Source organism: Achromobacter sp. Root83 (assembly GCF_001428845.1).
In the GTDB taxonomy this organism is placed as follows: Bacteria; Pseudomonadota; Gammaproteobacteria; order Burkholderiales; family Burkholderiaceae_B; genus Achromobacter.
This window is the reverse complement of sequence record NZ_LMIU01000025.1, coordinates 111,397-226,739: the sequence shown is the minus strand read 5'-3', so window position 1 is coordinate 226,739 and position 115,343 is coordinate 111,397. Positions and strand designations below refer to the sequence as shown.

The following is a 115,343-nucleotide window of genomic DNA, read 5'->3' as shown; positions in this document are numbered from 1 at the left end:
CTGGGCGAAGTCCTCGCGCAACTGGTGCACAGCGACCAGCCGGTCGCGGTGACGGGCGAGGACGACGAGTTCCTGGGCATGCTGTCGCGCAAGAAGGTGGTGGAGCTGGTGACGCCGGCCCTGACCGAGCCGGCGGCCATTGCCGAGGGCGCCGAACTGGAAGCGCAACCCGTGCCGGAACACCGGGGCGAAGCCGCCTGATTGCGGCCCGCGCCGAGGAAACTCTGCCCGCGTGCAACAGGCTTGCACGCGGGCAGAGTCACGATATGATGACTGGCCGGCCGGTTCGGCCTGCTTCTCCCATTTCGGAAAATCGGATACCGCCATGCCCATTTTGAACGTTCAGATCCTGCAAGGCCATTCGGCCGCCCAGAAGGCCGACCTGTTGAAGGCGGCATCCAATGCCGTGGTCGAGAGCATCGCCGCGCCGCTGCCCAGCGTGCGTATCGTGCTGCAGGAAGTGCCTGCCGAACACGTGATCGTGGCCGGCGAAATCGGCAAGCGCATGGCGCGCGTGGACGTGGCCCTGATCGAAGGCCGCGACGAGGCCAAGAAGGCCGCCCTGATCGCCGCCCTGAACCAGGCGGTGTGCGCCAGCATCGATATTTCCGGCGAAGACGTGCGCGTGCTGATCCGCGACGTGCCCAAGACCGACATGGGCGTGGCCAACGGGATTAGCGCGAAGGCAGCTGGACGGTAGGATTGGTGGCCCCCACGCCGCGCACGCTACGCGTGCTTGCTGCCCCCCGAGGGGGCGGCGCCCCGCCTTGGGGCGGCCCGGCGGCGGGCGGCTGTATAGGGCCCCCACGCCGCGCACGCTACGCCCGCTTGCCGCACCCCGGAGGCCTGGGCCTTCAATCCAGCTTCACATCCGCCGCCTTCACCACTTCACCCCACCGCTTGATTTCACTCTTGATGTAATCGGCGTATTCCTGCGGCGTCGATCCCAGCGCCTGGGCGCCTTGCGCCTTGAGCTGTTTTTGCATCTCCGGGGATTGCAGGGCGCGGCGGATTTCGGCGTTCAGCTTTTCGATGACGGGCGCCGGCGTTCCGGCTGGCGCCACCACGCCCTGCCAGGCGCCCATCCCGAAGCCCGGGGCCACCGTTTCCGCCACCGTGGGCACATTGGGAAGCTGATCGCTGCGCGTGGGGCTGGTGACCGCTAGCGCGCGCAGCTTGCCTTCGCGGATGAAGCCCAGCGAATCATTCAGCGTGTTGGTCATCACCTGCACCTGTCCACCGACCAGATCCGTCATGGCGGGCGCGCTGCCGCGATAGGGCACGTGCACCGCGTCGATCTGAAGCGAACGCAGCAGGAGCAGGGCGCCCAGATGCGTGACGTTGCCCGCGCCCGCCGACCCGTACGACAGTTTGCCGGGATGCTGGCGCGCGTACTCGACGAACGCCGCGGCGTTGTCCGCGGGCACCGACGGGTGGACGAGCAAAACCAGCGGGATGACCGCCGTGCTTGAAACCGGCGCGAAGTCCTTGACCGGGTCGAACGCCAAGGATCGATAAAGATTGGGGCTGAGCGCGATGGACGACGTGTTGTACAGCACCGTATAGCCGTCGGGCTTGGCGCCCGCCGCATACTGCATGCCGATGTTGCCGTTGGCGCCGCCCTTGTTCTCCACGACCACGGTCTGGCCCAGTTGATCGGTCAGTTGCTTGGCCAGCACGCGCGCCACCAGATCGGTCGGCCCGCCGGGCGGGAAGGGCACGACCATCGTGATGGGCCGCTCGGGCCAGGCGGCCTGGGCGCCGGCGGCGCCTCCCAGCGCCAGGACGGCCAGGCTGGCCGCCAGCAGTGCTTTCTTCATGGTTTGTCTCCTTGTGTTTTATGGGTGCCGCGGAATAGGTTCGGCCGGCGGCGCCCTCGATGCGGGGCGTTCCGCCGGCCGAACGGGTTCTAGTCTGGCCTGCCGGCCAGCATGCGCGTGGCGGTGTAGGCCATCACCGGCTTGCCGTGCTGGTTGCGGACTTCGATGGCGGACGTGACGACCGCCCGGTTGTGCTGCGACGTCGGGCGCACGCCGGTGACTTCAATTTCCGCCCAGATGGTGTCTCCCGCCACCACGGGCGCCAGCATTTTCTTGTGGACTTCCAGCAGCGCCAGCCCGGTTCCCTGCACCATTCCCTGCATGATCAGGCCTTCGATCAGCCCGTAGGTCAGCCCGCCGGGGGCGGGGCGGCCCTGGATGGCGCCGTGCGCATAGGTGGCGTCGATGAAGATCGTCTCCAGCATGCCCGTCACGCTGATGAAGTTCACGATGTCGGTTTCGGTCACCGTGCGGCGGAAGGTATGAAAGCGCTGGCCCACGGCCAGGTCTTGCCAGTAATAGCCCTGGCCGAGTTGCGCGATGGCGCGGGTGTCGTTGTCTGAACTCATGCGGAATCCTTGCTGTGTTCCGTGGTGGGGAAAGGCGCGCCGCGCGCGGCGCCTGTTTCAAGCAGCGCGCGGATCTGGGCATCGTCCAGTCCGGCCTGGCGCAGCACGTCCAGCGTGTGTTCGCCCAGGCGGGGGGGCATCGCGGCCGGCACGTTGGAAGCCTGCAGGCGCACCGGGTTGCGGGGGAAGCGGTAGCGGGCGCCGGACGCGCTTTGCAGCGGCACGAAGAAGTCCACGCTTTGCAGATGCGGGTCCGTTTCCAGGTCCTGCAGGCGGTTGACGGGAGCGGCCGGAATCTCCAGCCGTTCGCACAGGGCCAGCCAGTAGGCCGTGCCGTGCGCGGCGACGACGCCCGCCAGCAGTTCATAGAGCGCCTCGATGTGCCGCGTGCGCGCGGAGATGTCGGCAAAGCGCGCGTCCCGCGCCAGATCGGGGCGGTCCACGGCGTTGAAGAAGTCGCGCCAGTGCGCATCGGTGTAGGGCATCAGGCAGACATGGCCGTCGGCCGTCTGGCAGGGCCTGCGCCAGGGCGTCAGCACGCGCGGGTAGCCGGCCTGGCGCGGGGGCTCGCCGGGCTGCGCGGCCAGATGCCTGCCGTAGAAATGCTCCACCAGCACATAAGACGCCATGCTCTCGAACATGGGCACTTCGATCTGCTGGCCCGCGCCCGTGCGCGTGCGCTGGAACAGCGCCGCCAGGATGGCGTGCGCGGCGATCAGCCCGCAGGTCTTGTCCGCCGCGACCGTGGGCAGGTAGCGCGGGGTGCCGGTCTGGCGGTCGACCAGGTCGGCAAAGCCCGACAGGCCCTGGATGATGTCGTCGTAGGCGGGCCGCCCATCGTAGGCGCCGCCTTCGCCAAAACCGTACAGGCCGGCATACACCAGCCGCGGGTTGCGCGCGCACAGCGTGGCCGGGTCCAGTCCCAGCGCGGCCATCTTGGCCGGGCGCATGCTGTGCATCAGCACGTCGGCCTGATCCACCATCGTCAACAGCGCCTGCCGCGCCGAGGCCTGTTTCAGGTCCAGCACGATGCTGCGCTTGTTGCGGTTCAGTCCCAGGAAGATGGCGGCCAGCCCCGGCTCTTGGGAAGGACCCGTGTGCCGGGTGGAGTCGCCGCCGGGGGCCTCGACCTTGATCACGTCGGCGCCGTAGTCGGCCAGTATCTGCGACGCATAGGGGCCGAACACCACGGACGTCAGGTCCAGGATGCGCACGCCGTCCAGCGCGGCGGCGGGGAGGGGGGAAGAGGATGTCATGGCGGGAATCCTATCGGCGCGAAACATACGCGTCTAATATGGCTTCGGTATTGCTTGATACGGAATCTGTTATGGCTATCGATTTACGGCAACTTCGGCAGTTTGTGACGATCGCCGAATTGGGAAGCTACCGGCGCGCCGCCGACACCCTGCACATCGCTCAGCCCGCGCTGTCGGTGTCGATCCAGAAGCTGGAGCACGCGGTGGGCGTGCCGCTGCTGGTGCGCGGCGCCAAGGGCGTCAGCACCACGCCCGCCGGAGAAGCGTTGATGGCCGACGCCCGCCGCGCGCTTTTCCATACCGAGCAGGCCCGCCAGGCGGCGCGCCGCGTCGCGCTGGGCGAATGGGGCACGCTGCGCCTGGGCTTTGTCGGGTCGGCCACGTACATGCTGCTGCCGCGCTGCCTGCCGGCGTTTCGCGCGCAATACCCCGACGTGCAGCTGGACCTGCGCGAGGACAGCACGGTGGGGCTGGTGGCGATGCTGCGCGCCAATGAAATCGATGCGGGCCTGGTGCGCGGGCCGCTGGCCGAAGATGCCGCGCTGGATTCCTGGGTGGTCGAGCGCGACGACCTGATCCTGGCGGTGCCCGCCGGGCATGCGCTGGCCGTCGCTGGCCCGGTCGCCCTGGAGCGTGCGCGGTCCGAAAGCTTCGTGCTGTATTCACCCGCCAAGGTGCCGGGCTTGAACGGGGTGACGCTGGCGCTGTGCCACAAGGCGGGCTTTTCCCCGCGCATCAGCCAGGAGGCGATTCAGGTGCAGACGCTGGTCAGCCTGGTGGCCAGCGGCATGGGGGTGGCGCTGGTGCCGGGCGTGACGCGGGCGTATTCCACGCCGCATGTGGCGTTCGTGCCCTTGACCGACGCGGATGCCGGCGGTGCGCTGTCCCTGTCGCTGGTGACGCATCGCGACACGTCCTGCGCGTCGGTGCTGCGGCTGCGGGACAGCATGCTGGGGCCGGCCGCCTCGGCGTGAGGGCGAAAGGCCAATGCAGCGACGGGTGTCAGGCCGGCGGGGCCGCCCGCAGCACGATCCGGGTGATCTCGGAAGGACGGCCCAGCCGGATGGGAAAGCCGTTCCAGAGCCCCGCGCCGTTGCTCACATAGAGCTGCATGCCGCCGACCCGGTACATGCCCGACACATAGCCTTCGTTGGCCCATTGGGTGAGCAAATGCGGCCCGAGGATCTGGCCGCCGTGGGTGTGGCCGGAAAGCTGCAGGCGGGCGCCTGCCTGCGCATTCCGCGCCGCGCCGACCGGCCGATGGCTCAGCAGGATGACGGTGGCTGAAGGGGGGACGCCCGCCAGGGCCGCGTCGATGTCCGGCAGCGGCTGGCCCACGCGCGACGCCGCGGCGTCGGTGATGCCGGCAAGCACCAGGGACTGGCCACCGAGCTCAATGGTGGTGTGTCCATTGAGCAGCATCCGCAGGCCCAGACGGTCGAACGTCTTCAGCCAATTGACGTATTCGGCGTAGTACTCGTGGTTGCCGGGGATCGCGACCACGCCGTGCGGCGCCCTCAGTTCACGCAATGGGAGCACATCGGCGGCGCGGGCTTCGGGCGTCCCGTCCACCAGATCGCCCGTGATCAGCGTCAGGTCCGGTTCCAGTGCATTGGCCCGGTCAACGACCGCCCGCATCCAGTCCGCCTGCAGCAGGCGGCTGGCGTGGAGGTCGGTCAAATGCACGATCTTGAAGCCATCGAACGCGGGCGGCAGGCCGGGCAGGGCGACCTCGATCGTCTTCACGTCCGGCACCCGGACCGCTTGCCAGACGCCCACCGCGGATAGCACCAGCGCGGCGGCGGCAAGGCCGGTGCGCAGGCGCGGGCAGGCCAGCAGCGCGCGTCCATGGCGGCGCGAGAACGCGGACAGCAGCAGGCCCGCCACGTCCTTCGCAAACAGGAAAAGCGCAAGCAGTATCAGCGCGCCGAATGCCCAGCCCAGCGCCATCAGGATGCCGGCCGGCACCTCGGGAGACGCCATGGTGCCGAAGAAATTTCGGGTGATGAGATGGTGCTCGGCGGCCAGCAGCACCAGGGCCGCCAGCAGTATCTTTCCCATTCTTGGCAAGGTCAGCGGCCAGACGAAGCGCCAGATGACGTAAAGGCCGATGAGGCCGGTGATGACATGAAACACGTGCGAAATCCTGATGTCTTGTTGTTCGGGACTGCCGGGCGGGGACGCCCGGGCAGCCTGGTCTGTATCCCGCGAGGGAGCCGGTGATTAGACACTGGATCATGCATGCGCCGGATGTCATTCATGCGTTCGCCGCCGTTGCCCCGCTCGACGAAGCGGCCGGACAGGCCCGGCCCGCCCCGTCCCGCTGCGCCCGTGATCAGGCGCCGGTGAGCCCGGCGAAGAACCGCGTCGCGTTGGATTCCAGCCCTTCGATGTAATAGCCCCCTTCCTGCACGACCAGGGTCGGCAGGCGCAGGCCGCCGACCTCGCGGCCCAGGCGTTCGAAGCCGTCTTCTGTCACGCTGACCATGGCCTGCGGATCTTTTTCGAAGATGTCGAAGCCCAGCGACAGCACCAGGGCATCGGGCTGGAACAGGTCGATCGCGCGGCGCGCCTGGGCCAGCCTGTCGAAGAACACCGGCTCCGGCGAACCGTGCGGCATGGGCAGGTTGATGTTGTAGCCGTAGCCTTCGCCGGCGCCGCGCTCGTCCTCGAAACCCGCCACCACGGGGTAGAAGTTTTCGGGGTCGCCGTGGATGGATACGTAGAGCACGTCGCTGCGCTCGTAGAAGATTTCCTGGATGCCCTGGCCGTGGTGCATATCGGTATCCAGGATGGCCACGCGCGGAAATTTCGACGTCAGGCGCTGGGCGGCGATCGCGGCGTTGTTCAGATAGCAGAATCCGCCCGCGGCATCGCGCCGCGCGTGATGGCCGGGCGGCCGGCAGATGGCGTAGGCGTGGCGGTCGCCGGCCAGCAGGGCCTCGGCACCGGCAATCGCGCATTGCGCCGACCAGTAGGCGGACTGCCAGGTCTTGGGGCCGACCGGGCAACTGCCGTCGGCCAGGTAGCGCCCCGCCTTGGCCAGCACGCCGCGCAGCGCGTTGGGTTCGCGCACGAACACGTTGGAGACCACCTCGCCGCCCCAGTCTCCCGGCAGCTTCATCCAGTCTTCGTGAGCATCCTGCAGGAAGCGCAGGTAGTCCAGCGTATGCACGGCCGACAGCGCGCCGGCGCCGTGGTCGGCCGGCGCCTGGACATCGAAGCCCAGCTTGCGGGCCGCCTGCACCAGGCCATCCAGACGCGACGGCACTTCCTGCGGCGTGCGCATCTTGCCGCGCGAAAAGTACGTCTGCGGGTGGTGGAGCTTCTGATCGTCGTGGAAGTATGCCTTCATGCCTGTGACCCTTGAGTTGAAATCGCTCACGCTTCGAACCGACAGTTATACGCGTGCGCCGATCATAAGAAAAATGATGTTTGCCTGCGCCCGCACCGTCGTGGCGCTGGGGGAAACCCTAGGCCTGACCGGCGCGCGTCCCCTGGCATGCGCAAAAACGTGTGTACAATTCCGCCTCGCCGCATCTGCAATGGATGCGCGTCGCGTCGAATAGCGACACAAGTGGACCCGGCCTCGCCGGGTGGCTCGGCCGGGCGCCTATCCCTCGGACAACTCCAAGCGAAGTACGGCTCGTTCCGAGACCGAAACAAACCTCCCTCGGTGTGATGCATCGCTTGCTAACTTCAGGTTAGCCAAATGTCTTTTCTTTCCACGTTTCGCCGCGAATGGATGGCCAGTCCTCGTGCCGATATTCTTGCGGGCATTGTCGTTGCCCTTGCGCTCATTCCCGAGGCCATCGGCTTTTCCATCATTGCCGGAGTCGACCCTCGGGTAGGGCTGTACGCCTCGTTCTCGATCGCCGTGATCATCGCTTTGGTGGGCGGCCGGCCCGGCATGATCTCGGCCGCCACGGCGGCCGTCGCGGTGCTGGTCGCGCCTTTGGTCAAGGCGCATGGCGTCGACTATCTTTTCGCGGCCACCGTCCTCATGGGGATCATTCAGGTGCTTGCCGGATTCCTGCGGCTCGATCTGCTGATGCAGTACGTGTCGCGGTCCGTTGTCACCGGCTTCGTGAATGCGCTGGCGATCCTGATTTTCATTGCCCAGCTACCCCAACTGATCGATGTCACCTGGGTGACGTACGTGATGGTGGCCGGGGGGCTGGCGGTCATCTATCTGTTTCCCCGCCTGACGAAGGCGGTGCCGTCGCCGCTGGTCGCCATCATCGTGCTTACGGTCATCTCCATTTTTGGCGGGCTGCACGTCAATACCGTTGGCGACATGGGGAAACTGCCTTCGTCCCTGCCCGTATTCCTGATCCCGAACGTGCCGTTCAGCTTCGAGACCTTGCGGATCATTCTTCCGTACTCGCTGACCATGGCCGCCGTCGGATTGCTGGAATCGATGATGACCGCGCAGATCGTGGACGACCTGACGGACACGCCCAGCGACAAGCGGCGCGAGTGCAAGGGGCAGGGCATCGCCAATTTCGTGACCGGGTTCTTTGGGGGCATGGGCGGCTGCGCCATGATCGGGCAGTCCGTCATCAACGTGAAGTCGGGCGGTTCCACCCGGCTCTCCACCTTCGTCGCCGGCTCCTTTCTTCTGTTCCTGATCGTAGTGCTGGGGCCGCTGGTGGCGAAGATTCCGATGCCCGCGCTGGTCGCGGTCATGATCATGGTCTCCATCGGCACGTTCAACTGGGGATCCATCCGCAACCTGCGCTCGCATCCATGGCAGTCATCGGTGGTCATGGTGGCGACGGTCGTGGTCGTGGTCTGGACGCATGACCTTGCGCGGGGCGTCCTGGTGGGCGTGCTCTTGAGCGGCGTGTTTTTTGCCGGCAAGGTCAGGCGTTTGTTCGAGGTCAGCGCCAGCTTGTCGCCCGATGGCCGCACCCGCACCTATCGCTACGCCGGGCAGGTATTTTTTGCGTCCACCGGACGGTTCGCGGAGGCGATCGATTTCAAGGAGGCCGTCGACCGCGTCGTGCTGGACGTTTCCGCCGCGCATTTCTGGGATATTTCCGCCGTGGGCGCGCTCGACAAGGTGGTGATCAAGTTGCGGCGCGCGGGCGTGGCGGTGGAGGTCATTGGACTGAATGAAGCCAGCGCCACGATGATCGGGCGATTCGCCGTCCACGACAAGGCGGGCGCCGCCGCCAAGCCGGCTGGGCACTGACGGCAGGCGGTGCGCGGCATCGGCTGCCGCGCCTGCCCGGCGCGGCCGCTGATGCCGAAAACCAGCCGTGCGTTCGCGCCGCCCACTACTGCGGCGTAATGCCTGCCGCCTTGACGATGTCGCGCCACTTTTCTCCCTCGGAGACATTGAAACGCGCGAAGGCCGCGGGGTCCGATCCCACCGGCTTGGCGCCCAGCCCCGCGTACTGCGTCACGATGCCGGGCTGCTTGAGCGCGCGGGCGGCGTGGTCGGCCAGCTTGGCCACGATCTCGGGCGGCGTGCCCTTCGGCGCCCACAGGCCGTACCAGGTGCTGATGTCGAAGCCCGGGAAACCCGATTCCGCCATGGTCGGCACGGCGGCCAGCTCGTCCACGCGGCGCGCCGTGGTGACCGCCACCGCGCGCAGCTTTCCAGACTTGATGAATGGCATCGCGGACGGCATCGAATCGAACATGAGCTGGATCTGGCCGCCCACCAGGTCCGTCAGCGCCGGCGCGCTTCCCTTGTAGGGCACGTGCTGCATCGGCAGCCCCGACCGCACCTTGAACGACTCGCCCGCAAGTTGCTGCGCCGAAGCCGATCCCGCCGAGCCGAAATTCAACGATTGCTTTTTGCCCAGCGCCAACAGGTCCTGAACGGTCCGGACCGGTGAGGTCTCGGGCACCACCAGCACCAGAGGCACGTCGGCGAGCTGGGTGATGGGCGCGAAGTCTTTGAAGGCGTCGTAGCGCATCGACGCATAGATATACGGATTGATGACGTGCAGCGAGGCGTTGGCCAGGAAGGTATAGCCATCCGGCGCAGCGCGCGCCACGAGGTCGGCGCCGATCATTCCGCTTGCGCCGGGCTTGTTGTCGACGACGATGTTCTGCCCGATGGTCTTCGACATTTCGGCCGCCACCAGCCGCGCCACGATGTCCGTCGGTCCGCCCGGCGGGTAGGGCACGACCATGGTGATCGGCCTGGCGGGATAGGCGGCGTCCGCCGCCAGCGCGGCCAGGGGGGCTGAAACGAGTCCCGCGGCCAGCGCGGCGGCGGCCAGATGCCTTGCGCGCTGCGCTAGGCGGGAGCTGCGCGCCTTCCGGGCGCGTCGGGCGATGATGGCGTGCATGGGTTTGTCTCCGTCGTTATTGTGATCGCCACCTTGCCGACGACTTGTCGGCTTTCCAGAGCGGCGAGTGCTGCGGCAAGGCCGGTGATCGGGTAGATCGCCGTTACGGCTGGCCGGATCCGCGCGATGCGGGCCCAGTCAAACAAAGTGGACATGGTCCGCTGCAGGGCGGGCGCGTGGACGATGCGTTCGTCGGCGGGCGTCCAGCCCAGGTAGCGGCCAAAGAAAAAACCATGCAGGGCGATGTTCTTCACAAGCAGCAGGTTCAGCGGCACATCGGGCACGCGGCCGCTCGCAAAGCCCACGGACACCATGCGCGCATTGGCGGCCGCGGCGCGCACGCTGCGCTCGAACGCGTCTCCGCCCACGGCATCCAGCACCACGTCCGCGCCGCGGCCGCCGCTTGCCGCCTTGACGGCTTGCGCCATGCCATCGTCGGCGGCGAATGCATGGGCGGCGCCCGCGGCCAGTGCGGCCTGGCGTTTGGCGTCCGTGCTGGCGCATGCCAGCACCGTGGCGCCAAGGGACGATGCGATTTCCACGGCCGCCAGGCCGACGCCGGATCCGGCGCCCAGCACCAGCACCGTGTCGCCCGGTTGCAGGGCCGCGCGCCACAGCAAGGCGCACCAGGCCGTTCCGTACGAAATCGGGATGGGCAGGGCGGACAGCAGCGGCAGGTCCTCGGGCACGGGGTAGACGGTGTGCTCGGGCAGGGTCAGGCGTTCCGCGTAGCAGCCCCAGCGCGACAGCGCCACCACCTTGTCGCCCGGCTTCAGGCGCGTGACATTCGCGCCGCAGGCGATGACGCGGCCGGCCGCCTCCGTGCCGGGCACGAACGGCAGGGGCGGCCGGCTTTGATAACGGCCTTCGATCAGCAGCTTGGTCGCATGGCTGACGCTTGCGTATTCCACGGCGACGGTGACTTCATGGGGGCCGGGCGCGGGGGCGTCCGCCATGTCGCCCGGCAAGACGCCGTCGACCGGCCCATGGCGTTGGCAGATCAGGGCGCGCATGGGCGGTCTCCGTGCGGCGATGCCGCCTGGCGCAGCACGCCGGCGTCCAGCATGGACTGGATGTCCTGCGCGGGGATGCCCCATTCCGTCAGCACCGCCACCGTATGCTGGCCGATCTCGGGCGCGGCTTGCAAGGGCCTGGGCGCCGCCGCGCCGGGCACGCGCGCAAAGGGCAGGGCATCGCCGCCGGGCTGAGTCAGCGGTTCCAGCAGGCCGATATGCGCGGCCTGGGGGTGCGCGGCCAGACTGTCGTAGTCCCTGACCCGCGCGTGCAGCACGTCTTCGCGCGCCAGCCGCTCCACCCAATGCGCGGTGGGACGCGCCGCCAGTTGAACGGACAACTCGCGATGCAGGCGTTCGCGCTGCGCCATGCGCCCCGCGTTGCTGGCAAGCGCCGGATCGGCCAGCCAGTCGGGACGTTCCAGCGCGCGGCAAAGCCGGGCGAACTGGTCGTTGTTCAGCGCCAGCACGGACAGGCTTGCGTCGGCGGTGGCGAACACGCCATTGGGCGCGCTGACCGCGCCCGCCGCGCGCTCGCCCGCCATGCCGAACGCCAGGATATCGTTCACCTGCAAGGCCGCGCAGGCCTGGAACAGGCTCAGTTGCACATGCTGGCCGAGGCCGCTGCGCGCGTGCCGGTACAGGGCGGCGCTGGTGGCCTGCACCGCGTACAGGGCGGTGGCGATATCAGCCAGCAGCAAGCCGATCCGCCGGGGTTCGCCGGCGGGCGATTGGTTCGCGAACATCAGCCCGCTGTCGGCCTGCATCACCGAGTCCGACGCCGGCGCGTTCGCGCTGGGCCCGTCCGGTCCGTAGCCGCTGATGGACACATACACCAGGCCGGGACATGTCTCGGCAAGGCTGTCGTAGCCCACGCCCATGCGTTCGGCCACGCCTGGCCGGAAATTCTGGATCAGGACATCGGCGCGTTGCGCCATCCGCGCCAGCAGGGCCTTGCCGCGCGGCTGGCGCGCATCCACGCATACGCCGCGCTTGCCCACGTTATAGGCGATCGACAGCGCGCTCTGGCCGTCGCGCACGACGCCGACATGGCGGCCCCAGTCGCCGTCCGGCGGCTCCACCTTCACGACGTCGGCGCCTTGCTGCCAGAGAATCTGAGCGCAGTACGGACCCGCGATCCCCTGGCTCAGGTCCAGGACACGCAGGCCTGCATAGGGGCCGGAAGCAGGGTCGAACGGCAGGGTAGGCATGGCGATGCAACATGGACAAGGGCAATGCGGACGATGCTAGACTCGCCGGCAGCATTGGACAATCCACCTGTTTGTGCCTTGAATGGTGAATCATGATTGACAATATGCCGGACCTGAATCTGGTCAGACTGTTCGTGGCCATGGTGGAATCGCGCAATCTCAGTGCCGCCGCCCTGCGCTGCGGCATGACGCGTTCAAACATGTCTCATCGCCTGAAGCGGCTTGAACTGGACCTGGGCGCGCAGCTCTTCCGGCGCACCACCCGGCATGTGGAGCTGACGCCCGCGGGGCAATTGCTCTATCGCCACGGCCTGCGGGTGCTCGATGAAATGCGCGCGGTGCAAGCGGCCATCGACAGCCTGGACGGAACCGTCCGGGGGGATGTGCGCGTCCGCCTGCCGACCGGCCTGGGCCATCTGTACCTGGCGCCCGTTCTGCTGGATTTTGCGCGCACCTATCCGGATATCGCGCTGCGCGTGCATATCAATGACGGCATCGGGGACCTGATCTCCGCCGAAGTCGATCTTGCGCTGAAGATCACATCGTCGCCGCCCGAAGACCATGTCGCGCGCCGCATCTGTGGAATCCAGTGGTGCCTGTGCGCCTCGCCCGAATTCCTGGAGAAGAACGGGCCCATACAGAATATTGAGCAACTGGGGCGCTGCGATCTGATCGCGCCGCAATCGCTCGGGCGCCGGTTCGACCTGCGCCTGAAGCAGGCGCAAGGCGACCCCTTGATTCTTCGTATCGCGCCCAGGCTGCAGTCGGGCGACTATCCGTTCCTGCGGGATGCGGTGCTGGCGGGATTGGGCGTCGCGCTGCTGCCCCGGTACGCCGTATGGAGCCAGTTGCGCGGCGGGTCGCTCATTGAAGTGCTGCCGGCGTTCGAGCCCGAGGGCGTTGGCGACGCCATCTATCTGCTCACCGCGCCCAACCGCTTTCCATCCATGGCCACGCGCGTGCTGGCCGATTTCATCCGGGAACACGTCGAACGGCATTCCGCGGACTGGGACAGGAACGCCGTCACCGCGCGGTGACGGCCGGCGGGGGTTACGGCGTCTGGCGCGGTGCCGCGTCGACGGCGCGCAGCAGATCGTCGGTGTGGACCATCAGCGCCCTGGCCTGGCGCAGCAGCGGATACTGGTTCAGCACGGCGTGCCACTCACGCTGTTCCAGCAGCTGATGCCAGACAGGCTCAAGTTCAGACGGCTGCGCGGCCTGGCCGTCCGCCAGACGGGCGGCGAAATCCAGGCTGCCTTGCGCGGACAGTAGCTGCATCCGGCCCGCGGCGCTGAGCAGGCGGGGCGAGGCGTCGGCAGGCGCATCGCAGCAATAGAGGACCGTCCTGGCCAGTTCGGCCGGGGCGGTCCCAAGCGCCCGCAGCGATGCGCCGCGCAAGCGCACCGTGCCCTGCTGGCTGTCGAACGGATACACGGCATCCCCGTCGGCATGCGCCAGCAGGCGCAGTCCGCGCAGCAGGCGCGGCAGGTCGGTGGCGGCGGCGTCCACGGAAGCCTTCGCCTCCACCAGCAGGCAGACGTCCCAAAGCGGCGTCGCGCCGGCAGGTTCCGCCTGGCGCAGCAAGACCGCATCCCACTCGGTCTTGGCGCGCTCGGCGTTGCCGGGTATCGCCGCGGGGACGCGCAGCGAGGTCACCACGCGAAATTGCCCGCCGCTTCGTGCGCCTAGCCGCCGCGCCCATGCCCCGAGCGCCTGCGCGGCCATGGCTTCGACGGCCGCGCCGCGCTGCCGCGAGGCGGAGCCGCTTGCGGCGGCGGCGGCGCTGCCGGAACGGGGGCCTTGCCGGTCCCACAGCGCTTGATACCGCCGCACGTTTTCATCCCGCGATAAGACGTCGAGCCGCATCAATCGCGAAAGCGCCGGGCCGTCCAGCAGCTTCGTGAGGGCGGGCCTGACCGGAGGTTCCTGCGGGATTTCCGGCGTCGCCAGGGTTTCCCGCGCGATATCGGCAAGCGCCGTCCAGGATTCCACCGCCGCCGCTGCGTGCAATCGCTCCAGGGCGGCACGGTGCGGGCGCTGCGGCATGCGCTGCTGCTTTGCGGGATGGGCGATGGCATTGACGGCGGCGTGGACGGCGCGGCGGTCCTGGCCGGCATGCGCGGACAGCGAGGCGTACTCGCGCACCGGCGCCGTCCTGTGCCGCAGCACCATGGCCTGAAAGACAGGGTCGCCATGCCGCGGGTGCACGGCGCCGTGGATCAGGCGCGCCAGCGCTTCAGTGAAAAGACGCCCCAGCGCCGCGTCCGGCGGGCCGCCGCGCGCCGTGTCCGCGCGGATCTGTTCGATCACCAGCGCGATCGCCGTTGCGGGATCGTGTGTCCCGGCGGATGAGACCGGTGTCGCCGGCAAGGCGTAGCGGCGAGCGACCGCGCACAGGGTCGCGTCGAGCAAGGAGGAAAGCGGCGGCATGGGGGTGACTGCGGGACGCTACCAGGGCACGACCGACAGGGCGACTGAAACGACGACGACCAGAACGACGATAGTCAGAATGTGCTTGGTTCGCATACTGCTCCTTTCCGAATACTCGGTGAAATTCAATCATGGGCTCCCTTGCCGGACGGGTGATCCAGCATGGAGATGACGCACTCCAGCTGCTGGGGGCTGTAGGGCTTGAGCAACTGACGCGCGTCGTGCAGGCCGGCCTGGATGCAGGCATCCGCCAGCACATCCCGGCCCGTCGCGAAGACGACCGCCAGTTCCGGCTGCCGGGTCCGGGCCCAGACAGCAAGTGCTATGCCGGAGCCATCCGGCAGCCCGACATCCGTGAGCAGGATGTCGATATGCTGTTGCTGCAATTGTGCGCTTGCCTGCGCGGCGGTTGACGCCTGGACCACCTCGTGGCCCAGGCTGCCCAGGATCTCTCCCGTGGTCAGGCGGATCGCGTCCATGTCTTCCACCAGCAGCACGCGCTTGCTGGAAACCGCCGGGCCCGGTGCTGGCGCTTGCGGGGCCGGCGGACGCTGGCGCAGCATCTGCCGCACCTTGCGCGCCAGGACGGCGGCAGTATAGGGCTTGGACAGCAGCTCTATGCCGTCGTCCAGCCGTCCGCCGTGCACAATCGCGTTGTCGGCATAGCCCGATGTGAACAGGACGGCCAGCCGGGGCAGGCGTTCCCGCGCGCGCAGCGCCACATCCCGGCTGCGCAGCGGGCCCGGCATCACCACGTCGGTGAACAACAGATCCACGTTGACGCCGCTTTCGATGATGGACATCGCGCTTTGCGCGTCGCGGGCCTTGAGCACCCGGTAGCCCAGGTCCGCCAGCATGTCGACGACGGTGAGCCGGACATCTTCATCGTCTTCCACCACCAGGACGGTCTCGTCTCCGCCCTCGGCGTCGGCCGTGTCCAGTTCGGTGATGCGGTCCTCGGGCTGGTTCGCACGGGGAAGATACAGCCGTACCGTGGTGCCGATGCCGGGCTCGCTGTAGATCTTGATGTGGCCGCCGGTCTGCCGGACAAAGCCGTAGACCATGCTCAGCCCCAGCCCGGTTCCCTGGCCTTCCGGCTTGGTGGTGAAGAACGGTTCGAAGGCGCGTTCGGCCAGATTCTTGTCCATGCCGCAGCCCGTGTCGCTGACGGCCAGCATGACATATTGGCCGGGCCGGACTTCGGCGTGCCGGGTGGCATAGTCGTCGTCGAGCGACGCATTGCCGGCCTCTACGGTGAGTTTTCCGTGTCCTTCCATGGCGTCGCGGGCATTGATCGCCAGGTTGAGCAGCGCGTTCTCGACCTGGTTGGGGTCGACCAGCGTGTTCCACAGCCCGCCGGCGGCCACTGTTTCCAGTTCGACGCCGTCGCCGATGGCCCGGCGCAGCATGTCGTCGAAGCCGCGCAGGAACCGGCCCAGGTTGACGACTTTAGGGGCCAGCGGCTGGCGCCGGCCGAAGGCGAGCAGTTGCGAGGCCAGCTTCGATCCGCGTTCGACGCCGGCCAGCGCATGCTGCGCGCGCTGCTGTGCGCGCTCGTCGCCGGTCAGGCCGCGGCTGAGAAGCTGGAGGTTGCCGCCGATGACCTGCAGAAGATTATTGAAGTCGTGGGCGACGCCGCCCGTGAGTTTGCCCAGCGCTTCCATTTTCTGCGCCATGCGCAGCGCCTCTTCGGTTTCGTGCAGGGCCTGGGCGGACGCCTTGTCCGTCGTGATGTCGCGGCCCACGCCGTGGATGCTGTCCGACTCGGCGTCGAACGACCACGTCCACGCCAGCCATCGCCATTCGTCCTGGGCCGTGCGTACGCGGTGTTCGGCGCGCAGGCTGCGCGAGCTTGTCCGCAGCGCGGCGAGCTGCGCTTGCGCCTGTGGCAGATCTTCGGGGTGGATCAGCGTGTCGTAGCGCTGGAAGGCGAGGGCCGATTCCGGAAAGCCCAGGCGCCGCGTCCAGGAAGGACTGAACCGCAGCATGCGTCCTTGCCCATCCGCGATGACGAGCAGGTCGTCGCTATGTTTCCACAGGCGGTCGCGCTCCGCGATGGCCTGGCCGATGCGCAGTTCCAGCGTGCCGTTCAGGTCGCGCAACGCCGCTTGGGCGCGGGCGCGCTCGGCGATTTCTTCTTGTGCGGCCTGGTAGAGCAAGGCGTTGCCGATGGCGATGGCCGCCTGCGCGGCGATGCCGCCAATCAGGCGCTCGGCCCGCGCGTCGAAGACCCGCGCGCGCGGGTGAGTCAGGTACAAGTGGCCGAGCAGCGCGCCATCGCGTCCACGCACGGGCGCGGACAGGTAGCTGCGCGCGGCGGCGGGCGGCGGCTTCAGGCCCGGCAGCACGATGCCCTGTGTCATCAGGTCGTCGTGCCGCAGTACGCCCGCGCCCACCGGCCACGCCGCGATCCGCGCGGCGGTCAGCGGCGCCGCCGGGATGGTTCCCGAGTGGGCCACTCTGGGCGCCGTGGCGGGCGCCGAATTGCGGTCGGCGGGATAGGACAGCAGCCCCATGGATGCGCCGGTCAGCTCCGTGGCGGCGTTCACCACCGCCTGCACGGCCTTGGCCATGTCCAGTTCCGCCGCCACGACCGAGCCGATGCCGTTCAGTATTTCAAGCGTGCGGGCCTCGTCGGCCAGGCGTTTGGCGGTTTCCTGGCGCAGCGCGTTCAGGCGCAGGTTGCTGCTGACGCGGGCCAGCAGTTCGCGCGCGGAAAATGGCTTGGTGAGATAGTCGTCGGCGCCGGCGCGCAGTCCTTCGACCGAGGCCTCCTCGCCGGCCCGTGCCGACAGCAGCAGCACGGGAACGGTGCGCAGCGCGGGGTCTTCGCGCAGGGCAGCCAGCAGGCCAAATCCGTCCAGCCGCGGCATCATCACATCGGATAGGACCAGGTCGGGGCGGTGCTTGCGCGCGTGGGCCAGCGCGGACTGGCCATCGGGCGCGGTGTCGACCTTGTAGTTCGCGCTGCCCAGCACCCGGCTTATGTAGGCGCGCATGTCGTCGTTGTCGTCCACGACCAGGACGGTGCCGGCCGCGGCAACCGTGGGCCGCGCGCCGGTTCCGGCGGATGTGGCGGCCGGATCCGGCGCGTCGACATAGGCGCGCGCCAGCGGCGGAGCGGAAGCGGCCGGCAGCGCCGCCGAGGTGTCCAGGACAGGTCCCAGAGGCAGGCTGAGCGTGAACGTCGTACCCACGCCCGGCGTGCTGGCGGCGGCAACCGAACCGCGCTGCAGCCGCATGAATTCCTGGACCAGGGCCAGGCCGATGCCGCTGCCCTCCATGCTTCGCCCTTGCGAGCCTTCGACCTGATGAAAACGGTCGAATATGCGCGGCAGCTCGTCTGCGGGCACGCCCACGCCGGTATCGGAAATCTCGACGATCGCGGTTTCGCCGTCGGGCGCCACGCGCGCCGCGACGCGTACGCCGCCCTGGTACGTGAACTTGTAGGCGTTGGACAGCAGGTTCAGGATCACCTTTTCCCACATGTCCCGGTCCAGCATCGCGGCGCGCGGCAGGGCCGGGCAGTCGATGACGAGCGACAGGCCGGCCTTCTCCAGTGACGACCGGAACAGGGACGCCAGGTCGGCGGTGAGCGCCGAGACATCGGTGGGACGCGGGTCGAGCTGCACCCGTCCGGCCTCGATGCGCGAGAAATCCAGCAGCGTGTTCACCAGCTTGAGCAGCCGCAGGCCATTGCGGCTGGTCATCTCCACGGTGGAGCGCAAGCGGGGCGGCAGGCCGGTGTCGGCCAGCATGTCTTCCAGCGGCGCCAGCATCAGGGTGAGCGGCGTGCGGAATTCGTGACTGATGTTCGAGAAGAAGGCGGTCTTGGCGTGGTCGATCTCGGCAAGCGCCTGCGCCCGGCTACGCTCGTGCTCATAGGCGCGGGCAAAGCGGATGGAGGTGCCGATCTGCGCGGCGGCCAGCATCAGGAATTCCCGGTAGTCGTCGGTGTACAGGCGCAGGGGATTGAGCGCGCAGATCAGCAGGCAGACGGGCTCGCCTTCGCTCGAGGGCAGGATGGGAACCAGCACGGCCTGGCTGGCGGGCCGGTTCCACACGGTCTGCGGCAATTGCCCATGAAGCCCCACCGGCAGGTCTTTGACCAGCATCGGCGCGTTTGCGCGCAGCGCGTCCCCGCATGGCCATGCCGCGCCATCCAGCGCCAGGGCCGAGGGCGCGCCCGCGGTCCCGGGTTCTATGCCGCAGGCGCCCACCAGTTCGGCCGTTTCGCCGCCCGATTCGACCGCATAAAGCATCGCGAACGGGATGTCATGGGGATTCACGGCCAGCGCGCGCGCGCTGAGTTCGCAGGCCTGCCGCCACGTGGCCGACTGGGGCATGGCGATCGCAAGCTCGCGCAGCAGATTGCGCTGGCGGTCGGACGTGACGCGGCGCGTCTCGTCGCTGTTGACGCAGATGATGCCGCTGAGGGAGCCGTCGTCGCCCGGCACCGGGCTGAAAGAGAAGGTGTAGTAGGTCTCTTCCGGATACCCATTGCGTTCCATGATGAGCAGCTTCTGCTCTTCGTAGGTGCCTGTCCCGTCCGTCATCGCGGTCCGCAGCAAGGGGGCCATGTACGCCCAGATTTCGCTCCACACCTGGCGCGTGGGCTGCGCCATGGCGGCGGGATGCCTGCCGCCGATGATGGACTTGTAGGGATCGTTGTAGAAGAAGATCAGGTCTGGCCCCCATCCTACCCAGATCGGCTGGCGCGATGTGAGCATGATGCGTAGCGCCGTCTTCAGGCTTTGGGGCCATTGGGCCGGATGGCCCAGCCCGGAATCCGACCAGTCATGCGTCCGGATGAGCGCACCGGTCTCGCCGCCGCCGGCAAGAAAAGCCATGGGGTCCGCTTGAAGCGAGGCTGGCGGGCGTTCAGACACGTAGTATTCCTTGACGGTTGCGGGTTCCCCGTCGGGCGTGCTGGCGGGCGGATATGGGATCCGCTGTTGACGCTACTGGTTATCGCTCCCGGCGTCTGAAACTGAACTTTACATTGCACATCAGAAGGCTTCCAGGACGGTTGCACGTGGTGTCGACGGCCGCGCCGCGCGCCGCGGGCTTCGCGGTATAACGGTTGAACTGCGGCGCGGCCATCGCCGCGCGCCCGGCTCGGGAGTCCGCCATGCGAGACATCGTGCAATTGCGTCCGGAGGGCCTGTATTGTCCTGCCGGTCGGTTCTACATCGATCCCTGGAAACCCGTGGATGCCGCCGTGCTGACCCACGGCCACGGCGACCACGCGCGCGTGGGCATGGGCTGCTATCACACCAGCGCGGAAGGGCTTCCGATCCTTCAATGGCGTCTTGGCGATCAGGACTACCGCGTCCATGGCTACGGCGACGCCTTCGTCTTGGGCGATGCCCGCGTGTCCCTGCATCCCGCCGGCCATGTCCTGGGCTCGGCCCAGGTCCGCATCGAGGCCGAAGGACAGGTATGGGTGGTCTCCGGCGACTACAAGCGCCAGCCCGATCCCACCTGCAGCCCGTTCGAGGTGGTCCCCTGCGATACCTTCATTACCGAAGCCACCTTCGGGCTGCCGATCTACCGCTGGCCGAGCGCCGCCGATGTCGCGCGCGACATCGTCCAATGGCGCGACCAGTGCGCGGCGCGTGGCGAGGCCGCCATTCTTTATTGCTATGCGCTGGGCAAGGCGCAGCGGGTGCTGGCGGAGCTGAAGCCGGTGATCGACCGTCCCGTCTACCTGCATGGCGCGATTGCCGCGGGGGTCGATGTTTACCGGCGCGCGGGCATTGAGATGGCCGAGACCCGCCTGGTCATGGACGCGAGCGGCGCGTCCGCCGAGCCAGGTACGGGATTTGCTGGCGCGTTGGTCCTGGCGCCGCCTTCCGCTGCCGGCAGCCCCTGGCTGCGGCGGTTCCGCAAGGCGCAGCACGGTTTTGCATCGGGATGGATGCGGCTGCGCGGCAATCGCCGCCGCCGCAACGTGGACCGCGGCTTTGTCGTGTCGGACCACGCGGACTGGCCCGACCTGCTGCGCACGATCCATGAAACGGGAGCGCGCCGGGTCATCGCCACGCACGGCGATACGCAAGCGCTGGTGCGGACGCTGAATGAATCCGGGGTGGCCGCGGAAACCCTGGCCACGCAGTACGGCGAGGACGACTAGTACCCGAGCAAGGCTTCTTTCCGTCCGCGCAGGCTCTAGCCCCGGGAGGCCGACCCAAGCATGAAGCGATTCGCGGCGTTGTATCAGGAACTGGACCGCAGCACGGCCACCTTGGACAAGCGCGCGGCGCTGGTCGCCTATTTTCGCGATGCGCCGCCCCGGGATGCCGTCTGGGCCTTGTATCTGCTGGCGGGCGGCAAGGTAAGCGGCGCGCGCCGCAAGATCGCGGCGCCCGGCGAATTGCGCGCCTGGGTGGCGGCGGCGTCGGACACCGCGCCGTGGCTGGTCGACGCCAGTTACGACCAGGTGGGCGACCTGGCCGAAACCCTGGCGCTGCTGGTGCCCGATCCCGAGCACGCCGCGCCCGAGCGCGGCCTGGCGGACTGGATCGAAGAGGTGCTGGTGCCTATCGCCAACCGCGACGAATCGGAGCGGCGCGACGTCATCGTGACCGCGTGGCAGGGGCTGCCTTTTGACGAGCGCCTGGTCTTCAACAAACTGCTGACCGGCGCCTTGCGGGTCGGCGTGTCGCAACGCATGGTGCAGCAAGCGCTGGCGGAAATGTCCGGCGTGCCCATCGCGCGGATCGCGCAGCGCATGCTGGGAACCTGGTCGCCCAGCCCGGCGTTTCTGCGGAATCTTCTGAGCGCGGAAGAACTGCCCGGCGACCGCCAGCAGCCGTATCCATTTTTCCTGGCGTCGCCGTTGGAAGCCGATCCGGCGGGCTTTGGACCCATCGGGGACTGGCTGCTGGAGTGGAAGTGGGATGGCATCCGTGCGCAGCTCATCCGGCGCCACGGCGAAGTCGCGCTGTGGTCCCGGGGCGAAGAACGCCTGGACGGACGCTTCCCGGAGGTCGAGGCCGCCGCGGCCGCGCTGGACGTGGATTGCGTGCTGGACGGCGAACTGCTGGCCTGGCTGGACGACACGAGCGGACCGATGCCGTTCTCTGCCTTGCAGACCCGCATACAGCGGCTCAAGCCCGGCCCCAAGTGGCTGGCCGAGGCGCCGGTCCGCATGCTGGCCTACGACCTGCTGGAACTGAACGGGACCGACCTGCGGGACCTGCCCCAGGCCGAACGCCGCGCGCAATTGGAAGCCCTGTTGCGGCGCCACCCGGATCCGCGTCTGCGCCTGTCGCCGCTGGTGGCGCCGGCCAGTTGGGACGAAGCGCGCGCGCTGCGCGAGGAATCGCGGGAACGCGGGGTGGAGGGCTTCATGCTGAAACGCCGCGCCGCGCCTTACCAAAGCGGCCGACGGCGCGGAGACTGGTGGAAGTGGAAGATCGATCCGCTCACCATCGACGCCGTGCTGCTGTACGCGCAGTCCGGCCACGGCCGCCGCAGCACGCTCTACACCGACTACACCTTCGGCCTGTGGCAGGGCGACGCGCTGGTGCCGGTCGCCAAGGCCTATTCCGGGCTGGACGACAAAGAGATCCTGGAACTGGACCGCTGGCTGCGGGCGCATACGCGAGAGCGCTTCGGCCCCGTGCGCTCGGTCGAGCCGGTGCAGGTATTTGAACTGGGCTTCGAAGGTGTCAATCTGTCCCGCCGGCACAAGTCCGGCGTGGCGGTGCGTTTCCCGCGCATCCTGCGCTGGCGCCGCGACAAGCCGGCCGATCAGGCCGACCAGCTCGACACGCTGAAGGCGCTGGCGCGATGAGGTCCGCGCCCCGAGGCTGGGACGCGCCGCTGACGGCGTGGTTTGCCGCGCGCGGCTGGAAGCCCGCGCCCTTCCAGCGCGAGACCTGGCGCCGGTATCTGGCCGGTGAATCGGGCCTGCTGCATACGCCCACCGGCAGCGGCAAGACACTGGCCGCGTTTGGCGGCCCGTTGCTGGAAGCCCTGCCGGATGGCGATGCCGCGCGCGCGGCCACGGGCGAGGGGCCGCGCGTGCTGTGGGTCACCCCGCTGCGGGCGCTGGCCGCCGATACCGCGCGGTCCCTGACGCGCACGGCGGACGAACTGGGCATCGCCTGGACGGTCGCGCTGCGCACCGGCGACGCCAGCGCGCGCGACAAGCGGCTGGCCCGCCAGGGCAAGGCGCAGGTGCTGGTGATCACGCCCGAATCCCTGGCGCTGCTGCTGTCCTATGCGGACGCGTCGTCGCGCTTTCGCGCGCTGCGCTGCGTCGTGGTGGACGAATGGCACGAACTGCTGGGCAATAAGCGCGGCGTGCTGTTGCAGCTATGCCTGGCGAGGCTGAGACGCTTGTCGCCCAGCGCGCGCACCTGGGGCTTGTCCGCCACGCTGGGCAACCTGGACGAGGCACGGTCGGTGTTGCTGCCGCATGCGCCGGACAGCCCGCTGGTCGCGGGCGCGCGTCCCCGCAAGGTCACGGTCACGACCCTGCTGCCCGAGCGCAACGCCGCGCTGCCCTGGGCGGGGCATCTGGGCCTGTCCCAATTGCCGCGCGTCTTCAAGCGCCTCTTCGATGTGCGGGCGACGCTGCTGTTCACGAATACGCGGGCGCAGGCCGAACTGTGGCACCGGGCATTGGAATCGATCTGGCCCGAAGATCCGGCCACCCTGGCGCTGCACCACGGTTCGCTCGATCCCCGGCTGCGGGCGGCGGCGGAGCAGGGCTTGCGCGATGGCGCCATCCGCTGCGTGGTGGCCACGTCCAGCCTGGATCTGGGCGTGGATTTCCCCGCCGTGGACCAGGTGCTTCAGATCGGCAGCCCCAAAGGCGTTGCCCGCCTGCTGCAGCGCGCGGGCCGCGCCAAGCACCGGCCGGGCGAGTCCGGCCATGTCATCTGCGTGCCCGCGCAGGCCCTGGAGCTTATCGAATATGCCGCGGCCCGCCAGGCCATCGCGCGCGGAGACATCGAATCCAGGCCGCCGCCGCGCGGCAGCCTGGATGTGCTGGCCCAGCACGCCGTGACGCTGGCGCTGGGCGGCGGATTCCAGGCCGACGCGCTCTACCGCGAGGTCAAGGGCACGCACGCGTATGCGGCGCTCGACGCGGACACCTGGCAGGCCGTGCTGGATTTCATCGTGCAAGGCGGCCGTGCGCTGGCGAAGTACCCCGACTTTCACCGCGTGGTGCGCGATGAGGACGGCTGCTACCGCGTGCATGACCGCCGCATTGCGTTGCGCCACCGCCTGTCCATCGGAACCATCACCGCCGATGGCGCAGTGGCCGTGAAGTACTTGCGGGGCGGCGGCCTGGGCTCGGTGGAAGAAGGTTTCCTGGCGCGCCTGCGGCCGGGCGACCGCTTCCTGTTCGCGGGCCGCTCGCTGGAACTCGTGCGGCTGGAAGGCATGACCGCCTATGTGCGGCGGGCCAAGGGCGGCGACGGGCCGGTCGCGACCTGGCAGGGCGGCCGCATGCCCTTGTCCACGCAATTGGCGAGCGAAGTGGAAAGCCTCTATGCCCATCCAGGTCCGCATCCCGAAATGCGCGCGGTGGAACCGCTGCTGCGCATCCAGGAGCAGGCCAGCAGGCTGCCGGGGCGCGGACGGCTGGTGGCCGAACGGATCGGCACCCGGCGGGGCCTGCACCTGTTCCTGTTCCCCTTCGCGGGCCGTGCCGTCCACGAAGGCATGGCCGCGATGATCGCGCTGCGCTGGGGCAGGCTGCAGGCCAACACGTTCTCCTACACCGTCAATGACTATGGCCTGATGCTGACACTGGCGGCGCCCGCCGAATTGGACGACGCCCTGCTGCGGCAACTGCTGAGCCCCGAGCGCATGGCCGACGATCTGCGCGACGGCGTCAACCTGGGCGAGATGGCGCGCCGGCAGTTCCGTGAAATCGCGCGTGTCGCCGGGCTGTTGACGCCGTCGCTGCCGGGCAGGGCGGCGCGCTCGCTGCGCCAGGTGCAGGCATCCAGCGGCCTGCTCTACGACGTGCTGCGCCGTTACGACCCGGGGCATCTGCTGCTTGCGCAGGCCGAGCGGGAGGTCTTCGAATTGCAGCTTGAAGCGCCGCGGCTGATGGCGGCGCTGCGGGACTGCCAAGACCGGACGCTGGCGCTGTGCGAACCCCGCGCGCTGACGCCCCTGTCGTTTCCGCTGTGGACGGAAAGCCTGCGCGGACAGCTCAGCACGGAAACCTGGCAGGCCCGCGTCAAGCGCGCCGCCGCCCAACTGGAGAAGCGCTATGCCCGGATCGCCGGATGACGGGCTGGCCATCGCGCTGGCCGGCGAACCCATGGTGCTGCTGGGCGCGCGCGCCATGCACTGGCCCGCGCGGGCGCGGCTGATCATCGCGGACCTGCACCTGGGCAAGAGCCATGTGTTCCGCCGCGCCGGCATTGCCGTGCCCGCCGGCGCCACGCAGGACGACCTGCAGCGTCTCTCGGCCCTGGTGGCGGCGACCGGCGCGCGCGAACTATGGATCGTGGGCGATGTGCTGCACGGTCCGGCGTCGCGGGCCGCCTGGCGCGATGCCTGGGTGCAGTGGCGGCGGGAACACGGCGGACTGGATGTCGCGGTGCTGACCGGCAACCACGACCGCGCCCTGGACGGCGCCGCCCTGGGCGTACGCCAGCTCGGGCATGTTCACGAGGACGGCCCCTTCCTGTTCCGCCATCTGCCGCAAGCCGACCCGCAGGGCCGGCATGTGATCGCGGGCCATATCCATCCCAAGACCCGGGTGCCCGGCGTGCCGCGCAGTTGGCCGGCCTTCTGGCTGCGGCCCGGCATGACCGTGCTTCCGGCGTTCTCGGATTTCACGGGCGGGCATGCGGTCGCCGCCGGGCAGGGCGATGCCCTGGTGGCGTGCGTGGAAGGGACCGCGTTGCGCCTTGGGCGGCCGCCAGAAGCGTAGGGACGGGCACGCCGCTTGCTGGATGGGGTGCCCTTGTTGTGGCCCCGTACCGACTTGCCATGAGCGACCCTTCAGGACTTGACTCCACTCCCGCATCGACCCCGCGGGCGATAGGCCGGATCCTGGCCGAAGCACGCCCGCCGCTGGATCCCGGGCAGTGGCTGCGGATGCTGGTGGACGCGGGATGCGACCGGCTGCCGATGCCGGGGTCGGGCGGCACGCTGCTGCGTTGGCGGGCGCTTGCCGAGGTGGGCGCGGCGGATCTGAGCCTGGCCAAGCTGTTCGAAGGGCATACCGATGCGCTGGCGATCCTGACGGAATTGCATGCGTCCGCGGAGTTGCGCGACGGCCGGCGCTGGGGCGTCTGGTGCGCGGAGCCGCCGGACCATCGCGTCGCCATGCTGGCGCGGGCCGACGGCTCGGCGGTGCTGCGGGGGACCAAAGCCTGGTGTTCAGGGGCCGCGGCGATCACGCACGCCCTGGTGAGCGGCTGGAATCCGGCCGGCGAGGCCTGTCTGGCCGCCGTGGCGCTGGACCAGCCCGGCGTCGACGTCACGGACCGGGGCTGGCACGCCGTGGGCATGCGCGCGTCGGCCAGCGTGGATGTGGTTTTCAAGGATGCTCGGGGCGTCCTGGTAGGGGCCTCGGGTTCGTACGTGCACCGCCCCGGCTTTCTACAGGGCGGCGCGGGCGTGGCGGCGTGCTGGTATGGCGGTTTGACCCGTATCGCGCAGACCCTGCGCCGGGCCCTGCCGGCCGGCGCCTCGGACCCGCACCGGCTGGCGCACCTTGGCGCCATCGATGTCGCCTTGGCGCAGGCGCGCGCCGTCTTGCGCGAGACCGCCGCGGAGATCGACGCGCATCCGCGCGATTCCTGCGCGCTGGCCTGCGCCCGCGCCCGCCTGTCGGTGGAGGCCGCGGCCTCGCAAGTGCTGGAGCGCGCGGGACGCGCACTCGGCGCGGGGCCGTTGTGCCGCGACGCCGGCTTCGCGCGGATGATGGCCGATCTGCCCGTCTTCGTCCGGCAGAGCCATGCGGAACGCGATCAGGCCGCGCATGGCGCCGCCGTTCTTGCGCACGAGGGGGCGCCATGGGCTCTGTAGCGGCCGACCATTTCGAACGGCTGTACCGCGTCCATGCCGATCCCTGGCACGTGGGCAGCGCCTGGTACGAACGGCGCAAGCGCGGCCTGCTGCTGGCCTGCCTGGGCCGCGAGCACTATGCGCATGCATTCGAACCCGGATGTGGCGGCGGGGACCTGACACGGCGCCTGGCGCAACGTTGCGGGCGCGTCTGTGCCGTCGATGTCGCGGGCTCGGCCGTCGCGCGCTGCCGGGCGCGCCTGGCCGCCGGCGGCATCGCCAACGTGGACGTCCTGACCTTGGACCTGCCACGACGATGGCCCGCGATTCCGCCCGGCGGCTTCGACCTGATTGTCGTGTCCGAGCTTGCCTACTACCTTGACGACGCGTCGCTGGGGGCATTCCTGGCCGCCCTGGACGCATCGCTGGCGGCGGGCGGTGAGCTTGCTGCCTGCCATTGGCTTGCGCCATTCGATGACCGTGTCCAGCCGACCGACGCGGTACATGACGCGCTTGCCGCGCTTCCCGGCCTGAGCCCCGCAGTCTTGCATCGGGAAGAACAATTCCGCCTGGACCTGTGGCGCAGGCGCCCCTAGGAAGCGAGCCATGATCGGAATCTGCATTCCCGCGCACAACGAAGAACACTGCATCGCCGCATGCCTGCGGGCCGCGACGCGCGCCGCCCGCCATCCCGCCCTGGCCGCCGAAGCGGTACGCATCGTGGTGGTGCTGGACCATTGCCGCGACCGCACCGCCCAACGCTCGGCCGCATGGCCGGTCCATTGCCTGACCCTCCAGGCCCGCAACGTCGGCATCGCACGCGCGCTGGGCGCTCGGCATCTGTTGGACGCCGGAGCGCGCTGGCTTGCATTCACGGACGCCGATACCCGCGTGTCCCCCGGCTGGCTGGTCGATCAGCTTTCTCTCGATGCCGAGGTGGTCTGCGGCACCGTGACCGTGGCCGGCTGGGACTCGCATGGCGTCCATGCGCAACGCGCGAGCCGCCAGTTCGCGCGGCAATACCAGGACCGGGAAGGACACCGCCACGTGCACGGCGCGAACCTGGGCATCGAAGCGCGGGCCTACGAGCGCACGGGCGGATTCGCGCCATTGCCGTGCAGCGAGGATCAGGCCTTGGTGGACAAGCTGGAGCAGGGCGGCGCCCGCATTGCCTGGACTTGCCTGCCCAGGGTGACCACCAGCGCGCGGCCTTATTCGCGGGTCGAGGGCGGTTTCGCCAGCGCGTTGCGCCAGAGTTGGGACGCGGGCGGCTGAGTTCGCCGCCACGAGTCTCGCGCCTGGCGCAAGACGGCCAGGGCGAGATTCGCGGAACGCTTTCCAGCGGCGCTTATCTCTCGGGTGGTTTATGCGCGACGGCGACCGCCACCGCGCCGCTGGGAAGGCGGTATTTGCCGCCTCCGAGCCAGGTGACCGGTTCCCCGGATGGCAACGTGCACACGTACTGCGGTACTGATGCAACCTCCTCGCTCCGTCTTGCGATCAACCGCCGTTCTACGCGGCATGTCGACCGATCGGGCAGTTTTACGATTACGTCGGACAACCTTGACCCCGAAGCCATATTTATCTCCTGAATGTCGTTTGTCGTGTGGCCGGATGCGGCGATGGCGCCTTGCGGCGCGCCGTGTCCGCATGGCTTCTATTCTGAGCAGTCGCACCCGGTTTGGCCTATCCGCCTTTCAGCGAATCGACCCTAGTCAAGATGAACCACACCGTTACCGCCGGGCTGGCACAGCACTTGCTGCCAGCAATACGCCGGGGGGACGCCCAGCGTCGGCCCCGCGCGAAGCCATTCAGTTCGCAACAGGAGACTCGAGATGAACAGAGACCCAAGGAACAAACGCGATCCGCGCCCTTATGGCGTGAGCGGCGATCAGGAACCTTGGCATGACCCGGCCCCATCGTTCGGATACCAGGGAGAAGGGACGCGCCCGCAATCCGGCACGCGCATGAGCCGGGAGCCGGTGCGCAGCCGCAGCGCCGACCCGGGCCAGAGCAGCTACGGCGGATTCTCCCGCGAAGATCCGTCATTCCAGCGGCAGCAGGTCTACGGCGCGCGCGACCGGGGCTATGGCGGACCTACCTCGTTCGGCGACGACGAAGGGGGCTATTACGGAGACCGTCCCTCTGGACGCGACGAACCCATGTCGTTCGAAACCGCCGAGCGCGGCGGCTATGGACCCGGCATGACCGCATGGCGCGACCGCGCATCGAGCCGGACGGACCCCAAGGGCTACGTCCGCACGGACGAGCGGGTGCGCGAAAACGTGTGTGAGTCGCTGGCGCACAGCGGTCTGGACGTCAGCGACGTCACCGTGACGGTCGTCGATGGCAGGGCCATCCTGGAAGGCACGGTCCCCAACCGCCCCACCAAGCACCGCGTCGAGGATTGCGCCGACGCCTGCACGGGCGTCAAAGACGTCGAAAACCGGATCCGGGTCGCAGGCGCCCATACCCCTACGACAGGAGAACAATCATGACCAAACCTCAGCAAACCACCCCGAACAAGAGCGAAGACGATACGTCCCGCAAGGATCAAGCGAGCCACGGCGACACGCAGAACCGCACCAAAAAAGAGGGCCATGTTTCGCAGATAGGCACCGGGCAGGATCAGCAAAGCCAGCGCAACCGCGGCCAGGGCGCGCGGAGCAAACCATGAACCGGTCCGGGGGCCGCATCGGCCAGAGGTAAGACAAAGACATGGATGCGTTTTGGGACTTTCTGCAGTGGCCGGCCATGGCGGCGTCGCTGGTCGCCGCCTGGCTGGTGGCTTCCCGGGGGATGGGCCAGCGCAACACGGGATTCTGGGTGTTCCTGCTGAGCAATGTGCTCTGGGTGGCATGGGGTTGGCACGATGGCGCCTACGCGCTTATTGCGCTGCAGCTCGGGCTGGCGGCGTTGAACGTGCGCGGCGTCCTGAAAAATGACGGATAGCGTTGCGTCGGTGCCCGTCTGAAGACCTATACTTTCAGATCATGCACGCTCCGGCACACGAAATGGGCGTCTGCCGCCTGACCCCGCGCGGCGTATGCCGGGCACATGGTGCTCAGGGTCATGGCCCCTTTCCCGGAGGCGAGTCCCATGCCGCGCCCGCAAAGATAGACGGCTTGCTTTAGACATTGTTTGGAAACATCACCTTCAAGGAGGTGTGTGATGAACCAACTGTCCAGCGGCGCCCTCGACGATTTGAGCGCCTCGCTAAGAGGCCAGGTCCTGGTGCCCGGAGATGCCGGCTACGACGATGCCCGAAAAATCTGGAACGCCATGGTAGACCGCCGTCCCGCCGTCATCGTGCGTTGCGCGGGCGCGGCCGACGTGCGCAAGGCCGTGGATTTCGGGCGTGAGAACAATCTGCTGATTTCCGTCCGCGGCGGAGGCCACAACATCGCCGGCACCGCCGTCTGCGATGACGGACTGATGATCGATCTTTCGCCGATGAAGTCGGTGCGGATCGATCCCCAGGCCGCCAGAGCCTATGTCGAACCCGGCGCAACCCTGGCCGACTTTGACCACGAAGCCCAGGCTTTCGGCCTGGCTGTTCCCCTCGGCATCAATTCGACGACCGGGGTCGCGGGCCTGACACTGGGGGGCGGGTTCGGCTGGCTCAGCCGCCGGTTCGGCCTGAGCGTCGACAACCTGCTGTCGGCGGATGTCGTCACCGCGGATGGAAAACTGCTGCACGCCAGCGCGCAGGACAACGAAGACCTGTTCTGGGCAATCCGAGGCGGCGGCGGCAATTTCGGCGTGGTCACCATGTTCGAATTCCAGCTTCATTCCGTCGGGCCGCAAATCTACGGGGGACTGGTGGTGCTGCCGCTGGAACAGGGCAGAGAGGCGCTGGTGAAGTATCGCGAGGCGTTGAAGACCATGCCCGAAGCAATGACGGTATGGGCCGTGATGAGGCTGGCGCCGCCGCTGCCGTTCCTGCCGGAATCCGTGCATGGCAAGCCCATCCTGGCCTTCGCCGTCTGCTACACGGGCGACCTGGACAAGGGGCCGCAAGCCGTAGAGGTGGTGCGCGGGCTGGGCAAGCCCTACGGCGAACATCTGGGCCCCATGCCCTACGCGGCCTGGCAGAAGGCCTTCGATCCCTTGCTGACGCCGGGTGCGCGCAACTACTGGAAGTCGCACAACCTCGAATCGTTGCAGGACGGCTTGATCGACGCCGTCGTCGCGGCGGTGGAGAGCGTGCCGTCGCCCCAGTGCGAAATCTTCTTCGGCCATATCGGCGAAGCCGCGATGCGTATTCCGGTGCCCACGACCGCCTATCCGCATCGCTCGGCCCAGTTCGCCATGAATGTGCACGGGCGCTGGGACGATCCCAAGGACGACGACCGCTGTATCGCCTGGGCGCGCGACATCTTCCGGGCCACGGAACCCTACGCCCAGGGCGGGGTGTATGTGAACTTCATGACCCAGGACGAGACCGCGCGGGTAGGCGCGGCCTACGGGGCCAACTTTGACCGGCTGGTCCAGGTGAAGACCCGGTACGATCCGCAGAACCTGTTCCGGCACAACCAGAACATCAGGCCATCGGCGCCTTGAAGAAAGGCCTGACGGGCTTCAGGCCGGGGACGAAGACGCATGCGATCACCGCTCAAGATCATTGCGCCGTTGTGAAAGGATCGTCCCCGCCTGGTCGCTTTTCGTGGGGTCGGCGCCGTGCCGGGATCCTTCGCGTCTTGGCGCGCGACTCATGTTGAAGAAAAGCCGTATATGCATCTCCACGGACCGGTAGCATAGCGATTTTCTTTCCGCCAGAGCCTCGCCATGTCTTCCGCAGTTTCCGATGACCTCACATTTCGCCCACCCACGCCGGAGGACGCCGACCGCTGCTATGCAATCGAGATCGGCGCCTATGAGGGCGACGAGGCCGCCACCCTGGCCAAGATCACGACGCGCATCCGGGAGTATCCGCAAGGATTCCTGGTCATGGAACATGACGGGCAAGTCATCGGCTTCATCAACAGCGGGTGCGCGCATGACGTGGTCATGGCCGATGACGCGTTCAAGGAACTGGTCGGCCATGACGCCGCGGCGCCTAACGTCGTCATCATGTCCGTCGTGATCGACCCGGCCTTCCAGGGCCGGGGCTACGCCACTACGCTCATGCGGATGTTTGTGGAATTGATGAAGGCCCAGGGCAAGAAGACGATCCATCTGATGTGCAAGGAACAGCACGTGGAGCTGTATGTCCGCTTTGGATACCGGTATGTTCGCCCTTCCGAATCAGATCATGGTGGCATGGGGTGGCACGAGATGATCATGGAACTTTGAGCGCTTCGCCTGCCGGCTTTTACGCACACCCCGGATACCGTCGAATGTTCGCGCCGGACAAATTGACGGTTGGCATCTTCCTGCCGTTGCGGAGCTGCGAGGGGGACATGGAAGTGCTTGTTGGCCAAGCCGATCTGGTCACCGAGATTGACAGGCGTGGCTTCGCCGCCGTATGGGTGCGTGACGTGCCCTTGTTCGATCCATCCTTTGGTGACGCCGGTCAGGTGTTCGATCCCTTCACCCATCTTGCCTTCCTGGCCGCGCGGACTCGGAACGTGGCTCTTGCAACGGGAAGTGCTGTCGTCTCTCTGCGCCATCCCATAGACCTGGCCAAGGCAGCCACGACCATTGATCAGTTGTCTGGCGGCCGCCTGATGATAGGAGTGGCTTCCGGCGACAGGCCGATCGAGTTCCCCGCTTATGGGCTGGAGCACGGGGCGCGGGCAGAGCGCTTTGCTCCGGGTGTCGCCTTCATGCGCCAGCATCATGGATGCCGGGCGTCTGGCCATTGATTCCCCGCTGGGTCGCTTCGAGGGCGCCGAGTTCCTGCCCAAGCCCGTCGCCGGCGCGATTCCGATGGTGGTGACGAGCTCATCCGGTCAATCGCTTGCATGGATCGCCGAGCACGCCGACGGCTGGCTGACGCACCCGAACGCGACCCATGCCCCCAGAGGCCCTCAGCACTTGGCCGAAAAAATCCGTGCATGGCGTGACCTTATTCCCGGAGGCGCCTTCCGTCCCCACATGACGAACGAGCGGATCGATCTGGTGGATGACCCTGACCACCCTCGCACGCCGTTGCGCGGAGGTTATGTCCTGCGCACGGGACGCAAGGGGCTGATGGCGTTGCTGGAGGAGTGGCAGGCGGCAGGGGTGAACCACGCAGCGCTAGGAATACAGTTTTCGCAGCGTCCGGCGGCGGAGGTTCTGGAGGAGCTGGCCAACGACGTGCTGCCGCATTTTCCTTCGCACGCGGGGCTGATGCCATCGTCCGTTGCGTGGTGAATGACGGTCATGTTCGAACGGGTGAAAGCGCTAGGCCGGCGGCCATGACCAATTCGATCGTTACGACGCGCACGACGCCTGCCGGATGGTGATCGGCTTTCCGGCTGGACCTGCACGTCAAGACGCGTGTCACGGCAAGCGTTGTGTTTGACGGGCAGTTCGGCGGCGGGGCAAGGGATCGTCCGGTGAACGGCTCACCGGCGATCATCGCTCAGGCTTTTTGGAAAATCCTTTTCTGCAAATTCTGCTGTAGATGTATAGCCATGGTGGACCACATCAGCGCGAGGAAACCAAGGCAGAAAAGCGCCAAAGCGCAGAAGAGCGCTTTCCAGTAAAACGGCCCGTATTTGTCGTACTCCGCGATGAACAACTTACCGAATTCTGTCGTGGTGATAGTCCAGAACCAGGCTTGGGCAATGGTGAACATCGTCATCACCAATACGACGCCGGCGGGTAGTTGGGCCAGGGTGTAGCCGCGCCGATTCTTGAAGGACTTCCACAACGTACGCATAAACTTCATTGCTTGTCTCCATCATTCCAATGTGTCACCGCATCTTTGACATTGTCGGAAGCGAATGCGGCGCTCCGGGCGACCGCCTCTTCCATGATCAATATAGCCGCAGCGCTAATGAACTCAATTCGACGTTGACAGAAGTATTTCAGGAGCCCTCCAGTCTGAGTCGATGAGTCCTGGACGCGATTGCTCTTGAGGGCTACAGATCGATGCGCTCACTGCCCCCATGCGTTCGTCCATCAATCCTTGACATCCAATTCCGGTCCCCGTAGTATTTTTAACCGATCGGTATAAAAGGAACTGTCGACATGGAATTCATAGGCAAGGTTGCCCTCGTCACAGGGGGGACGCGCGGCATCGGCGCCGCCATCGTTCGGCGGCTGGCACAAAGGGGGGCTGATGTTGCCTTCACCTACGCCAAGTCGGATCAGGCGGCGACAGACCTCGTTCACGAACTGGAAAGCACGGGCACCAAGGCCTTGGCCATCAGGGCGGATAGCCGCGATCTGGCCGCCGTCCGAGCGGCGGTAGAGCAGACCGCCCGGGAACTGGGCAGGCTGGATATCCTGGTCAATAGTGCCGGCGTATTCCCTGCGGGTCCGATCGAAAGCGTCACGCTCGAAGAGATCAACGACACATTGACGATCCACGCCGGGGCGGTCTTCGTGGCGACACAAGCCGCGCTTGTTCACATGGGTTCCGGCGGGCGCATCATCTCTATCGGCTCCTGCTTCGCTCAGCGGGTGCCTTATGGGGGCGTGACGCTCTATGCGATGAGCAAGTCCGCGCTTATCGGGTTCACCAAGGGTCTCGCGCGCGAGGTTGGCGATCGAGGCATCACGGTCAACATTGTCGATCCGGGATCGACCGACACCGATATGAATCCCGCTGATGGTCCGGCGGTATCCGCGGAATTGGAGCTCATGGCGGTCAAGCGCTATGCCGCGCCAGCGGAGATCGCAGCCGCTGTCGGATATCTGGCAGGTCCCGACAGCGGATTCATAAGCGGCGCCTCGCTCGCCATTGATGGCGGCTTCACGGCGTAGCGTCGCCGGTCGAGCCGACGGTCGGCATTGTCGCAATCGCAGTCAAGAATGAATGAGGATTCAAATGGCTTGGGGACTATTGGTTCTGGCCGGCGTGCTCGAAATCGTCTGGGCATTGGCGCTGAAACAGGCGGACGGCTTGACCAGGTTCTGGCCAAGCCTGATCGGTGTAAGCGTTGCCATGCTTAGCCTGGTTTTGCTCGGTCTGGCCCTGAAGGATCTGCCGGTGGGCACCGCGTATGCAATTTGGGTGGGGATCGGAGCCTTCGGCGTGGCGGTCTTCGGAACAATGGTGTTGGGCGAGTCCATGTCAGCCGCCAAGCTGTTGTTCTTGGGGCTGATCGGGGTTGGTGTGGCTGGTCTGCGGATGATTGAATCATGAGCGCCGGGAGCAAACCAAAGCCAGCCCCGAAAATCGGGCGTCCGCGAGCATTTGATAGAGACACGGCCTTGCTTGCAGCCATGCGAATCTTCTGGGCGCAGGGTTACGAAGGTACGTCGATCCAGGATCTCGTCGGCGTCATGGGAGTCAATAAACCCAGCCTCTATTCGACCTTCGGTTGCAAGGAAGATATTTTTCGAGAGGCGGTCGATCTCTACGACCGAGTCGAGGGGCTAGCAACGTCTCGGAGCCTTAGCGACGCCAGCACTGCCCGCGAGGCGGTTGAAACGATGCTGCGATCGAACGCGCGGGCCTATACCGTCGACGAGGGGCCGCGTGGTTGCATGATCGTGTTGTCATCGTTGCTTGGCGCCCCGGAGAACGAGAGCGTACGTGCGTTCCTTGCCGACAACCGATTGGACGGAGAAACGATACTAAGGGACCGTCTTTCGCAAGGCATTGCAGAGGGTGACCTTTCGGCATCCGCAGACGTCGGCCAGCTTGCCGCTTTCTACACCACCGTGCTCGAAGGGCTTTCCATCCAGGCCCGTGACGGCGCGTCCGAGCAGAAGCTCCACCTGATCATCGATGCCGCAATGCTTGCTTGGCCGGCCGGGTAGCGTAGTTACGGCTGAACCACCATCCAGGCGACAATCCGCCGTACGACGGGCAGCAAGAGCAAAAGGCTTGGAAACGCCACGATCCAGGAGGCCGCCCACGCGTTGGGCCAACGGGTGACGAAGTCGGAGCCCAGGCCCACGCTTGTGGCAGTCGCCACCGCCGAAACGATGGCCGACATGAAAACCGATAGAAACAGGGGCATCAAGAAGCGGGCGTAGCGCTGCGGAAGTTTCCTCAAGACCGATGCTGGCGGCTTGTCAGGCATCTCGATATTCCTTGCGTGCGTCCGCGGATTTTTTTTCGGCGATCAGATCTTTGATGTACTCGCGGAGTGAGCGCGGTTCCCGGCCTAGCGCGGCCCTCAGCGCAAGACTGTTGCCTCCGAGCCCATATGCCCGATAGTGGTCCAGAACCTTGGACAGCAGAAGCAACTGTCGGTCGGTATACGGAAGGCGGGCTTGCGCTGCCCATACGCTGAAACCAGGCTCCAGCGCCGCGATGGGAGATCCCAACTCTTCCGACAGGGCCGCCACGACGTCCAGGCGGCTGAACATGCCGGCGCACAGATCCAGCGTGGCGTAGGCCAGCCTGTCTTCGGTCAGCGCGATTGCCGCAATCTCCGCGACGTCCCGATAGTCCACCCGAGCGATTCTGGTGTCCGTGGGAAAGGGTTCGCCGAAGCTGGCATGGTCGCGGATCGACGGCCACGCCATGCCAATGTTCTGCATGAAGTTTGCGGGATGCAGGATCGTGTATTCCAGCCGTGACGAGTAAACCGCGTCTTCCACTGGAATCTTGCTGGCGTGATTTTCCAGGCGCGTGTTGGTCGGCTGGATGACCGAGGAAAAGACGAACTTCCTCACCCCGTTTTTTTGCGCCGCTTCGACCAGGGCGACGCCCATTGCCGCTTCGTCGGAAGCGAACGCCGGGCCGAGATGGAAGATGCCGTCCACGCCTCGCGTTGCCTCGGCAAGACTATCGATACTGCGGAGGTCCCCGATGGCGATCTCGGCCGCTCCCAGCGAGCGGGCGACAGCCGCGCGTGTCTCGTCGCGGACGAGCGCGCGGACCGTCACGTTGCGCCGTCGCAGTTCAGGCACGACCAGGCCCGCGAATTTGCCCGTAGCTCCGACGACCAAAACGATGGGTTTTGTGCTTTCCACTGGCGGCTCCTTCGTACAGGTGTTTGAATGAGGGCAGTGTAAGTTTTCACGTTTGGTGGAACAATGCCTTCAAAATCTGAAACTTAATCACGATTTGCGAGATAAGCATGAGCCGCCTCGAAGACCTTGAAGCATTCGTTCATATCGCGGAAGCGGGAAGCCTGACGAAGGCCGCTCGCCGTCTCAATCGCACCTTGCAGGCCGTCAGCCGTTCGCTTGCCACGCTGGAAGAGGATGTCGGCGTTCAGCTTGTTCACCGCAGCACGCGGCATTCCGCGCTCAGCGAAGCCGGCGAGACATTCTTTCGGCGGGTAAAGCCCGCGTTGGAGCAAATAGGCGAGGCCCGGCTGGAAGTCGCCGATCGCCGGACTGCGCCGTCAGGCACATTGCGCGTGGGTGCGCCGATTCTGTTCGGCCCCGACTTCCTGGTTCCGGTCATCGCGGAATACATGCGGACGTATCCCCAGGTCGAGGTCGATCTGCAACTGACGGATTCCTTTGTCGACCTCTCCGGCGAAGGCCTCGACCTGGTCGTCCGTATCGCCGACCTGCCCGATTCCGGCTTGCAAGGGAAACGGCTGGGAGCGCTGCGCAGAGTCGTATTTGGCGCGCCGGCGTATTTCGAACAGCATGGCCGCCCCGCCCATCCTTCGGACTTGCGCCAGCACGCGTGTCTCGTCAGGATCGTCGATCAGCGTCCGGGTCAGTGGGCGTTCCAGATTGCCGGAAAGCGGCGCACTGTCGGGGTACGGGGGCCGTTCCGCAGCAATACGATGGCGGCGATCTATTCAGCCGTCAGCGCCGGACTCGGTATCGGCTACTCGCCGATGTGGCAGATCAGGCATCTTCTGGATACGGGGCAGGTGGAAACCATACTTGAGGATTTCGAGCCTGAACCGGTGCCCATCCACGCGCTATGGCAGGAGAACCGGCTCCCGCCGGCCAAGGTGCGCGCGTTCGTCGATTGTTTGGGGACGCGGCTGAGGCTTGATAACGTTTAGGCATCGGCGACGGCGGTGGCGGATTTGTGAAACGGATGGACCATCACAGGGGGGAGCGAGAAGGGAGCGACGCGCCGGGGCAAGTTGAACCTCGGGGGAGTGAGGCGTTGCATTCCTTCCAGGAAAATAATGTCAGACTGCGATCTCGCCCGGTAAGCTGTAACTGATGCCTATCATTGAAAATGCCCTTTATGTCCGCAAGCTACGCTTCTCCACGTTACATCGCATCTGCCCTGAGCGTGCTTCGCTCCGTCCTCGTTGCGGGCTTCATGATCAACAGTGCACCTCTCCTCGCTGCGTCGCCTGACGTGCAATCGGCCCTCGCGTATCGAGACCCCTATGTTTGGCATTTGGCGGACAGGCTGGCTACCGGCGCGATGCTCATGGTTGGCCTATATGAAAACTCTTCACTTCCCCCCGACTTTCGCTTTCAGGTGGAGGGAAGCTTCCAAGTTCTTTACCACCGAGGCCTGGTAGCGTGCGATGGTCCGTTGGACGAAGTTGCCTTGAGAGTGGACAAGTCGCAGGTCATGGCGCTACGGTCATTGGATGATGCTGCGCTGAGCACGGCGCTGGTAGATGAGGCCTTGACGGCGGAAGTGCAAGAAGCCCTTCTGAACTGGAATCGGTCCGTTTTCCCGACGTATCTGGAGATGGTTAAGTCCGGGCATCATCCGGTGGGGCTGCCAGCATGCTTGAATCCCAACTATGTCCTCCCACCCGCGGCGCGCTGAACCGTTAAATAAATGGCGTGCCAGCCATGGGTCGCACGCGGATGCCCGCGGTTCCGCTCCCGGCCAGAAACCGCCATTCATTAAATCTCCGCAGCCGCCAGGTTCAGGCTACAGTGGCCGCTCCATTTGGATCCAGGGTGGGTTGGGTATGTCCGAAGAAAGCACGCTTCTTGATGACAACGCGGTGTACAGAACCTTGCTGGAGTCGACCAAGGCGATTCCTTGGAAGATCGATTGGGCCACGATGAAGTTCGCCTATATCGGCCCCCAGATTGAGGCGTTGCTGGGCTGGAGCGCGGAAAGCTGGGTGAGCGTGGAGGACTGGGCCATGCGCATGCATCCAGAAGATCGCGAGTATGTGGTGAATTTCTGCGTCGCCCAATCCCAGGCCGGGGTCGATCACGAGGCCGACTACCGGGCGCTGACCAAGGACAACGGCTATGTATGGATTCGCGACGTCGTCCACGTCATGCGCAACGACAGCGGCGAAGTCGAAGCGCTGATCGGCTTCATGTTCGACATCACCGAACGCAAGAAGACCGAGGAAAAGCTGCTGAGCCTGCAGAAAGAATTGGAGGTGCTGTCCTTCAAGGATGGCTTGACGAATATTGCCAACCGGCGCCGCTTTGATAGCAGTTTCGAATTGGAGTGGGAGCGCGCGCGCAGCGAAGGCAAACCGCTGTCCATATTGTTGCTCGACGTCGATTTTTTCAAGCAGTACAACGACTTGTATGGGCACACTCAGGGCGACAAATGCTTGGTGGATATCGCCCAGACGCTGAGTTTGGCTCTGGATGGCCCTCGCGATCTGGTTGCGCGCTTCGGGGGTGAAGAGTTTGTCGTTCTGCTGCCCGAAGCCGATGCCGCAGTGGCGCGGAAAGTCGCTGAACGCTGCCAGCGATTGCTTCAGAAGAAGTCCATCGTGCACGCGCTGTCACCGCATGGCAGGCGCGTCACCGTCAGCATCGGCGCGGGCACGGCGGTGCCGGATGGGCCGGCGGACCGTGCGGGTTTCATCAAGGCCGTGGACCAGCAGCTGTATGCGGCCAAGAACAACGGGCGGGACCGCGTTGAACATGTGCAGTTGGATGCCTGAGGGCGGGACCATGATCGAACAACGGGACAGCAGGTTGGAAATCAGGCGGCTATCTCCGGCTGAATGGGGGCACGCGTACCCGGTTATCTCTCAACTCCGATCGCTGGACGAGGCAGAGTTTCTGAAGCGGGCGCGCCTGCAATCGCATTCGGGCTACGAGCTGGTTGCCGCCTTCCGAGACGGAAAGATCATCGGGGTGGTAGGCATGAGGCCCGTCCACACCTTGGCGCGCGGGGCACACCTGCATGTCGATGACCTGGTGGTGGACGCGGCGGTGCGTGGAAGCGGTGCCGGCCGGGCCTTGATGGAATATGCCGAAACCGATGCGCGCGCCCGTGGCATGACGTCCGTATTTCTTGACGCGCGGCCGGACGCCGTTCCGTTCTATGAGCGAGAGAACTATCTGCTGCATCCCGCCCCGTCGATGAAGAAGGTTCTGGCGCGTTGATCCCTTGCCGGCAATCGCCTCGCATCGTGCGAGCTGAAGTTCTGGGGTGTGGCGATATATAAGCAGAAAGCAAGGTGACGATCGGAGGGCTTTGGCCATGGATAGTGCACTTTGCGAAGAGGCGGATTTCAGTCAGAAAAACGAACTCTTGCTGCTCAGGGATTGAGTAGCAGAAATAAAGGTCGCGTTTTCGGTCTTAGGAGGCACGTCGATACGTTGCGAACTAGAAGTTCGCTTTTTTGACGGGAGACATTTCAATCGCCTTGAGAGTTCACCGTAAGACTGAAAAGGCATCAGGGTGAACTCCCGTGCCAAACTTGAAAGCGCGATCCGCCCAGTCCTTTATTTCCGTGCTGCTGAACTTACTCGTGAGCCAACCATAGTCGTAGTCAAACGGGCCGTCCTCGACAAGCCACTGACGGGTCATCTCGTACATAGATACCCAAGTGTAGAAATCGTCTAAGAGGCGCTGCAGTGTCTTTTCGTCCCTACCAGGCACTAGTCGCGGATAGACGTCCCTGTCGGCGCGATCTAGGAACAGCGCTTCATGCTCGCTGAACAGCGCAATGACGCTTTTAGCGTCCAGCGCCTGTCGGAAGCTGGTTAGGCACATACCTGGCCAGCAAAAAAACTGAGGTGCCTTTAGCTTGTCACGCTGTAGGCGAGTGAAGCGCCCGAGCAACACTCGTATGGGAAGGTTCCCTTCACAGTATTCGAAGGTCCTATCCTCTTCCATCAGCGCGATCCACGCTGGAAGCGTGTCTGCGTATTGTGAGACGGCTTCCCCAAGCTGCCTTGGGCTAGGGCTCAGCATCAGGTCACTTAGCCGCTGGCTGACCTTCCAGTACTCCTCAGCGCTGTAGTTCCGTATAGACCGCCTGAAGGCACTCCCTTCTTCCTTGGCAAATCGACAAAGCATGATGAAACGCCAGCCGGGATCAGTTGACCAGATGAGGGCGGACGGATCTGTCATAGGCAGGAAGAGACCCTCCGAGGGAGATAGCGCGACGTCGCATATGAGGAGAAAAAGCCCCACGATGGGGTCATCAGTGGTCGCCGGCCATTCCTCCTCGACGAAATCCAGAAAAGTTTCGAATGCGCGGGTATAGACGCCACTCAGCATCCCTCGGTTGCGAAATGTGTCCCAGGAAAGGTGACCCCCGCTCGCCCCGTACAGATACTGTATCTGTGAGAAGCGCGCCTGCCCTTCGAAGATTTCCAGCATACCTATAGGTGGAATTTCGATAGGTGATCCGTAAAAGAATCCTTCGGCCTTCCGCTCGCGTAGCGCGGCCATTTCTGCTTCCCAGTCACGCGGATGAGGCAGCGCTTCGTAGCGTGGATCCAACGTGGCGCTGATGAGCCAGCTCGCAGCACCAATCGCCATGCGATAGGAATGACCGACGCTCTCGAAGTACGGATGGCTAGCAATGCTCTGCACCGATCCCCTCGGGTTGATCGCAAGCTGTCGGAAAAAGTCGAGGTCGTGCCAGTTGTTAAGAACGACGTTCAGTGCACCGTTCTGTTGATTGGCATCGGATAGCTTCTGTGCCAGCCCTACTAAAGGTTTAATCGGCCCATGTGTTGCGAGAATCTCATCCAGCCGCTTTCGGTTCATATGGGCATGGGCAGGCTGCAAGAAGCTCAGCATGAGGCCGGCGCTTGTACCTACGTGCTGCCACCAATGGATCGTTTCATGGAGGTAGGTCGAGAAGGCTTGCGCGGCATCCCATGATTCACATTCCCGCATGGAGACCTTGCCGCCCTGCGCCTCCAGGATTTTGTGAAGGTCTGGTCTCAAGCGAACGACAAAGTCGAGAGTGTTGTAGGAGCCTAGTGCCTCCAAACGACGATTCCCGTGAGCGCTCGAAAGCGCGGCGTTCTCATCGTCCGACTCAACGAACACCCCATCTAACTTCATCGAATACCACCAAGGAACTGAATCAAGTGTGGGGCGGCTTCGCGCAGCAGCCAGTCCCGGAACGCCACTAACTTGGGCAAGCTGGCGCATTCTGGACGATAAACGACGTAGTACGCGAGCGAGGACGCGACCTGGATCTCAGGAAAGAGCCGCACCAGCCGGCCTGCCGTCAAGTCGTCTCGCGCCATCACGCTGCGAGCCAGAGCAATTCCATGGCCTTCCGCAGCGGCCTGCAACACCGCCGCGGAGTTGTTGATCTTCATGCCCCGAGAGGGGCTGATGTCAGGCACGCCGGCCGCTTGAAACCAAGCCTTCCACGTAGGAAAACCGGTGTGCCCGTCCATCGAAAGATCGTGGATAAGCGTTTCGCTCGACAAGCTGTCGGGTCCGTTGAATCCTCCGCGTCCGCGCAACAGCTCTGGCGAGCAGACGGGGTAGATCTCCTCGTCCATCAGCTTTTCCGCCACCAGCCCTGGCCAATTACCCAGGCCGTAGCGCACACCAATGTCCACCCCTTGCGCAACGAAATCCACGGGCTTGAGATTGGTGTCAAGGCGCACGTCGGTATCGGGCCACGCGCTTTGAAAGCCGTCGATTCTTGGCAGTAGCCACTTGGCTGCGAAAGCCGGGCTGACCGCGACAGTCAACACGCCGCTCGCCGAGCCTTCCTTCAGTGTTTCCAGTCCCAGTCTCAATCTGTCGAACCCTGCGCGGATGTCGGGCAGGGCGCGTTGCGCCGCCTCGGTGACAACGAGTCTCGCCCGGCCGCTGCTGCTGCGCCGAAACAGCGGTACGCCCAGCCATTCTTCAAGCGTCCGGACGAGCTGGCCCACCGCCGCGGGTGTGACGTTCAGTTCCGCCGCTGCGGCGGAAAAGCTCTGATGACGAGCACTGGCCTCGAATGCCCGTAAGGCGTTCAAGTGAACAGGAGACTTCATAGCGGTAAAGATTTTCTATGCCGAATGAACACTTTATCTCGTTTGTCGAGCGAAGGCGATAAGAGAAGAATGACATTCAGATCAAGGAGTGGCCAAGCGTGATCCCTGGTCGGCATCCGGCACTTCCATCAAGCGTGGACGGGATATGGATAGCTTTTCTTGTTTGAAGTGCTGGTACGAGACGAGGACGTGCAGGTGCTGCATGGTTTCGACAGCAAGGAAAATGCGTACGCGTACCTGGAAAGCGAACTGTTCAACGTCGACGTGGTCGGCAGCCTCAGTCCGCTGCTGGCCAGCGCGCCTGACGTGCGGATATATCAAGTTGCTTGAGCCTTGATGCCGGGTGCCGGTGCGGCATCCGGAAATTACTAGGCCGCCGGGAGTGGTTCGCCCATCGCTTGATTGGCGAACCACTCCAGCAGCTTTAAAGGAATTTTATGCTCGTCAACGCCGACTTCTCGTGTCGTGCCATCGTTGTACCTGACCAGTATGTCTGGGTTGCGTCGCCACAGAGCGGGGTCGAACGTGTGATGCTCGATAGGCTGGGCGGGGAGAAAGCTCGGGCCACCAGCATCGTGCGGTACGCGCCAGACTCCCATTTTCCCCACCATCAACATCCTGGCGGCGAAGAGATCTTCGTGCTGTCTGGCACGTTCTCTGAAGACGGCGCGGACTATCCCGCCGGCTGGTACCTGCGCAATCCGCCCGGTTCTTCGCATCGCCCCTTCACGGACGACGGCGCCATCATTTTCGTCAAGCTGTGGCAGATGCCTGCCGGCGAGGATCGGCGGATCCGCATTGACACGGGTTCGCCTGACAATTGGACCGGCCCACCCGGTCAAGAATCGTGCATGCTGTTTGCGTCAGAACACGAGCAAGTTCGGCTGCAGCGCTTCTCGGCGTGGGAGACCATTTTCTCCGAGGATGCGAGCGGTTCAGAGCTGCTGGTTCTTGCGGGTGAATTGATGTTGGACGGGAGTTCGTACCCGCGCGGAACCTGGATGCGGGTGCCTGCCGGAGGTATCCATGACTTGACGTCCGGCCCCGGCGGCGCAACCGTCTACCTGAAGACTGGCCGGTTCATCAACACTTCGACGGAGGCCTGAACGTGAAAAAGGTTCGAATCGCAATTGTTGGCGGGGGTTTGAGCGGCTTGCATGCGGCCCGGCTTCTAGAGCTTCAAGGCGTTCATGACTATGTGGTGTTGGAGTCGCGCGATATGTTGGGCGGCCGGATCGCCTCTATCGATGGTTCGGGCCTGAGCTCGCATTACCTTGCCGGCAATCCTGGCCAGTTCGATCTTGGCCCGACCTGGTTCTGGCCCGACTACCAGCGCCAGCTGCACCGTCTGGTGGAGGAGTTGGGCCTGGAGCGGTTTGCACAGTTCGAATCCGGGGATACGGTCGTTGAAAGTTCGGCGACCGCCCCACCCGTGCGCGTACGCGGCTACATGAATGCTCCGGCGTCGATGCGTCTGATCGGTGGCATGAACGCCCTGGTCACCGCTGTGCGCGCAGGCATCGAGCCGGAACGGATCATTACCGGTCAGGTGGTTCGCTCCCTTCGGAGCGAGAAGGATTTTGTCGATCTCACCTCGGTCGATTCCGCCGGTCGGACATCCACCTGGCGGGCCGAGCATGTGCTGCTCGCGGTACCGCCACGGCTAGCCGCTCAGACGATCGGGTTTGAGCCGCCGTTGCCGGCACCCTTGGCAGACGAGTGGAATTCGACTGCGACCTGGATGGCGGCTCATGCCAAGTACGTCGCTGTCTATGACACGCCGTTCTGGCGGGAGCAGGGACTCTCCGGTGAGGGCCGCAGCAGAAGGGGACCGATGGTCGAGATTCACGATGCCTCGATGCCCGGCAGCAGTGCCGCCTTGTTCGGCTTTATTGGCGTGCCGGCCCACGCACGCAAGACCGTGGACGATGATGTGACGCGGGCGGTCTGTCGCGCGCAGTTGGTACGGCTCTTCGGGCCACAGGCGGCCGCGCCCCGCACTGATGCGGTGAAAGACTGGGCGCGGGAACCGTTTACGGCCGTTCCCGCTGATTTGGCAGGCGAGGCACACCATGGTGCGGCGCCCTCGAACATGGCTTCCTCCGGCCGGTGGCACGGACGTCTGATCGGTATCGCCAGCGAGTGGTCGCCTCAGTTCTCCGGCTATGTCGCGGGGGCTATCGAGTCGGCTGAACTAGGCTTGAAGGCCCTGATGTCTGCGATGACCGAAACTGCCGGACGCGAAGCCCCCACTTGACGCTTGACGGGCCCGGCACAAGCCAATCTGCACAGGCGATCAGAGGGCTGAGCGGCGTGCAGCCATAACAGGAGCGACGAAGATGAAAGCAACATATCGCGCAATGCAGGTTGCGCAGCCCGGAATCTTGCAACTTATAGAGCGGCCGACTCCTTCGCCTGGCACGGGCGAGGTGCTCATCGCGGTCGAAGCCTGCGGCATCTGCGGCGCCGACGTGGGCGACATTGAAAGGCCCGACGCAGCCATGCCGTTGCCGCGGGTGCCCGGTCATGAGGTAGTGGGGCGAATTGCAGCCATTGGCGAGTCCACCCCCTCTATGTGGAAGGTCGGGCAACGGGTGGGGGTTGGGCGCCTGGGCGGGCATTGCAACGAATGCGTCCAATGCCGGCAGGGAAACTTTCAACTTTGTTTGAACCAGCCTGTGGTGGGCCGGTCCCGCGATGGCGGCTATGCGGAAATGATGCTTGCACGAAGCACGGGCCTGGTGGCGATCCCCGATGAGTTGAGTTCGGAAGAGGCCGCGCCGATCTTGTGTGCCGGCATTGCCACGTTCAATGCTCTCAAGAAATGTGGCGCTCAGGCGGGCGATGTCGTTGCGATCCTGGGGATCGGTGGTCTAGGGCACCTGGCTGTGCAATATGCCCGACGAATGGGTTTCAAGGTCGTTGCGGTCGGGCGCGGTCAAGATATCGTGCAGGACGTAATGAACCTTGGTGCGCACGTGTACGTCGACACGAGTCAACAGGATACTGGCGAGGCACTCAAGCGCCTGGGCGGTGCTGCCGCCGTCGTGACGACGATCAGCAATCCGGCCGCCGTGGCGAGCGCACTTGCGGGGCTTGCGCCTAAAGGGAGGCTGGTCGTGCTGGGTGCGGGCAAGGATGAGCTCGCCGTGCCCGCGGGATTCCTGGTGGGGGGCGAGCGCCGGGTAATGGGGTCGATAACGGGTACCCCCTACGAGAACGAGCGGGCGCTGCAATTCAGCGTGTTGGCTGAGGTTCATCCACGGATAGAACTGATGGCCCTGGAAGAGGCCAACGAGGCCTACCAACGAATGAAGTCCGGAAAAGCGAAATTCCGCATGGTACTGACGGTGGCCGCAGACAGTTGAATCGAATCGTCCGGCCAACAGCACATATGAACGCGCTCATGCAGTGGAAAGCCATTACCGCCCCGCCGGACGTCCTGCCGCCGGCGCCAATGACCATGAGGGTGCAGTCCATTGGCGCACGGGATTATTTCGCTGCGCATACGCATGAATGGAACCAGGTCGTATACGCCGTCTCCGGCGTCCTCATGGTGACGGCGGGCGGGCATTCTTTCGCCATATCGCCGAACCAGGCCGCGTGGATTCCGTCCGGAACGGTGCATAGCGTCGGTTCTTTCCTCGGGGCCGAATACCGCAGTCTGTGGCTTGCCGATCATCCTGGGGGAACGCTTTCTGAGGGCGGGGTGGCGGTCTTTGGCGTGTCTGCGTTATTGAAGGCGCTTCTTGTCGAGGCAGCGGAAATTCAAGGGCAAGAGGCGGACGAGTGCGGGTATTTCGGTCGGCTATACCGGCTGGTGCTCGACCAACTCTGCCGTGCAACCCCGATTTCGTTGGTACTGGCGTGGCCGACAAGCGGCCCGCTATTGACCCTTTGCGAAACCTTGTACAACCAGCCGGCCGATCCAAGGGGCCCGGATGATTGGGGCCGGGAACTGGGGATGTCCGGGCGGACGTTGGCCAGGAAGTTCTTTGCCGAAACCGGCCTGACGCTGCGCGATTGGCGTCGCCGGCTGAAGTTGTTCAGAGCCATCGAGCTATTGGAGAGTGGTCTCGATGTAACGGGGACCGCATTGGAACTTGGCTATGGCTCCACATCGTCGTTCATCTTTGCGTTCCGTTCCGAAATGAAGTGCAGCCCGATGGCGTATATGCGGGCACGGGCGCCATATGGTGGCGCTGCGCCCGTAAAGGGCTAGCCGACGATACCGGATCTGCACCCGCGGCCCGCTGAACGGGATCATTTAGTGTGCATGCCGCTGGTCAGGGATTGAGCAGCAGGAATAAAGTTCGCCTTTTTGGGCGGGTGCAGTCTTAATCGCACACCATGTCGACCGACGACTTGGGGACCCCGGGGTTATGCCCGTTCTCGGCCAGAAGCGGCCATCCCCTTCTATACTGACCTCATGACGAAACTAATTCTTCGTTCCGAAGCGCCGGAAGACGTCGCGGCCATTCATGCCGTCACAGAGGCAGCATTCTTAGATGCACCTCATACGAGTCACAGCGAACAATTTATTCTCGCCGCATTGCGCGATACCGGCGTGTTAACCGTTTGTGTCGTTGCCGAAATGGATGGGTCTGTAGTCGGGAGTGTCGCGGCTTCACCGGTTTCCATCTCCGACGGCACCTCAGGATGGTTTGGCATTGGCCCTGTTTCTGTCATTCCCAAGTTACAGGGCCGCGGGATTGGGTCTCAACTAATACGCGAGGCGCTAGCGAGGCTTTCCGATCTGGGGGCATCTGGCTGCGTTGTTCTTGGGGAGCCCTCCTACTACAAGCGATTTGGCTTCATGAACGAAGCCACGCTGGTGTTGCCAGGCATACCTTCCGAATACTTCATGGCAATGTCGTTCGGGCAGCCCTTGCCGTCCGGAACGGTCGCCTACCATGAGGCGTTCAGCATGGCCGAATGAGACCGCTTCGGGTCGGAAGGCGTCAATCGTGTCTGGCCGCTCTCGACCCGAAGCGGTCGCTCGCCCTAAGCCCTAATTTTTATCTGGCGAACGCGTGCCAGCGCGCGCAGCACGGGTGGATTCTCGACGCCGGGCGGTATATGCGGATCATCCTCCGCCCGTAGCGCCATCACATCGGGATCGCTTTCACTTACCTCCCACGCTTGCCTGACGTGAAGTTCGCGCATGGGGATCGGTTTGAGCGGGATAGGGATTGGCTGGCCGCGCTTCCCTGGTAAATGAAACGGCACAAGCAGGAACGAGCCCGCGCGGGCATAGGCTCCAAGAAAAGCATCTAGGTGCGCGTTATTTATTGGATACATGCGGTTGTTGCGAGTGACGTAGCCGCACAGCTGCCCGTCTTTCAACTCATCCCCGGTATGTATCGGCGGACCGATCGACACGCAATAGGCATTGGGATCTTTGTGATCGACGCCACGCAGGATGGTGATCCGCAAATGCTCGGTGCCATCGTCGCTGCCGATACGTGCATGCCAGCCGGCAAAAATCTCTTCGGCCGCTTCACCGTTCTCGAAGGAGAGGCCGAGAAACGGAAGGTCCTCATTTGGTGCGGACGTGTATATGAAGACTGAGCCGTTCCACTGCGCCCGGTTCCACGTCTCCACGTCGATCGGGGAGCGCACCTCATAAGCAGTATGCGGCATCTTCTTCAGATCGAAGCTGCCAGGCGGCGGATCGCCTTCACCAAAGACCGGCGGGCCAGCGGGCCGCTCGTCCCTAGTAGGCGTCCAGGCTTGGGTGCGTAGATCCGGATAGAGGGCGGGCTCATTCTCAGCCAGCGCAAGCGGTACGGGCACTCCTTCGCCGAAGACACTGCGCGTCATTAGCGGCACGTTGCAGAAGATGAGCGCACGGTCGAACACCCGCTCGTCGACGGCAAGTTGCTCAAGCCACTTCTCGGGGTCTGCGAAGCCCATCATGCGGCCAACGATCACGGCGAGTGACCGGTAGCAAAAATTGCGGAAGGCTTGGGCGTCTTCCCGCGACTCCCCTGCAAAGCTCGGGCTGTAGGTTATGACGACAATGGAGGTGCCCCGCGCGCGCTCGACCCGGATCGTGGGGGCGGCGATATGCGCCGCGTCCGCGACCACACGCACGGTCAATCTGTCGACGTTTGGCAGCACCCGCGCGCCGAGGCTTGTGGCGAGGAAGCTCTCGATCACACTCAGGATCGTTTCCGCGATCTGTATTCCCTGCACATCTGCGTCTGTCTCAAAGGTCAGCTTAACGCCAAGGACGCGGGCTGAGAGTATGCGCATGTCATCAAGGGTCAGCTTCGGTGTCGTTCGGATGCCGAGTTCCGGGCCGGCATCCCACAGCGCCTGCATGAGGGCCTGCATCTCGCTATCGTCGACACCTGCCGGAATCGAGCTTTCTTCTCGTAGCTGGTCGAGCCGGCCAAGCAGGAACAGCGCCGGTGTCCGCGCTTCAAACAGTGCATACTGATCAAGAATATCGGGCAGACGCGTGAGGTCTTCTCGCCGCTCAAACGGTGCTCTGATCAGCAGCGCGCTCATCAACATCGCATTGCCATGGCGGTGCCGGTCGGCGGCCTCGTCGCTCATCCCACGTGCGTGGTGAACGATTAGCTCAAGCTGATGTACGAGTAAAGCGTGGCCGACCCGACCGAGAGATAGCTCCATACGCATAAGACCGTTCAGCATAGCGGGGCTGATTGCGCCCAGGCTGCCGTCGATCATGGTGCCCGCCGTTACCTGATGGCTGATGACGGAGAGTGCGCAGCCCCGCGCCGCCCACCATAATCCGGCCTCGTTGTACGCCATGGCAAGGCCGCCCAGTGCGAGCATCAATTCGCGTTCAAACTCTTTTTTCACAAGACGGTCGAGCGCCTTGCCGAACCAGCGGATCGCCTCGTAGGGTTCACCTTGCTCCAGCTTCTGATGGCCGCGGGTCACCAACATGGTCGCCGCTTGTCCTTCACCCGTTCGCTGTGCCTGCACTTCTGCAATTGCGGAAAAGAGCGCGTCGAACGGGTCACTATGCTTGATATAAGTTCCCAGCTCCGTGAGCGAGTCCGCGATCTGTTCGAAGGGAAACGTGCCGTATCCGTCGGCGTCGGTGACCACTTCGCGAAGCGCCACCCAGATATCGTCCATGTGTTGATCGGGGCGCTCATGGCGGCGATTGATCATCTCGACGAACAATTGCAGCGAACGAGCATGCAGCGCACTGTTGGGTCGGCTCTTATCGGCCGCGATATCGGCGAGTATTTTCGCGAGCGTGACTTTACGCTCCGAGATCTTGGCCTGCGTTTCGTCCAGAGCGCCGGTGAGCACGGCCATGCGCAGCACGGACCACAGGTTTGTCAACTTGGAGGCCAGCTCTGCATTTCCTAGGTCCACCACGAGGTCCGCTGCATCACCGTACAGCTCTGCCAGAAGGTCGAAGTCTTCGAACCAGAAGTTCGCTGTCCACGCCCAGTTATAGACGATCTTGTATTCGAGCAGATGGTTTCCCGCCTTCCGCGCGACGCGTCGGGCCTGCGTAAAGCGCCCCTCAATTTCAGAGCGGGATCGTTCAAGGCCGCGGGCCGCAAGAGCGGCCTCCAGCATGTCTTCGGCAACAAGGGCGGGTATCCGGGACATATCGGCAATCTGCGCGTCCAGCGTCTCAAGCTGCTTGATGCGCACTTGATCGAGTGGGCCGGTTTCAGTGGTTTGACGCTTGAGCTCATCGCTCATGCCGAGGGCGGTTACGGCAAGCGGCACGCGCCCGTGCTCGAACACGCATTCTAGAATCCAGGCCTGATCAAGGATGGTGACCGGCACGCCATGCTCTTTCACCAGCGCCAACTCGATGTCGGCTCGGTCTTTCGCGCGCGCATTACGGCTCGTGATGAAGTAGATTTTGGTGTAGCCGCGATCCGTCTCGGCTATCTTTTTCACATCGCTGCGGACCTTGCCCTTCCACTCTTCCTTGGCGCTGATCGCAAACGCCCACCGTTCACACGCGGCCTCTGGCTGCCCTATGTACCAGCGCCCGGCGACCTCCGGGCCGACTTCGTAGGTTTCAGTATCAACCTTGCCATCACCTCCGCCACTAGGGCCAGTGTTTGGACGCAAATTCGGGCAGATTTCGACGGCGGCCAGCTTGCGTGCGAATTTCTCGAAAACATTCTCGTCGTTGCGCGCCGTGATCGTGTCCAGGTGGTTTGCCAGCACCTCCCGTGTGAGCGCGAATTCTATGCCGCCTCGTGTGTCCGAAAACAGGTTGGGGCGCCGCTTCCGCATAAAGCTGGACGGCGCACAACGCGGGCTGTCTTCGGGTAGATCGTCTGTCATGTGCACAAATATAGAGTACGCTGCTCAAGCTAGACAAATCGTACACCGGCCTAAATTGAAAACTTCATCATGCTTCACTGGAAGCCTACGCATTTGGAAGGCGCTCGCAGTTTTTTTCATCAAGGATCGCCTACCTAGGAACTCGCGCGAAGTTGGGCTGCCAATAGACCTCCGAGTAACGCTCTTCGTCGAGCGGCTCCATCCCATCGCCGTTTCAGGCGAAAATGCCGCCGGCGCCCGTTTGGGCTGTGTCTTCGACGGAACCGCCTTTGGTTCCCGGAATTCTGGCGCGTCGCTCTTCGGAGGTCCGCTCCTGGCCGGCAAGCGACCGCTCGCCTGCCAGGATGCATCAAACCTCTGTTTGCTCAGCGATCTCAAGAGCATCGTCCACCTCGATTCCAAGGTAGCGAACTGTGCTTTCCAGCTTGGTATGCCCGAGCAGCAGCTGTAAAGCCCGAAGATTCTTCGTCCGGCGGTAGATCAGCGAGGCTTTTGTACAGCGCATAGTGTGGGTCCCATATGCGGTATCGTCGAGGCCAATCGATGCGACGCAGCTATGCACAATCCGGGCGTATTGCCGCGTCGACAGATGCGGCAACGTATGCAACCGGCTCGGAAACGGAAAATCCGCCTTTAGCCCTCGCGCTTCGAACCATGCTTTAAGGCTCTCACGGGTTTGCTCCGTAATCTCGAATTGGACCGGACGCGGGTCTTCTGTTGCATGACGGTAGCTCTCGCCGCTACTTGGCTTCCGTGACGGATGTCCTGCACCTGCAATCGCGTGAGATCGCACGCTCAAAGCTTGCTATCAATTGCGAGATTGAACATCGCGAGTTCCCGGGTGTTCGAAGCCATCTGAAGTCTCATTCGAATTCCCCAAGTTTCTTGGAGCTTTAGGGTCGGCTTCTGGCCAGTGAGCTTTCCCTTGTTCGATGGCACACCACGGTCAACGGCGGCATTCGCGGATTCCATGACAATCTCCTTCTGAGGGAGATTCAGTGTGCTCCTACGCAGGGGTGCTATCCGACCCATCGCAGCCGTTGGAGCCAGCCTGGTCAATGTCTGCTTTGCAACGATCCCTTTCAGTCACGCGTCTAACGCGAACAAGCCCTGACAGGCTTCGAACGGCCATTTGGCGCGCCGACCGCGAATTGCACCGACGCCAGTCGTAGGAGGCGCCGTGGTCGTAGAGATCGGGCGACACCTACGCACTTCTCCGGTGACTGCTCCGCGCTGTCACGGAATTACGCGCTAGATCCGTTGCAGCAATCGATGGGCACGATTTAAGCGTTCTGAAGCCGTCGCTCAAAGCTTGAATTTAGTTGCGGGCACCGTTGTAGTACCCAATCGCTTAGCGCTTCCCTATCGTCCTTCTTTCCCAACAAGCATGTCGTCAAAAGCACCGTCAATGAACTGTCGGGCCATGTTCCCCTGCAAGCGGGCTGACTCGTCGATACTCATCAAATCGATTCGATGATTCGGGAGCAACCGCACTTTGAGCAGGCTCTCCGGCCCGCGCAGGCCCTTAGCAAACACCAGCTTTCCTTGAACTAGTTGCTCACGGACAATCTGCATGCGCTCTTCGAACTCCGCCCTAGTTGAGGGCGTTTCCATATGTTTCATCATTGTAAAAACCCTTCCTAGTAGTTTGTCAGGATCGCCTTAAGCTCGCCATTCACTCGCAGGTACCACTGGACTCGCCAGCCGTCAGATAGGGCAAAGGCTTCACGACGAATGGCCAAAACTGCGGTCTCGAATCGTCTATGCGAATCGTGCCCCTCTGCGGCCGCTCCGTCTCTCCAGTGGTATCGAACCGTGTTTGCTGAACTGGTCCTTAAAAGCTGAAGAAACCTCGGCGTGGCGATCGCAGGAGAGATGGCCCCAAAGTAAGCTACTGTTGGCTTTGCTCTACCGCAGATTGCAAGTGGCTCCTCTGGGCCAGGGCGGGGCAGTTCAGTAGCCCTGAAAGCATGTTCAACATATCTTGAAGACTGGCCTTGGCCGGGCGGTATCAGATGGGATGTCAGCTCCAAGTGCATAACCTCGTGGTTAAGCTCAACGAAACTCTGCAGATCTAGGAGCACCAAGTCCTCGAATACAGGTAGGTACGATCGTTCCTTGCCCTTGCTTACACTGTCCACCAAGCTGTGCAGCAGCTCATGGCCAGTTTTCGGCTCCGTGAGGCTTTCAGGGTTGTACGCCCTCAACGCGGACTCGATGAGTCTGAGTTTGCTTATCGGCATAGGCTCGAACAGCGCAACATTTAGGACGTAGCGAATCAGTGACGCCCACCGCCCGGTTGGCAGCGTCCGCGATTCTCGTGCTCCATCGGCGACGAGGCTCTCAAGCTCTTGCAATGTCGCAACGCTGTACGGCTCGCACACGCTGCAAAATGTTGCGTCCACCCGATCAAGCACAGGCTGGGACAAAGCGCCAAGGCGATCCAAGTCACGCCAATGCGAACACAGGCTGGAGGAAATGTATGTGGGCGGCGGTAACCCCGACGCAGCGGGCGGATTGTATGGGCCTTCCGGGAACCGAATCTTGAGGGCAGCAACAGCGTTCGACGCCGAATCGATACGCAACTTGCTGGCGCGTTCAGCGATTCGCAAGACAGTCGCCAAGCGCCCGATATGGCCGCAGTTGGTGAGCCCATCAGCCCAAGGCACGTGAGGCTCAACGACCTGCCACACCTCCGCCGGTCGTTCTCGCGAGAGTATATCGAGCACCGCTGCGGCAATATCAGCTCTCGCCCTGCTTTCCATGGAAACTGCTAGGCGCGCGAGCATGGGCAGCCATCCTTGGTCGCATCTGGCGCACCACAGCACCATTGCGGCAGCACCGTCCCTGCGCTCCCATGACGGATGATCAATAGCCCAAAGTAGCAGCTCGTTCAACGCCTCTGTCGCACCTAAGGAAGCGCCTGCACCGATGTATGAAAAGGACCCGGGCGATGCAGCGCCAACCAAATGTCTGACGTGATCGAGCGCTACCCTTAGCAACTCAGTCTGCCCGGCCGGATCAAGTCGACTGCCGACTAGGCTGATGACGTGGTTAGCAACCATCCAACGCTGGTTGTACCTTTCGTTTAGCAGAAGAGGACCATAGGCGCGGGCAAGTTCATCGGCGCCTTGAATGTTGGCAGAGATGATTGCCTCCGCCTCCCGATACGAATGATTTCCAGACCAGATGGACCATCCACCGTATTGAAGTGCGCTCAGGGTCCCAATGCTGTCGCGTACTGCAGCGGCAGAGTTTCCCCTGGACGATTGTCGACGTGCAGAGGTGAGCCGCTCGCTTGCGTCGCGTAGAGCTGCGGTCTTTCCAAACGTTCCAGGCAAGTAAAGTGCGTCCTCGTCCAACTCCTTCGCGGTACTGTCCCCGCTAAGCTCCTTGGTCTTCTCCGGTTCCGTCGCGGCCGCGTTCCGTGCAGCTAGCTCGCGCTTCACATCGAACGTTGACTCAAGCCGCGAAACTTGGTCGGGATCAAGTCTGGATTCACGCGCGGTGAGAACTGCCTCCAAGTCGGCTCGCATGGGGTGCGGCACAGCAGGCACAAGTGCCATCATCAGTAGCCACGCACGGTCATCGCTGAGCGAGGCAATGATCGATCTCAATCGATCCGTTGCCTGCGTCAAGTCATCCGGGCTTTCGATCAACTCGGAAAGTACGACGCCAAACTCGCGTCCCCAATCCGGTAAGTGCCGCTCGTCGCCACGAAGGAATACCTCAAGTAGAGCCCAGCGAACCCTCCAGTGCGCTACATCACGCACTTTCCGCAGCATCGCAAGCAAGGCGGCTTGCTCCTCCAGAGCCGCCCCTGGAAAGCGCATACCAACAAGCGCAGAGATTCGATCGAGATTCCCAGTCGTGGCCTGCACATGCAACTGCTCATTCGTACCGCAGCTTTGGTGTTGAAAGTACCTGACCGCGTCCGAGTAGCGCGAGAGGCGACACAACTCAGCAATAAAGGAGCCTTTGTCTGCCCGCACAAATCGCTGGAAAGTCATCTCGCCCGAGGCACGCTCGAGCAGTCCAGCGATCTCCCGCAAGGACTCTGGAGGCACCGAAGACGTGGCCGGTAGGGCTTCCAACGTGCCACTCATGAGTGATAGCTGGTCCTCCTTGTACCAGCTCGGTCCCATGGAGAAGGACAGAACCATTTGGTAGGTTCGTTGCGCCTCTTCTACTGCGTCAAGATCCACAAGGAAGGGGATAATTTGAAGCAGCTCTGGAATAAGTTCGAATCTGTTTTCGACGTTGGCGCTGATGTAGTCTCGCCAGCGAAGCGTGAGCTCAAAGGTCTTGTCAGCCAGCGCGCCTGTCGGCTTGCTGGGCACAACTAAGCCCAAGACGCCGGCTAGCACGGCTCTGAACCCCTCGTTGTAAAGACCAAGCTGAGAGTCGAACCCCCGATCAAGGGTGTCAATGAGAACATCAGCAGCGGACGGTCTGCAGTCAAGAGCGAGCTTGACCAGGCGGCAATAGAGCAGAGGAATGACCGCTTCTGGGATGAAGTAGCTTGAATCCCAGTGAGAACGAGCCCCAAGGTCTAGAACCAAAGCCGGCAGCAGCTTGTCCATGGCGAAAGCCCAGACCTTGGAGCTACCCGCTTCGTCTCTAGCCGCGGCAGTTCGCCGAGCTTTGCCGTCACACCAAGCTACAGATCGAGCGACGCTCTGGAGCCAGTCTTCCCAACCGGCGGAATCGGCAAAAAGTAACTGCGGCTCCTCATACCTTGAATCAAGGAAGCAAGAGGCACGAATACGGCGTAAGGCTTCATCAAAACTTGATGTATCGGGAACTGCGCGGTTCTCCTTGGTGAGAGGAATCGAAGCGTCACCCAGATCCATGCCCGCCGCATGGCTTGCGACAAGCTCAACGCCTGCACCGGACTCAATCAAGGAGTCCAGAAGGTCGTCGCGTCGGTCCTCTGGCCTGAGCGGTGCGTCACTAGCGCTCGCAACATCCTGCAGGAGAAGATCAAGTTCATGCCTAGGCAGCGATATTGCATAGTGCCTTGCCTGTGCTTGCGCGTGTTCGACAATCTGTAGCAGCATCAACAGCATGTGGCTTGAATCGACATCTGGCGGCAAGCCGATTTCCTTCACAGGAGTGTAGGCACCCTCAAGAGTGAGCCTGGCGCCCATCATGTCGCCGAGAAGGTGTCGGACAACTTCGGCCCGTTGATCGGGCTTGAGATCCGACATTGGCAGAAAGCCTTCAACGACCGCCCGAATGGTTCTCGTGAAGGACACACGCGCCCCCGCCGCATGCGCAAGGGAATGGCCGTGTAGACGGAGCTTGATGGCGCTGAAAAATTCCCCAGCGTTGATGCTTGTTCCGGGGGCAAGCCTTTCGAAGAATCCTCGGTCGAGCTCGCGCTGAAACATCTCAAGGAGTTCCAGCGCGTCATCTTCGTTACCGCGTCGAATCAAGGCATGCGCGACGGCAAAGGCCTCTTCGGGGGAGAGGACCAGTCGACCGTGACGAACAACATGCCGAAGCGCAACCTGAGGCTTACCAAGCGAGACCAGCGCACGGGCAACCAGCTCGGCGCACTGAACGAAAAGCACGTTGTAGCGAAAGCTTAGACGCTGCGACAACAACAGCAATCGGACAATCTCTGTCGCGGCTCCAGACTCAGTAGCGATTTTCAGAGCGTCGTCTATGTCCGCCAGCAAGATATCTGGCTCCGTCCCGAGGACCACAGAGCCATCGACCCACTCCTGGCCACAGGCACGCACACCCTCAAGCTTCACGGCGCTGGGACCCCGCAGGCGGTGAAAGACCTTGTTCAGGACACCATAGTCACCGCTTTCGCTGCTGAAACAAAAATCCGCGAGACGGCCGTGAGTCGACTGGTCGACAGTCGCGGTCTTGAGAACTATGAACTCGGAGAACGACGAGTGATAGATGGCCGCATCGTCAGGCTTCAGCAGGAGATGACGAATTCGCGCAAGAGTTGAAGGCAAGGCTGCTGCCTCAGGCGGCGTGAGCAGACCAGCAAGACTGGCGACGGGTATAACTTGCCGCAGTCGAGCAATGAGGGCTAGTAGATGAACAGCGTCGGGACTTGCCGCCAGGCCTGCCCAGATCGTCTCGTAATAGTCCTCAATCTTTCCGCTGAAAGCTGGAAGCTCGTCTATCTCCGGCTGCTCAGCCCCCCCGTTGACCAACTCTGTCAGGTAACGCAGATACAGCGGGTGCCCCTTGGCGCGTTCGCAGAGTGAGGCCACAGTGCTGGGCTTTGCCTTCTCTTGATCAAGAAGCTCAATACACAGGCTTTGCTGAACGGAGTCGTCAAGCTGGGGAAGGGTCAGCCGCTCTGCGCTCTGCAGGATGGGACTCAAGCTGGCGGCAATCGAATCCAAGCCGGCACCCGTTATCACCACCACCAAGCCTTCAGGCACAGACGCCGGCAGTAGGCCAACGAAGCGCCTCAAGGAATCCTCTCCCGCTGCAACAGCCTCATTGATGCCGTCAATGAAGATGATTCCCTGCTTCTTGGCCTTGTGCAGGTGCTGTGCCAACGCTTCAAAGATCTTGTTAGTCCTTGTGATGAGCTCACTGTAGGGTAGATCTACCAGTCTCGCTGGCTTTCCTGTCAACTGCGTCGAAGCGAGCGAGTTAATCCAATCAAAGAAGACGTCTGGCTGAGCTTGATGGGCCGGAGTCACGCCCCGCAGGTGCTCGGAGAAGTGGTACACACCAAGTCGTTCGAGGGTTTCGAAATGCGGCGAAAATTCCTTGCAGTAGGTGGACTTGCCCATTCCGTGCGGACCATCAAGGAAGACATAGCCACCACCGACCTTGGCGATCGTCGACTCAAGGAGGTCGTCAAAGGCCGGGCGCTGGCCAATCGGGGCGTCGGTTGGCTTTGTGATGGGGCATTCGACAATAAGACCGCAGGCTTCTAGAAACGGCTTGATTGCGTGTAGACTCAAAGCGCACAGCGCGCTGTCCACATTCAGCCGGATTAGGCCCCTACAAGCTAGTCCGACCATCAACGCAGAGCCTGACAACCCCTTGTAGTCCGAAAGCTGGGTCTCTGACGTGATGGATAGGTCGAGGTCGACTCCGTGCACACGATCAGACAACGCCTGCTGCACGTCACCATGGGCAACGTGGCCAAGTTGTAGCTTCGCCACGGGATATCCAAAACAGGACCACTTCTCTCCAGGGCGAATAGGCTCTACGTCAAGTGGAACGGGCTCGATCTCAAGTGGCGTTGAAAGCAAAAGTACGCATACATCAAGGTCCTCGTCATGCGAGTCGACGGCAACCGAGTGCTCTGAAGCAGACGCGCCCAGGCCAAAGCGAACCACCAGCGACTCGCCTGCAGTATGCGCAGCCTCGACGCAGTGGTAGGCGGTGAGGATGCGGTCTTTTGCGACTAGCCATCCTGTGCCTGATTCCTCTTTGCCGATGACCTGGCACGTTGCCAGCTTCACACCCTCCTCAGTCATTCTGTTCAACCCTCAAGTGAAATCCAATTAGTGTGTGCCATACTGATGCTGAATGGCGTACCTGATCTAGAGGCGTGAGACCGCAACCGCGCAGAGGCCGCTGTCTCATAGTTGAAGATCAATCGTCTCTCAAACGATGCGGGGCGGTCGACGATCTCTGCAAGTACTTCAAAGTTTGGGTGGCCGTGACGACTACCGTCTGTTGAAATCAGGAAGCAGGGGGCGTCAACAGTGGCGAGCAGTTCTGGGCTCGTGTTGTGGCAACTGCCGTGGTGCGAGACCTTAATCGCATCAAAGAGGATTGGGCCGGTCGCCGGCTTTCCAGCTCTCAGCTTTGCTACGATATCCTCCGCCCATGCGTCCCCAAGGAAGAGCACTTGAACCCCTGCGGACTTGATGACGATTGCAATCGAGCTGCCATTCGCGGGCGAGTGATCTGGCGCATAGATGTCCGCAAGGCGCAGGTTGCCGTTCGCCGAAACCTTCCGAATCTTTGGGGCTGTAGCCTGGAAGGCGGTCGCACACCACATCTCGTACGCATCGTCGAGAAGATCGGTGGAAGCCGCACCTCCCTTGTATCCGAGCTTTGCACCCTCCTTCAGCCATACGTTGCGCAGCGCTTCAAGCCGGGCGCGACTTGGACCGACCACCTCCACCGAAACCGCCTCCGAGAGGACTAACGGATGCTGATCTTGGCTTATGCAGGTCGTGCCATTACCTTCGTTCCAAAGATAGCCGTCGTGCCCAAGCATCTTGGCGAGGGAACTTCCTTGGCGAGCGCCGATAGGCCCGGGCGCCGCAGGCTCCCTGAACCCTCGCCTTCGAAGCGCCTCCAGAACGAGCTTGCCCTGGACGCCTTCCTCTTTGCCGGGTTGAAGCGGCATCGAGCGCAGACTGTTATGCCACACCCTGTCGACCTCAACGAGACGGCGTGGCTGAGGGCCATTGGAGGAGAAGAACTCCAGAAGGCCGCCAATGTGGTCAGCGTCGATGTGCGTGCAGACTGCAAGAGCTAACCGTCGACCGTCATTGGTAAGCGACGCAAGGTCCGGCTTGATGAAATCCTGGAATGTGCTTGCAAAGCCGGCATCGATGAGAATGAATGTCCCTGCCGCATCTACGAGGAACGAGTCACCGTTTTTGGCTGGGTACATCTTAATTCTCAGCATGCATGGGCCTAGGAGAGGGACGTATTGGTGCAGTGTAGCCTGGGAGCATGCGACGTAGAGCGGCCTTACAGGCGTGCGCGTGGCACCTCTGGGTCGAGTTGTTTGTTCGTCGGTGGCGAAAGCAACCATTCCACGTGGCCTGAGGCCGCGATTGCTCCCAGTATTCCCTTTGGGCGTGCAGCGGGCAATTTCGGCCAAGGCGCACGAGTGTCTGGTCTCGGCCGAAGCCGCCGAATGGGTTGAGGAAGCGAATGTCTCAGTCCAGCCTTCATCGGACATGTCAATCAGCTCAGCGAACTTCCGCTCTTGGCCGAGCGCGGCCGCAAAAAGTTCTCACGGGTGGAGCAAGTTGCAACGTCGAACTACTCAGTTCCCTTTGATTGCCCCGTAAGGCCGCAGTCGAAACACCTCTGGGTGGGTGTATAGCAAGTCATTATTGAGGGGGGCGGCGTCTGGATGCAACATCACTCACGCAAAGTACCTAAGAGGGGGGGGCGCACCTTGTATATGGTTAGGAAGTGCGTGTACGTACACCTTCGACAACTCTTCGCTGTGTGACACCGCGAGGAACAGCTATTAGTCGCTGGACGTAGCTTGAAAAGGCGGGCTAGACAGCCCGAAGGCGCTCTATTTGGGCTTTTTGAGCAATAGCTTTTCTCGCGCAAAGGCCCGAACCATCGCTGCATTTGGTTGCGGCGGGTCGATCAACGATCGCGCAAAAGCTTCCTGGGCCCGCTTAGACAAACGAATGACGCAACTCTTCCGGATTACGTCCTGGGCGGCTCGGCCCAGAGCCATGTTCGCAAATTCACTCACTTCGCAACCTGCCAGAGCCGCAGCGCGTTCCAAGAGTGAGTGGACTTCCGGGGTGACTTTAAATTGTAGGTGATCGGATCGGCACATCTCGAACCTCACGATACGTTGGGAGTATTGGTGATGGAGAGTTTAGTAGGGTAGCTCTGAAAGACGCGTGCTCTCTTGGACGTTGCTCTCGCGCCGGTCACTCCCGCGTTGATGCTGACGAGAAGTCTCAGCGCTCTAGCAGGTGTTTGAAAAACTCGCGCAGCGACGTCGCACTCCTGTTTGCCAAGCGCAAAGCGTCTACGCGGGCCGTGTAAAACACCTACGCGCAACGTACTCGGTCCTTGAGGAGATTTTTCGGAAGATGGGCCGGGTTTTGGTGGGGATGGGTGCGGATAGTCTGCAGTTGCCAGAATTTATGAAAAGGCGAATTTCAGTGAAATAGGCGAACTATATTCTCCGCGCTCAGGGATTCCCCCAATCACATATCCCTTGCGGAAAATCAATGCTCTATAGGACACTTTGTGTCATGGCGCTGCAACGGCGCACATAAGGGGAATGGCATGAAGGTCTTGGGCATGGTGGCTGCGCTGGCGATAGCGGCGGGGATGGCGGGCGGCGCGCAAGCGGCGTATCCGGAGCGGACGATACGGCTGGTGGTGCCGTTTGGCGCGGGCGGCATCACGGATATCGTGGCGCGGCAGGTGGGCAAGGGGATGGGAGACGCGCTGGGGCAGGGCATCGTGGTCGAGAACCGGCCCGGCGCGGGCGGGGTGATCGCGGCGCAGGTGGCGGCCACCGCGCCCGCGGACGGCTACACGATCTTCATGGGGACGGTGGGGACGCAGGTCGTCAACCCGCTGATCTACAGCAAGCTCAGCTACGACGCGGACAAGTTCGCGCCCGTGGGCATGGTGTCCGGATCGCCGTATCTGCTGGCGGTGCGGGCCGGGTTGCCGGCGGCGTCGTTCAGTGAATTCGTGGCCTATGCCAAGGCCAATCCGGCTCGGCTGAACTTCGGGTCGGCCGGTAACGCCAGTTCGCCGCACCTGGGCCTGGAGCTGCTGAAGCTGACGGCCGGCGTGGATATCGTGCATGTGCCGTTCAAGAGCGGCAGCGAAGCGGTGAACGCCGCCATCGGCGACCAGGTGGATGTGGTGATGGACGCAAGTCCGGTCATCATGCCGCATGTGGCGTCGGGCAAGCTGCGGGCGCTGGCGGTGGCCTCGGACAAGCGTCTGCCGTCCGCGCCCGCGGTGCCGGCCAGCACGGAGGCGGGCGACGGGGCCTTGCAGATCAGTTCCTGGAACGCTTTCTTTGCGCCGCCCGGCACGCCGCCCGATGTGCTGGCGGCGTTGAGCGCGGCGCTGCAAAAGACGCTGGCATCGCCCGACCTGAAGGCGCGGCTGGCGGCTCAAGGCACGCAGCTTTACTCGGGAACGCCCGATGAGTATCAGCGCTTCATCGGCGCCGAAAAGGCCAAGTGGGCCGACATCGTGAAGCGCGCCAACATCAAGATGGATTGACGATGACGAACCAAGCCTCACATCCCCTGGCGGGCAAGCCGCTGGAATTGGCCGATACGCTGCGGTCGGGCAATGCGTGGAAGATCCGGCTGGCCTGCGGGCTGATGGGCCTGCCGGTCACGCGGCGCACCTTCGATATCGTGCAGGGCGACCTGGAGACCGATGCGTTTGCGCGCATCAATCCGTGGCGGCAGGTGCCGGCGCTGCTGACGCCGGAAGGGGAGTGGCTGGCGGAGTCGCAGGCCATACTCTGGTATCTGACCATGGACACGCCCTGGCTGCCGGCGGACCGGCTGGCGCAGGCGCAGGTTTCAAGCTGGCTGAGCTTCGAGCAGACGCAGCACATGCATGCGTTTGCGCAGCCGCGTCTCTTGATCCATCTGCACCAGACCGCGGGCGTGAATGATCCGGAAATGGTTGCGTGGCGCGCCATCGGCATGAAGGCGGCGGCGTTGATGGACGCGCATCTGTCGGACCGGACTTACCTGGTGGGAAGCGCGCCGACCATCGCGGATATCGCGCTGTTCCCTTATACGAGCATGGCGGAGCAGGGCGGTTACGACCTGTCCGCCTTTACCCATATCACTGCCTGGCTGGCGCGCATGCGCGCCTTGCCGGGATTTACGCCGCTGATGCAGGCGGCATGACGGGAGACATGATGGCCGATACGATGCACTTGGGAAAAGACGAATTGATCGCGCGGGCGCAAGCCGAGATGCAGCGCCAGTTCGATACGCCGCAATGGAGCCTGCGCGAACGCCTGGCGCTGACCTGCCGCATCCTGTTCGACGGCGGGCACGATTCGGGGCTGGCCGGCCAGATCACGGCGCGCGCGCCGGAACCGGGGCGCTACTTCACGCAGCGCCTGGGCCTGGGGTTTGACGAAGTCACGGCCGGCAACCTGCTGCTGGTGGACGAGGACCTGCGCGTGCAGGAAGGCGGTGGCATGCCCAATCCGGCGAACCGCTTCCATTCCTGGATCTACCGCGCGCGGCCGGATGTGAACTGCATCATCCATACGCACCCGCTGCATGTGGCGTCGCTGTCCATGCTGGAGGTTCCGCTGGAAATTTCGCATATGGACAATTGCCCGCTGTATGACGATGTGGCTTTTCTGAAGGACTGGCCGGGCGTGCCGGTGGGCAACGAAGAGGGCGAGATCATCTCGGCGGCCCTGGGGTCCAAGCGCGCCATCCTGCTGTCGCATCATGGCATGCTGATCGCGGCGGGGTCGGTGGAGGAAGCCTGCGTGCTGGCCCTGCAGTTCGAGCGCGCGGCGCGCATGCAGCTACTGGCGATGTCGGCGGGCACGATACAGCCGATTCCGGCCGCGCTGGGACGCGAGGCGCACGACTGGATCCTGACGCCCAAGCGTTCACAGGTGGGTTTCTCGTATTACGCGCGTCGCGCTTTGCGCCACCATCCCGACGTGCTGGGCTAGGGCGGGCCGGGGCGGTGCGCTCGACGGCGGCGCCGGTTTCAGGCATTCTTGTCTGTTGCATTTGCGCTTTGCCTGCCCATGATCGACCTGCCGCACCGCCTACGCACCCTGCGCCGCCAGCAAACCCTGTCCCTGGAACAGCTTGCGCAGCGCACGGGTTTGACCAAGAGCTACCTCTCGAAACTTGAGCGGGGCCTGAGCGAGCCGTCGATTTCGACCGTGCTGCGCCTGGCCGAGGCCTATGGCGTAGGGGTGTCGCAACTGGTGGGCGCGGACGACGCGGCCCAGGACGAGGTGGTCAGCGTGGTGCGGGTGGCTGACCGCGAGGCCTTGCAGCGCCGCGGGCTGGGCAGCGAGTATCACTACGAGTCGCTGGCCGGGCGGCGCAAGGTCAAGGCCATGGAACCCTTTGTGGTGCATCCGCCCCGGGACTTTCCCGATGCCGCCGCGGTTTTCCCGCACCCCGGCGAGGAATTCCTGCTGGTGCTCAAGGGCGCCATCGAGGTCCACGTGGGCGAACGCCAGTTCCGCCTGGAAACCGGTGATTCCGTTTATTTCGATTCCGAACTTCCGCACCGCATGCGCACCGTCAGCCGGGCCATGGCCGAGGTGCTGGTGGTGGCGGCGCATTGACCGTCCGCGGGCCCGCCGCCTTGCCAAAACCGCTACAGGAACAGCTATGAAACACGATCAGTCGCGGCTAGTCCGCATCGACGCCGGCCCGATGAAGAATCCCGTGCCCGGCAAGCCCCGGCGTCCGATTTCGGGCGACGCGGCGTTTCGCACCGTGACCGCCTTCGAGGGCAATGCGGGCAAGGCCGAGGCCGGCGTGTGGGAAAGCACCGCCGGGTCCTTCCAGTCCAACACCACCGGCTACATCGAGTTCGGCTACATCGTGGAAGGCGCCGCGCGCCTGGTGGACCCGGACGGCACCGTGCACGAACTGACGGTGGGCGAGGCCTTCGTCATGCCCGAAGGCTACACGGGCCGCTGGGAAGTGGACCAGTTCGTCAAGAAGATCTATTTCATCACGCGCATGGCGTAAGCGCCGGCTGCATTCAAGGCGGTGGCTGTGGCAGCGGCTAGGGCAGCCGCTGTGGCCAGGGCAAAGGCCTTGGCTAGGGCTGCGGGCGTTGCGGGAAGGCGGACGTGCCGAAGGTATTGCCCATGCGGTTGCCGATGGTGGCCGGGGTGGGCAGCCCCATCTGATTGGGCGGACGCTGCGTGATGGCTTCGGATTCCAGGCCGGCCGGCGGCTTGGCCGACGCCGCGGGCGCCATCTTCTGGTTCAGGCAGTCATAGGACAAGGCCCGGTAGCCGTTTACCTCGGTCTCGATGCACGCGCCATCCGGCGTTGACGGCTTGCGGGCCGCTGCGGCGCCAGCGCGGGTCTCCGTCTTGGCCTCGGCCGCTGCGGCGCCAGCACCGGCTTCGGCCGTTGCACCGCCAGCACCGCCTTCAGCCGCAGCGGCCGCAAGCGGCGCGGCCGCCACCGCCGCCAGCCACAGCAGGCAGGCGCGGCCCGCGTATAGACACCTCTTGCGCATGCGCATCCTTGAGTTGCGCCCGGCGATGGACAGCCGGCGCGATGGGGTCAGTATAGGGATGCGCGGGGCCCGGCAGGTGACGATTGCGTGGCGGCCGGCGGCGCCGTTTGGCCGGCGTGTCACGAATGCGTCATTCGACGGCTCTAGCATGGCGGCTTTTGCACAGGGCTGCCGCCCATTGCCACTGCCATGCCAGGCGCTTTCCACTTGTTTACGCGTTCATGACCGGCGTCCTTCCGGGGTTGGGCGCCGCGCTGCGCGCCTGTCTGGCGCTGGGGCTGTGCACGCTTCCCGTGCCCGGACTGACCGAACCGCCGCCCAGGCCGATCGCTTTCGCCATCGCGGCGCAACCCCTGGCGCAGGCGCTTGCCGAATACAGCCTTGCCAGCGGCCTGACGGTATTGGTGGACAGCGCGCTGACCGAGGGCAGGCAGGCGCCTGCCGTGATCGGCAACTATGCGCCGGGCGAGGCCTTGCGCAAACTGCTGACGGGAACGTCGCTGGCCATCCGCTACGCCAGCGCGCAGTCGTTCACGCTGGTGGCCGAGCCGCACTCCGCCGCCGGGCGCAATGTCCAGCAGGCCAAGCGCCTGCGCGACACGCAGTATGCCGCGGCGCTGCAGGGCGCCTTGAAGCGGGCGCTGTGCGGGTCCGCCGGCGCGGAACCGGGCAATTACCGGGCCTTGATGCAGCTATGGTTCGACAAGGCATGGCGGGTCAGCCGCGTGAGCTGGGTGGCGACGACCGGATCGCCGTCATTGGACCGGCGGCTGGAAGCGGCGCTGCGAGGCGTGGCCGTGGGCCCGCTGCCTGCGGGCATGCCGCAGCCGGTCACGGTGCTGCTTGAACCCAGGATCGCGGACGATTGCGCGGGCGCGCCGGGAGCCAGCCGTGCGCGATAGCAAGCCGGACGGTTCCCTGGTGTCCATCTTTCTGGAGCGCTACAACGACTTCCGCAGCCAGCTCAAGCGCAGGCTGGGGTCGGAGGACCTGGCGCACGACGCCATGCAGGAGGCCTTTCTGAAGGTGAACGACCTGCCCGCCAGTTCCTCGATCCAGCAGCCGGCGGCATATCTGTTCCGAGTGGCGCTGAACATTGCCGAAGACCAGCGGCGCAGGGACTCCCGCCTGCTGACGGGCGTGGAAATCAGCGAACTCATCAACATGACGGACGAGGCGGCCGACCCCGCGCGCATCGCGCAGGGCCGCAGCCAGATCGACGCGTTCCGCCGCGCGTTGCGCGGCTTGCCCGAGCGCACGCAGCAGATGGTGCTGGCGGCGCGCGTGCACGAGCTGCCGCACGCGGAGATCGCGCGGCGCTACGGCGTATCCGAACGCATCGTGTCCAAGGAACTCAAACGGGCGCTGGAGCACTGCGCGCGGGAACTGGACGCGTCGGGCGGGGCGAACGCCGCGCCGCGCCATTCCGGCCGGCATGCATCGAATCAGGACGAAGGACCATGGCGCTGACGATGATCATGCCCGGAAAGCACAAGAACCAGGACACGCAGGCGCGCGAGGCGCGCGCGTGGCTGCTGACACTGACGTCGGGCAGGGCGACGCAGGGCGACGCGGATGCGTTCCGCGATTGGCTGCGCGCCAGTCCCGGACACGAGGCAGCCTTTGCCGACCAGAAGCGGCTCTGGCAGGGGCTGGGGCCGGCGGTGCGCGAAGAGCTGGCGGCGGGGGCCGGCGCGAGCCGCCGCAGGGCGGCGGTCAACGGCCGGCGGGCATTCCTGGGCGGCGCGTTGGCGGCATCGGCGGCCTACCTGGCATTCCGGCCGCCGCTGGGCCTGTGGCCGGCGCTGGACGATCTGGGGGCCGACTATCGGACGGCGGCGGGCGAGCAGCGGCGGCTGGCCCTGAGCGGCGCGCTGGAAGTCGAGATGAACACGCAGACCCGCATCAATGTGTCGGCCACGCCGGGCGGGGGCTCCCTCATCGAGCTTGCCGATGGCGAGGCCGAGATCCGCAGCGGGGCGACGGCGGCGGAGGTGGTGGCCGGGAAGGGGCGCATCACCGCCCGGGACGCCGTGTTCAACCTGCGCTACATCGACGGCGAGGCGCGGCTGTGCTGCCTGGCGGGAACGGCGCGGCTGGTGCATGCGCAAGGGGTTTTCGACGTGGGACCCGGCCGGGAACTGCGTTATGACGATGCGCGCGTGCAGCCGCCGGTCAAGGTGGACCCGGACATCGTGACGGCCTGGCGGCAGGGGTGGCTGGTGTTCGACCAGCAGCCGCTGGTCCAGGTGGTCGACGAACTGAACCGCTACCGCCGCGGACGCCTGGTGCTGATGAACGAGCAATTGGGCAAGCGGCTGGTGCAGGCGCGCATTTCGCTGGCGCAGGTGGCGGACGCCGAGCGCCTGATCCGCGATGCGTACGGCGCGCGCGTCACCCATTTGCCGGCGGGCGTCGTGCTGTTGTCCTGACCGGCATTTCCTCCAACGATTCGATGAATTATTTGTGACAGCGTTCTGGTCGGCATTTTTCCAACCGTCTGTCTTGTTCTAGGTGACGAACACCCGCGATTGGAACAAGGAAAGGCGATCATGCAGGCACGGATGTCGGAGACGGGCGGAAACAGGAACATGGCGCGCAAGGCGCGGCGCGGGCGCATGAACTGGCGGCCGACGCCGCTGTCCCAGGCCGTGACGGCGCTGCTGATCGCCGGCAGCGCCGCCAGCACGGCCCATGCGCAGACCCGGGCCTTCAGCCCTGGCTGGTTCTCCGACAAGAACGCGGTGCAGTCCACCGCGCAGCGCACCGGCCGGCTGCCCAACGGCAGCCCGGCGGGCATCGGCGGCAGTGCCCGCCAGCAGCAGCAGGCGCGCCAGACGCTGCAGAAGTCGCTGGACAACCTGAACCGCACGGCGGCGGCCGTGGCCGCGCAGCAGGCGGCGCAGTCCGCCGCGCGCGCGGCCGCCGCGGCGGGCAACGGCGGCGGCGTGCCCGACGGGCTCGTCGAAGGGGGGCTGTGGGCGGCGGAAGGGGCGCTCGCCAAATGGGAAGGCGCCAAGGCCGCCAGTTCTGGCGTCGAAAACGGCCGGCAGGTCGTCACCATCGAGCAGACCCAGTCGCGGGCGATCTTGAACTGGGACACGTTCAACGTGGGCCGCAACACCACGGTGCAGTTCAAGCAGGGCGCGGACGACGCGGTGTTGAACCGCGTGGTGGGCGCGTCGGCCAAGCCCAGCCAGATCCATGGCGCGATCAAGGCGGACGGCACGGTGCTGGTGGTCAACCAGAACGGCGTGATCTTCACCGGCACCAGCCAGGTCAATGTGCGCAACCTGGTGGCGGCGGCGGCCGACATCGGCGACCAGCAGTTCCGCGACAAGGGCCTGTATGCGGACAATGGCGCGCAGCCCACGTTCACGGACGCGCTGGGGCGCATCGAGGTGCAGGCCGGCGCGGTCATCCAGACCGCGGCGTCCAAGACGTCCACCTCGGGCGGCGGCTATGTGCTGCTGCTGGGCAAGGACGCGTCGAACGCCGGCACGATAGACACGCCGGGCGGCCAGGCGCTGCTGGCGGCGGGCGACAGTTTCGTGATCAGGCGGGGCCAGGGCACGTCCGGCAACGTGGCGTCCACCACCAAGGGCAACGAAGTGACGCCCGCCGGCACGCCCGGCCGCGTCGAGAACACGGGCCTTATCCAGGCGTCGCTGGGCGACGTGACGCTGACGGGCGGCGATGTCGTGCAGGGCGGTGTGCTGCTGTCCAGCACGTCCGTAGATACCCGCGGCACGGTTCATCTGAATGCGGCGGGCACGGACGGCAGGATCACCCTGGCCGCCGGCAGCACCACCGCGATCCTTCTGGACCGCAGCGGCGCCCTGGCGCTGGACAGCCAGCGTGACGGCCTGCGCGTGCCCGTGACGCCGCAGACCGACGCGCCGCTGGCGGCGGCCGGCGCCGATCGCCGCGAGCTGTCGCGCGTCGAGATCAGCAGTTCGGGAACGGTGGATTTCGCGTCCGGGTCCATCACCCTGGCCACCGGCGGCCAGATCGCGGTGCAGGCCACGCGGCGCACCCTGCTGCGGGACGGCGCGATCCTGGACGTTGCGGGCGCGGTGGGCGTGCCCGTGGCGATGGAAAACAACAACGTCAAGATCAATGTGCAGGGCAGCGAGCAGCGCGATTCGCCGGTCAACCGGGACAGCGCCAAGCTGAACAACAACGACATCTGGGTGGACGCGCGCGATCTGGTGCTGGTGCCGGCGGGCACCAACGGCTACGCCACGGACCGCTGGTATACGGCCGGCGGCCTGCTGGAAGTCAGTGGCTACCTGGGCACGCAGGGACACGCCATCAACGAATGGATGGCTCAGGGCGGCAACGTGGAGTTCACGGGCGGCGACGTCGTGACGCGCGCCGGTTCGCAGATCAACGTGTCGGGCGGCACGCTGGACGTGCAGGACGGCATGATCCGGCAGACCTGGCTGCGCGGCGCGGACGGCCGGCTGTATCAGGCATCGCGCGCGCCGGGCGACCTGGCCTACACGGGCCTGTACAAAGGGTACGAGGCGCAAAGCCAGCGCTGGGGCCATACGCGCTACTTCTACAATCCGCTGATTGCGCCGCGCGAACGCTTCGAGACCGGCTATACCGTCGGCCGTGACGCGGGCAGGGTGCTCATCAGCACCAAGAGCGCCGTGCTGGAAGGAGAGCTCGTCGGCCAGACCTTCCAGGGAGACCGCCAGAGCAGCGCGCCGCAGGCCGGCCTGGACGGCTATCAGCAATCGCAACGCGCCGCGGCGCGCGGCGCGCAACTGGTCGTGGGCGTCTATCGGCCCTTTTACGTCAAGGCCACCGGCGCGCTGCAATACGTCCTGGGACCGAACGACGATACGGTCGAGCAGGTCGTGCTGTCCGACCGCGCGGCGGCGATCGCCGCCGGCCTGGACCTGAATACCGCGCTGCCCGAGGACCGCGTGGGGATCCTGCATCTGGACACGGCGCGGCTGAACGGCTTTGGGCTGGGCGCCATCAGGATCGCCGCCGACGAAATCGCGGTGCAGTCCGATCTGACCGTGGCGCCGGCGGGCGACATCACGCTGTACGCGGGCAAGGTGTCGGTGGACGCCACGCTGACCGCGCGCGCGGGCACCATCCGTCTGGGCAATGCGCTGATGCAGGCCTCCTCGGCCGGACCGGCCGATATGTACTCCGGAGCAACCGCCGCGGGTGATGGGATTGCGCTGAGCGCGCGTGCGCGGCTGAATGCCGCGGGCCTGTGGTCGAACCTGGCGATGTCGCCCGAGCTGACCGGCGGCATGCCCTACCTGAACGGTGGAACGGTGTCCCTGCGCAGCACCGGGGATATCCTGCTGGAAGCCGGCAGCGTGATCGACGTGAGCTCGGGGGCTTTGCTGCGCACGAATGGCAAGCTGGCGGGCGGCAAGGGCGGCAACACGACGGTGGAATCCATCGCCGACGGCACGGAGGCCGGCGGCCGTCTGGTCCTGGGTTCGACGCTCCGCGGCTATGGCGTGGAAGGCGGCGGCACCCTGGCGGTCACGGCGGGCAAGGTCGTGCTTGGCGCGCCGCAAACGGGCGTTGCAGCGGGCGTTGAAGCGAGCCTCAAGGCAGACGATAAGGCCGGCGTGCTGACGCTGGATGCGCCGTTCTTTCGGCAAGGCTATGCGCGCTACGAAGTGATCGGCCGCAACGGCGTGGAGGTGGCGGAAGACGCGCGCATCGACGTGCTGATGCCGGTGTACCGCCCCGTGGCCGGCGCGGACAGGCTGCCGGCCGGCACGGATCCGTCCGCCGTCCTGGAAACCTGGCTGCCCTCCGTTTATCAGCACGATCCGCTGGCGGGAACGGTCACGCAGCGGCGTGGCGCCAGCCTGTCGTTGCAAAGCGGCCGCAGCCTCTCGCTGGTGGGCGTCGATGTCGACGCGGCGCTGGTCATCGGCCGCGGCGCGCGGGTAAACGTGGACCCCGGGCAGACCATCCAGTTGCGCGGCGCGGGCCAGATCACGGTGCTGGGCGCCCTGACGGCCGCGGGCGGCAAGATCGATATCCGCCAGCTTCGCCTGGGCGAGATCGATGTGGCCGAATCCGGGGAAATCGCCAACGGCGAGGTGCATGACCGGTCGATCTGGATCGGCGAACAGGCGGTGCTGGACGTGGCCGGGCGCGCGGAAACGGGCGTGGACACGCGTGGCCGCCGTTACGGCGTGGCCGACGCGGGCGGGGTCATCGTGATCGGCGGCGAGATCGATCACGACCGGGCCACCGCGACGTCCGCCGATGCCTACGTGATCGTGCGTCCCGGCGCGGTGCTGGACGCGTCCGGCGCGGGGGCGACCGTGGACGTGAACGGGGTCGGCCCGGTACAACTGAACCGCGATGGCGGCCGCATTTCGCTCAGCTCGTATAACGGGCTGCACCTGGACGGGACGTTCATCGCGCGCGCGGGCGGCGCGAACGCCTCGGGCGGCGCGCTGGACATCGCGCTGGAGACGCCGTTGTACCGGACCTGGGGCGAGGGCGTGGCGGGCCAGGCGGTGCAGGTGCCGCGCGAGCTGGTGCTGGCGGCGGGCGTTGGCAGCGCCTTGGGCGCCGACCTGCAGCCGGGCGAGGCCGCCGAGGGCCTGCGCTATGGGCAAACGCGCCTGGACGCGGCGCGCCTGCTGGCGGGCGGGGGCTTCGACCATCTGGGGCTGCTGTCCAATGGCCTGATGTCATTCGACGGCGACGTCGACATTGCCGTGGGCCAGAGCCTGCGGCTGTATGCCGGCGCCTATTCGCTGGCGCCGCAGGCGGATGCCCGGACTCGCGTGAACCTGGCGGCGTCGTACGTGCGCCTGTCCGGCCCGGGGGAATACTTCTCCACCAATGGCGTGATCCGGCCGCGCGTGATGTTTGGCGACGCGATCGACGTCGGCGAAGGCACCTTCACCGTGCGCGCCGGCAACCTGCTGGAAATGGGCAACAGCCTGTCTTTCGGCACGCAGGGTTCCATCAACCGTAGCGTGGGCGGCGCGTTGGCCGTGCAGCGTTCCGGCTTTGACCGCGTCGTGCTGGACAGCGGCGGCGATATGCGCTTTCTGGCCCACAACGATAACGAGCCGCGCACGCGCGTCTGGACCCGCGGCGACCTGGAACTGATCGCCGCGCAGATCTACCCGGACACGGGCGCCGAGGCCGAGGTGATGGCCGGGTACACGCGCAACCCGGTGTCCGGCACCCAGATTCACGATCCGGACCGCGTACTGCGTGTCGGGCGGCACGAGAACGCGCTGCTGGCTACCCCTTATTCGGCGTTCGGCACGCTGCGCCTGTCGGCCGCCAATGTGGAACAGGGCGGCGTGTTGCGCGCGCCGCTGGGGGCCATCGAGCTGGGAGACATGGGCGCCACCCGGGGCACGCAACGCCTGGTCCTGCTGCCGGGCAGCATCACGTCGGTCAGCGGCGCCGGTCTGGTCATGCCTTACGGCGGCACGACCGACGGCGTGTCATACAAGTTCAAGGGCTCGGAGGTCTCGCTGGTGGGCGTGGGGGGAGGAACCGGCCTGCAGTCGGGCGCCACGCTGCGCACCGGCATCACGTTCGGGTTCCGCGACGTGGATGCGCTGCCGGGGTCCGTGCTGGATCTGTCCGGCGGCGGCGAACTGACGGGCGCGGGCTTCGTTTCTGGCCGCGGCGGCTCCACCGACGCGCGCTATGCGCCGCTGGTCCGCATGAATCCGAATGGCGGCTTCACGCTGCCTGGCTTGGCCAGCAATCCCGTCTACGCGATCGTGCCGGGCGTGCAGCCGGGCTACGCGCCGGCAGGCGGCGAGGCCGGCGCGTCGACGCCGGGCGTGGGTCGGCAGATCACGCTGGGGGCGGGTGTGCCCGGTCTGCCGGCAGGCACCTACACGCTGATGCCGTCCACCTATGCCTTGCTGCCGGGCGCGTTCCGCGTCGAGCTCAATGGCGGGGCGGCCGCGGGCGCGGCCATTGCGCCCATGCGGATGCGCAATCAGTCGTGGGCGGCCAGCGGCACGCTCTCCACGGCCGGCACGGGCGTGGCGGACAGCCTGGCCCGTTCGGTGATCCTGACGCCGGCGAACGTGCTGCGCACCTATTCGCAATACAACGAGATGAGCTACGCCGGCTTTGTGCGCGCGGATGCCGTGACGCGCGGCGTGCCGCGCGCCATGCTGCCGGCCGACGCGCGCACCCTTCGCCTTGCGATTCACGCGGGTTCGGAGGACGGGCAGGCGCTCAGCTTCGAGGGCCTGGCGAACTTCAAGGCCGCGCAGGGCGGCTTCGGCGGCGCCGCCGCGCTCAACGGCGGCAGCACCCTGGTTGAAATCCTGGCGGCGGGGCAGGCGCCTACCGCGGGCTTTGCCGGCGTGTCGGTGGGCGCGGATGCGCTGACGGCGCTGGGCGCCAGCCGCCTGGTGATCGGGGCCCTGCCGGTGGTGCAGTATGGGCAGGGCGGACGCTTCTATACGTTCCAGGGCGTCGCCACCGAGGCAGTGCTGCGGGCCGGCGCGCAACTGGCCGCGCCGGAAGTGATGATCTCGTCGCGGACGATCGAGATCGAGGCGGGCGCTGGCATTTCCACGCTGGGCCGAGGCGCGCCATCGGTGGATTCGGCCAGCGGCTATGCCTTCCAGCCTGGCCTGGGCGGCTTGCTGGCCGTGTCGAACGGCCGATTGGACGTGCTGGCGCCGGATGCGCTGGCATCGGGCGGCATCCGTATCGGCACTTGCGCGGCGCAGCCGTGCGCGGGTGTGACGCGTCTGTATTCCGAGGGCACGATCGCCGCCGCCACCAACGGCGCGTTCGACCTGGGCGAACAGGTGCGTTACGGCACCCGCAACCTGACGCTGGCTGTCGGCGCGGTCAATGTGGGCACGACGGACGCGCTGGCGCGCGCCGCCGCAGGCGGGCTTTTGCCTGGCGGGCTGACGCTGAACCAGGACATCCTGACCCGTCTGCTGCGCGGCGACACCAGCGCCGGCGCGCCCGCGCTGGAAGTCCTGACGCTGACCGCGCGCGACGCCATGAACTTCTACGGCACCGCCGCGCTGGATACGCGCGATCCGGTCACGGGCAAGTACAGCCTGGCCACGCTGGCGTTGGGCACGCCCGCCATTTATGGCTATGGCGAAGCCGGGGACGAGGCCAGCATCCGCACGCAGAACCTGATCTGGAACGGCGCGACGCAAGCGCCGGGCGCGGTGGTGACGGGCGGCGCGGGCACGGGTGCGGGAACGCTGCGCGTGGATGCGGAGCGCATCGAGTTCGGCTACGGCCAGGGTGCGCAGCCGAGCGGCACGGAGGACAACGCCCGCCTGGCGCTGGGCTTCGCCAATGTGAATTTGAACGCCACCGAACGCATTACCTCGAATCATCGGGGCAGCCTGACCGTGTACCAGTCGCAGGGCGCCTATGTCAGTGGCAGCGGCTACACCTACAGCGGCGGCAATTTGACGCTGAACACGCCCCTCTTGACTGGAGAGGCGGGTTCCGTCAACCGGATCACGGCGGGCGGCGGACTGCGCGTATCCGCGCCGGCGGGCGCGCCCGCGGCGGCGGCCGTGCAGGACCTGGGTGCGGAGCTGACGCTGACCGCGTCGAACGTGCTGGTCGACGGCAGGATCGTGCTGCCCAGCGGCAAGCTGACGCTGGCCGGCCGAGACGGCGTGATGCTGACGGGCGCCTCGCATGTCGACGTGGCGGGCCGCGCCGTCGCATTCAACGATGTGACGCGCTATAGCTGGGGCGGCGATGTGATCCTGGAAAGCAGCCTGGGCAATATCCGCCAGGAAGCCGGATCGCTTATCGACATTTCCGCGCAGGAAAACAATGCCGGCCAACTGCGGGCCGACGCCCTGGCCGTGGCGGCGGGCACGGTGGATCTGCAGGGCCGCATCGCCGGCACTGCCACCGGCCGCTACGACGCGGGCGGCACCCTGGTTCCGTACCGCGCGGGCAGCGTCGACGTCCGCGCCCAGCACCTGGGCGCCGCCGGCGCGCTGAACGCGGATTTCGACGCGTTCAATCAGCGGCTGAACGACGGCGGCGTGCTGGGCGCGCGCAGCTTCCAGATCAAGCAGGGCAGCCTGACCATCGGCAACGCGCTGCGCGCCAACGACATCAACCTGTCGATCGACGGCGGCAGCCTGACCGTGGCCGGCCTGGTGGACGCCAGCGGCGAACGCGTGGGCCGCATCCGCCTGGCCGCGCGCGACGGCCTGACACTGGCGGCGACGTCGGTGCTGGACGCACACGGCACGGTGCTGCGCGTGGACAGCTACGGCAAGATCATCGACGCGCCCAACCGCGCCGTGGTCGAACTGAATTCCGGCCGTGGCGTGCTGACGCTGGCCGGCGGCGCGCGCATCGACCTGCGCCACGGCACGTCCGCCGTGCCGGGCGCGGCGGCGGGGCAGCACGACGGCGCTTCGCGTGGCACGCTGGATTTGCTGGCGCCGCGCATCGACGCGGCGGGCAATGCGGGGATCAATGGCGGCGCCGTCCCGGGTTCCGCGGCCACCTATGGCGACATCGCCATCGAGGCGCGCGGACCGCTCGTCATCGACGGCGCCAAGTCCATTGCGCTGGTCGCGATGCAGCGCTATGACGATGCCCGGCCGGGCGACCCGGCGGACCGGGCCAGCGGCCGCGACTATCAGATCATCGACCAGGCCTACCTGGATGCCAAGCATGCCAACAGCGTGCTGTTTATCGGCAATGCGCTGGCCAACGGCAACCTGCTGAGCGGCAAGCTGGCGGGCCTGAACAATGCGGCCTATCGCGATGTGTTTCATCTGCGTCCGGGCGTGGAAATCGTCAGCAATTCCGCCGATGGCGACCTGGTGGTGCAGGGCGACCTGGACCTGTCGGGCCACCGCTATGCCAGCCTGAATCCCCGCTTTCCGGTAACGGGGGCGTACGGTTCCGGCGAGGTCGGCGCGCTGACGATGCGCGCCAAGGGCAACCTGGATGTCTATGGCAGCATCAACGACGGCTTCGCGCCGCCGGCCGCGACGCCGGACGACGAGAGCGGCTGGGTCCTGACGCCGGGGGCGCAGCCCTTCGGCGGCGACGTGGTGCTGCCGCGTGGCGGTGTAGAACTGGCCGAGGGCACGGAATTTCCGGGCGGCAAGACCTTGAACTATCCCTTGCCCCTGCAGGCGACGACGCTGGCGGCGGGCACCCGCCTGCCGGTCGAGGCCGCGCTGAACCAGGTGCTGTCGCTGGCCGCCGGCACGGTGCTGTCCGGTGACGTGCGCGATGCGTCCGGCCAACTGCTGTATGCCGCCGGTAGCATCCTCAAGCAGGCGGTGGATCTGCCCGTCAATACGCGCCTGGGCGCCGGCACCTTGCTGACCAGCGGCACGGCGATGAAGGCATTCACGTGGCCGGCGAACCTGGCCCTGCCCAATCTGCACACCACGCAGGCCTACGAGCCCAACGTGCTGCTGATGGCGGGCACCATCACGCTCAAGCAGGGCGCGCTGATTCCGTCGGAGGCCAAGCTGGTGTTCCCCGCCGGCACGGACTATGTGGAACTGCGCCCCGGCACCGCGGCGGACCAGCGGCGCAACTGGGCGCTGGCCCAGATGCTGCCCGCCGGCAGCCAGTCGTGGTCGGTGCAACTGGTGGCGGGCGCCGACCTGGACGCCGCCGATCCGCGCCGCGTCCTGCCGGGACCGGCCGCGGGCAAGCTGACGCTGGCCGACTCCCACTACAGCGCCAGCCTGCAGAAGGGCGCGTCCCTGGTGTGGGGTCCCGAAGGGGAACAGTCCGGCTTTGAGCCGGGCAAGCCGGTGCCGGACGATCTGCTCTGGCTGTGCGATGCCGTGCCGGGATTGTGCCTGCCGCCGCCGCCCTGGTTGTGGGCCAAGGACAATTGGTGGGGGTACCCCGAGGGCACGCCCGTGTCGGATGCGGACCTCAGCGTCTGCACCGACATCCCGGACCAGTGCGTGGCGAACAAGCAGACGACCTCCGTCCTGGCGCACTCGCAGAATTTCAGCGTGCTGCGCACTGGCACGGGCGATCTGGAACTGGCGGCGGGCGGGGATATCAGCCTGATGTCCGCCTATGGCGTCTACACGGCCGGCACGCAGGCCGCCAATGTTGCGCCCGGCTATCAGCTGGCGCGCGGCCGCTTCGGCGCCACGGTGCTGGGCGATGACCACGCAACGACGTACGAACCGTTCGTGACGGCCGGCGCCGGCTACCAGGCGTGGTATCCGGAAGCGGGCGGCAACCTGAGCCTGTACACGGGCGGCGCGCTGCGCGGCGACGTGTGGGGCAGGACCGTGGCCGGCGCCTATGACGGACGGGTAATCGACCCCAGCGTGGGAATCGGCAACTGGCTGTGGCGCCAGGGGACGGGCACCGCCAATGGCGGCGACACCGATACCGCATGGTGGATCAACTTCGGCAGCTACGCGCGCGCACCCTCTGCCTTCAAGGACAACACGCCCTTGCTGGTGGGCTTCACGGGATTCGGCGCGTTGGGCGGCGGCAATGTGAGCGTGCGCGTGGACGGCGACGCCGGCAACATCGAGTCGCGCGGTACCGCCAGCAATCCGCGCGGCCAGGGCCTGGTCGTGGCGGTGGGCAGCACCGGCCGCGTGGCGGCCGACGGCGGCATGACGCTGACGGGCGGCGGCGATATCGACATCCGCATCGGCGGGGGGCTGAACCCCACGCAGAGCGCGCGCGGCCGCGTGTCGTTCACCGGGGGGACGACGCCTTACTACGGCGATCCCGCCATCGACCTGCAAGGCGCGCTGATCAATCTGCGCGGCCATGTCCAATTGGCGGGCGGCGCGGTCGGCGGGCTGGACCTGCAATACGGCAACCTGGCCAACCAGCAGGACGCCAAGGACAGCCGCGGCTACGACCCCTACGTGTCCACGCTGGCCAGCGCCACGGGCGGCCTCGCGCTGATACCGGGCGATGCGGTCATCCGCCTGGATACGCGCGGCGACCTGGTCGTGGGCGGGGCCAGCGATCCGGGCCGCGTCGCGTTGCCGAACAGCACGCCATTCCGGCTGCGCGACGGCACGCTGCAAAATGGCGGCGGCTATAGCTGGTTCTCGATGTGGACGGAGAACACGGCTATTGAATTGTCCAGCGCCGGGGGCAACCTGACGCCCAGCCGCCAGACCTCGCACAGCGCGCAGGGCCTGGCGCTGCAGACGGGGCGCAATACGTCGGCGTCGGACGCGCGCTATCTCTACCCTTCGATCCTGCGGGCAACGGCTTACGACGGCAGCATTTACGCCGGCTTGTCGGCGGGCTACCTGAACAGCGAGACGAATGGCTTGCCGTACGCGCTGATGCTGGCGCCCGGCGCGCGCGGGCAGCTTGAAATCCTGGCGGGCGACTCGATCTACGCGGGCGGCTATGCCATCAACCGGTCGGGGGCAAACCCCGCCAGCGTGGCCACGGTGCTGTCGCCGGCCTTTGCGGGGTACAGCTCGGAAGCCATGCAGGTTCCGTCCCTGAGCAACCAGGGCGTCAACGGTTTTTCCGGCAGCCGCAACACCTACTTTCCGCTGTTCTACTTCGACACCCCCACGGCAAGCGCGGGCGGCACGGGCGGCGTGACGCGCTTCTACGCCCGCGACGGCGATATCGTGGGACTGCGCAGCGGCGAGACGATTTCCGTCTTGAAGGGGGTGAACCTGGGGCAGACCTGGTACGAGGGCGCGGGGCCGGTCTGGATGATGGCGGGACGCGACATCGTGGCCTCGGGCACCGACATCGGTACGGTCACGGAGGTTCCCAGCACCAACGGATACAACTTCGGCGGTAGCGGCGCCTCAGCGACCTCCACTGGCAATCTGTTCCTGCACCGCGATGCGCGCGACGTGTCGCGGGTGTCGGCGGGCCGCGACATCCTGTACAGCTCGTTCCAGGTCGCCGGGCCCGGCACGCTGGAGATCTCGGCAGGCCGTAATGTGCTGATGGCCGATCGCGCATCGGTGTCGAGCCTGGGCGCGGTCATGCCCGGCGACCATCGCGCCGGCGCATCCATCGCCGTGCAGGCGGGCGTGGGCGCCAAGGGGCCGGACTACGCGGGCTTCCTGGCGCACTACCTGGATCCGTCCAAGGCGGCCGATCCCGGCCGTCCGCTGGTGGACCAGGGCCTGGCCTTCAAGACCTACGAGGCCGAACTGCTGCTGTGGCTGACGCAGCGCTACGGCTTTGCCGGCAGCACGGACGATGCGCGGGCCTACTTCGCGGCCTTGCCCGCCGAGCAGCAGCGCATCTTCGCCCGCGAGGTGTACTTCGCCGAGCTGCGGTCGGGCGGCCGCGAATACAACGACAAGGCCAGTCCGCGCAACGGCAGCTACCTGCGCGCCCGGCAGGCCATCGCCGCCCTGTTCCCGGATACGGCGCCTGGCGCCTACCAGGGCGACATCACCCTGTATGGCGGGGCGGGCGTGCGCAGCATCTTCGGCGGCGACATCCAGATGATGACGCCGGGCGGCCAGCAGGTCTTCGGCGTGGAAGGCGTGGCGCCGCCAGCCAGCGCCGGCATCATCACGCAGGGCGAGGGCAGCATCCAGCTCTATGCGCTGGGCAATATCCTGCTGGGCCAGAGCCGGGTGATGACGACCTTCGGCGGCGACATCATCGCCTGGTCGTCGCAAGGCGACATCAACGCGGGCCGGGGATCGAAGACCACCGTGCTCTACACCCCGCCCAAGCGCGTCTACGACGCGTTCGGCAACGTGACGCTGTCGCCCAACGCGCCCAGCACTGGCGCGGGCATCGCCACGCTGGCGCCGCTGCCGGAAGTGCCGGCCGGCGACGTCGACCTGTACGCCCCGCTGGGCACCATCGATGCGGGCGAGGCCGGCATCCGCGTGTCGGGCAGCGTGAACATCAGCGCCCTGCATGTGGCGAACGCGGCCAACATCCAGGTCCAGGGCGAAAGCACCGGCGTGCCGGTGACGGCGTCGGTGAATACCGGGGCGCTCTCGTCGGCCAGCGCCGCCGCGACCTCCGCGGTCAATGCGGCGCAGGACTCGGCGCAGCGGGCGCAGAACGCGGCGCGCCAGAACCAGCCTTCGGTGATCAATGTGCAGATCCTGGGGTATGGCGAGGAACCCGTGGCCGGAGCCGCCCCGGCGCCGCAGACAGGCGCGGCCGCCGCCATTCCGAGGTACGACGCCGCCAGCGCTGTGCAGGTGCTGGGCGCGGGTGCGCTCGATGCGAGCGAAACCGCGAAGCTCAGCGTGGAGGAACAGCGCAAGCTGGCGATGTAGCGGGGCCGCCGGGCGGTCCCGCCGGCAGTCACACCCATGTCATGTGCAAGGCCGGCGGATTCGCCGGCCTTTTTTTATTGCGCGGCCGCTGCGGTACGGCCGTCATGTCGCCCGGCCAGAATCCCCGCTGGGTCGCGCCGCGATTCTTTTTCATGAAGTTTTTCTTACAACGCGCGGTCTTCGCCTTCCCAGTACGTCTAGTAACAAGCAGAAGCTGTAGTCGCGGGGTTGCGGGGAAAAGCCGTAACGAAATTGTCGCAAGCGAACTGCACGGTAGCGGCCGGTGCCAGACCGGTTTTCACACAAGGAACTGAGTGCATCGCTATGCATGATTTCGAAAGTAGGGGTAGCGCGTTGCGCGCCATATTGCGCCGCGCGCCGGAAGCGATTGTCCTGGCCGTCGCCATCAACACCGCCTGGGCTCAGGAAGGCGCTCCGGCGGCCGGCGCTCCGGCGGCCAGCCCGGCGGCCGCGGAAGCGGCCCCGGCCGACGCCCGCCGCGTCAACATCAATGAGTACATCGTGCGCGGCAACACCGTGCTGGAAGCGCGCGACATCGAGCGCGCCGTCTACCCGTACCTGGGACCGGAACGCACCCTGGCCGACATCGAGTCGGCGCGCGAGGCCTTGCAGGCCATCTACCAGGAACGCGGCTATCAGTCCGTGTACGTGGACCTGCCCGAGCAGCAGGTGGCCGACGGCATCGTGTTCCTGCAGGTGTCTGAGACCAAGGTCGGCCGTGTGCGCGTCGTGGGCGCCAAGCACTATTCGCCGCTGGCGATCCGCGACGAAGTGCCGGCCCTGAAGGAAGGCGAGGTGCCCAACTTCAATCAGGCGCAGGCCGAGCTGACCGGCCTGAACAAGGGCGCCAGCCGCCAGGTGGTGCCGCTGGTCAAGGAAGGCCGCATGCCCGGCACCATGGACGTGGACCTGAAGGTCGAGGACAAGAGCCCCTGGAACGCCAGCCTGGGCCTGAACAACGACTACAGCGCCGACACCACGCGCCTGCGCAGTACCGCGTCGCTGGGCTACGACAACCTGTGGCAGCTTGGCCATTCGGTCAGCCTGACCTTCTTCACGGCGCCGCAGGAAACCGACAACGCCAAGGTCTGGTCCGGGTCGTATTCCCTGCCGCTGTCCGGCCGCTGGAGCCTGCAGTTCTCGGGCTATCAGAGCGACAGCAACGTGGCCACCATCGGCGGCACCAACGTGCTGGGCAAGGGCCATTCGTTTGGCGTGTCCGCCACCTACTCGATGGAGCCGCAAGGCGACTGGAGCAACTCGCTGTCGGTCGGCCTGGACTACAAGAAGTTCGACGAAGCCACCCGCTTCGGCGGCAACGAAGACCAGATCCCCATCAAGTACCTGCCGTTCACGCTGGGCTACAACGGCTACCGCTATTCCGAGTCCTCGCAAAGCAGTCTGGGCCTGTCGATCGTCGGCGCCAGCGGCTCCTTCTTCAACCAGGGCAGCGATTGGCAGGACTTCGACAACAAGCGCTACATGGCCAGCCCCAGTTTCGCGTTGCTGCGCGGTGACGGCAGCCACACGCAGAACGCGTTCGGCGACTGGCAGCTGGGCCTGCGCGGCTCGTTCCAGCTTGCCTCGGGCGCGCTGGTGTCCAACGAACAGTTCTCGGCCGGCGGCGCCACCAGCGTGCGCGGCTACCTGGCCGCCGAACGCACCGGCGACGACGGCCTCCTGGGTTCGGTCGAATGGCGCACGCCGTCGCTCGCGCGCTGGCTGGGCAGCAACGTCAACGAATGGCGCTTCTACGCCTTTGCCGACGCCGCCACGCTGCGCCTGCGCGATCCGCTGCCCGAACAGGACGCGAGCTACTCGCTGGCCAGCGTCGGCCTGGGCACCCGCCTGCAAGTGCTGGACTGGCTGTCCGGTTCATTCGACTGGGGCTATCCGCTCAAGGACGGCCCCAACACCCGCAAACACGATCCCCGCCTGAACTTCAGCGTCCGCGCCAGCTTCTGAGCGCACGCGAAACCGTATTTACCCCGGAGTCTTGACCATGCAACGCTTATTGATGCTCCTACTGACCGTGCTGGCCGGCGTCTTGCCGTCCGCCGCCCATGCCTGGTGGCAGCCGGACTGGCAGTACCGCAAGCAAATCACCGTCGACAGCACCGCGCAGGGCATGCCGCTGGGCGGCCCCGCCGGCCGCACGCCGCTGCTGGTGCGCCTGCACACAGGCAACTTCACCTTCGACGGCATCAACGAGAAGGGCGCCGACATCCGCTTCGTGGCGGCCGACGACCAGACCGTGCTGAACCATCAGCTCGAAGCCTTCGATCCCCTGCTGGGCATGGCCCTGGTGTGGGTGGACGTGCCTGAAGTGGCCGACGGCCAGCGTCAGGACATCTGGATGTACTACGGCAACCAGAAGGCGCCGGCATCCGCCAACGGCCAACTGACCTTCGATCCCAACTACACGCTGGTCTACCACTTCGACGGCGCGGCCGGGGCGCCGCCGCGCGACACCACCGCCTACAGCAACCACGCCCAGACCCCGGCGGGCGGCCTTGTTGACGGCGTGATCGGCCGCGCGGCCCAGTTCGCCGGCACGGCACCGCTGATGCTGCCCGCCAGTCCCTCGCTGGCGCTTCCCGCCGCGGGCGCCTTCACGTTCAGCGCCTGGGTGCGCGCCGACCAGCCGGCCGGCGAACAGCTCGTCTATGCGCGCCGCGACGCCGGCAACGCCTTGCTGATCGGCATCAGCCAGGGCGTGCCCTTCGTGGAGGTCAACGGCCAGCGCAGCCAGCCCGGTCAGCCCCTGACCCCGGCCGCGTGGCAGCACCTGGCCGTGACGGCCGACGGCAGCCAGGTCAACCTGTACGTCAATGGCCGCGCGTCCGCGTCGCTGGCCGTCAGCCTGCCCCCGCTGAACACTGTCGCAGCCTTGGGCGGCGACGTGCCCGCGCCCGCCGCCGCGTCCGTCCCGGCTGCGGCCTCCGCAGCGGGCGCCGCTGCCCCCGCGACGGGCGCCGAGGCAGCAGGCCCGGCCGAAGCCGCCGTTCCGGCGCAGCCGGTCTACGCGCCTTTCGTGGGCGCCATCGACGAAGTGCGCCTGTCCAAGGTGGCCCGTCCCGCCGCGCTGATCTATGCCGACGCCGCCTCGCAAGGCGCGGAATCGCGCCTGGTCGCCTACGGCGCCGACGAAGAGCAATCGGGCTTCGGCTTCGGCGGCATGGGCTTCCTGCTCAAGGCGGTGCCGATCGACGCCTGGATCATCATTGGCGTGCTGGTGCTGATGATGGTGCAGTCCTGGATCATCATGATCAAGAAGAGCCGCCACGTGGCTCGCCTGGCGCGCGCCAACGAAACCTTCCGCGAGTCCTTCGCCAAGGTCGGCCAGCGCCTGGAACTGCTGGCCGACGACGCCGCGCTGGCCAGCCGCCTGGAACATGCCTCGCTCTGGCGCCTGTACCGCGTGGCCATCAATGAAATCCGTACGCGCCGCGCGCAGGGCGCCGACACCAGCTCGATCTCGGCGGCCACCATCGAAGCCATCCGCGCATCCATGGACGCCGTGCGCACCAAGGAAAATCAGGTGCTGGGCTCGAAGCTGGGCTCGCTGTCCAACGCCATCGCGGGCGGGCCGTACATCGGCCTGCTGGGCACGGTGCTGGGCATCATGGTGGTGTTCCTGGGCACGGCCATGGCCGGCGATGTGAACATCAACGCCATCGCGCCGGGCATGGCCGCCGCCCTGCTGGCCACGGCCATGGGCCTGTTCGTCGCGATCCCCGCGCTGTTTGGCTACAACCGCCTGGTCTCGCGCAACAAGGAAGTCAGCGCCGACATGCGCGTCTTCGTCGACGAATTCGTCACCCGGCTGGCCGAAGTGCATGGCGAAACGCAGGCGCAGGAAGCCGCCCACCACCCCGCGGCACGCGCGCAGGCGGGCAGCCGCCCGGCCGTGCGCGATGCGCAACCCGCGCCCGCCGAGGCATAAGGAGGATCCATGGCTTCCGTATCCGCATCCCAGGACGATGACGACGACGCACCCGTGGACGGCATCAATATCACGCCGCTGGTCGACGTGCTGATGGTCGTGCTGGTCATGTTCATCCTGACCGCCACCGCGCAGATCGCCGGCATCAAGGTCAACCTGCCCAAAGCCAGCTCCACCATGGCCTTGTCGCAGCCCAAGACCAAGGCGATCTCCGTCAACGACGCCGGCCAGGTCTTCCTGGACGCCTACCCCGTCACCTTGCCCGAGCTGGAGGACCGGCTGCGCACGGAGAAGGCGCTGAACCCCGACTTTCCGGTGATCGTGCGCGGCGACGCCGCCGTGCAATACCAGAAGGTCGTGGAAGTGCTGGACCTGCTGCGCCGCCTGGAGCTTGCGCAGGTCGGGCTGGTCACCGGCAAGCCGCAATAGGGGCCGAGGCTAACGTCATGCCGCAACACGCATCCGAATCCTCGCGCACGCAGCATCCGGCGCGCCGCTGGCTGAAGCTGGCGGCCATCGCGGTGGCCGCGGCTGTCGCTGCCTATGCGCTCTGGCGCTGGGCCAACGACATGTCCGGTGTCCGGCGCGATGCGCCCAAGGTCACCGCCATCATTCCGCTGCCCCCGCCGCCTCCGCCGCCGCCCGAGCCCGAAAAGCCGCCGGAACAGGAGCAGCCCAAGGAAGAACCCGTGGCGACGCCGGAGCCCGAGCCGCAGCCCACGCCCGAACCGCCCAAGCCGCAGGACGAGGCGCCGCCGCGCCCGGCCGACGACCTGGCCAATCCGATGCAGATCGACGGCGATGCGCAGGCCGGCAGCGACGCCTTCAACATCGGCGCCGGCCAGGGCAAGGGCATGGCCGGCGGCGGCGGCGGCCGCGCGGGCAATGCCACCTACAGCCAGTACCTGGCCTACGCGCTGCAAAAGATCCTGCGCGAAGACGAGCGCACCCGCAATCTGACCTTCCGCCTGCAAGCCAACATCTGGCTCACGGCGTCCGGGCAGATCACGCGGGTGGAGCTGACGCGCGGCAGCGGCGATCCCGACGTCGACGCCCGAGTGGTCGCGGCCCTGCGCGCCGTGCCGGGGCTGGACGAGCGTCCCCCGGCGTCGGCCAACATGCCGATCCGCGCGTCGCTGACCGGCCGCCGCCCCTCCTGAACCCACGAATCCAACCGATCCCGGAGTGATTACAGAATGAAGTTCCAATTGAACCGGCTGGCGGCATCGCTGGCGCTGGCCGCGGGCGCTGTCGCGCTGCCCGCGCACGCCGCGCCCGCGCCGTCCGAGAACGCCACCATCAACCTGATCCGCCTGCTGGTGCAGCAAGGCGTGCTCAAGCCCGAACAGGCCGACGCGCTGGTCGCGCAGGCCGAGGCCGAAGCCAAGACCGCGCGCCAGGCCACGCCCGATCGCGGCGCGGCCGTGGCGCAGGCGGGCGACGTGCGCGTGCCCTACATTCCCCAGACGGTGCGGGACCAGATCCGTGACGAGGTCAAGGCCGAAGTCATGGTGCAGGCCAAGGAAGAGAACTGGGCGCAACCCAATACCTTCCCGGACTGGGTGTCGCGGATCACGGTCGAAGGCGACGTGCGGGTGCGCGACGAATCGCGCTTCTACAACGGCAACAACAGCAACGAGATGACCGATTTCGCCAAGCTCAATGCGAACGGGCCGTACGACGTCAACCCCGACACCAGCACCGCCTACCCGCCGATGCTGAACACGCGGCAGGACCGCCGCAACCAGCTTCGCATCCGCGCCCGCCTTGGCGTGCGCGCCGATATCTCCGAAGCCTGGACGGCCGGCATCCGGCTGGCCACCGGCAGCGACGACAGCCCGGTGTCGACCACCCAGACCCTGGGCGGCGGCATGGGCAAGAAGGATATCTGGCTGGACCAGGCCTACCTGACGTACCGCCCGGCCAAGTGGGCCACCGTCACGGGCGGACGCATCGCCAATCCCTTCGAATCCACCGACACGCTGTTCTCCAACGACCTGAACTTCGACGGTGTCGCGGCGATCTTCAAGCATCCGCTGCAAGGCCGCGACGTCACGCTGTTCGGCACCCTGGGCGCCTTCGCGACCGAATACGCGAACAACGGCTGGAACTCGGGTTCGATGTCCGAAGGCAGCAGCGAGAACAAGTGGCTGCTGGGTGCGCAGGTGGGCGCCGACTGGAAGGTGAACAGCCAGAACAGCCTGCGCGGCGCGGTTGCCTACTACCATTTCGACAACATCGCGGGCCAGCGGTCCAGCTCCTGCTCGCCCTGGGCGGGCGACGAGAACTGCGACACCGACTGGTCGCGTCCCGCCTTCATGCAGAAGGGCAACACGCTGTTCCTGTTGCGCAACATCGCGCCGAACCCGCTGGATCCCGCCAACACGCCGCAACCGCAGTTCGTGGGCCTGGCGTCGAAATTCGACCTGCTGGACCTGAACATGCGCTGGGACACCCGTGTGTTCGACGGCCTGGGCCTGCGCCTGAACGGCAACTACATCCGCAACCTGGCCTACAGCAAGAGCAAGATGATGAGCCGGTCGCAAGGCTACATCGTCAACAACTTCGGCGAGAACGGCGACATCGAAAGCGGCCCCAATGCCTGGATGCTGCAAGCCACGCTGGGCCGTTCGTACGACCTGAAAGAGAAGGGCGACTGGCTGGCCTTCGTCGGCTACAAGTACATCCAGCCGGACGCGCTGCCCGATGCGTTCAATGATTCCTCGTTCCACCAGGGCGGCACCAATGCGCGCGGCTACTACATCGGCGGCGGCTATGCCTTCGACAAGAACGTCTACGGCGTCTTCCGCTGGATGAGCACCAAGGAAATCTACGGTCCGCCCCTGGCCATCGACACCATGCAGTTCGAGATCAACGCCAGGTTCTGAGGCCATGGACATGCACATCGTATGGGATGAATCCCGTCACCCGTCTTCGGCGGGGCGCAACCGGCGGCTTGCCGCCGCCGTGGCCCTGTGCGCGGCCGGCCTGACGCTGACCAGCGGCGCGCAGGCGGAAAGCATGGAGGAACGCCTGCGCGCTCAACTGCGCAGCACCACCCAGCAGCTTTCCCAACTGCAGAGCGAGCAGGCGCAGGTCAACGCGGCCAAGGCGGCCGCCGAGGCGCAGCGCGACACCGCGCAGAAAGAGCTGGAAACCTTGCGCGCGCAGTTGGCCCAGGCCCGCGGGCAGGCCGACAAGCTGGCCGGCCAACAGGAGGCCGTGATGGAAAGCGCGCAGGCGCAGGTCGCGGCGACCCACGCGCAGCTCGGCAAGTTCAAGGGCGCGTACGACGAGCTCCTGACCCTGGCGCGCGCCAAGGATACCGAGCGCCAGGCCCTGGCCCGCAACCTTGCGCAGCGCGACGAAGAGGTCAAGGTCTGCGTGGCCAGGAACCGCGACATGTATGAGGCCGGCAAGGAAATCCTGCACGCCTACGAAAGCATCAGCACGGGCGACATCCTGGCCATCAAGCAGCCTTTCGCGGGCAAGGCCCGGGTCCGGTTCGAGGAACAGGCGCAAGCGTACGGCGACAAGCTGTATGACGCGCAGGTTCCGCGGAGTCAAGCTGCTGCAACCTCCAAACCCTAATCTGACAAGACTGTTTCATCTCTTTTTCCAGGAATACCAGAATGACCGAATCCAGCCTGATTCTTGATGTGAACGCCGAGCGCCTGCAGGAATTGCTGCAATCGATGGGCTACCGCGTGACCCTGTCCGAACAGAACGGCATGGTGCAGCTGCTGAGCGCCAGCCAGGGCGTGGGCTTCGCGGCCCGCATGGGCAATCCCGGCCAGCAGGACGGCCAGTATCTGGACTACACGCTGAGCTGCGCGCTGCGCGTGCAGGGCGAGCTGCCGGCGGGCCTGGCAGAGCGCTGGAACGTGGAAAAGCGCTTCGCGCGCCTGTCCGTGCAAGGCGCCTTCCTGGTGCTGGAGCTGGATGTGATCGTGGCCGGCGGCGTGTCGGAGACCTACCTGCGCGCCACCACCGAACTGTGGGACCGGCTGTTGCAGGAGTTCCTGCTGTTCTTGCGCGCCAACGCCGCCACGCAAGCGGAAGACGATGCCTCCGCGGCTGAAGCGGGCGATCCCGCCGAGGCGCGCGTAGAAGAAGCCGCCGCCGACGCGGTGGCGAACTAGGCGGGTTCCGACTATGTCTACGATCCTGAAATCCCCCACGGCCCTGCGCGTGGCCGGCGCCGTCCTGACGGTCACCGTGCTGGCCGGCGCGGTGGCGCTGATGCGCGGCAACGACGCGCAAAGCAGCGTGGCGGCGCCGGTCCCGGCCGCCGCCAAGCCCGTTGCGGCCGCGCCCGCGCCGTCGGCCGCGCCCCCCAAGGCGCCCGCCATCGCGACGCTGGGCGCCGTGCAGGTGGATCGCGATGAGTTGCTGCGCCAGTTGCAGGCCCTGCCGCCGCAGTCGCTGGCCCAGCTCAAGGACAACCGCGCCGGGCTGGACCAGTGGCTGCGCGCCAGGCTGGCCGAAAAGGCGCTGATCGAACAGGCGCGCGCGCAAGGCTGGCAGGACCAGCCGGAGCAGAAGCGCGCATTCCAGGCGGCGCAGGAGCGGATCCTGTTGCAGGGCTATCTGGAATCCGTCAGCCGCGCGCCGGACGACTACCCGGGCCAGGCCGATCTGCAGGCGGCCTATGAGCGCGCCAAGCCCCAACTGGCGCAGCCCGCGATGTACCGGATCAGCCAGATCTTCCTGCCGGCCGCGCTGGGCGACGCCGACGCCGTGGCCGCCGCGCGCAAGCAGGCGCTGGATCTGGTCAAGCGCGCGCAAGCGCCCAAGGGCGATTTCGCCGCGCTGGCGCGCGACTTCTCGCAGGACGCGACCACGCGCGGGCAGGGCGGCGACATCGGCTACACGCCCTTGGCCCAACTGACGCCCGAGATGCGGCCGGCGGTCGAGCAGTTGAAGGCCGGCGAGGTCTCCGCGCCGGTGCAATCCGCGGCGGGCTTCCACATCCTGAAGCTGGCGGATGTGCGCCCCGCCAGCGTGGCGCCGTTCGAGCAGGTCAAGGAAGAGCTGCGCATGGCGCTGCGCACCCAACGTCAGGAACTGGCCGCGCGGGCCTATCTGGAGGGCTTGTTGAATGCCGGCACCGTCAGCATCGATGGCGCGGCGCTCAATGCCGCGTTCGAACAAACCGCGGCCGCCCAGGCGGCCAACCCGGCTGTCGCGCGCGCGCCCTGAGGCTGGCGTCAGGGCCGCCGCCAGCGCGGCGCTTCCGGTCACGCAGGCGCTGGATGCCAGGTTGCATCAGGCGCTGGGGTGGATGGGGCCGCCCAACACCGTGCAGTGCGCGGCGGCGCTGTTGCAGGCCCTGCGCATCACCTTTGCCGGCGAAATCCGGCGCTGGTTTCCGCTGGTGCCGGAGAACGGCTCCGGACGGGGGCGCGATCCGGGCCGCGAGCACGGCCTGGATCTGGCGGACCTGCGCGTGCTGCACCGGGCGCTGCGGGTCGCGTGGCTGGCCGAACTGGTGTTCGGCGACCGCGACCTTGCCCATCTTTGGCTGTGCCAGCCCAAGCGCCGCCTGCACGGGCGCGAGCCGCTGCTGCTCAGCCAATTCGGACGGTATGCCCCGATGATCGAGCAATGGCTCGTCGACATAGATGAAGGAAACGGTCCATGATCGCGCTCTGGCGCTTGAGCAACAGCCAGGACCTGCAGCCGCGGGCCCGGCCGGCGGGCCGCTGGCATGGCGCCGGCGCGCCCGTCGTCGTCCTGGACGCCACGCCCGCCGCCGCCGTGTTCGCGCGGCTGGCGCAGTCCGAGGTCGGGCATCCTGGCGCCTTGCCGCGCCACTACTTCCTGCTTGAGGTCGCCGTGCCCGCGCAGGCAGTGAGCGAGGTCCGCGCGCCGGCCCATTGGCAGACCGATGCGCCAGCCACGCGGGCCTTGGGCAATGCCTGGCTGGCGCGGGGCGATACGCTGCTGCTGCGCGTGCCGTCGCCGGCGGGCGGGGTCCAGTACCTGTTGAACGCCGGGCATCCGCAACTGGTGCAATGCCAGATCGTGTCGGCGGTGGCGTATCCCTTCGACCCGCATCTGGCGGGCGTCGCCGGCGCGGTGCAGGAGGGCGCGGGCTGGCTGGTGGCGGGACGCGGACTAGAATAATGCGGACCCGGCGCCAGGCCGGCACCGCAACCCGCGTTCCTTCCAGGAGCAAGCCGTATGACCGCAATTCCCGCTGCCGCCGTGCCGGGCGCAGCGCTGCCCGCCCGCACCGCGCAGGTGGACATCGTCTCCATCCAATCCCAGGTCGTCTACGGCTATGTCGGCAACAACGCCGCCATGCCGGTTTTCCGCAAGGCGGGCTTGCGGGCGATCGCGGTGCCCACCGTGGTCCTGAGCAATACGCCGCACTATCCCACCCTGCACGGGGGCGCGGTGCCGCTGGAATGGTTCGAAGGCCTGCTGCAGGGCTTGAACGAGCGCGGCGTGAGCCGGTTGGCGCGCGCCGTCGTTTGCGGCTATCTGGGCCAGCCCGGCCAGGCCGGGCTGCTGGCCGCCTGGCTCTCGGCGGTGCGCGCGTCCCGGCCCGGCCTGCGGGTGCATATCGACCCCGTCATGGGCGACCGCAACGACGGGCTGTACGTGAACGAAGGGCTGGTGGCGCAGTATCGGGACCTGCTGGTGCCGCTGGCCGACGGCATGACGCCCAATCACTTCGAACTGGAACTGCTGGCGGGGCGGCAACTGTCGTCGATGGAAGAAGTCGTGGCCGCGGCGCGCGAATTGATCGCGCGCGGGCCGGGCTGGATCGTCGTGACCAGCGCGGCGCCGATGGCCGCCGCGCCCGGCACGCTTCAGTTGGCGGTGGTGACGCAAGACGACGCCACCGTGGTCACGCACCCTGAAATCGCCATTCCGCCGTCGGTGCACGGCACGGGCGATGTGTTCATGGCCAGCGTTACCGCCCGGCTGCTGAATGGGCAGGCCCTGGTGGAGGCGGTGCGCGAGGCCGCGGCCGAGGTCACCGTGGCGCTGGAGCGCACCCGCGAACTGGCCTGGGAAGAGCTGGCCGTCGAGGGCTGAGCGGGCCCGCGCGAGGGCGCGGACCGGCGGCGGTCTCCGGCGTAGCCCGCTTCAGTACGTCTTGTACGGCAGGAACTTTCCGCTCATCACGATCTGCACGCGGTCGCCCTTGGGATCGGGCTCGCGCGACAGGTCCATCTTGAAGTCGATGGCGCTCATGATGCCGTCGCCGAACTCTTCGTTGATCAGCGCCTTGAAGGTCGTGCCGTAGACGTTGATCAGTTCATAGAAACGGTAGATCAGCGGATCCGTCGGCACGGACGTGGGCAGCGAGCCCTTGTACGGCACCACCTGCAGCTGCACGACGGCGTCCGCCGGCAGGTCCAGCACGCGGGCCGCGGCCAGCGCCTGTTCCTCGGTCAGGGTCATCTGGCCCAGCAGCGCGGCGGTGGTCCATTCCTTGCTCTGGCCCACGGCCTCGGCGATGGCGGTCCAGGTGAGCTTTTTTTCAAGCTTGCGGGTCACGACCAGTTCGGTGACTTCAGCGCGGGACATCATGATGGGGTTCATTCCTTGTGGGATGCCTTGTCGACCAGGAAGTCGACGAGATGGTTGCGGATTTCGTAGTAGCGGGGTTCGTGGTGCAGGCTGGCGCGGGTCCGGTCGCGCGGCAGGTCCACGGCAACGGATTCGGCGATGCGGGCATAGGGGCCCGCGCTCATGAGCAGGATGCGGTCAGACAGCAGGATGGCTTCGTCCACGTCGTGCGTGATCATGAATACGGTCTGGCGGGTTTCCTGGACGATGCCGCGCAACTCGTCCTGGATGGTGCCGCGGGTCAGCGCGTCGAGCGCGCCGAAGGGCTCGTCCAGCAAGAGCATCTTGGGCTGGATCGCGAAGGCGCGCGCGATGCCTACCCGCTGCTTCATGCCGCCCGACAGTTCGCAGGGCTTCTTGTTGGCGGCCTGGCCCAGGCCCACCATGTCCAGGTAGCGCTGGCTGTGCGCGCGCACCTGATCGCGGCTGTAGGCGGGCCAGCGCGAACGCACGCCGAACTCCACGTTCTGCAGCGCCGTCAGCCAGGGCAGCAGCGCATGCGCCTGGAACACGACGCCGCGTTCAAGGGACGGCCCGGCAATCTGGCGGCCGTCCATGATGACCACGCCTTCGTTCGTTTCGTCGATGCCGGCCAGCACGTTCAGGATGGTGGTCTTGCCGCAGCCGGAATGGCCGATCACGCAGACGAACTGGCCCTGCTCGATGTTGAAGTCGATGTTCTCGAAGACGGGCGGCTGGGGCTGGCCGTTGCGTCCCGGGTAGCGCTTGCCCAGGCCTTGCACCTGCAGGAAGGATTGGCTCATGGGGTTACTCGCGGTAGCTGACCAGCCGCGCGGCGCGCGCCAGCAGGTTGTCCAGCAGCATGCCGATCAGGCCGATGAAGAAAATGGCGCAGATGATGTTGGCGATGGACAGGTTGTTCCATTCGTTCCAGACGAAGTAGCCGATGCCGGTGCCGCCGATCAGCATTTCCGCCGCCACGATCACCAGCCAGGCGATGCCGACCGAAATCCGCATGCCCGTCATGATGGTGGGCGCGGCCGCCGGCAGGATCACCTGCAGCGCGGTGCGCAGGCGCGACACCTCCAGCGTGCGCGCCACGTTCAGCCAGTCCTGGCGCACGGCGCCCACGCCAAAGGCCGTGTTCACCAGCATGGGCCACAGCGAGCAGATGAAGATCACGAAGATGGCGGAGGTGTCGGCGTCCTTGATGGTGTAGAGCGCCAGCGGCATCCACGCCAGCGGCGAGATGGGCTTGAGGACCTGGATGAAGGGGTCGAACGCCCGGTACACGGTTTTGGACATGCCGATCAGAAAGCCCAACGGGATGGCCACCAGCGCCGCCAGGCCGAAGCCCGTCAGCACCCGCGCCACCGAATAGGCAAGCTGCACGCCGATGCCCTTGTCGTTGGGGCCGCGGTCGTAGAAGGGATCCTTCAGGTGCTGCCAAAGCTGCGCGCCGACCTCGGCCGGGCCGGGGAAGGGCGTCTTGGACCCGCTGGCGGCGGCGTTGCCGACCAGGGCGGCGTAGGCCGGGTCCACGGTCTGTCCGCCCGCGTCGGGGCGGGTGGCGGCGTGCCACAGCAGCAGGAACGCCAGGAACAGCGCCACGGACAGAAACGTGGCCCGCCAATATTGCACGGACCGCATCAGGTCCTCCTGATCTTGAAGCCGGCCAGGTAGGCGTCGGGCTGGCTGGGATCGAAGGGCTTGCCCATGATGCTGAAGGTCTTGCCGGTGTCGGCGGGCGGGGTCAGGCCGGCCTCGCGCATCAGACGCACGGCGTCGGTCGCCAGGAACACTTCGCTGGCCACCTTCTGGTAGTCGACGTCGCCCTTGATCTGGCCCCAGCGCTTCATCTGCGTCAGGATCCACACCGCGAAAGACTGCCAGGGCATGGGGTCGAAGTCGATGCGGTTGGGATCGGTCAACACCTTGCCCAGGCCGTCGGCATAGGTGCCGGTCAGCACCTGCTCTACGACGGTGACGGGCTGGTTCAGGTAGTTGGGCGCGGCGATGGCGGTGGCGATTTCCTTGCGGTGCGCGGCGTCGCGGGCGTAGGCGGTGGCTTCGATGATGGCTTTCAGCAGCGCCTGATAGGTATTGGGCATGCCGGTGACGAACTCCTTGCTGGCAGAAAACGCGCAGCAGGGGTGGCCGTCCCAGATGGCCTTGGACAGGATGTGGATGAAGCCCACGCCGTCATAGACGGCGCGCTGGTTGACGGGGTCCGGCGCGAGGAAACCGTCGATGTTGTCGGCGCGCAGGTTGGCCACCATCTCGGGCGGCGGCACGGAACGGATCTGCACGTCGGTGTCGGGATCCAGGCCGTGTTCGGCCAGGTAATAGCGCAACAGGTAGTTGTGCATGGAGTAGTCGAAGGGGACGGCGAACTTGAAGCCTTTCCAGTCCTTCGGGTCGCGCCGGTCCTTGTGCTTCATGGACAGGGTGATGGCCTGGCCGTTGATGTTTTCGACGGCGGGCATGGTCCAGGGCACGGCGCGGCTGGCGCCCACGCCCATGGAGATGGCCAGCGGCATCGGCGACAGCATGTGCGCGGCGTCGTATTCGCCGGACATGGCCTTGTCACGGATGAGCGCCCAGCCGGCGGTCTTGACGACTTCGACGTCCAGGCCCTGTTTGGCATAGAAGCCCATGGGGTGCGCCATGATGATGGGCGTGGCGCAGGTGATTGGAATGAAGCCGACCTTGAGTTTCTGTTTTTCCAGCGGCCCGGCGGTTTGGGCGAAGGCTTCCTTGGCGGCGGCCAGCGGGAAGATCGACGCGATGGCCGCCATGGCGGTGCCGCTGCCGACGGCGCGCAGGAAGCGGCGGCGCAGGGCGTCCTGCGGGAACAGGGCGCGCATGACGGCGTTTTCCACCGCGCTGTCCACGGCGCTGGCGCGCGCCGGGTCCTGCAGGGCGCGCTCGTGTTCGGCCTGAGAGGCGTGGCGGCCGCAGCCGCAAGCCAGGCGCCTGTTGGCGTCGAACGGATTGCTGAATAGGGACATGGTGGCTCCATCGGGCGGGAATGGAGCCATCATGGGGCCGGGGGCGGGCGGCCGGTATCGCCGGTTCAACGATACGCGTGTAGTGCGTCTACTACGTGGTGCGGGCGCTGCGCCGTCGCGGTGCGCGGGGGTTCAGATGGCACCCAACTGGTGCGTGTTGGCGTAGGCGACCAGTTCCACGAGCGTGCGTACGTTGAGCTTTTCGAAGATGCGGCTGCGGTAGGTGGAGATGGTGTTCACGGACAGGGCAAGCTGTTCGCCGATGGCCGATACGGAGCGGCCGGCCACCAGTAGCTGCAGGACCTGGAATTCGCGGTTGGAGAGCAGTTCGTGGGGAGGGCGGGAGCTGTCCTGGCGGACGGTGTGGGCCAGCAGTTCGGCGACGGCGGGTGTGACGTACATCTTGCCGGCGGCGGCGTTGATCAGGGCGGCCAGCAGTTCTTCGGGTTCGCAGCCTTTGTTCAGGTAGGCATGGGCGCCGGCGCGCAGGGCCCGCACGGCAAACTGGGATTCGGGGTAGACGGACAGCATGACGACGCCGAGCGCGGGGTGATCGGCGCGCACGCTTTTCAGGACGTCGAGGCCGTCGCGTTCGCCCAGGGCGACGTCCAGGACGATGGCGTCGTAATGGGTCTGGCGCAGGGCGCGCAGCGCGGAGGGGCCGTCGGCGGCGTCGTGCACGAGGGCGATGCGGGGGTCTTCTTCCAGGATGCGGGCGAGTCCGCGGCGGATGATGAGGTGGTCGTCGATGATCAGGAGGTTCAGCGGCATGGGGCCATTTCCTTATGCGGCGAGCGGGTTGAGCCGCAGGCGGGCGCGCATGCCGGCGCCGGGGGCGCTGTCCAGCGCGAGGTCGCCGCCGATGGCGCGGGCGCGTTCGCGCATGCCGAGGATGCCGAAGGTGTGGCGGTCTTCGGGTAGTTGCATGCCGACGCCGTCGTCTTCGACGGTGAGCACGAGGCCGTCGGGGCCGCAGACGGCGCTGACGCTGACGCTGCGGGCGCGGGCGTGGCGCTGCACGTTGGTGAGCAGTTCCTGGACGATGCGGTAGATGGCGATTTCGGCGTTGCGGTCGAGCCGGAGGCTTTCGGTGTCGGGTGGGCAGAGGTAGCGGCATAGGAGGCCGCCGCGCGTCTGCAGGTCTTGCAGCAGGGCTTCGAGGGCGGCCCACAGGCCCAGGTGGTCGAGGACGACGGGGCGCAGGTCGTTGAGGATGCGCCGGGTGGCGCCCATGGCGGTCTGGGTGACTTCGAGCATGCGGTCCAGGTGGGTCTGGAGTTCGGGGGCGGCGCTCAGCTGGCGGCGCAGCCAGTTCAAGTCGAGCTGGAGGGCGGTGAAGGAGGCGCCGAGGTCGTCGTGGATGTTGCGGGCGATGTGGGCGCGTTCTTCTTCGCGCAGGGTGCTCAGGTGGGAGGAGAGCCTGCGCAGGGATTCGTGGGCGGCGCTGAGTTCGGCGGTGCGTTCGCCGACGCGGCGTTCCAGCAGGGCCTGGGTGCTGTGGAGTTCGCGTTCGATGCGTTTGCGGCTGGTGATATCCGAGAACGTGACGACGGCACCGACGATTTCCTGTTCGTTGCGGATGGGGTAGGAGGCGTATTGGGCGTCGAAGCAGGAGCCGTCGCGACGCCAGAGCACTTCGTCGTCGGCGCGTTCGCCACGGCCGTCGCGGAAGGCTTTGAAGATGCGGCAGTCGTGGACGGGCATCAATTGGCGGTCGGCGTGGGAGTGGTGGATGAGGTAGTGCATGTTGCGGCCGACGACTTCGTCGGGGGTGTAGCCGAGCATGTCGGCGCCTGCGCTGTTGATGAAGATGCAGCGGCCGCGCAGGTCGATGCCGTAGATGCCTTCGCCGGCGGCTTCCAGCAGCATTTCCAGTTGACGGCGCCAGGCGGCGTGGTGCGATAGGTGCTTGAGGTCGGCGAACATGGCTTGCCCGGTGTGTGCTTTTGCCGGGCGTTGCTGGCCCGGATCCCCTTGCGCGGGTTTTTGGTTGCGCTTTTGGGCGGGAGTGTACGGGACGGGGGGGCGGTTGCGGACGGGATTGAGGGAAATCCCTTTGAGGTTTGCTTCGTTGCTTCGTTGCTGCGGTGGTTTGGTGCTTCGTTGCTGCGGTGTTGGTTCTTTAGGCGCCCGGTGCGGCGGCGGCCTGGGCGCGCGGGGCTACGATTGCGGTCCGGAGCCTTCGCTCCGGACTTGCCCCTCGTCATCTTCGTCCAGGCCTTCGGCCTTCCCTTCAGATTCCCTCGGGCGCATCTGCACGCCCCGCGCGCCCAGGCCGCCGCCGCACCGGGCTGCGTTGTCTGAAGCTTGGCGGGTGGCGGGTGGCGGGTCGCGGGGTTGCTTGGCGTTTTTGCGTGGGGGCGTTCGGGGCCGGAAGATCTTGCGGGGCTGCCAGATGCCGGCCGCGCGGGCGGCCTTATCTGGCGTTCGGGCGATTTGCCGGGGAGGCTGCGGGGTTTGTCTTTGTATCGCGCGTGGCTTTCTTGGCTGGCCACCGGTGATTTTTACGGGATCAGCGGTGGACCTATTACGGGATCAGCGATAGCCCTTTTGCCGGATCAGAGACTGCCCTTCTACCGGATCAGCGACTGCCCTTTAACCGGATCAGCGACTGCCTTTTTACGGGATCAGCGACAGTCCTATGCGGAACTGGCTTTCGTTGCGCTGGTTGTAGCCCAGCAGGGTTTCGCCGTAACCGTTGAAGTACTGCAGGTACAGATATCCGTTCCAGTTCAGGAACGTGCGGCGCAGCGGCCAGGCGAAGTCCAGCTGGGTGGTGCGGCGCTTCTGGTCGCCCTGGCGGTACATCGCGGTGACCACGGCGCCGTTGTCCTGGGCCCAGCGCAGTTGCCAGTCGACGTGACCGGCATAGTCGGAGTAGTCGCTGTTTTCGTTGGCGACGGCGAAGTAGGCCTTGACCTTGGGGGCGAAGGTCAGGGTGCTGCCGCCGTCGAAGCGGTAGTGGAAGCGGGGCTCGATGTAGCCGTCGTTGAGCGAGCGGGAGTCTTCGCCGTCCTTGCCGTTGGAGGCGTGTTCGACGCCCGTGTTCATGCCGATGCGCCAGTTCTGGTTTTCGGATTTCCAGATGTCGTCGGACAGCCAGAAGAGGCTGGGGTTGAAGGTGGTGTCGATGAAAGGCTTGGAGTCGCTTTCCAGGTCCCACAGCGAGGTCTGGGTGTAGCCCAGGTAGAAGTCGTCGTGCCAGGTGTCGGGGCCGCCTCGGGGGCTCAGCAGGCGGTATTTGGCGCTGATCTGGAAGCGGGCGGTGGTCATGCCGCGCGTGCCGACGGCGAAGTACACGGGCTTGTAGGCCGAGAAGGCGCTGCGGAACTGTTCGAAGGCCGCCTGTTCCACGGTCTGTTCGACGGACGCGGCGGGCGCGGGGCCGGCTTCGGGCGATGCGCCGGCGGCGGCGACGGCGGCGGCCGGGACGGGCTTGCCGCTGCGGGCATCGACGACGGGTGTCTGGGCGGGCGTGCTGGCGAGGGTGCCGCTGTCGCGGCCGGTTGCGTCCAGCGCCATCATCGAGGGCTGGCCTTCGATGGAGACGGCCTGCAGGCCGTTCGCGGTGCTGGGCACGATGGCGGTCCACGACATGCGCGCGAAGTTGTTGACGGGCACGCTGTAGTTGTCGCGGCCGCTTTTCAGTTTGGCCAGGCTGCGCACGATCTGGCCGTCCTGGCCGCGCCATTGCAGCACCAGTTCGGGGGGCGCCTGCCAGTCGACACGGGCGCTGCCTTCATTGAAGTACACGGCCTCGAGGGTGACGGTTTCGCCGGGGGCGGCGGACGGGCGGTCCAGCCGGTATGACACGCCTGCCGCCGCGGAACCGGCTGAGCCCAGGGCCAGGGCGGCCACCAGGAGGCGGTAAGTGGGAGTGCGGCGGAATCGGCGGTTGGAGGTCATTGAGGACGTGTATGGTTTTTGTGATCAGGCAATGTAGCACCGTCCATGGCAACAGTTTGTAAGGCAGGCTAATCGTATGTAGTGGGTGTAATGCGCCACTCTCATAGGCAGGAGTGGGCTGGAAACGAGGGCGGGGATTGCTTCGCCAACGACCAAGGCCCCGCGGATCGCTGGCGGTCCGCGGGGCCTTGGTGAGGGGGGGCGAGGGGTTACTCGCCGAACTTGATGCCCTGCGCCAGCGGCAGGCTGCGCGAGTAGTTGATGGTGTTGGTGGCGCGGCGCATGTAGTTGCGCCACGAATCCGAGCCCGATTCGCGGCCGCCGCCGGTTTCCTTTTCTCCGCCGAACGCGCCGCCGATTTCGGCGCCGGAGGTGCCGATGTTGACGTTGGCGATGCCGCAGTCCGAGCCGGCCGCGGACAGGAAGGTCTCGGCTTCGCGCAGGTCGTTGGTGAAGATGGCGGAAGACAGGCCTTGGGGCACGCCGTTCTGCATGGCGAGCGCGTCGTCGAATTCCCGGTAGCGCATGACGTACAGAATGGGCGCGAAGGTTTCGTGGCACACGACGTCGGTCTGGCTAGGCATTTCGGCGATGGCCGGGCGCGCGTACCAGGCGTCGGGGTACTGGTCGGCCAGTACGCGTTCGCCGCCGGTCACCTTGCCGCCTTGTTCGCGGGCGGCCGTCAGCGCGGCTTGCATTGCGTCGAAGGACACGCGGTCGATCAGCGGACCGACCAGGTTGCCGCTATCCAGCGGGTTGCCGATGGAGGCGCTGGCATAGGCCTTGTGCAGGCGCTGGACCAGTTGGTCGGCGATGCTTTCCTGGACGATCAGGCGGCGCGTGGTGGTGCAGCGCTGGCCGGCCGTGCCGATGGCGCCGAACACGATGCCGCGGGCGGCCATGTCCAGGTCGGCCGTGGGGCCGACGATGATGGCGTTGTTGCCGCCCAGTTCCAGCAGGACGCGGCCGAAGCGCTGCGCGACGCGCGGGCCCACCTGGCGGCCCATGCGGGTGGAGCCGGTGGCCGATATCAGCGCGACGGTGTGCGAATCGACCAGGGCCTCGCCGACTTCGCGTCCGCCGATCAGGACTTCGGACAGGCCGGCGGGGGCATCGCCGAAGCGCTGCGCGGCCTGGGCGAACAGCGCCTGGCAGGCCAGGGCGGTCAGCGGGGTTTTTTCCGATGGCTTCCAGACCACGGCGTTGCCGCATACCAGCGCCAGCGCGGCATTCCACGACCACACGGCGACGGGGAAGTTGAAGGCGCTGATGACGCCCACCACGCCCAGCGGATGCCAGGTTTCCATCATGCGGTGGCCCGGGCGCTCCGAGGCGATGGTCAGGCCGTACAACTGGCGCGACAGGCCCACTGCGAAGTCGCAGATGTCGATCATTTCCTGAACTTCGCCTTCGCCTTCGGCGACGATCTTGCCGGCCTCCAGGCTGACCAGGCGGCCCAGTTCGGCCTTGTGCTCGCGCAGCGTTTCGCCGAGCAGGCGGATCAGTTCGCCCCGGCGCGGGGCGGGGACGTCGCGCCACGCAAGGCTGGCCTGGCGGGCGCGGGTGATGGCGGCATGGGCCTGGGCCACGGTGTGCTCATGCACCTGGGCGAGTTCGGCGCCATCGATCGGGCTACGCGCGATCAGGGTGCCGCCGGTGAGCGAGCTCGGATTGAGTCCGAGATTGCGCAGGATGTCTTGGGGAGTGTCCATGCCGGTTCCTTGGATGGCCGCGAAGGGTAACGCTTCGCTTAAGGGTTATGCCTAAGTGGCGATTCTGGAAAAAAATTTACTATACGAAACTATGGCGTGAAATGCGAAATATTTCTTATCAGGGTGCATCCGTGACCGAAGCGACCGAAGCGCTGCTCGTTGTCCAGGCAGTCTCCAAGACTTACCAGCGCGAAGGCCAGCCCCCGCATCTGGCGCTGGACGCCATCGATTGCCAACTGGGCCGCGGCGAAGTCATGGTCGTGGTCGGGCCGTCCGGTTCAGGCAAGAGCACGTTGCTGCGCACCCTGAATGGACTCGAAAGCATCGACAGCGGCACCATCCGCGTGAACGGCGTGTCGCTCACGGATCCGGCCACCGACGTCAACCGCTGGCGCACCGAGGTCGGCATGGTGTTCCAGCACTTCAACCTCTTCCAACACCGTACTGCGCTGGATAACGTGGCGCTACCCCAGCGCGTGGTGCGCGGGCGCAACCGCGCCGACGCCGAGCGCTACGCCCGCGAGCTGCTGGGCCGTGTCGGCATGGCCGAATACGGTGATCGCTATCCCAGCCAGTTGTCGGGCGGCCAGCAGCAGCGCGTGGCGATCGCCCGCGCGCTCGCCATGGACCCCAAGCTGATGCTGTTCGACGAGGCCACGTCGGCGCTCGACCCCGAAACCGTGGGCGGCATTCTTGAATTGATGCGCGCGTTGGCGCGCGACGGCATGACCATGGCGGTGGTGACCCACGAAATGGGCTTTGCCCGCGATGTCGGCGACCGGGCGCTCTTCATGGACGCCGGCCGCATCGTGGAAATGGGCACGCCGGACGAGGTGTTCGGCCATCCCAAGGAAGCGCGCACCCGCGCCTTCCTGGAAAAGATCCTGTAATCGCCGGCCCGGCTATCCGGGCGCTGCCGGCGTGATGTGCCTTGCCCGGAATGACAAGAGTCCAATCACCAAAGGGGTGTGAAATGCTGAAAATCAAACAATGGCTGGGCGTGGCCGGCGTCGCCCTGGCGGCCGCCACGGTTGCCTTGCCGGCACAGGCGGACGAACTCGGAGACATCATCAAGCGCGGTGAATTCCGGGTGGCGGTGCAGACCTCCGGACCGCTCATGAGCTTCATGGACAAGACGGGCAAGCGCACCGGACTGGCCGTGGAAGTGGCCAAGCGCATGGCCGATGACCTGGGCGTGAAGCTGGTGCTGCAGGACTACGAGTGGAAAGGCCTGCTGCCGGCTCTGCTGTCCGGCAAGGCCGACATGGTGGCCGCCGACATGACGCCGACGCCGCAGCGCGCCGCGCAGGTGCTGTTCTCGGCGCCGATGTTCTATGCCGACACCGTCGCCGTCGTGCCCAAGGATTCTCCGTACAAGTCGTACGAAGAACTGAACAAGGCCGGCGTGAACGTCGGCGTGCTGGGCGCCAGCACGTACGCGGAAGTCGGCAAGAAGATGCTGCCCCAGGCCACGATGAAGGAATTCTCGGGCGGCAGCGCCCCGGTCGGCCAGGCATTGTCCAGCGGCCGCCTGGACGCCGGCATCATGTCGCTGTCCACCGCCAACCAGTTCCTGGTCGACTTCGGCAACCTGCGCGTGCTGGACGGCGTCATGGTGCGCGAACCGCTGGCCTTCGCCGTCGGCCCCAACGCCTTCCGCCTGAAGTTCTGGCTGGACAACTGGCAGACGCTGAAGACGGCGGACAACACGCTGCCCGAGCAGGTGAAGTACTGGTATTCCACCGATTGGAAAAAAGACCACTGATAGGCGGCCACGAAGCCCATGGACTGGTTGATCGATTTCTATAACTGGCGCATCGTCAGCCAGTACACGGGCCAATTCGCCACGGGCCTGGCCAACACCCTCATCGCGGCGGGCGCAAGCCTCGTGCTGTCGGTGCTGGCCGGCATCCCGCTGGCGCTTGCCCATATGTCGCCTCGCGCGCTGGTGTGGCGCCCGGTGGCGGCCTATGTGCAGTTCATCCGTTCCACCCCCTTGCTGGTGCAGATCTACCTGGTCTACTACGCCGTACCCATGCTGGTGCCGGGTGCCAAGGGCTGGAGCGAAATGGTGCTGGGCATCATGGCCATGACGCTGCACCACGCGGCCTACATGAGCGAGATCATCCGGGTCGGCATCGAATCCGTGCCGCGCGGGCAGGTCGAAGGCGCCAAGGCCTGCGGCATGAACTACCACCAGCGCCTGCGCTACGTCGTGCTGCCGCAGGCCTTCGTCAACACGCTGCCGCCGTTGCTGGGGCAGACGGCCGTGCTGATCAAGGACACGTCGCTGCTGTCGTTGATCACGGTGTTCGAACTGGTCGCGGCGGGCGTGCAGATGAACAGCGATCGCATCGTGCCCAACGAGGCCTTCCTGACCATCGCGGCGGGCTATCTGCTGATCTATGGCGTCATGCTGTTGTTGTCCCGGGGCGTGAGCCTCTGGCTGGCGGGTCCCGCCTGGAACGCGAGGTAAGCATGCTGGATTCCTATCTTTCCACCGCCGGCGTCGTGCTGCCCTTCTTGCTGAAAGGCTTCTGGGAGACGCTGAAGATCTCCTTCGTGGCGATCATCGCGGGGTCGCTGCTGGGCTTTGTCATCGGCGTGATCCGCAGCTACCGCATCCGTGGCGTGCATCAGGTCCTGGGCCTGTACATCCATATCCTGCGCGGCACGCCATTCCTGGTGCAGCTCTATATCTTTTACTTCGTGCTGCCCAGTTCCGGCATCGAGCTGCTGCACTGGGATTCCGGCACGGCGGCCTTCGTATCGCTGTCGGTCTACACGTCCTGCTATGTCGCCGAAATCGTCATGGGCGCCATCCAGGCGGTGCCGCGCGGGCAGACGGAAGGCGCGATGACGCTGGGGCTGCGTCCGTTGCAGATCCTGCGGCTGGTCGTTCTGCCACAGGCCATGCGCCTGATCGTGCAACCCATGAGCGGCGTCTACGTGATGCTGATCAAAAGCACGGCTATCCTGTCGGTGGTCGGCATCACGGAACTGACACGCCAGGGCGAAGTCTTCATCATCACCTTCCCGGCCAAATCGCTGTTCATCTACGGCATGATCGCCGCCATCTATTTCATCTACTGCTACCCGCTCCTGCGCCTGGCCAACTGGCTGGAGAAGCGCCTGACCGGGGGCCTGCAGGGCGCAAGCCTACACTGAGCCGACGTCATGGTCTCCGAGTACATCGACAGCTATTACCGGCGCACGCTCGCCGACAGCGAAACCTACTATCCACCGCTGGCGGGCGCGGCCAGCGCCGATGTCTGCGTGGTGGGGGCCGGCCTGGCGGGCCTGTCCACCGCGCTGGAACTGGCGCGCCGGGGGCGCAATGTCGTCTTGCTGGAAGGGCGGCGCATCGCGTGGGGCGCGTCGGGGCGCAACGGCGGCTCGGTGTCGCCGGCCTTCTCCGCGGGCGCGGACGCCATCCGGAAGAAGGTCGGCGAAGACCACTACCGCCAGCTCTATCGCCTGTCGATGGAGGGCGTCGAGATCATCCGCGACAACATCCGGAATCTCCGTATCGCCGACGCGCATCAGGTCGATGGGCGGCTGCGGGTTGTCCGCTACGAAGCCACCGACGCGCTGCGCCAATGGTGCGACGGCCAGCAACGCGACTTCAGCCGTGATGTACGCCTGCTGACGCGCGACCAGGTGCGCGAAAGGCTCGTGTCGGACCTCTATTTCCAGGGTATCGAGGACCCGTCGTCCTTTCATTTCCATCCATTGAATTACGCGCGGGCGCTGGCCCGCGAGTGCGTCCGGCTGGGCGTGCGCATCCACGAAGACTCCGCCGTCGAGCAAGCCACGCTGGACGGCGCGGTCAAGCACCTGAAAACCGGACAGGGGCAGATCGACGCCAGCACCGTGGTGCTGGCCACCGGCGGCTATACCGGCGATACCGTGCCCGCGCTGCGCCGCGCGATGCTGCCCATCGCCACCTACATCATGCTGACCGAGCCCCTGGGCGACCGCGTGCACGAAGCCATCCGCACCACCGCCGCCATCGGCGACGACCGGCGCGCCGGCAACTATTACCGCGTCCTCGATGGCGGGCGCATCGGCTGGGGCAGTAGAATCACCACCCGTGTCGATGACCCGCCCGATCTGGCCGAGTCCCTGCGCCGTGAATTGCTCAGCGTCTATCCCCAATTGGAAGGGGTGCGCGTCGAGGCGGCGTGGTCGGGGCGCATGGCCTACGCGCGGCACCTGATGCCGCAGATTGGCCGGCTGGCGCCCGATGTCTGGTACTGCACGGCGTTCGGCGGGCATGGCATGAACACCACCTCCGTCGGCGGGCGGGTCGTGGCCGAAGGGATCACCGGCGACACCCAGCGCTACAAGCTGTTCGAACCATTCGGCCTGGCCTGGAACGGCGGCGGCTTGGGCACGGCAGCCGTTCAACTGACTTATTGGACTTACCAGGCGCGCGATTGGTGGCGGGAGCGTCAATCGCGGGCATGACAGGGCATACAGATGCAAGGCAACAAACAGAGCGCATTGGCACAACGGCTGCGAGCCTTGCGCCAGGTGCGCGATTGGACTCTGAAGCAGGCGGCCGCGGCCACCGGCGTGTCCGCATCCACGCTGTCTAAAATCGAAAACAGCCTGCTGTCTCCCACCTACGACAACCTGATCAAGATCGCGGCCGGCCTGGACCTGGACGTGGCCGAACTCTTCACCGCGTCCGACGCCCATATGGGAACCGGACGCCGCAGCCTGAGCCGCCAGGGAGAAGGGCGCCAGTACGAAACCCCGTATTACGACCACCGCCTGCTGTGCACCGCCCTGTCGCACAAGCGCATGATGCCGTTCCATACCCGCGTCAAGGCGCGTTCCTTCGACGAATTCCAGGACTGGAGCCGCCATGGCGGCGAGGAATTCGTCTATGTGCTGGAAGGCGAGGTCCAGCTCTACACTGAATTCTACGAACCGGCCCGCCTCAAGGCGGGCGAAAGCTTCTATATAGACAGCCGCATGGGGCACCGGGTGATCAGCCTGAGCCCGGAGGACGCCGTGGTGCTGTGGGTGTCCACGCACACCGATATCGGCGAAGAATAGCCCTCGGCCCCGCTTTCGCCGCAACAAGGTAAAATGCTGCGCCCGGACAGGTTCCGGGCATTGTTGCACCGCGCGGCAGTAGCTCAGCTGGATAGAGCACGGGCCTTCTAAGCCCGGGGTCGGGGGTTCGAGCCCCTCCTGCCGCGCCAGGAATTAACGCAGAATCAACACCTTAGCCGCAACACAACAATTTTATGGGGCCGTTGTTGATTTGCACTCGCACTTCTGAGTTCAGCCCTCCAGCCCCACACGCTTCCCCTTATGAACCTTGACCGACTGCGTCGCGAATTTCCCGACTACGACATAACCACCCTGCCGACCCTGCCCGCAGGTTACTTCGACGCGTCGGAGCGCATCGATGCAGCTCCGTCGTTCGTGAACGAGGAGCGTGGCTTGAAAGTGTATGTCGACTACGCCAATTACGCCGACCGTGAATCCGGCAGGAGCCAGCGCTTCTGTGTCTCGCGCTACGATGAGGAAGCGGACGACTTCGAGGATGTCGCGCTGTCGACGAATGATTGGGCTGAAGTCACGCGCTTCCTGACCGCCTGAATTCCCCGCCCAGGGCTTCGGTTTCCGCCACGATCGCCGGATGATCGGGCTCCTGGGCTCCCGTCTTCCTTCTTGAATTCGACGGCATCCTGCGCTGCTTCGGAGAGAAGGCGTTTGACGATATTTTCGGCTGCTGCGGAACCGGAACCTGCTGTCATGGACGCCTGAATGCAGTCGGCGCCTTCGATGTCAAACGACAGCTCCTGTCCGGGAGCCGCCTTTGATGACCGGCCAACCTCGGCCCCAAGCGGGGCCCGGACCAGAGCTCGAAGTTGATCAGTCTCGATATGGAGTCGGCGCGCCGCATCGGTTGACGAACGTCCGCCGGGCTTAAAACGTCCAGCGCAAATTAACCGAAGCCGTCTGATCCCGATTGCCCCCGCCAAACTGCCCGGCATAAGCGAGCCCCAGCGTGGCGGTACGGGAGATCCGCGCGTCAAGGCCTGCCTCGATCAGCGCCGCATCGCGCGCGATCGGTGAGCCCGTCACGGTGAAGGATTCGCCGGCATCGAACGCAAGACGGCTTTCAGGGCGGACGTCGCCGAAGGCATGGCGCCAGCCCAGGCCGCCCGACACGGCGCCGGCCAGGGAACCCAGCGTCACTTCCTGGGTGGCACGCAGGCCCAGCGTGGTGGTCGTGGTGTTGTTGCGGGTGGAGTCGCCCGACAGCGCGGCGCTGCCGCCGGATTCGCTGAAGCTGCGCGTGCGCTGGCCAGCCCAGGCCAGCCCGGCATAGGGTTCGAGCGTGAGGCCGCGTGCGGCCGCAAAGGCGTAGCCCACTTCGCTGAACAACTGCGTCGTGTTGCCGCCGTAGTTCGCATCCAGGGTTTGATTCAGGCCGCCGGCATCGATGTGGCGTTCAGTGCCGATGTCGTGCCAGGTGTATGACGCGCCTGCCATCACGTTGAACCTGCCTGCGCCCAGCGCGATGGCTTTGCCGCCATAGAGCACGGCGCTGTAGCTCGACACATCGGCCTTGCTGGCCAGGTCATCGACGCGCTGCTTCGAGTCGGTGTAGCCCAGCGCGCCGCCCAGGCGCCAGCCATTGCCCACGCCGTGGTCGGCGCCCACGAACACACCGCCGGTGTGCTGGCGCACGGCCGACGTGTCGCCGGTGGCGCCGATGCGCTGCCAGTTGCCCACGATCTGGGCCCAGGCGGGGCGGGCGAGGGACGAGGGCAGGGTCGCCGCCGAGGGCGCGGCGTCGCTGGTGCCGGCGGCAGCCGTGGGTGCGCCCGGGGCGAAGCCGGCATTCAGATTGCCGCGCAACTGGTTGAGCGGCGTATTGCGCACGGTGGACGACAGATTCCACAGGCCCGAACTCACGCCCGCATGCATCTCGCCGGACAGGCCGGCGAAAAAGGCCTGGGGCGCGCCTTGCGGCAGGCCGATGGCGGCATCGTAGACGGCGTGGCCGGCGCCCAGGGTTTCGGCGGCGTCGGCGACCGCGCGGGCGTTGCCGCCGCTCACTAGATCGGCGAAGCGGATCTTGGCAGGCGGGGCTGCCGGGGTGTCGGGCGGCGCGACAGGGGGGGCTTCGGGCGTGACGGGCGGGGTGACGGGCGGTGTGACGGGGGACGGAGCGCGGGCGAGCGTCAGGGTCACGTCGCGATCATCCGCGGAGTAGCTGAGCGTCGGCGTCAGGTAGGCAAGGTTGCTGGTGACGCCGGTGAACCGGGTGCCAGTCAAGGTGCCATCGGCGTGCAGGACGATCTGGCTGAACGTTTCGCTGTAGGCGCCCGGGCTAGCCTGAACCTCGACGCGGGCCTGATTGACCACGGCGTTGCCGGTGACATTGAGGCGGTCGAAGGCGGCCGGGGTGGCGCGGACCTGGAACACACCGCCCGAGCCCAGCGATACCGAGCCGCCGATGACGGCCGTTCCCGTGCTGCCGGTGCCGATCTGCAGCCGGTTGCCGGCGCCGTTGAAGAGCACGTTGCCGGCGGTGGTCGACGTCGGATGGAGTGTGAGGGTATTGCCTTGACCATTGATCAGCACCGCTTCGCGGAGGGTGACGCCGTCGCTATCCAAACCGGCTGCAATGGCGCCGTCCTGGATGATGTGGCCGAGATCGCCGCTTACGCGCACGCCATTGCCACCGAAGCTCAGTGCGGAACCGAGGCCGGCATTGCCGCCCTGGATCGTCCCGGTGTTGGTCACGGTGGCGCCGTTGCTGGTCACGGCCAGACCGGTGCCGCCGGAACCGCTGTATCCAGCGATGATCTCCCCATTTGTCGCATCAAACAGCTCACCCGCGGAACCACCGCCGCCGCCCCAGATGGTGCCGGTGTTGGTGAAGATCATGTTGGCGCCCGTCAATTCCGCACCGGTGCCGCCATTACCTCCCCGCACCGACGCCGCGATGGCCCCGGCGGGCGTGCCAAGTTGCCAGTTTATGACTCCCCCCGCGCCTCCGCCTCCACCGATGAGCAAGCCGGCATTGGAGCTAGGAATGCTGTTGGGAAACGTCGCGCCTTTGCCGCCATTGCCCCCGATGCTGACCAAGGTCGAATTGGTCACGGCAATGGTCGTTCCGCCGCCCCCGCCCCCGCCGCCGATCCTGACGGCGATTGCTCCAATGCTGATGAGTCTGTCCTCGCCGCTCTCGGTGCCGTCGGTGCCCGAAGTGGACGCGTCGACGAGCAGGGGCGAGGTTGTACCGCCCACGCCAAAGTTCGTTCCGTACAAACCGGCCGCGCCTTGGGCGCCGCCATCGCCGGAGGCGAGATAGCCGGTGTAAGAGGTCCCTCCGTGTAGCCCGCCGCCAGTGCCGGCTGCGTACCCGGTCAGCGGAAGAAGGGTCAAGCTGGCTGCGAACAGGCTGAGTTTGCTTCTGGTTGGGCGGAAATGGCGGCGGATTGTCATGTCCGGTCAGTAACCGCACATGGCAAGAGGTTCCATTCAAATCAACGAACGCCACCTCGGTCTTGAGCATATCCCGAGCGCGGGTGCCGGTTCTTCTACAATCGCGACCGGTCCCTGGCGGGCACTCCGCCCGCGTCTGAAGACGGACCTCCCCCAAAAATAGGATGTAGCAGTAATGGCAACACAGCACTCTCAGCCCTCGACAGGCGAACTGATCAAGACTTTTCGACACGGCAAGTTCTTTGTCTACTTCCTTGTGATACTGGGCATAGCGTGCCTCGCACTGGCCGGTTTCGTCGTCTATCTGAGCACCATCGTGCCTCAGAAAAATCCCCCGCTTTTCTTCGGCACCAGCGGTTTTCTGGCCTTTTGCGGACTCTGCGCGCTTGGCGCCAGCGTGTGGCAGAAGAAGTTACGCCAGCCAAGCTACGAGATCTATGAAAACGGCGTCGCCCGGATCGTCGGCGCGCAGAAGACGTACACGCCTTTTTCCGAAATCGAAGATCTGTACCTGTTCAGTTCCGGACAGACCGTGATGAGCGGCCTGGCCACTAACCTTGCCTATCGCCGCAATGCGGGGGAATCCTTCAACTGGATCAGCCAGCACCTGTCGGGCTACATGGATTTCCAACAGTTGTTCCGCGAGCTCTACCTGCGCGAGCGCCAGCCTGTCGTCCTCGAGACCCTGGCGGCCGGCGGCGCTGTCGTCTTCAACTACATCAGTACGGGACAGGTCTGGCGCAAGCGCATGAGCGGCAAGTTCCTGAGCGTTACCACCCAGCCCATCGTCATCACCCGCGACGCGCTTGAAGTGCAGGGGCAGAGGGTGCCGGTATCCAGCCTGCGCAACGTCGACCTGAACGCCTGGACCGAGAAGGTTGTCATCAAGGATGCGGCGGGCAATACCGTGCTTTCAACCATCGGCTTGGGCATCCTCGGCCTGGACCTGTTCCTCAATACCTTGAGCTTGGTTCTCGAGCAAAACCGCGAGATTGCCGCGGACCGCGAATGTGTTAATCCGTAACAGCTATATCTTTGTTGTGGCTTATCACCCATAGTGGCCCCGGGAACATTTTCCCGGCAAATCTAGGACTTACATTGAAGATTGAAACTGGTATCGTGAAGTGGTTCAACAACGACAAGGGCTTCGGCTTTATCATGCCGGAGCTGGGTGGCAAAGACCTCTTCGCCCATTACTCTGAAATTCAGGGTGACGGACACAAATCTCTTGAAGAGAACCAGCGCGTTTCGTTCGTCGCCGGCCAGGGCCAAAAAGGTCCCACGGCGACCATGATCAAATCGATTTAATTGCTGAGCTGCTTGCGCTAAGGCAAGCAGCTTGGTAGCAGGATGTGGGGCCGGATCCTTTGAAACATTGGATTCGGCCCTTTGGTTTTGGACGAGGGCGGGCTTGCTGCTGAAGACGACGATCCGTTCCTCGATGAATCGCAGGAATGCTGCAGGCATCTTGACTCCGTCTGCGGCGTCCTCATCTCCTACGCCGATTTCGTCCGTGCCATTCCGAGGCCAATAGCAGTCGATCAGTGACTTGAGGCCCGACATGAATTTGTACACCGGCTGAGGCGGAAAATGAGCGCGCGATTGACGCTTCCCCGACGAAAATCGCCGAACGTGCCCCCAGCCGCCCGTGTCTGAAAAAATGGGCCGGCCATCGCCCGACTAGGCCGGCGCGCGCGCAAAAACGCTATAACTGGGCACTATTCAATTTCTTGACGAAAATGATGGGCCTGCGCCGGGAGGGCGCTTCAATGCCTCTCCCCGCCAGCCAGCGCCCACCCTTTGTCCACTCAACCCAGGATTTCGCCATGACACAACTCCAGGTCAACGGCCAGGCCAAGGAAGTTTCCGTTCCCGACGATATGCCCCTGCTTTGGGTGCTGCGCGATGAGCTCGGCATGACGGGCACCAAGTTCGGCTGCGGCATGGCCTTGTGCGGGGCCTGTACCACCCATATGGACGGCCAGCCGATACGCGCCTGTGTCACGCCCGTCTCGGCGGTGGCGGGGCATGCGATCACGACCATCGAAGGCATGGAGGCCGATCGCGTCGGCCGGGTGGTGCAGCGTGCCTGGGTCGAGAACAATGTTGCGCAATGCGGCTATTGCCAGGCGGGGCAGATCATGACGGCGGTCGGGCTGCTGAAGGCGACGCCCGCGCCCACCGAACAGCAGATCGAAGACGCCATGAGCGGCAATATCTGCCGTTGCGGCACCTATCCGCGCATACGCGCCGCGATCAAGCAGGCCGCTGCCCAACTGGCGCAGGGAGGTCAATGATGACAACCACTCTGCACATGACTCGGCGGGGCTTTCTGCAAGGCGGCCTGGGGGCCCTGACGCTGGCCGTGACGGCCAATGGCCTGGTCAGCGCCGTGTGGGCGGCGGACGCGGCGCCCCAGAAATATGGCGCGGACGGCATGCCCGGCGGCACGGTCGACGACCCGCTGGCCTTCGTCTCCATCGCGCCGGATGGCACGGTCACCATCGTGGCGCACCGCGCCGAGATGGGAACCGGCGTGCGCACCAGCCTGCCCATGGTGGTGGCCGACGAACTGGAAGCCGACTGGGCGCGGGTGAAGGTCGTGCAGGCCGAGGCCAACGAGGCCCGCTACGGCAACCAGAACGTGGACGGCTCGCGCAGCATGCGCCACTTCCTGATGCCGATGCGCCGCGTGGGCGCCTCGGCCCGCCAGATGCTCGAAGCGGCGGCCGCCGCCCGCTGGTCGGTGCCGGTGGCCGAGGTCCGCGCGGTGCAGCACGAGATCGTGCACACACCCACCGGACGCCGGCTGGGCTATGGCGAGGTGGCGGCCGATGCGGCCGGGCTGCCCGTGCCCAAGGGCGACGCGCTCAAGCTCAAGACACCCGCCGAGTTCCGCTTCACCGGCAAGAGCCAGGTGCGGATGGTGGACCTGGCCGACATCGGCAAGGGCCAGGCTATTTACGGCATGGACATGCGCCTGCCCGGCATGGTCTACGCCGTGGTGGCGCGTCCGCCGGTGGTGGGCGGCAAGCTTCGCCGCGTGGACAGCGCCAAGGCATTGGCCATACCCGGCGTGATCAAGGTGGTGCAGATTCCGGCCATGAGCGGCGCGCCGGCGTTTCAACCGCTGGGCGGCGTGGCGGTGGTGGCGCGCAATACGTGGTCGGCGATGCAGGGCCGCGCGGCGCTGGAATTGGAATGGGACGACGGCCCCAACGGCGCTTATGACTCGGCGGCCTACCGGCAGACCCTGGAGGCGGCCTCACGCAAGCCGGGCAAGGTGATGCGCGATGAAGGCGATGCGCCGCAAGCCTGGGCGCAGGCGCCCGAGGCCGAGCGATACGCCGCGGAATACTACGTGCCGCACCTGGCGCATGCGTCGATGGAGACGCCGGTGGCCACGGTGCGGATCCAGGCCGGGCGCGCCGAGGTCTGGACGTCTATCCAGAATCCCGTGGCGGCGCAGGGCGCCGTGGCCGGGCGGTTGAAGCTCAAGCCCGAGGACGTCAAGGTAAACGTGCTGCTGCTTGGCGGCGGCTTTGGCCGGAAGTCCAAACCCGACTTCGTCGACGAGGCCGCCATCGTGGCGCAGGCCATGCCCGAAGGCACGCCCGTCAAGCTCGTTTGGACGCGCGAGGACGACATCCACCACGATTACCTGCACACCGTGTCGGTAGAGCGCCTGGAGTCGGTCATCGGCCAGGACGGCAAGATGCGGTCCTGGCTGCATCGCAGCGCGTCGCCCACGATCGCCTCGCTGTTCTCCGACGGGGCGAAGGGGCAGCAGATGTTCGAGTCCGCGATGTCGGCCATCAACATGCCCTACGTGGTCCAGAATGTGCGGGTGGAAACGGCGGAGGTTGCCGCCCATGCGCGCATCGGCTGGTTCCGTTCGGTCGCCAATATTCCCCATGCCTTCGCCGCGCAGTGCTTCATCGCGGAACTCGCGCACCGCGCGGGCCAGGACCACAAGCAGTTCGCGCTGGATCTGATCGGGCCCGCGCGCAAGATCGACCCGGGCACGATGGGCGATTCCTGGAACTACACCGAATCGCCCGAACGCTATCCCTATGACACCGGCCGCCTGCGCGGCGTGATCGAAGCCGCCGCGCGCGGGGCGGGCTGGGGCCGCGAGCTGCCCAAGGGGCACGGGCTGGGCCTGGCGTTCTGCTACAGCTTCATGAGCTATACGGCGACCGTGGTCGAAGTGGCGGTCGACGCCAAAGGAGAAGTGCGGGTAGTGGCGGTGGACATGGCGATGGACTGCGGTCCGCAGATCAATCCGGAGCGCATCCGCGCCCAGATGGAAGGCGGCGCCATCATGGGACTGAGCCTGGCGCTGGTGGGCGAGATCACGTTCGAAAAGGGCCGGGTCAAGCAAAGCAATTTCCACGACTATGAAGTGCTGCGCCACCATGCGTCGCCGCGCGAGATCCGCACGCATCTGGTGAATGACGACCACGCCTTGCCGCCGGGCGGGGTGGGCGAGCCGCCCGTGCCGCCCGTGGCGCCGGCGCTGTGCAACGCGATTTTTGCGGCCACGGGCAAGCGCGTGCGCAGCCTGCCCGTGCGCACGGTGGCGTAGGCCGGCCATGCAGCAAGCGGCATTACCCACCGTGATCGTGCTGGCCGCGGGCAGGGGCGAGCGCTTCCGGGAATCGGGCGGCGCCACGCACAAGCTCGATGCCCAACTGGGCGGCGTGACGGTGCTGGAGCGCGTGCTGCGCACTGTGGCCGGATCCGGGCTGCCGTGGCATGTCGTGCGCCCCGATGGCGTCACGTCGGGCGCCGCGTCGGGCGCCATTCCCGGGATGGGCGATTCCATCGCAAGCGGCGTGCGGGGCACGCCGCTTGCGGCGGGGTGGCTGATCCTGCCCGGCGATCTGCCGCTGGTCCGCGCGGACAGCCTGCGGGAAGTGGCGGGCGAACTGGCTTCGAATCCCGTCGTGGTGCCGTTCTGGAACGGCCGTCAAGGTCATCCGGTTGGTTTTGGCGCGGGCTGCTACGCGGCGCTGGCAGCGCTGAGCGGCGACACGGGGGCGGCGTCCATCGTGCGCGCGCACCGCCAGGCCGGCACGGCGCGGATGCTGTCTTTGAACGATCCGGGCGTCGTGGCGGACATCGACACGCTGGAAGACCTGGCGCGGGCCGAAGCGCTGCTTGCGGACCGCCATTCATGATAGGGAGTCCATTGCATGGAAAGCGTTGATGTGCGCGTGTTGCGCGCCGCCCGGGACTGGTGCGGCAATGGGGACGCGTTGCTGCTCGCCACCGTGGTGAAAACCTGGGGCTCGTCGCCCCGGCCCGTCGGTTCCATGATGGCGTTGCGGGAAGATGGGCGTTGCGTGGGGTCGGTTTCGGGCGGCTGCATCGAGGACGATCTGATATACCGCCATACGCGGCTGCATGGCGGCGCGGGCATTCCGGTGGCGGCGCCCCAGTTGGTGCGTTACGGCGTCAATGCGGACGAAGCGCACCGTTTTGGCCTGCCCTGCGGCGGCACGCTGGAATTGCTGCTGGAGTTCCGTCCCGGCTTTGCCGCGCTGGATGCGCTGGTGCGGCAGCTGGAATCGGGCCGGCTTGTCCAGCGCACGGTGGATTGCGTTACCGGGGCCGTGACACTGGAGCCCGCCCAGGCGCCTGAAGCCCTGCGCTTTGACGGCGCAACCCTGTCCAGCACGCTGGGTCCCCAATTCCGGATGCTGCTCATCGGCGCGGGCGCGCTGGCCGAGTACGTCGCCACCATGGCCCTGTTCAACGATTTCGCGGTCACGGTCTGCGATCCGCGCGACGAGTATCTGAGCGCCTGGTCGGTGCCGGGCGTGCAGATCACGACGGAGATGCCCGACGATGCCGTCCGCGCCCTGCGCGCCGACAGCCGAACCTGCATCGTGGCCCTCAGCCACGACCCAAAGCTCGACGATCTGGCCCTGCTGGAGGCGCTGCACAGTCCGGCGTTCTACGTGGGCGCCATCGGTTCGCGCCGCAACACCGATAGCCGCAGGCAGCGGCTGATCGAGCATTTCAATGAAACCGAGCAGTCGCTGGAACGTCTGCACGCTCCGGTCGGGCTCTACATCGGCAGCAAGACGCCCGCCGAAATCGCCGTAAGCGTGATGGCCGAGATCCTGGCGGTGAAGAATGGCGTGGCGCTGCCGCGCGAAGCCTCGGTTGCGGCCGCCAAGTCGCAGCAGGGGGACGCGGCATAGAAGAGGTCTTGCCAATCTTCGCCTGCTACCACTTGGAACGTCTTTTCCCTCGAAGGTTTGCTATAAAAAAGCTATAGCACTATGCAAGGGTTAGGAAAATGTCCATACGAACGCTGAGCCGCTGCGGTGCGGTGCTGTTGCTGACCGCGATTGCCGCCGGCTGCTCGTCGACATCGAGCAAGCCGGAGGCGTCTACCAGCCCCAAGGTAACTTCCGCCGCCAAGAGCCAGGAATGC

The 115,343-nt window shown here is 65.8% G+C and carries 94 protein-coding genes, 1 tRNA gene, 2 pseudogenes and 1 other annotated feature (2 of these 98 only partly in view); of the genes and pseudogenes, 66 read left to right on the top strand and 31 right to left on the bottom strand.

The features are described from left to right. Positions 1–201, top strand: the end of a protein-coding gene (locus tag ASE30_RS24145; protein ID WP_057286811.1) for a glycine betaine/L-proline ABC transporter ATP-binding protein. 1,050 nt of this gene lie to the left of the window's left edge; only the last 201 of its 1,251 coding nucleotides appear in the window; the start codon falls outside the window, past its left edge; it ends in the stop codon at positions 199–201. Between the two features lie 124 nt (positions 202–325). Beyond that, on the top strand, positions 326–700 hold the full coding sequence (locus ASE30_RS24140) for a tautomerase family protein (RefSeq protein ID WP_057286810.1): 375 nt from the start codon (positions 326–328) through the stop codon (positions 698–700). Positions 701–854: 154 nt separating this feature from the next. Here the strand turns inward: ASE30_RS24140 and ASE30_RS24135 are convergent, their stop codons facing one another. The 3 genes from ASE30_RS24135 to ASE30_RS24125 form a co-directional block, all read right to left on the bottom strand. Further along, positions 855–1,820, bottom strand: a complete 966-nt coding sequence (locus ASE30_RS24135) for a tripartite tricarboxylate transporter substrate binding protein (protein ID WP_057286809.1) — start codon at positions 1,818–1,820, stop codon at positions 855–857. 89 nt (positions 1,821–1,909) lie between these two features. Further along, on the bottom strand, positions 1,910–2,389 hold the full coding sequence (locus ASE30_RS24130) for a MaoC family dehydratase (protein ID WP_057286808.1): 480 nt from the start codon (positions 2,387–2,389) through the stop codon (positions 1,910–1,912). Further along, positions 2,386–3,645 (bottom strand): CaiB/BaiF CoA-transferase family protein, encoded by a 1,260-nt coding sequence (locus ASE30_RS24125; RefSeq protein ID WP_057286807.1) that lies wholly within the window; start codon positions 3,643–3,645, stop codon positions 2,386–2,388. The genes ASE30_RS24130 and ASE30_RS24125 overlap by 4 nt, the downstream gene beginning before the upstream one ends. A gap of 71 nt (positions 3,646–3,716) precedes the next feature. Here ASE30_RS24125 and ASE30_RS24120 point away from each other — a divergent pair, with 71 nt between their 5' ends. Next, entirely contained in the window at positions 3,717–4,619 is a 903-nt protein-coding gene (locus ASE30_RS24120; protein ID WP_235515339.1) for a LysR family transcriptional regulator, read from the top strand. A gap of 28 nt (positions 4,620–4,647) precedes the next feature. Here ASE30_RS24120 and ASE30_RS24115 read toward each other — a convergent pair whose 3' ends face one another. Then, positions 4,648–5,781 carry a metallophosphoesterase gene (locus ASE30_RS24115; protein ID WP_057286805.1) on the bottom strand — a complete coding sequence of 378 codons (1,134 nt, stop codon included), beginning with the start codon at positions 5,779–5,781 and terminating at the stop codon, positions 4,648–4,650. Between the two features lie 199 nt (positions 5,782–5,980). Then, complete coding sequence (locus tag ASE30_RS24110) at positions 5,981–7,000, bottom strand: histone deacetylase family protein (protein ID WP_057286804.1); 1,020 nt, start codon at positions 6,998–7,000, stop codon at positions 5,981–5,983. 221 nt (positions 7,001–7,221) lie between these two features. Continuing rightward, positions 7,222–7,275: a sequence feature (sul1 is cis-regulatory element that is thought to sense ions involved in sulfur or methionine metabolism; They are found in Alphaproteobacteria), on the top strand. Positions 7,276–7,357: 82 nt separating this feature from the next. Here ASE30_RS24110 and ASE30_RS24105 point away from each other — a divergent pair. Next, positions 7,358–8,842 (top strand): SulP family inorganic anion transporter, encoded by a 1,485-nt coding sequence (locus tag ASE30_RS24105; RefSeq protein ID WP_057286803.1) that lies wholly within the window; start codon positions 7,358–7,360, stop codon positions 8,840–8,842. An 85-nt stretch (positions 8,843–8,927) separates the two neighbouring features. Here ASE30_RS24105 and ASE30_RS24100 read toward each other — a convergent pair whose 3' ends face one another. From ASE30_RS24100 to ASE30_RS24090, 3 genes are read right to left on the bottom strand one after another with little or no spacing between them, the layout of a single operon-like run. Next, on the bottom strand, positions 8,928–9,953 hold the full coding sequence (locus tag ASE30_RS24100) for a tripartite tricarboxylate transporter substrate binding protein (RefSeq protein ID WP_057286802.1): 1,026 nt from the start codon (positions 9,951–9,953) through the stop codon (positions 8,928–8,930). After that, a complete protein-coding gene (locus ASE30_RS24095; RefSeq protein WP_057286801.1) occupies positions 9,902–10,966 on the bottom strand; it encodes an NADPH:quinone oxidoreductase family protein in 1,065 nt (354 codons plus the stop codon). The genes ASE30_RS24100 and ASE30_RS24095 overlap by 52 nt, the downstream gene beginning before the upstream one ends. Next, positions 10,954–12,177: a CaiB/BaiF CoA-transferase family protein gene (locus ASE30_RS24090; protein ID WP_057286800.1), complete on the bottom strand. Its 1,224-nt coding sequence runs from the start codon at positions 12,175–12,177 to the stop codon at positions 10,954–10,956. The genes ASE30_RS24095 and ASE30_RS24090 overlap by 13 nt, the downstream gene beginning before the upstream one ends. 92 nt (positions 12,178–12,269) lie before the next feature. On the opposite strand from ASE30_RS24090, the gene ASE30_RS24085 reads away from it, so the two are divergent. Continuing rightward, the gene (locus ASE30_RS24085) at positions 12,270–13,214 is read left to right on the top strand and encodes a LysR family transcriptional regulator (protein ID WP_057286799.1); all 945 of its coding nucleotides are present in this window, start codon (positions 12,270–12,272) and stop codon (positions 13,212–13,214) included. A gap of 13 nt (positions 13,215–13,227) precedes the next feature. On the opposite strand, the gene ASE30_RS24080 is transcribed toward ASE30_RS24085, so the two are convergent. Further along, positions 13,228–14,607, bottom strand: a complete 1,380-nt coding sequence (locus ASE30_RS24080; protein WP_057286798.1) for a hypothetical protein — start codon at positions 14,605–14,607, stop codon at positions 13,228–13,230. A 125-nt stretch (positions 14,608–14,732) separates the two neighbouring features. Further along, positions 14,733–19,457, bottom strand: a complete 4,725-nt coding sequence (locus ASE30_RS24075; protein ID WP_057286797.1) for a response regulator — start codon at positions 19,455–19,457, stop codon at positions 14,733–14,735. Positions 19,458–19,738: 281 nt separating this feature from the next. Here ASE30_RS24075 and ASE30_RS24070 point away from each other — a divergent pair, with 281 nt between their 5' ends. From ASE30_RS24070 to ASE30_RS24010, 13 genes and pseudogenes are all read left to right on the top strand, one after another. Then, positions 19,739–20,743 carry a ligase-associated DNA damage response exonuclease gene (locus tag ASE30_RS24070; RefSeq protein WP_057286796.1) on the top strand — a complete coding sequence of 335 codons (1,005 nt, stop codon included), beginning with the start codon at positions 19,739–19,741 and terminating at the stop codon, positions 20,741–20,743. A gap of 60 nt (positions 20,744–20,803) precedes the next feature. Beyond that, positions 20,804–22,408, top strand: coding sequence for an ATP-dependent DNA ligase (locus ASE30_RS24065; protein WP_057286795.1), 1,605 nt, complete (start codon positions 20,804–20,806; stop codon positions 22,406–22,408). Continuing rightward, positions 22,405–24,870 (top strand): ligase-associated DNA damage response DEXH box helicase, encoded by a 2,466-nt coding sequence (locus ASE30_RS24060; RefSeq protein ID WP_057286794.1) that lies wholly within the window; start codon positions 22,405–22,407, stop codon positions 24,868–24,870. Before ASE30_RS24065 ends, ASE30_RS24060 begins: the two co-directional genes overlap by 4 nt. Beyond that, the gene (gene pdeM / locus ASE30_RS24055; RefSeq protein ID WP_057286793.1) at positions 24,851–25,519 is read left to right on the top strand and encodes a ligase-associated DNA damage response endonuclease PdeM; all 669 of its coding nucleotides are present in this window, start codon (positions 24,851–24,853) and stop codon (positions 25,517–25,519) included. The genes ASE30_RS24060 and pdeM overlap by 20 nt, the downstream gene beginning before the upstream one ends. A 59-nt stretch (positions 25,520–25,578) precedes the next feature. Further along, positions 25,579–26,622: a hypothetical protein gene (locus ASE30_RS24050; RefSeq protein WP_057286792.1), complete on the top strand. Its 1,044-nt coding sequence runs from the start codon at positions 25,579–25,581 to the stop codon at positions 26,620–26,622. Next, positions 26,610–27,197: an SAM-dependent methyltransferase gene (locus ASE30_RS24045; RefSeq protein ID WP_057286791.1), complete on the top strand. Its 588-nt coding sequence runs from the start codon at positions 26,610–26,612 to the stop codon at positions 27,195–27,197. The genes ASE30_RS24050 and ASE30_RS24045 overlap by 13 nt, the downstream gene beginning before the upstream one ends. Positions 27,198–27,207: 10 nt before the next feature. Next, entirely contained in the window at positions 27,208–27,876 is a 669-nt protein-coding gene (locus ASE30_RS24040; RefSeq protein ID WP_057286790.1) for a glycosyltransferase family 2 protein, read from the top strand. Positions 27,877–28,436: 560 nt separating this feature from the next. Beyond that, positions 28,437–29,099 (top strand): BON domain-containing protein, encoded by a 663-nt coding sequence (locus ASE30_RS24035; RefSeq protein WP_082601714.1) that lies wholly within the window; start codon positions 28,437–28,439, stop codon positions 29,097–29,099. After that, complete coding sequence (locus ASE30_RS24030; RefSeq protein ID WP_057286789.1) at positions 29,096–29,278, top strand: hypothetical protein; 183 nt, start codon at positions 29,096–29,098, stop codon at positions 29,276–29,278. The genes ASE30_RS24035 and ASE30_RS24030 overlap by 4 nt, the downstream gene beginning before the upstream one ends. A gap of 41 nt (positions 29,279–29,319) precedes the next feature. Further along, entirely contained in the window at positions 29,320–29,553 is a 234-nt protein-coding gene (locus ASE30_RS24025) for a hypothetical protein (RefSeq protein WP_057286788.1), read from the top strand. 219 nt (positions 29,554–29,772) lie between these two features. Next, positions 29,773–31,164, top strand: a complete 1,392-nt coding sequence (locus tag ASE30_RS24020) for an FAD-binding oxidoreductase (RefSeq protein ID WP_057286787.1) — start codon at positions 29,773–29,775, stop codon at positions 31,162–31,164. A gap of 225 nt (positions 31,165–31,389) precedes the next feature. Then, the gene (locus tag ASE30_RS24015; RefSeq protein WP_057286786.1) at positions 31,390–31,896 is read left to right on the top strand and encodes a GNAT family N-acetyltransferase; all 507 of its coding nucleotides are present in this window, start codon (positions 31,390–31,392) and stop codon (positions 31,894–31,896) included. A gap of 44 nt (positions 31,897–31,940) precedes the next feature. Next, positions 31,941–32,901 (top strand): annotated as a pseudogene (locus ASE30_RS24010) (LLM class oxidoreductase). Between the two features lie 211 nt (positions 32,902–33,112). Here the strand turns inward: ASE30_RS24010 and ASE30_RS24005 are convergent. Then, the gene (locus tag ASE30_RS24005; RefSeq protein WP_057286785.1) at positions 33,113–33,421 is read right to left on the bottom strand and encodes a hypothetical protein; all 309 of its coding nucleotides are present in this window, start codon (positions 33,419–33,421) and stop codon (positions 33,113–33,115) included. A 302-nt stretch (positions 33,422–33,723) separates the two neighbouring features. Here ASE30_RS24005 and ASE30_RS24000 point away from each other — a divergent pair, with 302 nt between their 5' ends. The 3 genes from ASE30_RS24000 (at position 33,724) to ASE30_RS23990 (ending at position 35,463) form a co-directional block, all read left to right on the top strand. After that, positions 33,724–34,461 (top strand): SDR family oxidoreductase, encoded by a 738-nt coding sequence (locus ASE30_RS24000; protein ID WP_057286784.1) that lies wholly within the window; start codon positions 33,724–33,726, stop codon positions 34,459–34,461. A gap of 64 nt (positions 34,462–34,525) precedes the next feature. Continuing rightward, positions 34,526–34,843, top strand: coding sequence for a multidrug efflux SMR transporter (locus ASE30_RS23995; protein ID WP_057286783.1), 318 nt, complete (start codon positions 34,526–34,528; stop codon positions 34,841–34,843). Beyond that, entirely contained in the window at positions 34,840–35,463 is a 624-nt protein-coding gene (locus ASE30_RS23990; protein WP_057286782.1) for a TetR/AcrR family transcriptional regulator, read from the top strand. Before ASE30_RS23995 ends, ASE30_RS23990 begins: the two co-directional genes overlap by 4 nt. A gap of 5 nt (positions 35,464–35,468) precedes the next feature. On the opposite strand, the gene ASE30_RS23985 is transcribed toward ASE30_RS23990, so the two are convergent. After that, positions 35,469–35,729 carry a DUF2798 domain-containing protein gene (locus ASE30_RS23985; protein WP_057286781.1) on the bottom strand — a complete coding sequence of 87 codons (261 nt, stop codon included), beginning with the start codon at positions 35,727–35,729 and terminating at the stop codon, positions 35,469–35,471. After that, a complete protein-coding gene (locus ASE30_RS23980; RefSeq protein WP_057286780.1) occupies positions 35,722–36,627 on the bottom strand; it encodes an NmrA/HSCARG family protein in 906 nt (301 codons plus the stop codon). The genes ASE30_RS23985 and ASE30_RS23980 overlap by 8 nt, the downstream gene beginning before the upstream one ends. 107 nt (positions 36,628–36,734) lie before the next feature. Between ASE30_RS23980 and ASE30_RS23975 the strand changes: the two genes are divergently transcribed. The 4 genes from ASE30_RS23975 (at position 36,735) to ASE30_RS23960 (ending at position 39,906) form a co-directional block, all read left to right on the top strand. Further along, positions 36,735–37,628, top strand: a complete 894-nt coding sequence (locus ASE30_RS23975) for a LysR family transcriptional regulator (RefSeq protein WP_057286779.1) — start codon at positions 36,735–36,737, stop codon at positions 37,626–37,628. 191 nt (positions 37,629–37,819) lie between these two features. Further along, entirely contained in the window at positions 37,820–38,362 is a 543-nt protein-coding gene (locus tag ASE30_RS23970; RefSeq protein ID WP_156407749.1) for a hypothetical protein, read from the top strand. 148 nt (positions 38,363–38,510) lie between these two features. Further along, a complete protein-coding gene (locus ASE30_RS23965) occupies positions 38,511–39,458 on the top strand; it encodes a sensor domain-containing diguanylate cyclase (protein ID WP_057286777.1) in 948 nt (315 codons plus the stop codon). 10 nt (positions 39,459–39,468) lie between these two features. Further along, positions 39,469–39,906, top strand: coding sequence for a GNAT family N-acetyltransferase (locus ASE30_RS23960; RefSeq protein WP_057287051.1), 438 nt, complete (start codon positions 39,469–39,471; stop codon positions 39,904–39,906). Between the two features lie 271 nt (positions 39,907–40,177). Here ASE30_RS23960 and ASE30_RS23955 read toward each other — a convergent pair whose 3' ends face one another. Further along, complete coding sequence (locus ASE30_RS23955) at positions 40,178–41,827, bottom strand: hypothetical protein (RefSeq protein WP_057286776.1); 1,650 nt, start codon at positions 41,825–41,827, stop codon at positions 40,178–40,180. Beyond that, the gene (gcvA, locus tag ASE30_RS23950; protein WP_057286775.1) at positions 41,824–42,765 is read right to left on the bottom strand and encodes a transcriptional regulator GcvA; all 942 of its coding nucleotides are present in this window, start codon (positions 42,763–42,765) and stop codon (positions 41,824–41,826) included. Before gcvA ends, ASE30_RS23955 begins: the two co-directional genes overlap by 4 nt. 159 nt (positions 42,766–42,924) lie before the next feature. Here gcvA and ASE30_RS29075 point away from each other — a divergent pair, with 159 nt between their 5' ends. The 6 genes from ASE30_RS29075 to ASE30_RS23925 all read left to right on the top strand — a co-directional run bounded on the left by ASE30_RS29075 (position 42,925) and on the right by ASE30_RS23925 (position 47,704). Next, positions 42,925–43,095 carry a hypothetical protein gene (locus tag ASE30_RS29075; protein WP_156407748.1) on the top strand — a complete coding sequence of 57 codons (171 nt, stop codon included), beginning with the start codon at positions 42,925–42,927 and terminating at the stop codon, positions 43,093–43,095. A 107-nt stretch (positions 43,096–43,202) separates the two neighbouring features. After that, complete coding sequence (locus ASE30_RS23945) at positions 43,203–43,871, top strand: cupin domain-containing protein (RefSeq protein WP_057286774.1); 669 nt, start codon at positions 43,203–43,205, stop codon at positions 43,869–43,871. Positions 43,872–43,873: 2 nt separating this feature from the next. Next, positions 43,874–45,022 carry an FAD-dependent oxidoreductase gene (locus ASE30_RS23940; RefSeq protein ID WP_200964474.1) on the top strand — a complete coding sequence of 383 codons (1,149 nt, stop codon included), beginning with the start codon at positions 43,874–43,876 and terminating at the stop codon, positions 45,020–45,022. 82 nt (positions 45,023–45,104) lie between these two features. Then, a complete protein-coding gene (locus ASE30_RS23935) occupies positions 45,105–46,133 on the top strand; it encodes an alcohol dehydrogenase catalytic domain-containing protein (protein WP_057286772.1) in 1,029 nt (342 codons plus the stop codon). A 38-nt stretch (positions 46,134–46,171) separates the two neighbouring features. Next, positions 46,172–46,987 (top strand): helix-turn-helix domain-containing protein, encoded by an 816-nt coding sequence (locus tag ASE30_RS23930; RefSeq protein WP_057287050.1) that lies wholly within the window; start codon positions 46,172–46,174, stop codon positions 46,985–46,987. 207 nt (positions 46,988–47,194) lie between these two features. After that, on the top strand, positions 47,195–47,704 hold the full coding sequence (locus ASE30_RS23925) for a GNAT family N-acetyltransferase (RefSeq protein ID WP_057286771.1): 510 nt from the start codon (positions 47,195–47,197) through the stop codon (positions 47,702–47,704). A gap of 65 nt (positions 47,705–47,769) precedes the next feature. Here the strand turns inward: ASE30_RS23925 and ASE30_RS23920 are convergent, their stop codons facing one another. The 6 genes and pseudogenes from ASE30_RS23920 to ASE30_RS29980 all read right to left on the bottom strand — a co-directional run bounded on the left by ASE30_RS23920 (position 47,770) and on the right by ASE30_RS29980 (position 60,607). Then, positions 47,770–51,066 carry a hypothetical protein gene (locus ASE30_RS23920; protein ID WP_057286770.1) on the bottom strand — a complete coding sequence of 1,099 codons (3,297 nt, stop codon included), beginning with the start codon at positions 51,064–51,066 and terminating at the stop codon, positions 47,770–47,772. A gap of 349 nt (positions 51,067–51,415) precedes the next feature. After that, positions 51,416–52,038 (bottom strand): annotated as a pseudogene (locus tag ASE30_RS23915) (tyrosine-type recombinase/integrase). A 390-nt stretch (positions 52,039–52,428) separates the two neighbouring features. Then, positions 52,429–52,692: an AVAST type 1 anti-phage system protein Avs1c gene (avs1c, locus tag ASE30_RS23910; protein ID WP_057286769.1), complete on the bottom strand. Its 264-nt coding sequence runs from the start codon at positions 52,690–52,692 to the stop codon at positions 52,429–52,431. Between the two features lie 14 nt (positions 52,693–52,706). Next, on the bottom strand, positions 52,707–58,535 hold the full coding sequence (gene avs1b / locus ASE30_RS23905) for an AVAST type 1 anti-phage system protease Avs1b (protein ID WP_057286768.1): 5,829 nt from the start codon (positions 58,533–58,535) through the stop codon (positions 52,707–52,709). Between the two features lie 5 nt (positions 58,536–58,540). Next, positions 58,541–59,689 carry an AVAST type 1 anti-phage system MBL fold metallo-hydrolase Avs1a gene (gene avs1a, locus ASE30_RS23900; RefSeq protein WP_200964472.1) on the bottom strand — a complete coding sequence of 383 codons (1,149 nt, stop codon included), beginning with the start codon at positions 59,687–59,689 and terminating at the stop codon, positions 58,541–58,543. 642 nt (positions 59,690–60,331) lie between these two features. After that, on the bottom strand, positions 60,332–60,607 hold the full coding sequence (locus ASE30_RS29980; RefSeq protein ID WP_082601712.1) for a DUF1778 domain-containing protein: 276 nt from the start codon (positions 60,605–60,607) through the stop codon (positions 60,332–60,334). Positions 60,608–61,068: 461 nt separating this feature from the next. Here ASE30_RS29980 and ASE30_RS23895 point away from each other — a divergent pair, with 461 nt between their 5' ends. From ASE30_RS23895 to ASE30_RS23875, 5 genes are all read left to right on the top strand, one after another. Next, entirely contained in the window at positions 61,069–62,031 is a 963-nt protein-coding gene (locus ASE30_RS23895; RefSeq protein ID WP_057286766.1) for a tripartite tricarboxylate transporter substrate binding protein, read from the top strand. Positions 62,032–62,033: 2 nt separating this feature from the next. Further along, entirely contained in the window at positions 62,034–62,678 is a 645-nt protein-coding gene (locus ASE30_RS23890) for a glutathione S-transferase family protein (protein WP_057286765.1), read from the top strand. 11 nt (positions 62,679–62,689) lie between these two features. Then, on the top strand, positions 62,690–63,472 hold the full coding sequence (locus ASE30_RS23885) for an aldolase (protein ID WP_057286764.1): 783 nt from the start codon (positions 62,690–62,692) through the stop codon (positions 63,470–63,472). Between the two features lie 78 nt (positions 63,473–63,550). Continuing rightward, a complete protein-coding gene (locus ASE30_RS23880; RefSeq protein ID WP_057286763.1) occupies positions 63,551–64,105 on the top strand; it encodes a helix-turn-helix domain-containing protein in 555 nt (184 codons plus the stop codon). Between the two features lie 46 nt (positions 64,106–64,151). After that, on the top strand, positions 64,152–64,517 hold the full coding sequence (locus tag ASE30_RS23875) for a cupin domain-containing protein (RefSeq protein ID WP_057286762.1): 366 nt from the start codon (positions 64,152–64,154) through the stop codon (positions 64,515–64,517). Between the two features lie 73 nt (positions 64,518–64,590). Here ASE30_RS23875 and ASE30_RS23870 read toward each other — a convergent pair whose 3' ends face one another. Continuing rightward, entirely contained in the window at positions 64,591–65,019 is a 429-nt protein-coding gene (locus tag ASE30_RS23870; RefSeq protein ID WP_057287049.1) for a hypothetical protein, read from the bottom strand. Between the two features lie 221 nt (positions 65,020–65,240). On the opposite strand from ASE30_RS23870, the gene ASE30_RS23865 reads away from it, so the two are divergent. From ASE30_RS23865 to pdxK, 15 genes are all read left to right on the top strand, one after another. After that, a complete protein-coding gene (locus tag ASE30_RS23865; RefSeq protein WP_057286761.1) occupies positions 65,241–65,921 on the top strand; it encodes an STN domain-containing protein in 681 nt (226 codons plus the stop codon). Next, complete coding sequence (locus ASE30_RS23860; protein WP_057286760.1) at positions 65,911–66,489, top strand: RNA polymerase sigma factor; 579 nt, start codon at positions 65,911–65,913, stop codon at positions 66,487–66,489. Before ASE30_RS23865 ends, ASE30_RS23860 begins: the two co-directional genes overlap by 11 nt. Next, positions 66,480–67,451, top strand: a complete 972-nt coding sequence (locus tag ASE30_RS23855) for a DUF4880 domain-containing protein (RefSeq protein WP_057286759.1) — start codon at positions 66,480–66,482, stop codon at positions 67,449–67,451. Before ASE30_RS23860 ends, ASE30_RS23855 begins: the two co-directional genes overlap by 10 nt. Before the next feature lie 120 nt (positions 67,452–67,571). Next, positions 67,572–80,267: a filamentous haemagglutinin family protein gene (locus tag ASE30_RS23850; RefSeq protein WP_057286758.1), complete on the top strand. Its 12,696-nt coding sequence runs from the start codon at positions 67,572–67,574 to the stop codon at positions 80,265–80,267. 324 nt (positions 80,268–80,591) lie between these two features. After that, complete coding sequence (locus ASE30_RS23845) at positions 80,592–82,253, top strand: ShlB/FhaC/HecB family hemolysin secretion/activation protein (protein ID WP_057286757.1); 1,662 nt, start codon at positions 80,592–80,594, stop codon at positions 82,251–82,253. 37 nt (positions 82,254–82,290) lie between these two features. Continuing rightward, positions 82,291–84,234: a DUF2341 domain-containing protein gene (locus ASE30_RS23840; RefSeq protein ID WP_057286756.1), complete on the top strand. Its 1,944-nt coding sequence runs from the start codon at positions 82,291–82,293 to the stop codon at positions 84,232–84,234. A 9-nt stretch (positions 84,235–84,243) separates the two neighbouring features. Further along, positions 84,244–84,663 carry a biopolymer transporter ExbD gene (locus tag ASE30_RS23835; RefSeq protein ID WP_006222018.1) on the top strand — a complete coding sequence of 140 codons (420 nt, stop codon included), beginning with the start codon at positions 84,244–84,246 and terminating at the stop codon, positions 84,661–84,663. Positions 84,664–84,680: 17 nt separating this feature from the next. Then, positions 84,681–85,394, top strand: a complete 714-nt coding sequence (locus ASE30_RS23830; RefSeq protein WP_057286755.1) for a TonB C-terminal domain-containing protein — start codon at positions 84,681–84,683, stop codon at positions 85,392–85,394. 36 nt (positions 85,395–85,430) lie between these two features. Continuing rightward, the gene (locus ASE30_RS23825) at positions 85,431–87,122 is read left to right on the top strand and encodes a putative porin (RefSeq protein ID WP_057286754.1); all 1,692 of its coding nucleotides are present in this window, start codon (positions 85,431–85,433) and stop codon (positions 87,120–87,122) included. 10 nt (positions 87,123–87,132) lie between these two features. Next, entirely contained in the window at positions 87,133–87,825 is a 693-nt protein-coding gene (locus ASE30_RS23820; protein WP_235515337.1) for a DNA repair protein, read from the top strand. Positions 87,826–87,866: 41 nt separating this feature from the next. Continuing rightward, positions 87,867–88,376 (top strand): YbjN domain-containing protein, encoded by a 510-nt coding sequence (locus tag ASE30_RS23815; protein ID WP_057286752.1) that lies wholly within the window; start codon positions 87,867–87,869, stop codon positions 88,374–88,376. Between the two features lie 13 nt (positions 88,377–88,389). Beyond that, positions 88,390–89,436 carry a peptidylprolyl isomerase gene (locus tag ASE30_RS23810; protein WP_057286751.1) on the top strand — a complete coding sequence of 349 codons (1,047 nt, stop codon included), beginning with the start codon at positions 88,390–88,392 and terminating at the stop codon, positions 89,434–89,436. A 61-nt stretch (positions 89,437–89,497) separates the two neighbouring features. Further along, positions 89,498–89,878, top strand: coding sequence for an antitoxin Xre/MbcA/ParS toxin-binding domain-containing protein (locus ASE30_RS23805; protein ID WP_235515336.1), 381 nt, complete (start codon positions 89,498–89,500; stop codon positions 89,876–89,878). Next, entirely contained in the window at positions 89,875–90,363 is a 489-nt protein-coding gene (locus ASE30_RS23800; protein WP_057286749.1) for an RES family NAD+ phosphorylase, read from the top strand. The genes ASE30_RS23805 and ASE30_RS23800 overlap by 4 nt, the downstream gene beginning before the upstream one ends. A gap of 57 nt (positions 90,364–90,420) precedes the next feature. Then, a complete protein-coding gene (gene pdxK, locus ASE30_RS23795) occupies positions 90,421–91,284 on the top strand; it encodes a pyridoxine/pyridoxal/pyridoxamine kinase (protein ID WP_057286748.1) in 864 nt (287 codons plus the stop codon). Between the two features lie 51 nt (positions 91,285–91,335). Here pdxK and cynS read toward each other — a convergent pair whose 3' ends face one another. The 8 genes from cynS to ASE30_RS23755 form a co-directional block, all read right to left on the bottom strand. Further along, on the bottom strand, positions 91,336–91,779 hold the full coding sequence (cynS, locus tag ASE30_RS23790) for a cyanase (RefSeq protein WP_057287048.1): 444 nt from the start codon (positions 91,777–91,779) through the stop codon (positions 91,336–91,338). A gap of 11 nt (positions 91,780–91,790) precedes the next feature. After that, complete coding sequence (locus ASE30_RS23785; RefSeq protein WP_057286747.1) at positions 91,791–92,585, bottom strand: ABC transporter ATP-binding protein; 795 nt, start codon at positions 92,583–92,585, stop codon at positions 91,791–91,793. A 4-nt stretch (positions 92,586–92,589) separates the two neighbouring features. Next, positions 92,590–93,432, bottom strand: coding sequence for a nitrate ABC transporter permease (gene ntrB, locus ASE30_RS23780; RefSeq protein ID WP_057286746.1), 843 nt, complete (start codon positions 93,430–93,432; stop codon positions 92,590–92,592). After that, complete coding sequence (locus ASE30_RS23775; protein ID WP_057286745.1) at positions 93,432–94,793, bottom strand: CmpA/NrtA family ABC transporter substrate-binding protein; 1,362 nt, start codon at positions 94,791–94,793, stop codon at positions 93,432–93,434. Before ASE30_RS23775 ends, ntrB begins: the two co-directional genes overlap by 1 nt. Before the next feature lie 132 nt (positions 94,794–94,925). Continuing rightward, positions 94,926–95,564: a response regulator transcription factor gene (locus ASE30_RS23770; protein WP_057286744.1), complete on the bottom strand. Its 639-nt coding sequence runs from the start codon at positions 95,562–95,564 to the stop codon at positions 94,926–94,928. 12 nt (positions 95,565–95,576) lie between these two features. Beyond that, a complete protein-coding gene (locus ASE30_RS23765) occupies positions 95,577–96,719 on the bottom strand; it encodes a PAS domain-containing sensor histidine kinase (protein ID WP_057286743.1) in 1,143 nt (380 codons plus the stop codon). Positions 96,720–97,412: 693 nt separating this feature from the next. Beyond that, the gene (locus ASE30_RS23760) at positions 97,413–98,699 is read right to left on the bottom strand and encodes a phospholipase A (RefSeq protein WP_057286742.1); all 1,287 of its coding nucleotides are present in this window, start codon (positions 98,697–98,699) and stop codon (positions 97,413–97,415) included. A 209-nt stretch (positions 98,700–98,908) separates the two neighbouring features. After that, the gene (locus ASE30_RS23755; RefSeq protein ID WP_057286741.1) at positions 98,909–100,411 is read right to left on the bottom strand and encodes an aldehyde dehydrogenase family protein; all 1,503 of its coding nucleotides are present in this window, start codon (positions 100,409–100,411) and stop codon (positions 98,909–98,911) included. 131 nt (positions 100,412–100,542) lie between these two features. Between ASE30_RS23755 and ASE30_RS23750 the strand changes: the two genes are divergently transcribed. From ASE30_RS23750 to ASE30_RS23715, 8 genes are all read left to right on the top strand, one after another. After that, on the top strand, positions 100,543–101,301 hold the full coding sequence (locus tag ASE30_RS23750; RefSeq protein ID WP_304438825.1) for an amino acid ABC transporter ATP-binding protein: 759 nt from the start codon (positions 100,543–100,545) through the stop codon (positions 101,299–101,301). Positions 101,302–101,384: 83 nt separating this feature from the next. Continuing rightward, positions 101,385–102,176 (top strand): ABC transporter substrate-binding protein, encoded by a 792-nt coding sequence (locus tag ASE30_RS23745; RefSeq protein WP_057286739.1) that lies wholly within the window; start codon positions 101,385–101,387, stop codon positions 102,174–102,176. Positions 102,177–102,194: 18 nt separating this feature from the next. After that, a complete protein-coding gene (locus tag ASE30_RS23740; RefSeq protein WP_057286738.1) occupies positions 102,195–102,887 on the top strand; it encodes an amino acid ABC transporter permease in 693 nt (230 codons plus the stop codon). 2 nt (positions 102,888–102,889) lie between these two features. Continuing rightward, complete coding sequence (locus tag ASE30_RS23735; RefSeq protein ID WP_057286737.1) at positions 102,890–103,579, top strand: amino acid ABC transporter permease; 690 nt, start codon at positions 102,890–102,892, stop codon at positions 103,577–103,579. Positions 103,580–103,588: 9 nt separating this feature from the next. Continuing rightward, positions 103,589–104,881: an FAD-binding oxidoreductase gene (locus ASE30_RS23730; protein ID WP_057286736.1), complete on the top strand. Its 1,293-nt coding sequence runs from the start codon at positions 103,589–103,591 to the stop codon at positions 104,879–104,881. 12 nt (positions 104,882–104,893) lie between these two features. Further along, complete coding sequence (locus ASE30_RS23725; protein WP_057286735.1) at positions 104,894–105,478, top strand: helix-turn-helix domain-containing protein; 585 nt, start codon at positions 104,894–104,896, stop codon at positions 105,476–105,478. A 72-nt stretch (positions 105,479–105,550) separates the two neighbouring features. Continuing rightward, positions 105,551–105,627, top strand: a tRNA-Arg gene (locus ASE30_RS23720). A gap of 112 nt (positions 105,628–105,739) precedes the next feature. Continuing rightward, positions 105,740–106,030 (top strand): hypothetical protein, encoded by a 291-nt coding sequence (locus ASE30_RS23715; RefSeq protein ID WP_057286734.1) that lies wholly within the window; start codon positions 105,740–105,742, stop codon positions 106,028–106,030. A 330-nt stretch (positions 106,031–106,360) separates the two neighbouring features. Here the strand turns inward: ASE30_RS23715 and ASE30_RS23710 are convergent, their stop codons facing one another. Further along, positions 106,361–108,835, bottom strand: coding sequence for an autotransporter outer membrane beta-barrel domain-containing protein (locus ASE30_RS23710; RefSeq protein ID WP_235515335.1), 2,475 nt, complete (start codon positions 108,833–108,835; stop codon positions 106,361–106,363). Positions 108,836–109,070: 235 nt separating this feature from the next. Here ASE30_RS23710 and ASE30_RS23705 point away from each other — a divergent pair, with 235 nt between their 5' ends. The 7 genes from ASE30_RS23705 to ASE30_RS23675 all read left to right on the top strand — a co-directional run. After that, complete coding sequence (locus tag ASE30_RS23705) at positions 109,071–109,919, top strand: hypothetical protein (protein ID WP_057286733.1); 849 nt, start codon at positions 109,071–109,073, stop codon at positions 109,917–109,919. A 74-nt stretch (positions 109,920–109,993) separates the two neighbouring features. Further along, positions 109,994–110,203, top strand: a complete 210-nt coding sequence (locus ASE30_RS23700; RefSeq protein WP_057286732.1) for a cold-shock protein — start codon at positions 109,994–109,996, stop codon at positions 110,201–110,203. 518 nt (positions 110,204–110,721) lie between these two features. Then, entirely contained in the window at positions 110,722–111,192 is a 471-nt protein-coding gene (locus tag ASE30_RS23695) for a (2Fe-2S)-binding protein (protein ID WP_057286731.1), read from the top strand. Next, positions 111,189–113,483 carry a molybdopterin cofactor-binding domain-containing protein gene (locus ASE30_RS23690; RefSeq protein ID WP_369819360.1) on the top strand — a complete coding sequence of 765 codons (2,295 nt, stop codon included), beginning with the start codon at positions 111,189–111,191 and terminating at the stop codon, positions 113,481–113,483. Before ASE30_RS23695 ends, ASE30_RS23690 begins: the two co-directional genes overlap by 4 nt. Before the next feature lie 7 nt (positions 113,484–113,490). Next, the gene (locus ASE30_RS23685; RefSeq protein ID WP_057286730.1) at positions 113,491–114,078 is read left to right on the top strand and encodes an NTP transferase domain-containing protein; all 588 of its coding nucleotides are present in this window, start codon (positions 113,491–113,493) and stop codon (positions 114,076–114,078) included. A 15-nt stretch (positions 114,079–114,093) separates the two neighbouring features. Beyond that, complete coding sequence (locus tag ASE30_RS23680) at positions 114,094–115,107, top strand: XdhC family protein (RefSeq protein WP_057286729.1); 1,014 nt, start codon at positions 114,094–114,096, stop codon at positions 115,105–115,107. Positions 115,108–115,205: 98 nt separating this feature from the next. Beyond that, a protein-coding gene (locus ASE30_RS23675; RefSeq protein ID WP_082601711.1) for a hypothetical protein crosses the window boundary here: on the top strand, positions 115,206–115,343 show its 5' portion. It continues 129 nt past the right edge of the window; the window shows 138 of its 267 coding nt (coding positions 1–138); it begins with the start codon at positions 115,206–115,208; its stop codon lies off the right edge, out of view.

Coding starts and splice junctions, on each gene's coding strand:
- ASE30_RS23685 (WP_057286730.1), top strand. CDS start 113,491: ATGCAGCAAGCGGCATTACCCACCGTGATCGTGCTGGCCGCGGGCAGG.
- ASE30_RS23855 (WP_057286759.1), top strand. CDS start 66,480: ATGGCGCTGACGATGATCATGCCCGGAAAGCACAAGAACCAGGACACG.
- ASE30_RS23845 (WP_057286757.1), top strand. CDS start 80,592: ATGCATGATTTCGAAAGTAGGGGTAGCGCGTTGCGCGCCATATTGCGC.
- ASE30_RS24020 (WP_057286787.1), top strand. CDS start 29,773: ATGAACCAACTGTCCAGCGGCGCCCTCGACGATTTGAGCGCCTCGCTA.
- ASE30_RS24040 (WP_057286790.1), top strand. CDS start 27,208: ATGATCGGAATCTGCATTCCCGCGCACAACGAAGAACACTGCATCGCC.
- ASE30_RS24025 (WP_057286788.1), top strand. CDS start 29,320: ATGGATGCGTTTTGGGACTTTCTGCAGTGGCCGGCCATGGCGGCGTCG.
- ASE30_RS23705 (WP_057286733.1), top strand. CDS start 109,071: ATGGCAACACAGCACTCTCAGCCCTCGACAGGCGAACTGATCAAGACT.
- ntrB (WP_057286746.1), bottom strand. CDS start 93,432: ATGCGGTCCGTGCAATATTGGCGGGCCACGTTTCTGTCCGTGGCGCTG.
- ASE30_RS23865 (WP_057286761.1), top strand. CDS start 65,241: ATGACCGGCGTCCTTCCGGGGTTGGGCGCCGCGCTGCGCGCCTGTCTG.
- ASE30_RS23830 (WP_057286755.1), top strand. CDS start 84,681: ATGCCGCAACACGCATCCGAATCCTCGCGCACGCAGCATCCGGCGCGC.
- ASE30_RS24070 (WP_057286796.1), top strand. CDS start 19,739: ATGCGAGACATCGTGCAATTGCGTCCGGAGGGCCTGTATTGTCCTGCC.
- ASE30_RS24035 (WP_082601714.1), top strand. CDS start 28,437: ATGAACAGAGACCCAAGGAACAAACGCGATCCGCGCCCTTATGGCGTG.
- gcvA (WP_057286775.1), bottom strand. CDS start 42,765: ATGAAGTCTCCTGTTCACTTGAACGCCTTACGGGCATTCGAGGCCAGT.
- ASE30_RS23885 (WP_057286764.1), top strand. CDS start 62,690: ATGGCCGATACGATGCACTTGGGAAAAGACGAATTGATCGCGCGGGCG.
- ASE30_RS24015 (WP_057286786.1), top strand. CDS start 31,390: ATGTCTTCCGCAGTTTCCGATGACCTCACATTTCGCCCACCCACGCCG.
- ASE30_RS23735 (WP_057286737.1), top strand. CDS start 102,890: ATGCTGGATTCCTATCTTTCCACCGCCGGCGTCGTGCTGCCCTTCTTG.
- ASE30_RS23820 (WP_235515337.1), top strand. CDS start 87,133: ATGCACATCGTATGGGATGAATCCCGTCACCCGTCTTCGGCGGGGCGC.
- ASE30_RS23985 (WP_057286781.1), bottom strand. CDS start 35,729: ATGCCTGACAAGCCGCCAGCATCGGTCTTGAGGAAACTTCCGCAGCGC.
- ASE30_RS23825 (WP_057286754.1), top strand. CDS start 85,431: ATGAAGTTCCAATTGAACCGGCTGGCGGCATCGCTGGCGCTGGCCGCG.
- ASE30_RS24090 (WP_057286800.1), bottom strand. CDS start 12,177: ATGCCTACCCTGCCGTTCGACCCTGCTTCCGGCCCCTATGCAGGCCTG.
- ASE30_RS23785 (WP_057286747.1), bottom strand. CDS start 92,585: ATGAGCCAATCCTTCCTGCAGGTGCAAGGCCTGGGCAAGCGCTACCCG.
- ASE30_RS24110 (WP_057286804.1), bottom strand. CDS start 7,000: ATGAAGGCATACTTCCACGACGATCAGAAGCTCCACCACCCGCAGACG.
- pdxK (WP_057286748.1), top strand. CDS start 90,421: ATGACCGCAATTCCCGCTGCCGCCGTGCCGGGCGCAGCGCTGCCCGCC.
- ASE30_RS24100 (WP_057286802.1), bottom strand. CDS start 9,953: ATGCACGCCATCATCGCCCGACGCGCCCGGAAGGCGCGCAGCTCCCGC.
- ASE30_RS24120 (WP_235515339.1), top strand. CDS start 3,717: ATGGCTATCGATTTACGGCAACTTCGGCAGTTTGTGACGATCGCCGAA.
- ASE30_RS23760 (WP_057286742.1), bottom strand. CDS start 98,699: ATGACCTCCAACCGCCGATTCCGCCGCACTCCCACTTACCGCCTCCTG.
- ASE30_RS23895 (WP_057286766.1), top strand. CDS start 61,069: ATGAAGGTCTTGGGCATGGTGGCTGCGCTGGCGATAGCGGCGGGGATG.
- ASE30_RS23680 (WP_057286729.1), top strand. CDS start 114,094: ATGGAAAGCGTTGATGTGCGCGTGTTGCGCGCCGCCCGGGACTGGTGC.
- ASE30_RS23815 (WP_057286752.1), top strand. CDS start 87,867: ATGACCGAATCCAGCCTGATTCTTGATGTGAACGCCGAGCGCCTGCAG.
- ASE30_RS23730 (WP_057286736.1), top strand. CDS start 103,589: ATGGTCTCCGAGTACATCGACAGCTATTACCGGCGCACGCTCGCCGAC.
- ASE30_RS23880 (WP_057286763.1), top strand. CDS start 63,551: ATGATCGACCTGCCGCACCGCCTACGCACCCTGCGCCGCCAGCAAACC.
- ASE30_RS24000 (WP_057286784.1), top strand. CDS start 33,724: ATGGAATTCATAGGCAAGGTTGCCCTCGTCACAGGGGGGACGCGCGGC.
- ASE30_RS23995 (WP_057286783.1), top strand. CDS start 34,526: ATGGCTTGGGGACTATTGGTTCTGGCCGGCGTGCTCGAAATCGTCTGG.
- avs1c (WP_057286769.1), bottom strand. CDS start 52,692: ATGATGAAACATATGGAAACGCCCTCAACTAGGGCGGAGTTCGAAGAG.
- ASE30_RS23840 (WP_057286756.1), top strand. CDS start 82,291: ATGCAACGCTTATTGATGCTCCTACTGACCGTGCTGGCCGGCGTCTTG.
- ASE30_RS23800 (WP_057286749.1), top strand. CDS start 89,875: ATGATCGCGCTCTGGCGCTTGAGCAACAGCCAGGACCTGCAGCCGCGG.
- pdeM (WP_057286793.1), top strand. CDS start 24,851: ATGCCCGGATCGCCGGATGACGGGCTGGCCATCGCGCTGGCCGGCGAA.
- avs1b (WP_057286768.1), bottom strand. CDS start 58,535: ATGACTGAGGAGGGTGTGAAGCTGGCAACGTGCCAGGTCATCGGCAAA.
- ASE30_RS23690 (WP_369819360.1), top strand. CDS start 111,189: ATGATGACAACCACTCTGCACATGACTCGGCGGGGCTTTCTGCAAGGC.
- ASE30_RS23965 (WP_057286777.1), top strand. CDS start 38,511: ATGTCCGAAGAAAGCACGCTTCTTGATGACAACGCGGTGTACAGAACC.
- ASE30_RS23970 (WP_156407749.1), top strand. CDS start 37,820: ATGTCCGCAAGCTACGCTTCTCCACGTTACATCGCATCTGCCCTGAGC.
- ASE30_RS23755 (WP_057286741.1), bottom strand. CDS start 100,411: ATGGACACTCCCCAAGACATCCTGCGCAATCTCGGACTCAATCCGAGC.
- ASE30_RS24135 (WP_057286809.1), bottom strand. CDS start 1,820: ATGAAGAAAGCACTGCTGGCGGCCAGCCTGGCCGTCCTGGCGCTGGGA.
- ASE30_RS24140 (WP_057286810.1), top strand. CDS start 326: ATGCCCATTTTGAACGTTCAGATCCTGCAAGGCCATTCGGCCGCCCAG.
- ASE30_RS23975 (WP_057286779.1), top strand. CDS start 36,735: ATGAGCCGCCTCGAAGACCTTGAAGCATTCGTTCATATCGCGGAAGCG.
- ASE30_RS23960 (WP_057287051.1), top strand. CDS start 39,469: ATGATCGAACAACGGGACAGCAGGTTGGAAATCAGGCGGCTATCTCCG.
- ASE30_RS24095 (WP_057286801.1), bottom strand. CDS start 10,966: ATGCGCGCCCTGATCTGCCAACGCCATGGGCCGGTCGACGGCGTCTTG.
- ASE30_RS23835 (WP_006222018.1), top strand. CDS start 84,244: ATGGCTTCCGTATCCGCATCCCAGGACGATGACGACGACGCACCCGTG.
- ASE30_RS23935 (WP_057286772.1), top strand. CDS start 45,105: ATGAAAGCAACATATCGCGCAATGCAGGTTGCGCAGCCCGGAATCTTG.
- ASE30_RS23715 (WP_057286734.1), top strand. CDS start 105,740: ATGAACCTTGACCGACTGCGTCGCGAATTTCCCGACTACGACATAACC.
- ASE30_RS24005 (WP_057286785.1), bottom strand. CDS start 33,421: ATGAAGTTTATGCGTACGTTGTGGAAGTCCTTCAAGAATCGGCGCGGC.
- ASE30_RS24045 (WP_057286791.1), top strand. CDS start 26,610: ATGGGCTCTGTAGCGGCCGACCATTTCGAACGGCTGTACCGCGTCCAT.
- ASE30_RS23725 (WP_057286735.1), top strand. CDS start 104,894: ATGCAAGGCAACAAACAGAGCGCATTGGCACAACGGCTGCGAGCCTTG.
- ASE30_RS24075 (WP_057286797.1), bottom strand. CDS start 19,457: ATGGCTTTTCTTGCCGGCGGCGGCGAGACCGGTGCGCTCATCCGGACG.
- ASE30_RS24065 (WP_057286795.1), top strand. CDS start 20,804: ATGAAGCGATTCGCGGCGTTGTATCAGGAACTGGACCGCAGCACGGCC.
- ASE30_RS24050 (WP_057286792.1), top strand. CDS start 25,579: ATGAGCGACCCTTCAGGACTTGACTCCACTCCCGCATCGACCCCGCGG.
- ASE30_RS24130 (WP_057286808.1), bottom strand. CDS start 2,389: ATGAGTTCAGACAACGACACCCGCGCCATCGCGCAACTCGGCCAGGGC.
- ASE30_RS23810 (WP_057286751.1), top strand. CDS start 88,390: ATGTCTACGATCCTGAAATCCCCCACGGCCCTGCGCGTGGCCGGCGCC.
- ASE30_RS23745 (WP_057286739.1), top strand. CDS start 101,385: ATGCTGAAAATCAAACAATGGCTGGGCGTGGCCGGCGTCGCCCTGGCG.
- cynS (WP_057287048.1), bottom strand. CDS start 91,779: ATGTCCCGCGCTGAAGTCACCGAACTGGTCGTGACCCGCAAGCTTGAA.
- ASE30_RS23765 (WP_057286743.1), bottom strand. CDS start 96,719: ATGTTCGCCGACCTCAAGCACCTATCGCACCACGCCGCCTGGCGCCGT.
- avs1a (WP_200964472.1), bottom strand. CDS start 59,689: ATGTACCCAGCCAAAAACGGTGACTCGTTCCTCGTAGATGCGGCAGGG.
- ASE30_RS24105 (WP_057286803.1), top strand. CDS start 7,358: ATGTCTTTTCTTTCCACGTTTCGCCGCGAATGGATGGCCAGTCCTCGT.
- ASE30_RS29980 (WP_082601712.1), bottom strand. CDS start 60,607: ATGTGCCGATCCGATCACCTACAATTTAAAGTCACCCCGGAAGTCCAC.
- ASE30_RS24080 (WP_057286798.1), bottom strand. CDS start 14,607: ATGCCGCCGCTTTCCTCCTTGCTCGACGCGACCCTGTGCGCGGTCGCT.
- ASE30_RS23875 (WP_057286762.1), top strand. CDS start 64,152: ATGAAACACGATCAGTCGCGGCTAGTCCGCATCGACGCCGGCCCGATG.
- ASE30_RS24060 (WP_057286794.1), top strand. CDS start 22,405: ATGAGGTCCGCGCCCCGAGGCTGGGACGCGCCGCTGACGGCGTGGTTT.
- ASE30_RS23695 (WP_057286731.1), top strand. CDS start 110,722: ATGACACAACTCCAGGTCAACGGCCAGGCCAAGGAAGTTTCCGTTCCC.
- ASE30_RS23945 (WP_057286774.1), top strand. CDS start 43,203: ATGCTCGTCAACGCCGACTTCTCGTGTCGTGCCATCGTTGTACCTGAC.
- ASE30_RS24085 (WP_057286799.1), top strand. CDS start 12,270: ATGATTGACAATATGCCGGACCTGAATCTGGTCAGACTGTTCGTGGCC.
- ASE30_RS23955 (WP_057286776.1), bottom strand. CDS start 41,827: ATGAAGTTAGATGGGGTGTTCGTTGAGTCGGACGATGAGAACGCCGCG.
- ASE30_RS23850 (WP_057286758.1), top strand. CDS start 67,572: ATGCAGGCACGGATGTCGGAGACGGGCGGAAACAGGAACATGGCGCGC.
- ASE30_RS23990 (WP_057286782.1), top strand. CDS start 34,840: ATGAGCGCCGGGAGCAAACCAAAGCCAGCCCCGAAAATCGGGCGTCCG.
- ASE30_RS23925 (WP_057286771.1), top strand. CDS start 47,195: ATGACGAAACTAATTCTTCGTTCCGAAGCGCCGGAAGACGTCGCGGCC.
- ASE30_RS23930 (WP_057287050.1), top strand. CDS start 46,172: ATGCAGTGGAAAGCCATTACCGCCCCGCCGGACGTCCTGCCGCCGGCG.
- ASE30_RS24030 (WP_057286789.1), top strand. CDS start 29,096: ATGACCAAACCTCAGCAAACCACCCCGAACAAGAGCGAAGACGATACG.
- ASE30_RS23770 (WP_057286744.1), bottom strand. CDS start 95,564: ATGCCGCTGAACCTCCTGATCATCGACGACCACCTCATCATCCGCCGC.
- ASE30_RS23775 (WP_057286745.1), bottom strand. CDS start 94,793: ATGTCCCTATTCAGCAATCCGTTCGACGCCAACAGGCGCCTGGCTTGC.
- ASE30_RS23890 (WP_057286765.1), top strand. CDS start 62,034: ATGACGAACCAAGCCTCACATCCCCTGGCGGGCAAGCCGCTGGAATTG.
- ASE30_RS23920 (WP_057286770.1), bottom strand. CDS start 51,066: ATGACAGACGATCTACCCGAAGACAGCCCGCGTTGTGCGCCGTCCAGC.
- ASE30_RS24125 (WP_057286807.1), bottom strand. CDS start 3,645: ATGACATCCTCTTCCCCCCTCCCCGCCGCCGCGCTGGACGGCGTGCGC.
- ASE30_RS23870 (WP_057287049.1), bottom strand. CDS start 65,019: ATGCGCAAGAGGTGTCTATACGCGGGCCGCGCCTGCCTGCTGTGGCTG.
- ASE30_RS23740 (WP_057286738.1), top strand. CDS start 102,195: ATGGACTGGTTGATCGATTTCTATAACTGGCGCATCGTCAGCCAGTAC.